The sequence below is a fragment of the Pseudosporangium ferrugineum genome (assembly GCF_003002065.1).
In the GTDB taxonomy this organism is placed as follows: domain Bacteria; phylum Actinomycetota; class Actinomycetes; order Mycobacteriales; family Micromonosporaceae; genus Actinoplanes; species Actinoplanes ferrugineus_A.
In genome coordinates this window covers 55418-168233 of sequence record NZ_PVZG01000002.1, presented here as the reverse complement: position 1 = coordinate 168233, position 112816 = coordinate 55418, and the positions used below count along the sequence as shown (strand labels likewise).

Below are 112816 nucleotides of genomic sequence, written 5' to 3'. Positions count from 1 at the left end.
TGGGCACCCGGGCCACCGGCGGGGAACTCGCCCGGCCGCCGTCGGGCACCGCGACGACGCCGGCCTTCACCCTCGGTTCCGGGGCACTCGCCACCGCGGCCGGCGCCGTCAGCGCGGCGTCGGCGTTCCGCGTCGCCTGGAGGCTGAGCAGGAACAGCACCGCCGCTACACCGATGCCGGCCAGCAGGGTCAGCATGGGGCCGTTGCGTTTCATGGGAACTCCCTCGTGGCCGGTCCGTCGAGTGCCGTACGGAGGTACTTCGCGCCCGGGGTGCGGTTCGGTTCGCGGCTGCCGGATATTTCTCCGGCGAGAACCGATCGCCGGGTCCGGACCGGAATACCGGCCAGGGGCCGCCGCGGGGAGCCGGCGGCCGGGCGGGGAGGCGGTCCGATGTCGACGATGGAGTACGCCGGTCCGGGAACGGGCCCGAGATGGGCGGCCGGGTCGGCCGCCGCGCTGATCCTGCTGCTGACGGCGGCGAGGGCGAACGGGTGGGCCGCCGTGCTGGTGGCCGCGGGCGTCGCCGTGGGAACGGGCGCGGTGCTCGCCCGGGTCCGGTCGGCTGCCTACCGGGCGGGCCGGGCCGCCGAGCGCGCGCGTCTGCTGCGGTCCCTGCACGACACCGCCCTGCAGTCGCTGGAGACGATGGCGCTCGCCGACGCCGCCGACCGCCTCTCCCCCGCCGAGTCGCTGGCCCGGCTGCGCGGCACGGCGCACCGCCAGGCCGCGATGTTGCGGCGCAGCCTCGGGGAACTGGGCGGTGCGGCACCGGCCGGGCCGCGGCTGTCCCTGGCGCAGACGCTGGCCGGGCTCGTCGAGGAGATGCCGGTCGACGGGCCACGGGTGGAGCTCGTGGCGGCCGCGGACCTGCCCGAGCCGGTGCCGTGGCGGCAGGAGTGCCTGCGCGACGCCACCCGCGAGGCCCTGGGCAACGTGATCAAGCACGCCGCCGCGCGCCGGGTGGTCGTCCGGATCGCCGCCGCGCGCCACGGCGTCGAGATCGTGGTACGCGACGACGGCCGCGGCTTCGACCCCGGGCGGACCGCGCCGGGCTTCGGCACCCGGCAGTCGATCACCGCCCGGGTCCGGGAGGCCGGCGGGGACGCCGAGATCGGTTCCTCGCCGGGGCGCGGCACCCGGGTGCGGCTGTGGATGCCGGCCCGGGTCACCACCACGTGCCCGCCGCGCCCTCGTCGCCGATGACCGAGGAGGTCACCACGGCCGGTTCGCCCCAGACGTCCTCGGTCTCGACGAGCCACTGCGGGATCCGCCGGCCGCCGCCGCCCTCGGCGCCGCCCATGCCCATCGGCATCATGGGGATCATCGGCATCCCCCGCATGCCACCCGCGCCGGTTCCGGCACCGCCGCCGGAGGCGGCCGCGATGCCGCCGGGCGGCGCCTGACCCGCCGGAGCGCCGCCGCCGGCCGCCGTTGCGCCCGGGTCGGGCAGCGACGGCAACGCCGCGCCGCCCCCACCCAGGGCGGACCCACCGCCGCCCGGACCCGGGCCGGCCATCGGAGCCGGCCCGCCGCCCAGGCCCGGACCGGCGCTGGCCGCGGTGGGCAGCGTGGCTTCCGGGAGGGCCGGCCCGCCGCCACCCGGGCCGGCCCCGCCCGCCACCGGGGAAGCCGGCGGAACCGGGGGAACCGCGGCGGCGGGCGGAGGTCCCCCGCGCCGCGGAGTCAGCAGGCTGGGCAGGAACGGCCGGCCGAGCACCAGGCCCGCCGCCGCCAGCCCGGCCGGCAGCATCCCGCCGAACAGCGGTGGCCGGCCGCCCGCGACCGGCCCCGACGGGTTGCCGAAGACGAGTTGCCCGGGCGGCAGCGAGCCGGACGGCGCCCCGCCCGCGCCGGCGAGCGCCGGATCGGTTCCCGCCGGCAGCAGCTGCGACATCGTCTCGTTGAGCTCGGCCGTCACGGCGAGATACCGCTCGGCGAGCCGGGCCATGATCAGCACCGCCTGCCTGCGGGCCTCCTCGCCGGAGACCGCGGGCATGGCCGTCCACGCGGCGTGCAGGGCCTCACCGGCGGCGTACATGAGGTCGCGGGCCTCCTGCGCGGTCGCGGCGATCCGGCGTACGCCGGTCAGAAGTTCGGTTGTCATGGTGCGGTAGCGGTCGGCGGCGGCGCCGGTCCAGCTCGACGAGAGCGCCCCGGAGCGATCGGCGATGTCCTGCGCCCGCTCGAACAGGGCCGCCGCCACCGCGGCCCAGGCGTCACCGGCGGCCACGATCTCGTGGGGGTTGCTGATCGACAGCGCCCGGATCAGCTCCTCGTGCGGGTAGCGCGAGAAGTCGGTCCAGACGTCCGGCGGATCCACGGCTCGCATCGCGTCATCCCTCCCGCGCCGGTGCGGCGTAGAGGGCCCGGTACGAGTCGGCGATCGACTCGTCGGCGGCGCGGTAGCCCGCGGCCATCGCCCGGGTCACCTCCTCGGCGAAGTCCACCGCCATGGCGACGGCGTACGCGAGCTGGTGCATCCGCAGCGCCGCCGCCGCGTGCGCCTCGCGCAGGGCGTACGCCTCCGCGAACCCGCCCGGCTCCAGCGGATCGGCGCCCAGCGCGGCGAGCCGGTCGGCCGGATGGCGTACGGCGTCCCGCTGGGCGGCAAGTTCATCGGCGAGCCGCTCGAGCTCCCCGGGGCGTACCTGGAACGAGCCGGCACCGGAGTTCTCGGGCACAGCCGCCTCCTCGGTTCGGTGCGGCAGTGCCACCCGGTAGGCGTGGCACTGCCGTGGGCGTACGGGAAAGGTCAGCCGAAGAAGCTGGTGTTCTTGTTCTCCAGCGCCACCTGCATGTCGTGCGCCTCGGTCGTCTTCGCGGAGAACTGGGCGATGACCGCGGTGATGTCCGCGACGGCGGTACGCAGCCGGGTCTCGCTCTGCTCGGCGGCCTGGCCGGCGGAGCTGCCGGACGCGTACCAGGTCTCCTTGATCGGCGCGAGCGACTGCTGGAGGGTGTTCATGATGGCCTCGAGGCGCTTGGCCTTGACGGAGAGCGATTCGGCGGCGGCGCGCAGCGCCGCGAAGTCGACGTTGATGACCTCGGCGGATGGCATGTCGGCAAACCCTTCTGATCGGTGGGCGGGCGCGGTCAGGCGCCGGCGAGACGGTTCAGGACCGTGCTGTTGCCGGTCTGGCCGGACAGCGTGTTGAGCGTCGACGCGACATCGGTGTCGCCGGTGTCGTAGTTGGCGGCGCTGTCGCCGACCAGCTGCGACATCAGGTCGAGTTCCTGGCCGGCGCTGCGCATGTCCTCCTGCAGCCGCCGGTGCAGCTGCCAGAAGGCCTGCGCCTGCGCGCCCCGGTACTGGTTGAGCATGCTCGTCAGGTCGCCCTCGAGCGCGCTCATGGTCGAGCGTGCGTCGGCGGCGGACTCGTGGAATCCGGTGACCGCCCGCGCCATCGCGGCGGCGTCGCTCTGGAATCCGGTTCCGGCCATGACGTTCCTCCCTCACTCCGTGGTGGATGGTGTGCTTCCGAGGCTATGAGCGGCCGGGGGCCGCGGGTACGGCACTTCTACCCACCCCACGCGACCTGCAGGACGGACGCGTCGCCGCGCCGGCCGACGTACTGGCCCTGGCCGGGCGGGCGGGGGCTGGGCTTGAGCCCGCCCAGCAGCGCGCCCTCGTCCTTGGCGCCGGAGAGCAGGATTCCCGGGGTGCCGAGCTCCCGCAGGCGTTGCAGGACCGGCTCGTAGAGGGCCCGCCCGGCACCGCCGCTGCGCCGGGCCACGAGCAGGTGCAGGCCGATGTCGCGCGAGTGCGGCAGCAGGTCGGCCAGCGCGAGCAGCGGGTTGCCGCCCGGCCCGGCGACCAGGTCGTAGTCGTCGACCAGGATGAAGAGCTCCGGGCCGGTCCACCAGGAGCGGCGGCGCAGCTCCTCCGAGGTGACGCCGGGCCCGGGCAACCGGTCCCGCATCCCCTTCGCCACGTCGCCGATCGTCGCGGTCAGGGTCGGTTCGGAGCCCGCGTACGCCAGCAGATGCTCGCCGGTCACCACGTCGAGCAGGCTGCGGCGGTAGTCCACGACCAGGATCGCGGCCTCGGCCGGCGCGTACCGGTCCGTCAGGCCACTGGCGAGCAGGCGCAGCAGGCCGGACTTGCCGGACTCGTTGTCGCCGAACACGATGAGGTGCGGGTCGGCGTCGAAGTCGAGGGCGATGGGGCGCAGATCCGCCTCGGCGATGCCGATCGGCACCGGGCGGCTCCCGTCCGCCGCCGGTAGTTGCGCGGCGGGCAGCAGGCGGGGCAGCAGGCGTACCTGCGGGGCCCTCCCGCCGGGCCAGGCCCGCGCGACGCGGCGTGCCAGGTCCGCGATCCCGGCCGCCACGTCGTCCCCGGACCGGCTGTGGTCGAGGCGGGGCAGGGCGGCGAGGAAGTGGAGCTTGTCGCGGGTCACCCCGCGCCCGGCGGCGGTGGGCACCGCGGCCGCGGCGCGGCGGTCGACGGCGGAGTCGGACGGGTCGCCGAGCCGCAGCTCGAACTGGGTGCCGATCATGTCCCGCAGGGCCGGCCGCAGCTCCATCCAGCGGCTGACCGACAGCACGACGTGGATGCCGTAGCCGAGGCCGCGGGCCGCCAGCGAGGAGATCGTCTCGGAGAGCGCCTCGTACTCCTGGCGCAGGGTCATCCAGCCGTCGATGACCAGGAACACGTCGCCGAAGACCCGGCCGTCCGCACCGGCCGGCGGATCGCGCCGGAACGCCGCCATCGAGTCGATGCCGTGCTCCTGGAACAGCGCCTCCCGCTCGGTGAGCAGGCAGTCGAGTTCGGCCACGATGCGCCGGCAGCGTTCCGCGTCGAGGCGGCCGGCCACCCCGCTCACGTGGGGCAGCCCGGACAGCGTGGACAGCGCCCCGCCGCCCATGTCCATCAGGAAGAACTGGACCTCGCGCGGGGTGTGGGTCAGGGACAGGGCGCAGACCAGGGTACGCAGCAGCGTGCTCTTCCCGCTCTGCGGTGCGCCCACCACCACGGCGTTGCCCGCGGCGCCGGACAGGTCCGCCCACAACACGTCCCGGCGCTGCTCGAACGGCTTGTCGACCACCGCGACGGGTACGGTCAGCCGCCCGTTGCCGTCCCAGCCCGCCGGGCACAGTCCCCGCCGCTCGTCCGCGCCGAGCGGGGGCAGAAGCTCGTCGATTGTGGGCGGCTCGGCGAGCGGCGGCAACCAGATCCGGTGCGCCGCCGGGCCCCTGCCCCCCAACCGGCCCAGCAGCACCTCCATCGTGGAGGGTCCGGTCGCGTCCAGTGCGGACGGCGCCACCGGCGGCGGCCCGGCGGCAGCGACGGCGCGCGCGGTGAACGGCACCGGCTCAGGCTCGCGCCGGCCGGGACCCTTCGGCCCGCGCCGCGGCGAACCCACCGGCCCGGAGACGTATGCCGCCCTGAACCGCCGCAGCGTCGTGGTGTCCATCTTCAGATAGCCGGCGCCCGGCTCGCCCGGCAGCTCGTACGCGTCGGGCACGCCCAGCACCGTGCGGCTCTCCGCGGCGGAGAAGGTGCGCAGCCCGATCCGGTAGCTCAGATGGCTGTCCAGCCCGCGCAGCCGCCCCTCCTCGAGCCGCTGGGAGGCCAGCAGCAGGTGGATCGCCAGGCTCCGGCCGAGCCGCCCGATCATCACGAACAGCTCGATGAACTCCGGCCGCGACGACAGCAGCTCGCTGAACTCGTCGATGATGACCAGCAGGGACGGCACCGGCGCCAGGTCGGCACCGGCCTGCCGGGCCTTCTCGTAGTCGCGGACGGACGCGTAGTTCCCGGCGGCGCGCAGCAGTTCCTGGCGCCGGACCATCTCGCCGCGCAGCGCGTCGCCCATCCGGTCGACGAGGGTGAGCTCGGCGGCGAGGTTGGTGATGACCGCGCAGGTGTGCGGCAGATCGGCCATGCCGGTGAACGTCGCGCCGCCCTTGAAGTCGACCAGGGCCAGGTTGAGCGTCTCGGACGAGTGCGTGGTGACCAGGCCGGTGACCAGCGTCCGCAGCAGCTCGCTCTTGCCGGATCCGGTGGCGCCGATGACCAGCCCGTGCGGGCCCATGCCGCCCTCGGCGGATTCCTTCAGGTCGAGCAGGACGGGCTCGCCGTGCAGGTCGGTGCCGAGCGGGACCCGCAGGCGGTCCCCGGCCGGTCGCGGACGCCACGTCTGCGCCACGTCGAGGTCACGCGGCTCGCCGATGCCCAGCAGGCCGGCCAGCTCCGCCGGTCCGGTCGCGCCGGCGCCGTTCCCGGCGGGCGCACGGCGGTGCCAGGGCGCGAACTGCCGCGCCACGGCCTCGGCCGTCACCGGATCGAGCCCGTCCGGTACGCCGGCCAGCACGGTCCCCTCCGGCCGGCGTACCCCCAGGCGCCCGTCCGCGACGACGAGGCCGAGCACCGTGGCGGACCGGTCCCCCGCGCCGCCGACGTCGACGACGGTGACACCGGCGAGCCCTTCTCCGGGAGCCGTGCCCGCGGCGGCACCGCCCGCCAGGTCCCGCACGACGACCAGATGCACCATGCCCGCGGGTGCGCCGGCGCCCGGCTGGAACCTGGGCCGCCCGGCGAGGTCCCCGGCGACGAGCCCGGCGAGGTCGCGGGTCCCCCCGGCGAAGAGCCGCAGCGGGCCGGTGGCGTCGGCGCGGACCGGGTGCGCCGCGTGCGGTAGCCACTTCACCCAGTCCCAGGCGGATGCCCCGGCATCGTCCACGCAGACCGCGATCCGCAGGTCGTCGGGGGCGTGCAGGGCAGCGAGGTGGGCGACGACGGCCCGGGCCAGGTCGCGGGCGCCGACCGGTTCGCCGCCGATGGCGATCCTGGTGAAGGCGCGCAGCGACACGGCCACGGGCAGGTCGTCGACCACGGCGTACGCCCGCAGGAACCGCTTGAGCGACGTGGACGAGACGGGGTCCAGCTCCTCCAGCGGCGCGGTCTGCGGCGGGCGCAGGGCGGTGGCGAGACGCTGCGGGCCGAGGCCGACGCGCACCCGGCCGAAGCCGGGATCGGTGACGCGCCGGCGCCACATGCGGGGCGTGCCGGCGAGGGTCCAGAGGTCGCCGGGAGCCGGCAGGGCCTCCAGCATCCCCTCGCGCTGGCGCGCCGCCGCCTGCCGTACGGCGTCCCGCAGCCCGGCCAGGTAGCGCAGGTAGTCCCGGCGCTCGTCGTTGATCTGGGCCTTCTTGGCCATCCGGCCGCCGGACAGGGTCATCACGAGCATGCCGCCCATCACGATCACGAACAGACCGCCGAAGACCACCGTGCCGATGCCGCTCGACCGGCCGATGTAGACGAACGACATCGCGCCCATCCCGATCATCATCGGCAGCATGAACATCAGCTGCTGCGCACCGCGGGTGCCGCCGGAGCGGGGAATCGCCGGCGGCGGTTGCAGCACGATCTCCGCCGGCGGCCTGGCCACCGCGGGGGTGCCGGGGCCGTGCGTGAACCGTTCTCCGGACATGGTCGTCTCCCGCTCTGGCGGCCGGCTGTCGTTCCGCTACGCCCCACGGTCGCCCCTCGCCCGGCCCGGCGACAGTCGGCATTTCTGCGGCGACAGCGTGGGTAATTCCGCCGTTACCGCGGCTCGGATGCCCTCCTAGCGTCGGTGCGGAGAGCGTCGGATCGGCCGAGGGAGGCGTGATGGGCACCGGATACGAGATCTCCGTCCCGGAGGTGCTGAAGGTCGTCGCGGGGCTGGACGGCCTGCTGTCGCAGTTCCGGGCGGGCACGCGGGATGCGGGCGGCGTGACCCTGCCGGCCGCCGCGTACGGGCACATCGGCGGCGCCGCCGCGACCTCCAGCGCCTCCGCCCAGCAGCAGCTGGTCGTCGCCCTCGAGGCGGTCGCCGTCGTCCTGCAGAAGCTCAACGAGCGGGTGGCCGCGAGCGCGGAGGGCTACGCGGGCCACGACGATCGGATCGCCGGGACGCTGCACCGGATGGCCGCCGGGGAACACCACCGCTGACCCACAGATCGGAGCCCGGCATGTACTTCCCCAACTCCTCGGCCATGGACGCCGCCGCGGGTGGCCGCGGACCCGGTGCCACGGTCCTGCCGTGGATCGCCGGCACGGAACCGGGCCAGGTCCTGCGGTACGTCACCGAGCTGGCCGGCCACATCGGCAGGCTCGCCGGCGTCGTGAACGGCGTCGGCGACTCCGGCGACGCCCTGCGCCGGGCCTGGCCCGGCGGCTCCGCCTCGGACGGAGCGCTCGGCAAGCTCGGCGAGACCATCGCCGTGTTCCAGCGCATCGTCAAGGCCGTCGAGACCTTCCAGGCCGAGCTGGCGGGTGTCGCCACGGCCCTGACGCTGATCCAGCAGGCCTACCGGTCGGTGGTCGGCTCGGTGAATCCCGTGGTGGCGTCCCTGCTGGCACACCCGCACACCCACGCCGCGGCGAGATCGCTGGCGGTCAGCGCCACGTCGGGGCTGGCGTCGTTCGCCGGCTCCACGAAGGCCACCCTGGACACCATCGCCACCGTACGCGTGGCAGCGATCGTCACCCTCCTCGCCACGATCGCGAAGGAACTGGGCTCCCTGCTTCCGGGCACCGCCCGCTGACCCGCCACGAGAAGAGAAGGTACGTCCGATGGAACTCAGTCAGCCCGGCACCGAGCAGCTCCGCGCCTCACTGGACGACCTGCTCGAGGAGGTACGCGCCGGCACCGAACGGATCGGCGAACTCCAGCACGAGCTGGAGACGCGCGAGATCACCGGCTACGCGGGCAGCGGCGAGGTGACCGTACGGCTCCTCGGCACCGGGCAGTTCGTCGACGTCAGCATCGACCCCGACACCTACCGCCGGTACGACGCCGACACCGTGGGAACGCTGGTGCTGGCGGCGGTCAACGACGGGCTCGCCCGGCTCCAGGAGGCCGGCCGGGAGATCTTCGCACCGGTGCTCGGCCCCGTGGAGGGGTGAACCCGATGTCGATCGCCGAGCTGCCGCCGCTGCCGATGCCGGGCCGCCCGGCGCCGCCACTCCCGAGGGCCACGCCGGCCCCGGACGCCACCGGCCCGCTCATCGCGCCGCAGCCCGCGCCGGCGGCACCGCGGCGCGTCACCGTCGTGGGCGACAACGGCCGCGCCGACGTCGCGCTGCCCGCCCTGAGTACCGTCGCCGAGCTGGTTCCCGTGCTGGCGCGGTCCCTCGCCGGGCCGGGCGGACCGGGTCTCCGGCTGGTCCGGGTGGGCGGCGACGTGCTGCCGGGCGATCGCACCGTCGCCGCCCTCGGCCTGCGGGACGGCGAGCTGCTGCATCTCGTGGCCGCGGACCGGCCGGCGGCGACCGCGATCTTCGACGACCTGGTCGACGCCGTCGCGAGCAACGTGAGCGAGGCTCCCGGCCGCTGGGGCCCGGCCCTGTCGCGCCGGCTCGCCGCCCTGGTCGCCGCCGTGGCATTCGGCGCGGCGGCGGTGGTCGCGGTCGCCGCCGCCGGGTGGCCGGCCGGGCCGGTCGCCGCGGGGCTGCTCGCGGCCGCGCTGCTGACGGCCGGAGTGGCGGTGACCCGGGTACGCGACGACGCCGCGGCCGGGGCGGCCCTCGCGGGTGCCGGCCTGCCCTGCCTCCTGGCCCTGGGGCCGGCACCGGCCGCCGCGAGCCCCGCGGTGACGGCGTTCGCGGCCTCCGCCGGGTATTCGCTGCTCTGTGCGGTTCTGCTGCCCGCGTACCGGGCGTGGTTCGCGGCCGCCGGGGGCACGGCCGTCGCGGGTGCCGTCGCCGCCGCCGTGGTGGCGGGCGGCCGGGCGACCCCCGCCGGCGCCGCCGCCGTGCTGATGGTCCTCGCCGTGGTGGCCGGCCCGGGGTTCCCCGTCCTGGCGCTGCGCCTCGGCCGGGTTCCGCTGCCCGTGGTGCCCACCGACATGGCGGCGTTCCGGGCCACGGAGCCCCCGACTCCGGCTCCGCTGGTGGCGGGCCGGGCCGCGGACGCCGAGTCCGCGCTCACCGCGCTGCTGACGGCCGAGGCGCTGATCGTCGTCGCGGGCGGCGCCGTGCTGCTCCGTACGCCGGCGGTCGCGGGGTGGATCCTCGCCGCGGTGGCGGGGCTGGCGCTGCTGATCCGCAGTCGTGCGTACCTCGGCGTGGCGCAGCGGGCCGCCCTGCTCGGCGCCGGCCTGACCGCCCTCGGTGCCACCGCCGTGGTGGTGGCGCGCCACGGCGGTCCCCCGGCCCCGCAGGCGGTCGGTGCCCTCGCGTTGCTCGCCGGCACGGCCTGCGCCGTGCACGCCGTCCGGGCGGGACGCCGGCCTCCGTCGCCGTACTGGGCCCGGTTCCTCGACGTCATGGACTTCGTGGCGGTCACCGCCCTGATTCCGGCCGCCGCTGCCGTCCTGGGCCTGTACGGCTCGGTCCGGTCGCTCGCCGGCTGACGACGTCCCGCGGAATTCCCCGGAGAATCCGCGAACCGTCCGGCCGCCGCCGACGGAGTACCTCGTGAAGACCGACCGCCACGGACGGAACCGCGAGGTGGACGATGTGGACCCAGCGTGATCAGCTCCAGGCCTTCCAGTTCCTGCGCCGCCGCATCGTCTCCGCGCTGCAGTTCGGCGATGCCAACCACCCGGTGGCACCGGGCCGGCGCGTCCTCGCGGCGACCGCCTCCGGCGCCGGCGCCGTCCTGCTGGTCTGCGGAGGTCTGCTGGTCCTCGCGGTGCTGCGGCCCGGCAGCACCGCCGACTGGCGTGAGCCGGGCCGGATCCTCATCGAGAAGGAGTCCGGCGCGAGCTTCGTGCTGGGCGCGGACGGCCTCGTGCATCCCGTCCTCAACCACGCCTCCGCCCGCCTGCTGATCGGCGGCGCCCGGACCACGACCATCGCCGCCGGATCGCTGGCCGGCGCCCCGCGCGGGCGTCCGCTGGGCATCCCGGACGCACCGGCCTCGCTGGCCGCGCCGAAGGCCCTCGTCCAGGGGCCCTGGGTGGTGTGCGACGGGCCCGGACGGGCCGGCTCGACGGTGACCACGCTGGTGATCGGCCGGCCCGCGCCGCAGCGGCTACCGCGCGGGCGGGGCGTCATCGTCGCCGCCGGCGGGTCCCGGCACCTGCTCGCCGACGGGCGGCGGATGCGCCTGCGTGGCAACGCGGTCGGCGCCCTGGGCTGGGACGCGGTGCGACCCCGGACCGTCTCCACCGCCTGGCTGGACACCGTCCCCCAGGGCCCGGAGCTGGCCCTGCTCACCGTGCCGGGCAGCGGCGGCGCCGGCCCGGAGCTCGCCGGGCGCGGCACCCGGGTGGGCCAGGTGCTGCTGGCGGAGGGCGTGGACGGCGAGAGCCGCTACTACCTCGCGACGCGTGCGGCCCTGCTGCCGATCGGGCAGACCGAGGCCGCGCTGATCGTCGGCAATCCCGCGAACCGGGCGGCGTACCCGGACGGGGTGGCCCGGCCGTCGACCGTCTCCGCCGCGGACATCACCGCCTCCGGACTGGTCGGGCGGCGCGCCGAGGAGCCACCGTACCCGGCCCGGCTGCCCGAGGTCGATGACGCCGGCGGTGCGGCCGCCGTGCTCTGCGCCGGGGGTGCGAGCGCCGGGCCCGTACCGCTGTGGACCGCCCGCGCGCTCCCCCTGCCGCCCGGCGGCCGGGCCCTGCCGGTCCCCGCCGCGGCACGCGAGGAGGGCGTCGCGGACCAGGTCTACGTTCCCCCGGGTACGGGCCTGCTCCTCATCGAGCGGCAGCGGCCCGGCGGCCCCGTCCAGCTCGTCACGGACCAGGGCCTGCGGTACCCGCTCAAGGACAGCAAGGACGCACGCGCCCTCGGCTACGGCGACATCCCTGCGGTCAGAGTGGATGCGGCGCTGCTGCGCCTGCTGCCGGCCGGGCCGGAGCTGTCCGCCGAGGCGGCCCGGCAGGAAGCGAAATGACGACCCGCACCGACGAAGGAAGAGGCCCCGCCATGCCCCTCACCCCGGACACGTCCATCCTGGTCTCCATCGTGGAGGATCACCCGCTCTACCGGATGGCACTGGCCCGCGTCGTCGACGGGCTGCCCGGCTGCACGCTCGGTGCGGTGGCCGGGTCGGTCGAGGAGTTCCTGGCGTACCGCACCCGGCCCGGCGGCGTCGTCCTGCTCGACCTGCACCTGCCGGGCCGGCAGGGACCCGCCGCGGCCCTGGCGGTCACCGAGGCGGGGCATCGCCCGCTGGTCGTCTCCGCCCAGGCGGGCCAGGCCGACGTGCTCGCCGTGCTGGCGGCGGGCGCCCGGGGCTACCTGACGAAGTCGGCCGAGGAGCGGGAGATCGCGGCCGCGGTCCGCCAGGTCGCCGACGGGGGCACGTACGTGTCCCCCACGCTGGCCGGCTTCCTGCTGGACAGCGCACGCCCGCGGCAGGCCGGGCCCCGGCTGGCCCTGACGCCGCGCGAGCGGGAGGTGCTGGGCCTGCTGGCCGAGGGCGAGCGGGACGTGGACATCGCCCGCGCGCTGGGCATCAGCGTCCGGACGGTCCGCTCGCACCTCGACCGGATCCGGGAGAAGACGGGTCAGCGGCGGCGCTCGGAGCTGACCCGGCTGGCCATCGGCGAGGGCATCTCGTCGCGGCTGCGGGTCACGGTCTGACGGGCGCGGCGGCCCGCACCGCCGCCAGCTCACTGACGAGCGGCGCGGTGGCGGTGCTGAATTCCGTCAGCGCCGCATCCAGCTCGCGCACCCCGGCCTCCGCGGCCCCGGCGAACATCCGGGAGTGCCGGTCCACCTGCTGCACCATCCCGTCCGGCAGGGCGGACGACCGGCTGACCGCGGCCCGGACCCCGCGGGCGTACGAATCGAAGAAGCGGCCGACGGCGTCGACGTGACCCCGCACCAGGCGCAGGGTCGCGGACAGATTCCGCAGGCCGGCGCCCAGCCCGGTGAAGAGCCGCTCGGCCGCGGCGATCCCACCCGGCAGGGGCTCGGTACGGGCCTGGAAGAGGGCACCGCTGGGCGCGGCCCAGGATTCCTCGAGCGCGGTCCGCGTCGCGGTCATCCGCTCCGCCGTCCCCCTGATGCGGGCGGCGCAACCGGCCGCGGTCCGGCCCGCCTCGTCGAGGGCGTACGGGTCGCCGGCCACCTGCTGCCGGGCGGCGCTGACCCTCGCCTCGGCCGCGGCCAGCACGCTCTCGATCTGACCGGCCGATGTCATCGCCATCTGCTTCCTCCTGATCTCGGTTCCCTCGCCGTCACGCTAGGCCCGGACCGGCGGGGCCCGGCACGGCGGAAGTGCCCCGCCCGGCACTCCCCCGGCGGGGTATTTCTGCCGTTGCCGCCGCCACCGCGGCGGCTGAGGCTGGGACGAGGGACCGGGCACGGCGACGGAGGCACCGATGGCGGGATTCGACCGGATCAACTTCTATGCCGAGCCGGCACGCATGCTCGACGTGGCGCGCCGGCTCGCCGGTGTGGCGGCCGAGCTCGGGCCCGCCGGCATCCGGTACGCGGGCGTGAACCTGGCGCCGGCGGCGTTCGGCGCGGCGCCGCACTCGGCGGCGGCACACGGGTCGTGGCGGGAGGCCGCGACGCTGCTGACGGCGTACCTGGCCGCCGCGACGTCGGAGGCCGAGGCGATGTCCGAGGGCGTGCACCGGTCGTCGGAGGCGTACCGGAGCGGGGACGCGCGGGTGTCGGAGATGTACCGGCAGCTGCTGCTGCGACTGGAGCCGGACGCGGCCGGCGCGCCCGCGGGTGACGCCGCGCTCGTCACGAGGGACGGGATCCCGGGCGCCGGTACGCATCCGGACGCGGTGCACGACTGGTGGCAGCAGCTCGCCGAGGGCCCGCGGGACTCGGTGCTGGCCGCTCATCCGGAGCTGGTCGGCGGCTTGGACGGCGTCCCGGCGGAGTCGCGCGACCAGGCGAACCGCCACAACCTCGACAACGCGATCTCCGGTCAGCGGGATCTCATCCAGCGGTACCAGCAGGAGATCGACAACGGCGCCGGCAACGAGGGCACCGTTCTCGAGCAGACGCATGCCCAGCGGCAGCTCCGGCAGATGGAGGAGCTGCGGACCCGCCTCCAGGGTGATCCGCGGGCACACCTGCTCTCGTTCTCGGCGGAGGGCGACGGGCGCGCCGTCGTAGCGCTGGGGAACCCCGACCGGGCGGGCGCCGTGCTCACCTACGTACCCGGGATGGGCAGCGACCTGGGCACCGTGCCGGGCGCGCTCGACCGGATGGAGGCCGTCCTCGCCCGCTCCCCGCAGCACACCGCGGCGATCGTGTGGCTGGGTTACGACGCTCCGGACCTGGGCCCGCAGGTGGGCTTCTCGAGCTATGCGCGGGACGCCGCGGAGCCGCTGCACCGGTTCCAGGAAGGGCTGCGCACCACGCACCTGGGCGACGTGCCCTCGAACAACGTGCTGCTGGCGCACAGCTACGGCAGCACCGCCTACGGCATCACCGCCGCCCAGTACGGCGTCTCGGCGGACCGGGTCTACCTGATCGGCTCGATCGGCACCGATCAGGAGTCGGCGAACGGCTTCCTCGGCACCCGCACCGAGAACGTGTACGCCACCACGCACGCGTGGGACGTCGCGCATCTGCCGCCCGCGGTCGACTACTACCGGTCGAGCCCCTCGGATCCGCTGTTCGGCGCCCAGCAGTTGCCGGGCGCCTACGACGGCGTGCTGGACAGCCACACCGCGTACCTGCACCGGCCGGAGATCCTCGACAACATCGCCCGCCTGCTGGCCCGGCCCGCGGTCACACCGTGACGATCACCTTGCCCGCGGGGTGGCCGCCGGCAAGATAGCGGACGGCCTCCGCCGCGTCGGCGAGCGGGTAGGTGCGGTCGATGACCGGGACGACGGCGCCCGACTCCAGGAGCGGAGCGAGCTCGTCGAGGTCCTCCCCGCGCTCCCGGGCGGCGACGCCGCGCAGGCGTCCCCGGCCGAGGGGTGACAGCAGCGGCGCGGCCATCTGGCGCTGGAAGCCGCCGAGCACGGCGCCCTTCGCGTGGCCGCCGCCGACCAGGGCGATCGTGCCGCCCGGGGCGAGGGCGCGGCGCAGCAGTGCGAGGGGCCGGTTGCCCGCGGTGTCGATGATGACGTCGTGGCGCGGCCCGTCCCGGTCGACCTCCTCGCGGGTGTAGTCGATGACGTCGCCGGCGCCGAGCGAACGGACCAGGTCCCCCTTCCCCGGGCCGCAGACGGCGGTCACCGTCGCGCCGCGCTCCCTGAGGAGCTGGACGGCGAAGGAGCCGACGCCGCCGGCGGCGCCGGTGAGCAGGACCCGCTGTCCGGGCCGTACCGCGGCGTCGCGGATGCTCTGCAGCGCCGTCACCGCGGAGATGGGCACCGCCGCCGCCTGGGTGAAGGTGAGGCAGGCGGGCGTGGCGGCCAGCCGGTCCTGCCGGGCGACCGCGTACTCGGCGAAGGCTCCGCTCTCGCAGGTGCCGTACACCGCGTCGCCGGGACGCCAGCGGGTGACGCCGGGGCCGGCCTCGGCCACCACCCCGGCGACGGCCCGGCCCAGGCCGCGCGTGCGGGGACGGCGCAGGCCGGTGGCGAGGCGTACGGCCACCGGCCGCCCGGTCATGAGGATCCAGACGCCCGGGTCCACGCCCGCGGCGCGCACCTCGACGAGCACCTCGCCGGCGCGGATCGGGGGCCGGGCGACCTCGCGGAGGGTGAGCCCGCCGGCCGGGCCGTACGTGTCGCGCACGATCGCTCTCACTGCTGCTCCCCGGGGGTGTCGGGATACTGGAAGACGTCGTCGAGGGGTACGCCGAGCGCCCGGGCGATCCGGAAGGCCACCTCCAGCGACGGCGAGTAGCGCCCCTGCTCGATGGCGATCAGCGTCTGCCGGGTCACGCCGATGGTCTCGGCGAGCTCGGCCTGGGTCATCTCGGCGCGGGCGAACCGCAGGGCCCGGATGCTGTTGGTGACACGGGTGGGCTTCACCACTGCGGGACGCTCCGGCGGTACACGACGACCTTGGTGATGCCGCCGAGGACGGCCGACAGGACGAAGCAGAGATAGATGACGTTGGCCGTCCAGAACGGGTCCCGTTCGGCCATCGCCAGGAGCATCGCGGCTATCGCGCCGATCACGACGAAAGACTGGCCGACGCTTTCGCCGAGCCGGCCGATCTCCCGGTCCCGCTCGTCGGTGACGCGGGAGGCGCCGGGGTTCGCCGCGGCCACCACCACCTCGGCCAGGATCGACGCGGCGATGGCGGCGCCGATCGTCCACAGCATGGCCGCCGCGTACGGCACCGAGGCGAGGGGGCGCCCGTCCCGCCCGGCGAGGACGGCGATCAGATAGGCGGCGTACCCGAGCACCGCCACCACGAGCCGGATCCAGGCTCTCTTCTCCTCGTGTGCCACGTCCACCCCACATGTAAGGAATTTTTGACATCCTCAAGGTAAGGCATGTTTGACTTCATGTCTAGAAAGTTTTACACGGCTTGAGGATGGCTTGAGGTCGGACCGTGCCTGTCTTAAGATCGGTCCCCCGGCGGCCGATCTCGGAGGACATGACGAGAATGCCGTTCGGGACGGGCCACAGCAGCCACGAGGACGCCACCGCCGCCGGATCCGAGGCCGCCCGCACCGCCCTGGCCGGCCTCGACGGCGCCGCCGCCGACCTGGTGATCGTGTACGCCTCCATCCGATACGACCTGGCCGCGCTGCTCGCCGGCGTCCGCGCCGTCACCGGGGAGACGCCGCTGGTCGGCGCCACGACCAGTGGGCAGTTCGCCGAGGGCGAGTTCACCCCGCCGGGCACCGCCGTCAGCGTGATGATCCTCGGCGGCGGCCGGTACCAGTACGGCACCGCCGTGGTCGGCGGCATCAGCGCCGACACCACCGCGGCCGGCCGGGACCTGGCCCGCCGGGCCGTCGACGCCGCCGGCCCGCAACCCGCACCGCACGGCGCCCTCCTGGTGCTCGCCGACGGCATGGCGGGCGACATGCAGGGCCTGCTCACCGGGCTGTACCGGGTCACCGGCGCGCGGATCCCGGTGGTGGGCGGGGCGGCCGGGGACGACCGTACGTTCGCCGGCTCGTCGGTGTTCCACGGCGGCGACGTCGTCGCCAACGGCGCGGTCGCGGTCTGGATCGGCGCGGAGCAGCCGCTGCGCGTGGTCTCCGGGCACGGCTGGCGGGCCCAGGGCCTGCCCATGCTCGTCACCCGCGTCGAGGGCCAGGTGGTGCACGAGATCGACGGGCGGCCGGCCGCCGAGGTCTACCGGGAGACGATCGTGGACGACGGCGCGGCGCCGGTACCCCTCGGCGCCCGCTCCGACTGGCGCACCGCGCACTCGTTCGGGCTGATCGAGCCGGACGGCACGCAGGTCGTCCGGGGCGCGTACATCGACGAGAACGGCGCCGTGAACACCTTCACGCCGCTCCCCGAGTACTGCGCCGTGCAGATCGTCTCCGCCGACCAGCAGGACCTGCTCGACGTCATCGAGAACGTGGTCGAGGACGCCCTCAGCGGCATCGAGGAGCCCGCCGTGATGCTGACGTTCAGCTGCATCGCGCGGCTGGACCTGCTGCGCGACCGCGAGGGCGAGGAGGCCGCCCGGCTGCACAAGGCCGCCGGCTCCGTCGCCACCTTCGGCTTCTACACGTACGGGGAGTTCGCCCGGTCCGTCGGCGTGTCCGGCTACCACAACGCCACCATCACCGCGCTGGCCCTCTGAGCAGGGAACCTCGATGGACAAGATCGCGCCCGACGAGGCCGGCGAGCGGCTCAGGGAGAAGCTTGCGGGTGCCACCGCGGCCGCCGCCGACGCGTACCGGCAGACCTCGCGGCTGATCCGGGTGCTCACCGTGCTCGGGCAGCCGTCGTCGCCGACGGAACTGGTGGAGCGGACGCTCGCCGTGCTGTCGCAGGTCTACGCCGCCGACGTCACCGTCTCGGCGCGGGTCGTGGCCGGCCGCCTCCAGCTCACCGGCACCTGCGGCATCCCGGAGGGCGACGCGGCGTACACCGACGGCTGGCCGCTCGCCGGCGCCGCGGCGGAGGCCATCGCGGCCGGGACGGCGATCGCGCGTACGGGCGCGGCCCTCGACCCGGACACCGACTTCCCGCCGTCGCTGGCCGGCCTCGCGCCCGCCTCGGCCGTCTGGGTGCCGGCCGGCGAGGACGGTACGGCCGACGAACTGCTGATCATGTTCCGCTCCCGCCCCGACGGTTTCCCCTCCGCGGACCTGCCCGTCCTGCGGTCGGTGGCCTCCCGGCTCCGGCTCGCGGTGCAGGCCCGCCGTCGCAGCGCGACCGTGGAGAACCTGGCCCGGCTCGGCCACCGCCTCACCAGCTGCCTCGACCTGCCGACGCTTTACGACGAGGCGGCCCGGCTCTTCCCGATCCTGGTCGGCGGCGCCGAGGGCGGGGTGGTGACGATCGAGGACGGCGTCGCGGCGCTGAGCGCGGCGACCCGCACCGACGTCCTGCCCGACGGCTACTCGCCGCAGGTCGCGAAGCTGTGGGGCTGGGAGGCGCTGAGCGCCGGCGAGACCTACTGCGGGGTGCACGACGGCTTCCCGATGGGCGGATCGGTGCTCGCCGTGCCGGTGATGCGCGACGACGCCCCGGCCGCCGTGCTGTACGCCTTCCGCTACGACGGCGTGCCGTTCCGCTCCGAGGCGGCCGAGGCCGGCACCCTCTTCGGCACGTACGTCGGCGTCGCGATGAACAACGCCGAGCTGTACCTGGCGCTGCAGGCCAGCGAGAACTCCCTGCGCCTGATCACCGAGTCGATCAGCGACCTGATCGCGGTGGTCGACGACGCCGGCCGGTTCGTCTACGCGTCCCCGTCGTACGAGCGCGAGCTCGCCCTGCCCCCGGGCCGCCTGCTCGGCACCCCGGTGGCCGCCCTCGCCCACCCCGGCGACCGGGCCGCGGTCGCCGCCGCCCTGACCGGCCCGGCGCACACCCCGACGATCGAGTACCGCCTGCTGACCGGCGAGGACCGGTGGGTGTGGGTGGAGAGCGCCCTGCGCCCGATGGCGGCCGACAACACCGTCGTGCTGTCGTCACGGGTCATCGACCGGCGCCGCCGGCTCGAGGACGAGCTGCGCCGGCGCGCCACCCACGATCCGCTGACCGGCCTGGCGAACCGCGCGCTCACCGCGGACCGGCTCAACGCGGCGCTCGCCCGGGTGGACGCTCCCGACCACGTGGGCCTGCTCTTCTGCGACCTCGACAAGTTCAAGGACGTCAACGACCGGCTCGGCCACGACGCCGGCGACCAGCTGCTGGTGCAGGCGGCCGACCGGCTGCGCGGCTGCATGCGCCAGGGCGACCTGCTCGCCCGGTTCGGCGGCGACGAGTTCGTCGTCCTGCTCGACGGCGTCACCGACCTGGACGACGTCCGCGCCGCCGGCGACCGGGTCGTGGAGGCGATGGAGGTCCCGTTCCCGCTCCTCGACGAGCGGGTCGAGATCTCCGCCAGCGTGGGCGGCGTGCTCGGCGTCCGCGGCCACGCCGACCCGGCCACCATGCTGCGCGACGCGGACGCCGCCATGTACGCCGCCAAGCACGCCGGCCGCGGCCGCGCCGAGGTGTTCGACGACGCCGCCTCCCGCCGCAGCCTGGACCGGCTCCAGCTCCGCTCGGACCTGGCCTTCGCGTCCGCCCGCGGCGAGCTCGCCGTGCACTACCAGCCGATCGTCGAGCTGAGCAGCAGCCGGATCATCGGCTTCGAGGCGCTCTGCCGCTGGCACCACCCGGTGCGCGGCCTCGTGCCGCCGGACGAGTTCATCCCGCTCGCCGAGGAGACCGGCGCCATCACCGCGATCGGCGAATGGGTGCTCGGCCAGGCCTGCCGCCAGCTCGCCGGGTGGCGGCGGCTGCTCTCCGGCGAGCGGCTGGGCATCAGCGTCAACCTGTCGCCCGTCCAGCTGCACCAGGCCGATGCCGCCGCCCGTACGCTGAAAGTGATCGAGGAGAGCGGCGCCGACCCGGCGGACGTGTGGCTGGAGACCACCGAGCACAGCGCCATCCGCATCGACGTCAACGAGTTCGCCACCACCCTGCGCGCCGCCGGCGTCCACTTCGCCCTGGACGACTTCGGCATCTCCTACTCGAGCCTGAGCCACCTCAAGCGGCTCCCGGTCGAGAGCGTCAAGATCGACCGCTCGTTCGTGGCCGGCCTGCCGGACACCGCCACCGACCGGGGCATCGTCCGCGCGGTGCTCGCCATCGCCGAGTCGCTGAGCCTGACCGTGGTCGCCGAGGGCATCGAGACGCCGGAGCAGCACGCCGACCTGGTCGCCCTGGGCTGCCAGCTCGGCCAGGGCTACCTGTTCTCCCGCCCGGTCCCCCCGGACGAGGCGACGGCCCTGCTCCTCGCCGGCGTGCCGCAGCCCTCCGCCGCCTGAGCCGGCTCAGTCCCGGTACCGCAACCCGTCCAGGACGACCTCGAGCAGATGCCGCCCCCGGGCGTCGAACTCGGCCGCGTCCAGCCGCGACAGGTAGCCGATCAGGATGATGACGTCCCGCGCGTCGACGTCCGGCCGGATCACGCCGGCCGCCTTCCCGGCGTCGAGCAGCAGGGTGACGGCATCGCCGATCGGGCCGAGGCTGTGCGCCGACAGGTCCTGCCACGTCGCCACCTCCAGCGCCGCGAAGACACCCCGCTTGACCTCGGCGTACGCGGCCACCCGGCCGAACCACGCCCGCAGCGCGGTGAGCGGGTCGTGCCGCGCGAGCAGCTGGGGCGCGGCGGCCACCAGTTCGTCGACATCGGCGCGGTAGACCTCGGCCAGCAGGTCCGCCCGGGTCGGGAAATGCCGGTAGAGCGTGCCCTGACCGACCCCCGCCCGCTGAGCGACCGCATTCAGCCGGATGTCGGCGTCGCGCGCGAGCTCGGCCCGGGCGGCCTCGATGATGCGGGCCCGGTTCTCGGTCGCGTCAGCCCGGCGGCGTACAGGTGTCACCGGTACGTCGTACCACACCCGCCAGCACCGGGAACGCCACCCTCAACCCGGCGAAGAACTCGCGGTACCCGTCCTCGCCGTGCGCGCCGGCCGCGGCCCGCAACGCGTTCGTCGCCGCCGTCAGCGGAGGCCGGTCCGCGAGGGCCAGGACCGCCGGCAGGGCCACGTACGCCTGGGCCATCTCGGTCGGCGGGCCGTCCGGCCCGGCCGCCGGGAGGACCACCGTCGTCAGGACCATGTCCGGGTCGTCGAGCAGCGCCATGAGCTCGGCCGGAGCCACCGGCTCCCCGCGCCGCACCGCGGCGAGCGCCTCGGCCATCCCGGGCCACCGCTCCAGCCCGGCGACGGCGACGGCACGCTCGGCGGCCCACCGCGCCACCGCGGTGCAGACCTCGTCGCCCGCCTCGGCCAGCGCGGACCCGAGATCGGCGTCGAGCCGGTCGAGCGGAGCCCTCCGCCGCGACCCGCCCCTGCGGCGTTCGCGGGTGGCGGGCTTCCGGTCCGCCCGCGCGCGCCGCGGGTGGGCGCGGTGCCAGTACGCGGCGGTCTCGCCGGTCTGCCGGACGATCCGGTCCGGTGCGGGCTCCCCCGGCCAGAACTGCAGCGCGTACGCGTCGACGACCTCGTCCTCGTCCGCGGTGTCGAGGCGCCGCCCCTCCTCCATCCCGCGCGCGCAGTAACGCACCCGGTAGTCACCGCGCGGCAGCGCCACCGGGTACGGCCGGCTCATCAGGCCGCCGACCCAGAGTTTCTTCGCCCGCTGCCGGAACGAGACCTCGACGGCCTCCTCCCAGTCGCCGGCGAGTGGGGGCTCCGCGTCGAACAGCTCGACGGTCAGGTGGACGTACCCGGTGTGCAGACCGGTCACGAGCGAGAGATGGCCGCGGAAGCCGGCGCCGCAGAGGCCGTTGACCTGGCCCCGCCAGAACGCCTCCGGCTCGCAACCCGGGTCGTCGCCCGGTCCCGCCACCGCGGTCGAGTACGACACGTCGATGGCGCGATCCAGCAGAACCTTCCCCCGCATCCGAACCCCCGAGCTTTCCGTTGTGGCTGCCGAGTATGCCGGGCGCTCAGACGGGCAGGAGTCCGGCGGTGGCCGCCCACAGGCGGCGTTCGCGGTCCGGGTCGTGGGCGACCGGGCGCACGCCGGCCACCCTGCCCTTCACAACGAACGCGCCGTCGCGCAGGCCAGCCCACCTGTCGTCGAGGGCCAGCGAGGCCAGCAGCGGCCCCGAGCGCTGCGGGGTGGACACGCCGGGCAGGCGTCCCAGGGCACGGCCGATCGCCTGGAAGACCTCGGGCGTTCCGCGGCTCAGGGCCGTGCCGGGCATCCAGCCCGGCTCGAACACCGTGACGTCGACGCCGGGGCCGGCGTGGCGCTGGAGTTCGTGGGCGTAGTAGAGGACGGCGAGCTTCGCATTGGCGTACGCGACGCCGGAAGCCCGGAGACCGGTGGCCGTGCCGGCGGCAGCGGGCCGGGCCAGCTCGGCCGGGTCGCGCCACTCCGCCGGCGGTACGCCCAGCAGCCGCCGCCAGAAGTTGGCGCTGTACACGTTCGAGCCGAGCAGCACGACGCGGGCCGGCGCGGTGAGGGAGCCGAGCAGGTCGCCGATCAGCTGGGCGTGCGCCAGGTAGTTCACGGCGAACGTCAGCTCGTACCCGTCGGCCGAGGCGGTGCGGGTGTCCGGCGACATGAGGCCCGCGTTGGCGATCAGGGCCCGCAGGGGACGCACCGCGCCGGACTCGACCAGGTGGCGCGCGGTGGCCGCGGCTGCCCGTACGTCGGCGAGGCGGGCCAGGTCGACGGGGATCTCGTGGACCCTCGCCCCGCGGGCACGCGCCTCCGCGGCGACCTCGATGAGCGCCTTCCCGCCCCGGCCGGCCAGCAGCAGGTCGGGACGCTCCCGCGCCGGGCGGCCGGCCATCGCGAGGGTGGCGGAGCGGCCCAGGCCGCGGGTGGGGCCGGTGATCAGGACGGTTCCTGTTTCGGTGGTGGTCATGCCCCGATCCTGGGAGCGGCGCGGGCGATCAGGCAGCCGTCCCGTTGTCGTAGGACCACCAGGGCCAGGACACGGGCCCGCCCGGCGCGCAGACTGACACCATGGAGTCCTGGGAATTCGGCCGGACGGTGCGCCGCTGGCGTGACCGCGTGGCGCCCGCGACGGTGGGCGTACCGGTGGGCACCCGCCGCCGCGCGAGCGGCCTGCGCCGCGAGGAACTGGCCGCCCTCGCCGGAATCTCGGCCGACTACCTGACCCGGCTCGAACAGGGCCGCGCGACCACGCCGTCGGCGCAGGTCGTGGAGGCCCTCGCCCGCTCCCTGCGCCTGTCCGCCACCGAACGCGGCCTCCTCTACCGGCTGGCCGGCCACGCCACGCCCGGCCCCGACGTGATCCCCTCCCGCGTCACGCCCAGCATCCAGCGCCTGCTCGACCGCCTCTCCCACACCCCGGTCATCGTGTACGACGCCGGCTGGACCCTCGTCCTCGCCAACGCCCCCTACAACGCGCTGATGGGCGACACGACCACCTGGCGCGGCCTGGCCCGCAACGCGATCTGGCGCAACCTCCTCGGCCACCACAACCGCACCGTGCACACCCCGGAGGAACAGGCCGACCACGAGGCCCGCCTGGTCGCCGACCTGCGCCTGACCGCCGCCCGCTACCCGGCGGACCACGCCCTGAAGCGCCTGATCGCGGACCTGACCCAGCAGAGCCCCCGCTTCGCCGAACTCTGGGAGACGGCCGACCCGCCACCCCTCCCCGACCCCTCGAAACGCAAACTGATCGACCACCCGGCAGCGGGCCGCCTGACCCTCGACTGCGACGCCCTCCTCGTCGCCCAGGACGACCTCCGCATCACGGTCTACACCGCCGAACCGGGCACCGAGGACGCGGAACGCCTCGCCCTGGCCATCGTCCTCGGCACCCAGACCCTCGTCGACTGAGAGCGACCGGAGGCGACCGCCCGGGTCATCCGGGATCGGCGTCGTCGCCGGGTGCTTGGTCGCGCTCGCTGGAGGGACCGCGCCGGATCGAGTGGACGAAGTCGGTCACCCGTTGCCGATAGGCCTGCCGCAACGCCCATTTCGCGATCTCGTCGCGGGAGACGCCACACATGCGCAGCACGCCGGCCATGATCAAGACGAAGGCCGGGTACGACAGAAGCAGGATGATGGCCGCCACCGGCGAGAGACCGTCCACCATGACGGCATCCCTAGTCCGCTCCGGCCGGGCAAGCGATGAGCACCATGCCGATATCCCCCATCCGACGTACGTCAGGAGGGTAGGGAGTCTGGTGGAAAAGCGAACGGCTCGCCCTCCCCGGCCTGCGGGGCAGCTACCTCACCCTTGTATATCCACGGTAAGCACCGCCCGCTCCGGGGCGGCCGGCCGTACGGAAGTAATCCGGCATCGGTCAGCAATAATGTGCGGCAGGCCGTCGTCGGGTTATCGTCGGGTTGTCGTTTTCCGTCGTCGCATGATCGGTCGGGGAGCTGATCACGGTGGTGAGCGTGAGTGGGAGCGGGCCCGGAACGACGCGAGATCAGCTCGAAGCCGCGCTGCGGCATCTGGGCCGGCGCAATCACGGTGAGCCGTCGGAACTGCTCCGGTACGCCTTCGAAGTGCCGGAGAGCCGGATCGGACGGGAACTCGCCGCGCTGACCCGGCCGGCGGTCGCGCTGACCGGCTGGACGGCCGGCGAACGCGCCGAGGCCGTCTGGGGGCTCGTCCGGGAGGGCGTCGTCGCTCCGGACGTCGGCCCGACGAGAGGGTCACGGCGGCGCCACGCCCTGTTCGCCGCGTTCCGGCTGCCGGTCCCGGGCATCGCCGAGCCGTGGCGAGGCTCGCTCCACGACCGGTTCAAGCAACTCGCCGCCCTGCCGGACGTGTTCGGCGATCCCACGACGACCCAGCCGATGGAGATGGCCTGGAAGCGCGGGGTACGGGCACTGGCCACCCATCTCGACGACCGCTTCCGGGCGTTGGCCGAGCCCGGCGCCTGGGCGCCGTACCGGCCGCGGGACAGCGGGCGGCGGGAACATCAGCCGGCCGCCGGCTGGCCGGTGTACTTCGGGGAACCGAGCGATTCCCCGACGGGCCTGCGGCAACCCTCGCCCGGCGCCCAGCCGGTCTTCGTCAACCTCTTCGTCACCACGGTCTTCATGCGACGCCGTGCGGTCTACCGCCGCATCACGGAACGTCTGGTCACCGCACGCCGGGACGACGTCGCCTACTACACCGCCCGCGGCTTCGCCGGTGCACCTCCCAGGATCACCTATGTGCCGGTCCAGGCGCTGTGGGGCTGCACGGCGGAGTTCGTCGAATCACCCCGTCCCGGCCGGCCGGCGGTGACCCGGCTCCGGTTCCCCGCCCCGCTGCGCGCCGGCGAACGGGCGCACTTCGCCTCCGAGGTGATCGACGAGAACATCGAGGAGGAACGGCTCTGGGTGGACGTCGACGTCGACCACTACGGCATCGCCCGAGGTCAGGTTGCCTACGGCGGCCTGGTCCCGGTCAGCGGCCTGACGATCCGGATACGGTTCGATCACGATCAATTGCCCGAATCGGTGTGGTGGTACGCGGAGGCCAACCAGAGCGAGCGGTACGACCCTCCGCCGAAAGGCGACCGGCGCCTGCTCCCCATCATCGGCCGCGACGTGCAGTTCACATTCACCGACCGGCCGTGCCAACCGCGAGAAAGCTACGGGCTCGCGTTCAGCTGGCCCACCGTCTGAGCGCCACTCACGACAGAGGCCGCACGCCGCGCGTGTGGCCTCTGTCGATCTCGGCGGGTGGAATCAGTTTCCCCCGCTGCCGCCTTCAAGCTTCGACACGACATCTCCCTCCAGGCTGGACCGGCCTCGCGGTCCCCGTCCGAGCAACTGTTGGATGCTAAAGCACCGCGACCGAGAATCGCACATTCCACTCGTCATCCCGCAGAGGGACACGCAATCTCCCATCGCGCCCACCCGGATGCCGACGAAGCGGACGCCGCGTCGTGCCGGTGCGACCCCCGTCGCCGCCGGACCGCGCACTCCACAGGGCCGCGGGGACACGCGAGCGATCAGGATCGCGGGGCCTGCGGCGGCTTCTCGATGAGGTCCCAGCGGTCGCCGTGGCCGGTGGCGATCGCGACCGCTTCGATGACGCGGCGGGCCGCCGGGGCGTCGGCGTAGAGGTTGACGGCTGCTTCCAGGGATACCGGGGGGCCGCCGGCGAGGCTCGCGGCCACGGCGATCAGCCGGCGGTCCCGGTCCGGGACGTCGGCGGTCGCGGCGAAGGCGACCACCGCGGCCCAGTCGGTGACCTGTCCCATCCGTACGGTGTCGCCCATGTCCCACACCAGGTCCAGGATCCGCACGAGGTCGCCGAAGCCCGGCTGGTCCGGGATCGCGGTGAAGCCGAGGAGGTGGACGGCGGCGTGCCGGCCGGACGAGGCGCCGGTGGCGAGGTCGGTGCGCAGGAGGCTCCGGATCTCGTCGCCGGTGAAGCCGGTGGCGAAGTCCGGCCGGCGCGGCCGCACGTGCAGCGGCGGCGGGTCGCCGGGGCCGGCCAGCAGCTCCGCCACCCGCAGGCACTCCTCGCACGGCGGCAGCGAGGCGATGTCGATGCACGTGTCGCTGAGATACATGTCGTACGCGACGTCGATCGCCCACTGGTCGGTGCCCCAGATGTGCCGTTCCGGCGAGGAGCACAGCGTGTAGCCCGTCATTCCGCCGTCCCCGCCGGGGGCGTCGTCGAGGTCCACGGACAGGTGCCGCAGGGTGCCGTCCGTACACGGTCGAGGGGTCATCGGGTCCTCCTCAGCACCGGACACTCTGCCGGCCACCCGGACTGACGATTCTATCGCCGCCCCGCATCGGCACGCCCCCTCCGAACCGGATCCCGCGTCTGTCTCATGGGGACGGCGGTCGCGCAGCGACCCTCACGCTCCGGCCACCGCCTGCGACATCCGGCGTGCCGTGGGCGATGGGGAGAAGCGGAGGCCGGGAAGGTTGCGGCGGCGGATCAGGAGTTCGGCCACGACGATGTTCGGGAGCCAGCAGAGAAACGGCACGGCCGCGTACGCGTTGCGCACGAGCTCGTCCGGGTCCGTCCCGGCGCCGCGGCCGGCCAGCAACTGGACGCCGATCAGGATGCCGAGCCAGAGCCGCAGGGTGGGCGCCGCGAAGGTGAGGGCGAAGCTGCGGATCATCCATGCCTGGTGGCCGGCGAGGTCACGGGCGCGGACGGCACGGTACCCGCGGTAGGACGTCCAGCCCCAGAGCACTGCGAGGGTGCCGAAGCCGAAGAAACCGACGAAGCCGGCGGAGTTGAAGAACGCCATCACGAAGCCGGACACGGCGGCGAGCGCGACGGCGATCAGGTAGCCGCGTCCGATCCAGCGGTGCAGGCCGAGGTAGCGGCGGCGGATCATCCTCGCGAACGAGAACGGGCCCACGGCGAGGGCGAGGCCGGCCGAGACTATGTGGACGTAGAACGCGACCTGGGCCACCACGGGCCGGTTCGCGTAGGTCGAGGCGAGGCCGACCTCCTCGGCGCCGAGGTCCCGGAGGCTGCCGGTCGCGTACTGACCGACGAAGTAGCCGGCGATCGCCAGCGAGATCAGCGTGATGACGGTCCAGCTCACCCGGGAACCGGACCGGGAGCTCGGCGGCCGGATCTTCGAGGACGTGACCATTCGGGGTACCCACTTTCGGCCGGGGAAACGGTCCGCGCCGGAGGCGCAGGACGACCGGTTCGGCAATCTGGACAGTGTGAGTATTGCGGCCGGGCGCTCCGGGCGTCAACCCGTGGCGACTCGCGTGCCCCACCGGCATGCCAGGATTCAACGATGGTCGAGAAACGCCCCCGCACCCGCGCCACCTATCACCACGGCGACCTGCGCGCCGCCCTGATCACGGCGGGCATCGGCGTGGCCCGCGAGGGCGGCCCGCAGGCGGTCGTCCTGCGGGAGGTCGCCAGGATCGTCGGCGTCGCGCCGAACTCCGCGTACGGGCACTTCGCGACCCTGACCGCACTCAAGAAAGCGGTCGCGGACCGGGCGCTGGGCGACATGGCCGCAGCCATGGACGCCTACCTGGAGGCCGCGGCGCCGGACGAACCGGCCGATCCCGCGGAGGCGGCGAAGACGTACCTGCGCGAGGTCGGCCGGGCCTACCTCCATTTCGCCCTGACCGAGCCGGGGTTGTTCCGCACCGCGATGGGCGGCGACCCGACCGGCATCGGCGTTCCCGGTGTGCCCGAGGAGGCGACCGGAACCGATCACGATGACGATCGGCCGAAGCCGGAGTTCCACCTGCTGCGCGCGCTCGACCGGCTCGTGGGGGCCGGCTGCCTGCATCCGGCGGACACGAACCGGGCGGTGATGGCGAGCTGGGCCGCCGTACACGGACTGGCGATCATGTTTCTCGATCTCCTGCCCTACCTGACCCCGGAGGAGAGGGACGCGGCCGTCAGCGAGACGCTGGACGTTCTCGTCGCGGGGCTGACCTGTCCACGACCGTGACCGCCGGGCCGCGGAATCATCGCAAGTTCATGTGGTGGTCAGCCCTCGTTGCTTCCGTACGGGGCAGCGCCTCGGGCATCGTGGGGCGGAACCGTCCTCTCCTGCGAAGCGGTGACCATGATCGCCATCGTGGTATTCGCCCTGTCCGCGTGTGTCGGGGTGGTCCTGGCAGCCCTGGAGGCTCCCGCCTCCGCCGACACCCGATTCGTGCGCGTCACCAGTACGACGATCATCGCCACCGGAGCGGTGACGGTGGTGGTCGCGCTCGCCCGGGAGGCGTTCGGCTGAGCAACGCGCGGCCCGGCACGACGCGGCGCGCGGCCCGGGACGGCGCGAGGCCACGGCAGGCGGAGGCCGGGGCGGCGCGTGAGACCTGAGCGGAGGCGGGCCGCATAGGGTCGGTGGTGTGGAGCATCCTGACATCGAGGCGTGGGACGCCTGGCATCCCCGTGAGCTCGCCGGGCGGCTCCGGGACGCGCGGCTCACCTGGTACGTCGCGGGCGGCTGGGCCGTCGACCTCCATCGCGGCGAGCGGACCCGGGCCCACGAGGACGTGGAGATCGGCGTGCCGGCCGGGCAGTTCGCGCTGCTGCCGCCGCTGTTTCCCGAGTTGGAGTTCTGGGTGCCGGCGGGCGACGGCGCCCTCGTGCCGATGACCGGCGCGGCGCCGGCCGGCGACTCGCATCAGACGTGGGCCTGGGACCCGGCCGCGCGGCGGTGGCGCTTCGACGTCTTCCGCGAGCCGCACGACGGGGACGTGTGGATCTGCCGGCGGGACGAGCAGCGGATCCGGCGGCCCTACCGGGAGGTCGTCCGGCGCGACGGCGACGGGATCCCGTACCTGGGCATCGAAGTGGTGTTGCTGTTCAAGGCGAAGCACGCCCGGGACAAGGACGAGGCCGACTTCACCGGGGTGCTGCCCCTGCTGTCCCGGGCCGAACGCGGCTGGCTCGACGCCACGCTCGGCCTGGTCGATCCCGGGCATCCGTGGCGGGCCCGGCTGCGGTCCGCGTGACGCCAGGGGGCGCGCACCGACGGGTGCGCGCCCCCTGACCGGTTACGCCGGCTCGATCCAGATGTTGCGATACCGTACGTTCGCTCCGGGGTCGCCGTGGTCCTGGAGCCGGATCGGCAGGAAGTTCGGTCCCTCGGCGGCTCCCGCGCCGGTGGGGCCGTCGATGGCCACGTTGTTGTGCACCGTCGTGCCGTTCCAGACCACGGTGACGCGGGCGTCCTCGGTCTTGGTGGTGCCGTCGTAGCGGGCCGCGCGGAAGGTGACGTCGTAGGTCTGCCAGGTCTCCGGTGCGGTGCCCGCGTTCGCCGAGGGTGCCCGCTTCTGGTAGATGGCCGCGCACTCGTTGTCGGCGAGGGTGGCCTTGCCGTACGTGTCGAGCACCTGCAGCTCGTAACGGTCCTGCAGGTAGATGCCGCTGTTCGCGCGGGCCTGACCGGTCACGTCGGCCGGCAGGTCGGGCAGCCAGAACTCGGCGTGCAGCTTGAAGTCGCCGAAGGTCTGCTTGGTGCGCAGGTCGCCGCCGAGCACCTCGGCCGAGCCGCCGGAGACCGGCCACGTCGGCGCGCTGCCGTCGGCGTTCTGGAAGCCCGCGAGGGTGCCGCCGTCGAAGAGGGTGACCCTGCTGGTGCCGTTGTGGGTCCACTTCTGCTGGGCGACGTCGGCCCAGCCCCAGATCTGCACCTGGGTGCCGTCGGCGGTGGCCCCGCCGGCGACGTCCAGGACCTTGCCCGACTGCGGGTTGAGCAGCGAGCCGTTGGCCTGCGGCTGCCACACCTGCGCGGCGCTGTTGTTGCAGGTGTAGAGCTGCACCTTGGTGCCGTCGGCGGTGCCGCCGTTGTCGATGTCCAGGCACTTGCCGAGGGCCCGCAGCGCGTCACCGTCGCGGGTCCAGCTCTGCGCCGAGCTGTTGTTGCAGGTGTGCAGCTGGATCTTCGTACGGTCGGCGGTGCCGGCGTTCGAGACGTCCAGGCACTTGCCGCCGATGCCGGTGATCGTGCCGGTACGCGGCGCCGCGGCGGTCCCCCCGGTGCCGATCGTCAGGCTGTCGAGGTTGACGTGCCCGATGTCGCCACTGTCCACCTTGTACGCGATCGTGTTGCCGCCGGCCCGCAGGGTCACGGAGTCGGTCCTCGTCGCCCAGGTGTCCCAGTTGCCGGTGTCGGCGAGGCTGATCTGCCGCAGCTTGGTGCCGTTGACGTACAGGCTCACGGTCTTGGCGCCCGCGGACGGGTTGGGACCGTTGCTGAACCGCAGGGTGGCCGGGTACGAGCCGGCCGACGGCACGTCGACGCTGAACGTGGTCGCCGCGCCCGCCGAACCGTAGCCGGCGACGAACCCGGTGCCGGTGTATCCACTGTGGTCGGTGGCCACGCCGGCGGTGCCGCTGAGGCCGGCGTTCTCCGCCTCGACCCGGTCGGTGCGCAGCGTCGTGCCGTCGGCGAGGCTGTTCAGCGTGTACCACGCCTCGGTGCTCCACAGCGACGAGCCGCTCGTCGAGGTGAAGGGCCGCGGCGAACGTACGTGCACGACCCGGCCCGGCTTGAGCCCGTTGAGCTTGAGGGTCACCTTGAGCCGGTCCGCGGACAGGGTCGCCGACGCCACCTGCAGCGTCTCCTCGTCGACCTTGGGGCCGCCGTACGCCGGGGTCGGCACGTAGCGCCACTGCTCGGCCCGGTAGCGGGCGGCCAGCTGGGCGGCGGTGGTGGCCGACACGGGCTGGGTGTACTCGAGTTCGAAGCCGCCCGCGATCGCCCGCATCGCCTTGATGTCGAAGACGCTGGTGCCGTTGGGCGTGAGCTTCTGCAGCCCGTACGTGAGCTTGCCCTCCTGGCCCCAGTTGCCGCCGGCGCCGAGGCCGCCGGCGTAGAGCGCGCCGTCCGGGCCCTGGCTGAGGCGCAGCACGCCCATCTCGAGTCCCTGGGTGAGGCGGAAGACCGCGCCCTGGTACTGGCCGTTGACCTTCTCCAGGTACGCCCGCTGCACGCCGCCGTACGTGACGTCGCCGAAGAGCATCTGGCCCGCGTACGGTCCGGTGTCGAGCATGAGCGGGGTGCTGGGCGAGTTGGCGATCTCGTTCTGCGGCAGCCACAGCACCGGCTGGGTGACCGGCTGGGCGTCGAACGGGCCGTCGGGGTTGGTGTAGTGGTGGAAGAAGCGGTTGGGCTTGATCTGCACCAGCTTCGAGGCCGGCAGCCAGCCGCCCTGGTTGTCGGTGACGAAGATGTCGCCCTCCGGCCCCCAGCCGATGCCGTCCGGCGTGCGCAGTCCGCCGGCGACGTACTCGACCGCTCCGGTCGTACGGTTGATCTTCAGGCTGGTGCCCCGGTTGGGCGACCCCTGCGGCTGGGTGGTGGCACCGCCGAGGTCGATGGAGACGGACAGGTTCAGGTAGAAGTAGCCGTCCTTGTAGAGCAGGCCGAAGGCGAACTCGTGGAAGTTGCCGTCGAAGGGCCACGTCGCGACCCGGCGGTACTGGTCGATGACCCCGTCGCCGGTGGTGTCGTTGAGCTCGGTCAGCTCGTGCTTCTGCGAGACGTAGATCCGGCCGTCGACGATCTTCAGGCCCATCGGCTCGCGCAGGCCGGTCGCGATCCGCTTGTACGTGACCTGGCTCGGCGACGTGGCGCCGGTGACGCCGCTGAGGACGTACACCTCACCGGCGACCGTGTCGCTGCCGCCCCAGGTGGCGATCGCCAGGCGCCCGTCCGGGAACCAGTCCATCGCGCTCACCTGTGGCTGGAAGCCGTTCGGCCGCAGGTTGGTGAGCGTGTAGCCGGGGTGCACCGAGGTGAGCGGCAGGCCGTCGCCGGGGCTGTCGCCCGAGGCCTCGCACTCCTTGCGCCCGGGCGCGGTCACCCGCACCACGCCGGAATCGGTGCTCAGCACGGAGGTGGGCACGACCACGAACGCGCTCGCGCCGGGCGGACGCCATTCGAGGGTGAGCTGCTGTCCGCCGTCGCGCTCGAAGTAGTCGATGCGCAGGCCGTGGTAGCCGGTGGTGAGGGAGACGCTGCCCTCCATGGAGGTGGCACCGTGCGCACCGTCGTGGTTGATCACGGTCGTGTCGTCGATCTGCAGCCGGGAACCGTCGTCGCTGGTGAGGCGGAAGGCGTACGTGCCGGCGGTGGGGATGGCGACGTTGCCGATCACCTCCGCCTGGAAGCGGTCCTCGAAGCCGAAGTCGGCCGCGGTGGTCCAGTTGATCGCCGGCATGAGCTTGTCGACGTTGGGGGTCTGGCCGGGCTTGAGGGTGCAGATCGTGTCGCGTGACACCTGCAGGTCGTAGGTCCGCAGGGTGACGCCGGGCTCCTGCGGCGGCACGGCGGCCTCCGCGGGCAGGGCGGGGAGGAGGACGGCGAGGAGGGTGGCGGCGCCCAGCAACAGGGCCGCCCGGGGACGGGGGTGCATCAGACTTTTCATCGTGCGCTCCGCAGGCACAGCACGGCCGGGACCGGAAGTCGACGACCATCGATGCCTGGGACGCTAGGCGCCTTGTGTCGGGAAGTCCACAACTTTCATGAAGAAGCTATGAACTTTTGTTGCACTCGACAAAAGGGCGTCGGACGACCAGCAGGGCGATGTCGTCGGTCGGCAGCTCGCTCGCCGTACGGCTCATGATCGTGCCGCACACCGCGTCGGCGCCGGCGTGGCGCACCGCGTCGGCGAGCCGCCCGATCCCCTCGTCGATGACCTCGCCCCGGTGCTCCACCAGCCCGTCGGTGTAGCAGACGAACAGGCCGCCCGCGGGGAACGCCACCGTCGCCGTCCGCCGGCCGATGGACGGGCGCCCGACGCCGAGCGGCGGCCCGACCGGAATGTCGAGCACCACGCCCGGGCCGTCCGGCGCGGCCAGGATCGGGGGCAGGTGACCGGCCGAGGACAGCCGGACCGTCTCCCGGTCCGGCGAGATCATCGCGTACAGGGCGGTGGTCAGCACGCCCGTCTCGAAGTGGTGCACCTTGCGGTCCAGCAGGGTCAGCACCTCGGCGGGATCGTCGCACACCAGCGCGTACGCCCGCAGCGCACTGCGGATGCGGCCCATCACCACGGCCGAGGGCAGCCCGTGCCCGGAGACGTCGCCGATCACCACGCCCAGCCAGCCCGAGGGCAGAGTGAAGACGTCGTACCAGTCGCCGCCGATGCCGTACGCGTGCCCCGGCACATAGCGCGCCGCCAGGTCCACCCCCTCGATCCGGGGCAGCGTGGCGGGCAGGAGGCTGCGTTGCAGGGCCAGGGCGGCGGACTGGTCGAGCTTGTGCGAGCGGATCTGTCCCGCGAGGCTGGCCCGGTCGGCGACCAGCTGCATCAGCTGCACGTCGTCGGCGGTGAACACCCGCGGCGACAGGCTGCCGATGTGCAGCACGCCGACGACCTCACCGTCGGCCATCATCGGCACGCCGAGCAGCGACCGGATGCCCTTGTCCAGCAGGATCGGGTTCACCACGTCGTCCGGGGTGACGTCGGCGATGACCACCGGTCGCCGGGTCGCGGCCACCCGGCCGGCGAAACCGCGGCCGACCGACACCCGGAACCCCGCGCGGACCTCCTCCTCCAGGCCCTTGGCCGCGGTCGCGACCAGCTGCCGGGAATGGGCGTCCATGAGCAGGATGGCCGCGGTGTCCGCGTCGAGCAGATCGGTGACCCGCTCCAGCAGCTCGTCGAGCAGGTCCGCCACGGCGAGCCGGGACAGCGCCGTGTCGGTGACGGCCTGGAGCCGCAGCAACCGCACGTCGTCCGCAATCCCCTCCGGCCCGCCCACGCATGCAGCTTAGAGCCTCGCGGGGCCCGTGCGAACGCCTCCACCGGCGGGCGGCGCGCCGGGCTGGAAAGGGCGTTTATGCAGCCTTTATGGCGCCTGTGCGATCCTGCGGCATGCGGTCTGGGGAGGATCACCTGTCATGCGGGTGCTGATGGCGGACGATCAGCGGGTCCTGGCGGACACCGTCGCCGAGGGGCTACGGGGGTTCGCCATGGCGGTCGACGTCGTGTACGACGGGGCCAGCGCCCTGGAACGGGTGCTCACGAACCAGTACGAGGTGGCCGTCCTGGACCGGGACATGCCGGGGCTGTCCGGCGACGCCGTGTGCCGCCGCCTCCTCGAATCCGACCGCGACACCCGGGTGCTGATGCTGACCGCCGCCGCCGGGATCCGGGACCGGGTCGAGGGGCTGGGCCTCGGCGCCGACGACTACCTCACCAAGCCGTTCGCCTTCGCCGAGCTGGTGGCGCGCGTGCAGGCCCTGGGCCGCCGGCCGGGCCGGGCGACGAGGCCGGTGCTGGAACACGACGGCGTCGTCCTGGACCCGGCCCAGCACCGGGCCTACCGCGACGGGCTGCCCCTGGCGCTGTCGCCCAAGGAGTTCGCGGTCCTGCACGTGCTGCTGCGCGCGGACGGGGCGGTGGTGAGCGCCGAGCAACTGCTGGAGCAAGCCTGGGACGAGAACGCCGACCCCTTCACCAATTCCGTACGGGTGACCGTGATGACCCTGCGCAAGAAGCTGGGCGACCCGCCGCTCATCCACACGGTGCCGCGCGTCGGATACCGGCTCGGAGCCTAGGTGCGCCTGAGCTCCCCGCGGTGGCGGGTCCTGCTCGTCTGCGCCGCGGCCGTCCTCCTCGGCCGCCTCGTGCCGGAGCTCGCCGGCCGGGTCCTGCTGCTGTGGCGCGCTCACCTCGGCGGCGGGTGCCCCGCGGCGGCGGTGTCCGCGGAACCGTCGCCGGGCTGGTGGTGCGCCCTGCCCGCCGGCCCGGTCACCCAGGCCCGGATCGTCGAGGCGGTGCTGGTCCTGCTGGGGGCGGGGCTGCTGCTCGTGGCCGTACGGTGGGCGCTCGGACCGCTGCGCGACGTCGCCGGGGTCATCCGCGTGGTCGGACCGCAGAACCTCGGTCAGCGCCTCACCGCCGGCCGGTTCGGCGGCGAGGCGCAGGTGCTGGCCCGCGCCGTCAACGAGATGCTCGAGCGGGTGGCCGTGGGCTACGAGTCCCAGCGCCGGTTCGCGGCCGCCGCCTCGCACGAATTGCGCACCCCGCTGGCCGTGCAGCGGGCGCTGGTCGAGGTGAGCCTGGCGAACAACCCCACGCCCCAGAAGGTGGAGGTGGTGGCGGAGCAGTTGCTGGCCGCGAACGAGCGCAACGTCAACCTGATCGAGGCGCTGCTGGTGCTCAGCGAGAGCGACCGCGGGCTGGCCGGGCGTACCGCGGTGCGGCTGGACCACGTCGTCGAGAAGGTGCTGGCCGACCACCGCGAGCAGGCGGCCGCGGCCGGCGTCACCATCACCAGCCGGCTGTCGCCGCGCCCGGTGGACGGCGAGGAACTGCTGCTCGAGCGGCTCGTCATCAACCTCGTGCAGAACGCGGTCAAGTACAACCGGCCGGGCGGCACCATCGACGTGGTGGTCGGCGACCGGCCCACGCTCACGGTCGCCAACACCGGGGACGACGTACCGGTCTCCGCGGTGGCCCGGCTGTTCGAACCGTTCCAGCGCCTCGGCGGCGACCGGATCAACCGGGCGGACGGGGTGGGGCTGGGCCTCACCATCGTCAGCTCCATCGTGCGCGCCCACGGCGGCACGGTGACCTGCCACTCCACCGGCCACGACGGCCTGCGCCTCGAGGTCGACCTGCCCGCCGGCCGAGGGCCCGCGGGCCGGGGATAAAGGCCGGATAAGCGCCGCCCTTACGCTCCGGTTAGGGCCTTTCGTCCATAGTTCCCGGCGTCAGATCCACTTCTCACCGGGAGCACGACATGCGACGCGTACTCATCGCCGCCGGCCTCGTACCGGCCGGCCTCCTCCTCGGCGCGTGCGGCACCACATCGGACGGTCCGGCGGCCACGGACGGCCCGCCGGCCGCGGTCCAGGACGACTTCGCGGCCCAGCAGCGCAAGGCGGAGAACATGATCGCCGACTGCATGAAACAGAAGGGCTTCCGGTACGTCCCCAGCACCACGTCGACGGTGTCGCGGGTGGACCAGTACATCGGTCCCCCGTCGCTGTTGCAGGCCGACGACGTGGTGCGGCCGCTGCGGCAGAAGTACGGCTTCGGCGTCGCGGCCAAGGAGGTCTACCCGAACGACCCGCTCGTGAACGAGCCGAACGCGAGCGCCCGGGAGAACCCCAACAACAAGATCCGCGAGGACCTCGACGAGGCTCAGCGCCAGGCCTACGACAAGGCCATGGGCACGGGCGGCAAGCCGGGCGTCGCGGGCACCCCCGGCTGCGTCGAGCAGGCGAGCAAGGCGGTCTTCGGCATCACGGACATCAACCGTGCGGAGGCCGACGCCGAGCGCGCCTGGGAGAAGTTCGGCAGCGACCCGGCCGTCGTGGCGGCGGCCCAGAAGTACGCGGACTGCCTGCGCAGCAAGGGCTACCGGATCAGCCGCGGCGAGCCGGGCGAGGTGGAGACGTTCGTGCTGGAACAGGTCCGGCCCGCGTCGGCCGTGGCCGTGGGCGAGGAGGACACCTCGACGGCCGGTGATCCGCGGACGGCGCTGAAGGCGGAGATCGGGAAGGCGCTCGACGACCTCGACTGCCGCGGGCCGTACGCGGACATCGTCCGTACGCGCTATCCGTCGATCGTGCACCTCAGCCGGGGCCAGGGTTGAGGGTCCGGCTGCTGCCCCGCCCGGGGCCGCCGCGCGTCGTCGCCGTGACGACCGCGGTGGCCCTGGCCGCCGGGGCCACGGGTTGGGCGATCGCCGCCGGGGTGAAGTCCCCCGCCGACGCCGCCGCCGGCCGGCAGCCGCCGCCGGCCTCGCTGATCACCGTGCCCGTCGAGCGCCGTCCGCTGGCCGCCGTGGTGGTGGTCCAGACGTCGGTCACCTACCGCAAGCCCACGCCGGTCGTGCTGACCGGAGCGGTGGCCCCGCTCGACGGCGACCTGTCGAGCGGTCCGGTGGTCACGAAGGCCGCCACGGCCGGCCGTACCGTACGGGAGGGCGACGTCCTGATGGAGATCAACGGACGGCCGGTGTTCGCGCTCGCCGGCCGGGTGCCGATGTACCGCACCCTGACCGAGGGCAGCACCGGCGACGACGTGCGCCAGCTGCGGGCCGCGCTGCGCCGGCTCCGGCCGGGCGCCGGCCTGGCCGCCTCCGGGCCGCTGACCGGGGAGGTGCTCGGCGCCGCCGCCGCGTGGTATCGCGACCGGGGGTACGAGCCCGTCCTGCCCACCGCCGCCCAGCTGGCCGAACGACGGCGGCTCGAGGCGCGCAAGGACGCGAGGGCCGAGCTCGCCGAGTGGCGCAGGACCCGGGGCGCCCGCATCTACAGCGGGGAGATCGTGTTCCTGCCCCGGCTGCCGGCCCGGGTGACGACCGTGACGGCGCGGGCCGGACGGGAGGCGGCCGGCGAGGTGGCCACGGTCGCCGATCCGGCGCCGGTCATCGACGGCACGGTCACCCCGGAGGACGCCGAGCTGCTCAGGAAGGGGCAGCCGGCGACCCTCACGTCGCCGTCCGGCAAGACGTACCGGGCGAAGGTGACCGCCGTCGGCGCCTCGGTCACCGACCGGGCCACGCCGCCGAAGAAGGAGACGGACGCCAAGGACGACGACGAGGCGCCGGTGGGCGTACCGATCCGGCTCGGCGCGGCGAAGGGCGTGAAGCTCGGCGAGCTGACCGGGCAGTCGGTGCGCACCGAGATCACGGTCGGCGACAGCGGCGGGGCGGTCCTGGCCGTCCCGGTCGCGGCGGTCTTCACCTCGGCGGGCGGGCAGGCGTACGTCACCGTGGACGCTGGCGCCGGGACGACCCGGGACGTGCCGGTGACCACCGGGCTCGCCGCCGAGGGGTACGTCGAGGTGACCCCCGGCGACGCCGGGCTGGCGGCGGGCGACCGGGTCGTGGTGGGCGGGTCATGACCGAGGTCATCCGGCTCACCGGCGTCGGCCGTTCGTTCCCGGGGGACCCGCCGGTGCACGTCCTGGCCGGCGTGGAGCTGACCGTGCGCCGCGGCGACTACGTGGGCATCGTCGGACCGTCCGGCTCCGGCAAGTCGACCCTGCTCAACGTGCTGGGCCTGCTCGACCGGCCGGACACCGGCTCGTACCTGCTCGAGGGCGCCGAGACGACGGCGCTCGGCGACCGGCAGCGCACCGCCCTGCGCGGCGCCCGGATCGGCTTCGTCTTCCAGTCCTTCCACCTGATGGACTACCGCACCGTCGAGGAGAACGTGATGCTCGGCGGCCTCTACACCGGACTGACCCGTACGCAGCGACGGGACCGGGCCGCCGAGGCGCTCGACCGGGTCGCGATGAGCCACCGCCGGACGTTCCTGCCGACCCGGCTGTCCGGGGGCGAGCGGCAGCGGGTCGCCATCGCCCGCGCGCTGATCGGGGCGCCGGCCCTGCTGTTGTGCGACGAGCCGACCGGCAATCTCGACAGCGTCACCACGGGCGCGGTGCTGGACCTGTTCGACGAGCTGCGGGCGAACGGGACCACGCTGCTCGTCATCACGCACGACGACACGGTCGCCGGGCGTGCGGACCGGCGGATCCGGCTGCGCGACGGCAGGCCGGTCCCGGTCGCGGCGGGGGCCCCGCGGTGAGCCGTACCGGGGTGCGGCTGCGGGACCTGCTCGGCGAGGCGCTCGGCGGCATCGGTTCGCGCCCGGCGCGGACGGCGCTCACGGTCCTCGGCACGGTGCTGGGCATCGGCACGCTCGTCACCACGCTGGGCGTCTCCGCCACCGCCGGCAACCAGATCGCGGGGCGGTTCGACGCCGCCACGGCCACCGAGGTCACGGTGACGGTGGCCGTGCCGGGGGCGGTCGGCCGGGCGGCGCTCGGCAACCTGCGGCGGCTCAACGGCGTGACCGCGGCGAGCGGCTACTCGCGCTCCCGCAAGGGCGACGAGCTGCCCGTACGCTCGACCCTGCTGCGCGATCCGTCCCGGGCCGCCCTGCGCAAGGTGCCGGTCATCGGCACCGACACCGCGTTCCCCGCCGCCGCGCGGGCGGCCGTGGCCACCGGCCGGTTCTTCGACCAGGGCCACCTCGACCGGCGGGACCGGGTGGCGGTCCTCGGCACCGAGGCGGCCCGGCAGCTCGGCGTCACCCGGGTGGGCAACCAGCCCGCGGTCTTCGTCGACGACCAGGCGTTCACGGTCATCGGCATCCTGGGCACCAGCGGCCGCACCGACCAGGCGCTGGTGAACAACGCGGTCGTCCTGCCGTGGACCACGGCCGAGCGGACCGTCCGCGCCGGCCCGGTCGACACGGTGCTGGTGACCACCGCGCTGGGCGCCGCACCGCTGATCGCCGCCCAGGCACCGGTGGCGCTGAGCCCGAACGATCCGCTCGCCCTCCAGGTCAGCGCCCCGCCCGACCCGGACAGCCTGCGGGCCGGCGTGGCCCAGGACGTCAGCGGCATGCTGCTGGTGCTGGGTCTGGTGTCCCTGGTGGTGGGCGCGCTCGGCATCGCCAACGTCACCCTGGTCACCGTGCTGGAGCGGACGGCGGAGATCGGGCTGCGCCGCGCCCTGGGCGCCCGCCGCCGGCACATCGCCGCCCAGTTCCTGGCCGAGTCGATGATCGTGGGGCTGCTCGGCGGGATCGTCGGGGCCAGCACGGGCATCCTGGCGGTCGTCGTGATCAGCGTGGTCCGCGACTGGACCCCGGTGATCGACGGCACCCTGGCCGCCGGGGCGCCGCTGACCGGCGCGCTGGTCGGCCTCGTCGCCGGGCTGTACCCGGCGTCCCGGGCGGCCGCCCTGCAACCGGCGGAGGCGCTGCGCGGCCCGGCCTGACCAACCGGGGCAGCGGCCCGGGGTGGCGGCCGGAGAGGGCTCAGGCCTCGCGGACGCGTTCCGCGATCGCGTGGCCGAGCTCCGCCGTCGTGCCGCTGCCGTGCAGGTCGGGCGTCAGCGGCGCGTCCCGCGGGCCCCGGGCCAGCACGTCCTCGACGGCGCCGAGCAGGTGCGCCGCCGCCTCGGGATGGCCCAGGTGGTCGAGCATCATCGAGCCGCACCAGATCTGGCCGATCGGGTTGGCGATGCCCTTGCCGGCGATGTCCGGCGCCGAGCCGTGCACCGGTTCGAAGAGGCTCGGGTGCTCGCGCTCCGGGTTGATGTTCGCGCTCGGGGCGATCCCGAGCGTGCCGGTGCAGGCCGGGCCCAGGTCGGAGAGGATGTCGCCGAAGAGGTTGCTCGCCACGACCACGTCGAACCATCCCGGGTGGAGCACGAAGTGGGCGGCGAGCGCGTCGATGTGGAACTTGTCGAGGCGTACGCCCGGGAATTCCTCCGCCATCGCCGCCACCCGCTCGTCCCAGTACGGCATCGAGATGGAGATGCCGTTGCTCTTGGTGGCCGAGGTCAGGTGCCGCTGCGGGCGGCGGCTCGCGAGCTCGAAGGCGAAGCGCAGCACCCGGTCGACGCCGACCCGGGTCATGACCGTCTCCTGCAGCACGGTCTCGCGGTCGGTGCCCTCGAAGATGCGCCCGCCCACGCTGGAGTACTCGCCCTCGGTGTTCTCGCGCACGACGACGAAGTCGATGTCGCCGGGGCCGCGGCCGGCCAGCGGGCTCTGGACGCCGGGCATCAGGCGGCAGGGGCGCAGGTTCACGTACTGGTCGAAGACACGGCGGAACTGCAGGAGGCTGCCCCAGAGCGACACGTGGTCGGGCACGACCTCGGGCCAGCCGACCGCGCCGAAGTAGATGGCGTCGTACCCGCGCAGCGTCTCCTCCCAGTCGTTCGGCAGCATCGTGCCGTGCCGCTGCCAGTAGTCGGCGCTGGCGAAGTCGAAGGTGTCGAAGGCGAGTCGCAGGTCGAACCGGCCGGCGGTGGCGTGCAGGGCCTCCAGCCCGGCGGGGACGACCTCCTTGCCGATCCCGTCGCCGGGGATGACGGCGATGCGGTGCGTCGTCACAGCGCCTCCCGCAGTGCCGCGAGGCCGCCCTGAGCGTCCTCCAGCGCGATCCGCTCCGCGGTGGCGGAATCGCCCGCGCGCAGCGCCCGCACCAGGGCACGATGGCTGGTGTAGCGCTCCATGCCGAAATTCTCGTCCGCCGCCACCCGTCGCAGCAGCAGCTCGCGGCGCCGCGGACGGCTGAACACGCGGCTCTGCTCCAGCATGCGGACCAGCACGGGGTTGTGGGCGCAGGCGCTGACCGTGTCGTTGAACTGCTGCATGGTGTCGAACAGCTCGGCGAGGTGCCGGTCCACCGGCCGCTCCTGCGCGTTCCGCTCCTTGAGCAGGATCAGCAGGTCGTCGGCGCGGTCGAGGATCGCGTCCAGCGCGTCGAGCTGGTCCGCCGTGGCGTGCCGGGCGGCGAACCGGGCGACCAGGCCGCGCAGGCCGACCTCCACCTCGGCGAGGTCGTCGATGGCGGCGTCGCGGATCGACGCGACCAGCACCGTCCGCGGTCCGATCCGCTCGATGAGGCCGTCGAGCTCCAGCCGTCGCAGAGCCTCGCGGACCGGGGTGGGGCTGATCGAGAGCCGCTCGGCCATGCCGCGCTCGGTCACCTTCTCCCCCGGTGCGAGCTCGCCGGTGGCGATGGCGGTGCGGACTTGGCGGTACGCCTGATCGGCGAGCGTCCCGGCTGTCATCATGCGACTCACCATAGCGCATGCCGTAGCAAGTTTGTTTGCAACTGTTGACGCGTTTGCTACAGCAAATTAACGTGGCGCAGGACACAAGGAGGTGGACGGGTGTCCAACCGGCGGATCACGTTCTTCATCGCCCTAGCGCTCTTCGCGCAGGAGTCGACCTGGAACTTCTACGACAATCAGGTGCCCGTCCTGCTGCGCGAGCACGTGGCGAGCGCGGCCCTCGTGGGCGCCCTCATGGGCATGGACAACCTGCTGGGCATCTTCGTCCAGCCCTGGATCGGCAACCGGTCGGACCACACCCGCACCCGGTGGGGACGGCGGATCCCGTACCTGGCGGTGGGCATGCCGCTCGCCGCGCTGATCTTCCTGCTGCTGCCCTGGACCACGTCGCTGATCACGCTGGCGGCGGTGATGTTCTGCTACGCGCTGCTCGTCAACACCACCCGGCCGCTGGCCGAGTCGTTGGTGCCGGACTTCCTGCCTCCGCAGCGGCGCAGCCGGGCGAACGCCGTCGTGAAGATCGCGACCGCGCTCACCATCATCGTCGCGTCGCTGATCAGCCTGCTCGTGGTGGACGAGCACCCGCACGCCGCGTTCGCGATCCCCTCGCTGATCATGCTGGCCGGCACGGCCGTCCTGCTGCTCAACGTCCGGGACAACACGTCGCCGGCGTACCGGGCGGCGGCGGCCGAGGACGGCGAGGGCGGCACCCGGCCGGTGCGCGAGCCGATGCGGCGGATCATCCGGAGGATCCTCACGGACACCGACCGGCGCCCGGTCCTGCTGCTGCTCGCCGTGCTGCTCTTCGGCGGGGCCTGGTTCGCCTCCCGGTCGCTGATCACCCCGTACGGCATGGAGGTCCTCGGGCTGAGCCGCGGCGACGCCGGCGGCCTGACCCTGCCCAGTGGGCTGGTGTACGTCGCCGCCGCCTACCCGGCCGCGCTGCTCGCCGAGCGCTTCGGCCGCCTGCGCACCATCGGCGCCGGCATGGTGCTCTTCGCCGTCGCGCTGGCCACCGGCACCCTCGTGCAGACGCCCACCGGCACGGTCGTCGCGTTCTGCGCCGGCTCGATCGGCGCCGCCGCCTTCACGATCAACGCGGCGGTCGCCCTGTGGAACCTGGCGCCGTCCAGCCGCTTCTACGGCGCCTACACCGGCCTGTACGCGGTCACCTGGTACCTCGGCGGCTTCGGCGGCCCCGCCCTGATCGGCGGCGTGGTCGACCTGTTCGGGTGGACCGGGATGCTCACCTACATCGGCGTGCTGGCCCTGCTCGCCGTCCTCGTCGTCGTTCGCCTCGGCCGCCTCCAGCAGGCGCACAGGGCCGAGCGGGCCGTATCCCTCACCGAAAGAGAATGATGCCCACCATCCTCATCACCACCGACTACCTCACCCCCGGCGACGAGGTGGACGCCTACCTCACCGGCCTCGGCTTCACCACCCGGCACGACCCGATGCGGGGGCCGCGCAGGCCGGACGACCTCGTCGCGGCGCTGGCCGGCGCCGAGGGTGCGCTGATCGCCAACGAGCCGATGACCGAGGACGTGCTCAGCCGGGCGAAGGAGCTGCGGGCGGTCGTACGGACCGGGGTCGGGTACGACTCCGTGGACGTGGCCGCCGCCGCCCGGCTCGGGATCACCGTGAGCAACCTGCCGGGCATCAACGCCAACGCGGTGGCCGAGTACACCATCGGGCTGCTGCTCGCCCAGGCCCGCGGCCTCGTGCCGATGGCCGCCGGGGTCGCCGCCGGGCGCTGGCCCCGCACCGACGGCCACGAGCTGCGGGGCAGCACGCTGGGGCTGATCGGCCGGGGCGCGGTCGCGGCGCGGGTCGCCCCGCTGGCCGCCGCCTTCGGCATGCGGGTGCTGTGCACCGGCGAGCTGCCCGCGCCCGTCACCCGGGTCACCCTCGACGAGCTGCTGCGCGACTCCGACTACGTGTCCGTCCACACGGCACTGACCCCGCGTACGCGGCACCTCATCGACGCCGCCGCCCTCGCCCGGATGAAGCCGGGAGCGCATCTGATCAACACCGCCCGCGGCCCGATCGTCGACGAGGCGGCCCTGGCCGAGGCGGTCCGCACGGGCCGGCTGGCCGGCGCGGCCCTGGACGTGGTGGACGTGGAACCGCTGCCCGAGCGGAGCGTCCTGCGCGGGGTCGAGGGCATCGTCGTCTATTCGCACATGGCCGGGCAGACTGCTGAGGCCCGGCAGGCCGCCGGCCTGGACGGCGCCCGGGAACTCGTCGCCGCGCTCGACGGCCGGCCCGCCCACCCGCTCACGAAGGAGATCGCATGACCACCCGGACCGCGTCCGCGGACGTACTGGTCGTCGGCGCCGGACTCGCCGGCCTCGTCGCCACCGCCGAACTCGTCGCCGCCGGCCGTTCGGTCCTGCTGCTCGACCAGGAACCCGAGCAGAGCCTCGGCGGCCAGGCGTTCTGGTCGTTCGGCGGGCTGTTCCTCGTCGACTCGCCCGAGCAGCGCCGGATGGGCATCCGCGACTCGCACGAGCTCGCCTGGCAGGACTGGCAGGGCACCGCCGGCTTCGACCGGGCCGAGGACGAGTGGCCGCGGCGCTGGGCCGAGGCGTACGTCGCCTTCGCCGCCGGCGAGAAGCGTGCGTGGCTGCGGCAGCTCGGCATCCCGGTGTTCCCGATCGTCGGCTGGGCCGAGCGCGGCGGCTACGACGCCCTCGGGCACGGCAACTCGGTGCCCCGGTTCCACATCACCTGGGGTACGGGCCCCGGCGTGCTGGCACCGTTCATCGCGACCGTACGGCAGGCCGCCGAGCGCGGGCTGGTCCGGTTCGCCTTCCGGCACCGGGTCGACACCCTGACCACCAGCGGCGGCGCCGTGGTGGGAGCCGCCGGGAAGATCCTGGAGCCCAGCGACGCGGCCCGCGGCACCGCCAGTTCGCGGGTGGAGACCGGCGACTTCGCGTACACCGCGGAGGCGGTCGTCGTCACGTCCGGCGGCATCGGCGGCAACCACGAGCTGGTCCGCCGCAACTGGCCGCAGCGGCTCGGCACCCCGCCCGAGCACATGATCAGCGGCGTTCCGGCGCATGTGGACGGACGGATGATCGCCATCACGCAGGACGCCGGCGGTGCGGTCATCAACCCCGACCGGATGTGGCACTACGTCGAGGGCATCCAGAACTGGGACCCGATCTGGGCCGCGCACGGCATCCGCATCCTGCCCGGCCCGTCCTCGCTCTGGCTGGACGCGCGCGGCAAGCGGCTGCCGGTGCCGCTCTACCCCGGCTTCGACACCCTCGGCACGCTCGCCCACCTGCGGACCACCGGCCACGACCACAGCTGGTTCGTGCTGACCCAGAAGATCATCGAGAAGGAGTTCGCGCTCTCCGGCTCGGAGCAGAACCCCGACCTGACCGGCCGCAGCGTCAAGCGGGTGCTGGGCCGGCTGCGCGGCGGCGCCCCGGGGCCGGTGGAGGCGTTCAAGCGCAAGGGTGCCGACTTCGTCGTCGCCGACCGGCTGGAGGAGCTGGTCAAGGGGATGAACGCGCTCACCCCCGAGGCGCCCCTGGACCCGGTCGACATCCGGCGCACGATCGAGGCCCGCGACCGGGAGCTGACCAACGGGTTCACGAAGGACATGCAGATCGCCGCGATCCGCAACTTCCGCAACTACCGCGGCGACCGGCTCATGCGGACCGCGCCGCCGCACCGGTTCCTGGACCCGAAGGCCGGCCCGCTGATCGCCGTACGCCTGCACGTGCTCACCCGCAAGACGCTCGGCGGCCTGCACACCGACCTCGACGCCCGGGTGCTGGACGCCGCCGGGCAGCCGGTGCCCGGGCTCTACGCCGCCGGCGAGGCCAGCGGATTCGGCGGTGGTGGCATGCACGGCTACCGCGCGCTGGAGGGCACCTTCCTCGGCGGCTGCCTGTTCTCCGGGCGCCAGGCCGGCCGCGCGATCGCCACCGCACTGAAATGAGGAAACCCATGACCACCGATTCCGTACGCGTCCTCGTGCCCTCCGGCATGCTCGGCTCGGGATTCCCGCCCGAGGTCGTCGAGCGGGGGCTGGAGCTGGGCGCCGACGTCATCGCCGTGGACGGGGGGTCGACCGACTCCGGCCCGTACTATCTGGGCACCGGGACGGCCAAGACCACCGCGGCGGCCGTCGCCCGCGACCTGCGGTTCCTGCTGCGCGCGGCGGCGAAGGCGCGGATCCCGCTGATCGTCGGCTCGTGCGGCACCAGCGGCACCGACTCCGGCGTCGACTGGGTCGCGGGGATCGCCCGCGACATCCTCGCCGAGGAGGGGCTGGGGCTGCGCATCGCCACGATCTACAGCGAGCAGCGGGCCACCGACCTCAAGGAGTACCTCGATCAGGGCCGGATCCATCCGCTCGCGCCGACCGGCGACCTGGACCCGGCGACGCTGGAGAGCTGCGAGCACATCGTCGCGATGATGGGCCACGAGCCGATCACCGAGGCGCTGACGGCCGGCGCCGACGTGGTGCTGGCCGGGCGCGCCACCGACACCGCCGTCGCCGCGGCCTTCCCGCTCATGGCGGGCATGCCGGCCGGCCCGGCCTGGCACGCGGCCAAGATCGTCGAGTGCGGGGCGCAGTGCACCACGAACCCGCGCTCCAGCGGGGTCTTCGCCACCATCGACGCCACCGGCTTCACCATCGAACCGCTGGACCCGGCCGTCGCGTGCACGCCCACCTCGGTCGCGGCGCACATGCTCTACGAGACCGCGGACCCGTTCTCGATGCGGGAGCCGGCCGGCACGCTGATGGTCGGCGACGCCACGTACCGGGCCCTCGACGAGCGGCGGGTCCGGGTGGAGGGCTCGCGGTTCGAGCCGGCCCCGTACACGAACAAGCTCGAGGGTGCCCGGATCACCGGCTACGAGACGATGTCGTTCACCGCCATCCGCGACCCGCACATCCTGGGCCAGATCGGCACGTGGGCGGCGCTGCTGCGGCGGATCACCGTCGAGCGGGTCACCCAGACGCTCGGGCTCGGCAGCGACGAGTACGCGTTCGACATCCGCCTGTACGGCCACGACGCCGTGCTCGAGGCGATCGACCCGGACACCCGGCCGCCCCGCGAGGTCGGCGTGATGCTCCTGGTCAGCGCCGCGGACCAGGCGACGGCCACGGCCGTGGCGAAGATCGCCAATCCGCTCATGCTGCACCTGCCCACGCCCGACATGGACTACCTGCCGAGCCTCGCGTTCCCGTACTCGCCCGCCGAGACGGAGCGCGGGGCGGCGTACGAGTTCGTCCTGCACCACGTCGTCGACGTGGACTCGCCCACCAGCCTGTTCCGCATCAACCTCCCGGAGCCCAGCGATGTCCGATAACGCCCGCCCGCGTACCGTCGCCGACCTCGCCGTCGAGGTCCGGTCCAAGAACGCCGGCCCGTTCTGGGTGACGATGGAGCTGTTCATGCGCGACGCCGACGGGTACGCGCTGGTCGCCGACCCCGCCTACCTGGACGCGCCGGTGATCGCCCGCCTGTACGGCGTACCCGCGGACACCATCCGGATCTTCCGCATCCCGGCGCTGAACGTCGTCAAGATCTCGTTCCCGCGTCCCGTGGCGCAGGGCAGCCTGCGCGACCGGGACATCCACGCCGGCCAGCATCACGTGCCGCTGGCGCTGCACCCGCTGCCCTGACGGGCACTGCCCGGCGCGGCGGTGAGCTGATACGTTCCCCACCGGGGTGACGTGGTGACGACGGACGTGGCGGTCTCGGGCCCGGCGGGGTGGCTGGTCGCGCGGGCCCTGTGGGTGGCCTGGCTCGCCGCGGCCGGCGGAGTCGTGGCCGCCGCCGCGCTGGCCGCCACGGGCCGCTGGTCGCCGGCGACGGCCGTGGCGGGCCTGGCCGCGGGCGTGGTGGTGGCCGCCGCGAGCACCCGCCACGTCCTGCGGATCCAGCGGGCGGAACTGGACAATCTGGCCGCGCAGGTCGACCGCCGGGCCGAGCAGGTCACCGCGCTGAGCCACGAGCTGCGCACCCCGCTGAGCATGATCAAGGGCGCCGCCGACCTGCTGCTGGAGCGCACGCCCGGACCGCTGACCGCGGCGCAGGAACGCTTCCTCTCGGTGATCGGTCACCAGTGCACCCACGTGGTGTCGCTGTGCGAAAGCCTGCTCACCCAGGCGAAGATCGAGGCGGGCCTGTTCACCCCGCGGCTGGAGGCGGCCGACGTGTCCGTGCTGGCCCGCGACGTGGTGACCGCGATGCGCCCGCTGTGCGCCCAGCGGCAGCAGCGCATCACCCTCGACACCCCGCAGGTGACGCCGCGCATCGCCGCCGACCCGCTGCTGATCTCGCAGGCCCTGACCAACCTGGTGTCCAACGCCAGCCGGTTCACCACGGTCGGCGGCAACGTCGACGTGCGGGTCATGGCGGTCGACACCGGGATCGCCGTCTACGTCACCGACGACGGTGCCGGGATGAGCCGGGAGCAGCGCCACCGGCTGTTCCGCCGCTTCGCCACCGGCCGGCCGCTCGAGGACGGCACCGGCCTGGGCCTGGTCATCACCAAGTCCATCGTGGAGCTGCACCACGGCGCGATCATGATCGACACGACGTCCGCGCGGGGCACGACGTTCCTGCTCACGCTGCCCGCGGGAGCGCCGGAATGACCACCGCGCTGGTCGTCGACGACGAGCCGCAGATGACGATGATCATCGGGTACGCGCTGGAGACGCAGGGCTTCTCGGTGCTGGTCGCCCACGACGGCGCCACCGCGCTGCACCTGCTGCGCTCGCGCGGCGTCGACCTCGTCGTGCTCGACGTGCTCATGCCGGCGATCGACGGGCTGACGCTGTGCGAGCGGATCCGGGCCCGCTCCGACGTCCCGATCATGCTGCTGACCGCGCTGGCGCACCACGACGACGTGATCGCCGGGCTCGAGCGGGGCGCGGACGACTACGTGACCAAGCCGTTCCATCCGCGCGAGGTGGCGCTGCGGGCCGCCGCCCTGGTGCGCCGCCGCGAGACCGGCACCGTCCTGCGCGTCGGCGACCTGGTCATCGACCCGGGCGCGCGGTCGGCGATGCTCGGCGGGCGGCGGCTGGAGCTGCCGTACACGGAGTTCAAACTGCTGCTCCACCTCGCCGCCCACCGCGGCACCCCGCAGTCGTGGCAGGACCTGCTGCGGGCGGTCTGGGGCACCACGGAGATCCTCGGCGGCCGGGACGTGGTCAAGTCGACCGTGTACCGGCTCCGCTCCCGGCTCGCGGCCGACGGCGACAGCACCGCCTACGTGCGCACGATCCGGGGCGCCGGCTACGTCATGCCCGACCTGCCGCCCGCCCCGGCGGGGTGACACCGGACCCACGCCGGTAACACGGCTGTCACCTTGGCCCACCGCGCTGTTACCGCGTGGCGGCATCCCACCTCATACGGTGACTTCAATCCCGGGCCAGCGGACGCCCGGCGTACCGAGGAGGTGGGGTCGATGACATCCCAGCAACGGTTCCGGGTCAGGGCCGGACTGGTTCTGCTGACCGTACCCGCGCTCGTGGCCGCCGGCTGCGCGCGCAACGACGCCGCCGGCGAGCCGGCCGAGGACAGCGGCAAGGTGGTCGTCGCCTGCGGCGCCACCGAGGAATGGTGCGCGGCGATGACCGCACAGTTCACGAAGGCGACCGGGGTCAAGGCCGAGTTCGTCAGGCTGTCCAGCGGCGAGACCGTCGCCCGGCTGAGGGCGGGCCAGGCCGACCCCGAGTTCGACGTCTGGCACGGCGGGCCCGCGGACGGTTTCGCCGCCGCCAGCGAGCAGGGGCTGCTCGAGCCGTACGTCTCACCGAACGCCGCCGTGATCCCGGACCGTTACAAGGACCCGGCCGGCATCTGGACCGGCGTGTACGTCGGCGTCCTCGGCTTCTGCGACAACACCAGGGTGCTCGCCGAGAAGAAGGTGCCGGCGCCGCGGTCATGGCAGGACCTGCTGAACCCGGGGCTCGGCAAGGACGTCGGCATCGCGCACCCGTCCACCTCCGGGACCGCGTACACGCTGCTGTGGACCCAGGTGGCGCTGCACCAGGGCAACGCCGATGCGGCGCTGGGCTACATGAAGCAGCTGCACCCGAACGTGCTGCAGTACAGCAAGTCGGGAATCGCGCCGGGCCAGCAGGCCGCGCGCGGGGAGGTCGGCGTCGGGGTCATCTTCTCCCACGACTGCGTGGCGACCCGGGAGCAGGGCTTCAAGGACCTCGAGGTCACGTTCCCGGCCGAGGGCACCGGCTACGAGGTCGGCGGCGTGGCGCTCATCAAGAACGCGCACAATCCGGACAGCGCCCGCAAGTACGTCGACTGGGCCCTGACGCCGGCCGCGCAGGAGATCGGGCCGTCGGTCAAGTCGTACCAGGTGCCGACGAACCCGGGCGCCACGGTGTCGGACAAGAGCGTCGACCTGTCGACGGTGAAGCTCGTCGACTACGACGTCACGGCCGCGGGGCGGGCGAAGAAGGACCTCACCAAGCGGTTCGACGACGAAGTCGCCCAGGCCCCGAAGTCATGACGACCCTCTCCCCTGCCGTGGAGGCCGCGCCGGCGCCTCCTCCGCCGAGACCACGCCGGCGTTCCCGCGACGTCGGGGTGACCGCGGCCGTCGCCGCGAGCATCCTGCTCGTCACCCTCGGCAGCCTCTTCCCGCTGACCGCCGTGCTCTCCACCGCGCTGTCCGGCGAGGCGCTGCCGCGCTACGCCGAGTTCCTCACCTCCCGCGTCGACCTCACGATCCTGCGCAACACGCTCGTCCTGGGGCTGCTCGTCGGCGCCTGCGGCACCGCCATCGGCTTCCTCTTCGCGTTCGTGCAGACCCGCCTCGCGGTGCCGGGCAAGCGGATCCTGCACGTCGTGGCCCTGATGCCGATCGTCAGCCCGCCCTTCGCGGTCGCCACGGCCGCGATCGTCCTGTACGGCCGCCAGGGCGCGATCACCCACGGCCTGTTCGGCGTCGAGTACGACATCTACGGGCTGGACGGCCTCGTGCTGGTCCTGTCGCTGTCGCTGTTCCCGGTGGCGTACCTGGGCATCCTCGGGATGATGCGGGGCCTGGACCCGGCCATGGAGGAGGCGGCCATGAACATGGGCGCCGGCCGGCGGCAGATCTTCCGTACGGTCCAGCTCCCCCTGCTCGCCCCCGGCCTGGCCGCACCGTTCCTGCTGCTGTTCGTGGAGGCGATAGCCGACCTGGCCAACCCGCTGGCGCTGGGCGGCGACTACACGGTGCTCGCCAGCCGCGCCTACCTCGCCGTCACCGGCGAGTACGACACGACCAGCGCCGCCGTGTACAGCCTGATCCTGCTCGTCCCGTCGATCGCGCTCTACCTGGCCCAGCGGTACTGGCTCGGCCGGAAGATCCGCACCACCATCACCGGCCGGCCCTCCGGCAGCGTGCACCTGATCAGCGGCTGGACCCGCTGGCCCATCTTCGGGCTGGCGGTGCTCGTCGCCCTGGTCGTGGTCAGCCTCTACGGCACCGTGATCGCGGGCTCGGTGACGCGGGTGTTCGGCGTGGACAACAGCTTCACCCTCGAGCACTTCCGGGAGGTTGTGCTCGGCGCCGGCCGGGCGGCGCTCGCGGACACCACGCTCCTGGCCGCCGTCGCCACCCCGGTCGCGGGGGTCTTCGGGCTGCTCATCGCCTGGCTCGCGACCCGGCACCTGCGGCGCTCGGCGGGCTGGCTGGACTTCGCCGGCACGCTGGGGGTGGCCGTACCCGGGACCGTGCTCGGCATCGGCTACCTGCTGGCGTACCGGCCCGACCGCTACGTCGGTGACCTGCTGGTCTTTCCCGGGCTGGTGGGCGGCACCGCGATCGCCGGCGGCTCGCTGGCCATCGTGCTCGCCTACATCACCCGCAGCGTGCCGGCCGGCCTGCGGACCGGCGGCGCCGCCCTGACCCAGCTCCATCCGAGCCTGGAGGAGGCGTCGATGAACCTCGGCGCCGGCTCGTTCCGGACGTTCCGCAGCGTCGTGCTGCCGCTGATCCGGCCGGCGCTGCTGACCGGGCTCAGCTACAGCTTCGCCCGGAGCATGACCTCGATCTCGACCGTGATCCTGCTGGTGACGCCGAACACCAAGATCATCACCTCGCAGATCCTCAGCGCCGCCAACACCGGCCGGTACGGCGTCGCCTTCGCGTACTGCACTGTGCTGACGGCGGTCGTGCTGGCGGGGTTCGGCCTGATCCGGCTCCTCGTCGGCGGCACCGTGTCGCTGTACCGCACCGCCGCGCCCACCGGAAGGAACGGACGATGACGATGACGCACGCGCCCGGCGAGCTGACGCCGCCGAAGGACCGCGCGGAGGCGGGAGCGCTGCGGCTCGACCGGCTCACGAAGACCTTCACCTCCCGGTCGGCGAGCGTGACCGCCGTCGACGACGTGTCGCTCGACGTGCGGCCGGGCGAGTTCATCACCCTGCTCGGGCCGTCCGGCTGCGGCAAGACCACGACGCTGCGGATCGTGGCCGGCTTCGAGACCGCCACCAGCGGCGGCATCCAGCTCGACGGCGCGCCCATCGACCGCACCCCGCCGCAGCGCCGGGCGATGGCGATGGTCTTCCAGAGCTACGCCCTCTTCCCGCACCTCACCGTCGGGGAGAACATCGCGTACGGGCTCAAGCTGCGCCGGCGCCCGCACGACGACGTCCGTACCGCCATGCAGATCGCGCTGACCAGCATGAACCTGGTAGGCCTGGAGAACCGCTCCCCGCACGAGCTCTCCGGCGGGCAGCAGCAGCGCGTCGCCCTGGCCCGCGCCCTCATCATGCAGCCCAAGGTGCTGCTCTTCGACGAGCCCCTGTCCAACCTGGACGCGAAGCTGCGCGGCGCCATGCGGGCCGAGATCCGCCGCATCCAGCGCCGCCTCGGCATCACCAGCCTCTACGTCACCCACGACCAGGACGAGGCGATGAGCATGTCCGACCGGATCGTGGTGATGAACAAGGGGCGCGTCGAGCAGGTCGCGGCGCCCGCCCGGATCTACTTCCGGCCGGCCACCATCTTCGTCGCCGACTTCATCGGCCGCGCCAACTTCATCGAGGTCGCGCCGGAGGACGTCGGGGACGGCTCGGCGGTCGTGCACGCGCTGGGCAACCGGCTGACCGTGCCGGCCCATCCGGCGGTCCGGGCGGGCGGCGCGGGCGCGTACCTTATGATCCGGCCGGAGACGATCTCGCTGGAGCCGGCCGCGGAGGGCGGCATCGGCACGGTCCTGCGCTCCACGTTCCACGGCCACAGCGTCGACTACGAGGTCGAGACGATCAGCGGCACGCTGCAGGTCACCGAGGCCGGGCCGGACCCGGCCCGGATGATCGAGGCGGGCACCAACGTGGCCGTCACCCTCAACCCGGACCGCTCGTACGTCCTGAACGGCGGGTGATCGCAGTGCGGAGGACACCATGCCGGATCCCGGCCACGACCGCCACCGCGCCTTCGACATGGCCGGGTACGCCGGGAACGACTTCGCGGCGTACGCCTCCCGCAGCCTCTCGAGCTGGGACGACCTCGGCTGGCGGGCGCTGCTGCTGCAACGCTTCGCGCACGCCCCGGCCGCCGGTCAGCTCGTCCTGCCGCCGTCCACCGATCACCACCTGTGGCTGGTCACGGCGGGCAGCGGGGACCTGCACGTGGACACCGGGGACGGCTGGCGGCGCCGGCCGATCGGGCCCGGGCTGGTGGGCCGCGCGGTGCCGGGGGCGCCGACCCGGATCCGCTACGAGACGGACGAGCCGATGGTCACCCTGCACCTGCACCTGGCCGCGGACCGGGTGGACCGGATGAGCGCCGACCTCGGCACCTCGCCGCCCGCCGCCGCCGTCGGGACGCCGGACCCCGCCTTCGTCCGTACGCTGCTGCCCGCCCTGGCCACCGCCGCCGGCAACGGCGCCGACGCCCTCTACGCCGAGACCGCCGCCGCGTTCCTGGCGGCCCACCTGACCGCCGCCGCGCCGGGCGCCCCGCGTCCCGTCGCCGACGCCCGGATCCGGGTCGCGCTGGCGTACCTCCGGGAGAACCTGGGCCGGCCGGTCACCCTCGCCGAGGTGGCGGCCACGGTCAGGCTGAGCCCTTTCCACTTCCTGCGCGTGTTCAAGCAGTCCACCGGCCGGACCCCGCACCGCTACCTCATCGAGCTGCGCATCGAGGAGGCCAAGCGGCTGCTGGGCCGGGGCCTCACCGTCACGGAGACCGCCGGCCGGTGCGGCTTCTCGAGCCCGGCCCACCTGTCCACGGCCTTCCTGCGGGAGACCGGCGTACGCCCGTCGCGCTTCCGCATCACCCGGCCGTGACCCGCTCCGCGTGGGCCGCGAGGCCCCGCGCCATGCGAGCCATGTACCACCGCAGATACCACCCCATGACGACGTTGCCCCGGAAGGTGCCCGACCACCGGATCGCGGTGCCGCCGCCGTCGAGCGGCGTCAGCTCGACCGCGGCCCGGTAGTCGCGCAGCGCGCCCGAGAGCATGTCGTACTCGATGCGCCGCCCCGGCACCAGCGCGGTGATCCGCTCCCGGCTCACGTTACGGCCGGTGCGGAACACCCGCACGCCGCCGACCCCCTGCGGCCGGGCGGCATCGCCTCCCTCCGCCCCGGCAGTGTCCACCGACGACCATCGCGGCCAGGTCCCCGGCGTGACCCACAGCTCGTAGATCGCCTCCGCCGGGGCACCCGACCGGGCCGTCACGTCGTAACCGGACATCGCCGCTCTCCCTCCCCAAGATCAACGCTTCGACGGTAGGCCGGGCGGAGCCGCCGCGACATGCCGGACGTTGCGGAGGATCGGCGATTTCCTGCGGTTCATCGGGGTGCCGCGTCCAGAAGCTCCTCGGTGCGCCGCCACACCTCGGCGGCCAGGGCGGCGTCACGGGCCTGCGGGTTGGTGCGCCTCGCCACCTTGCCCTTCTCGTAGTAGGCCCCGGACTCCCAGTCGCGGCCCGGCTCACCCTGGGCCAGCCGCACCAGCGGGGCGGCGCCCTTGTCCGGGGAGGCCAGCAGCGGCCGGCTCAGCCGGTAGAGGTGCCGGAGCCAGCTCTGCGACCCGAGGGCGAAGCTGGTGGCCACGACCCCCGGGTAGTACGCCGCCGCCGACAGGCCCCGGCCGTGGTAGCGGCGGTGCAGCTCGGTGGTCATCAGGATGTTGTAGAGCTTGGTCGTCCCGTAGGCCCGCTCCGGGGTGAAGTCGCGGTCGTGCTGCAGGTCGTCCGGGACGACCTTGCCGGCGATGCGGGCCGCGGCGCTGGAGGTCTGGATCACCGTGGCCCGGCTGGTCACCAGCTTGCCGGTGAGCAGCCGGGTGAGCAGGAACGGCGCCAGGTGGTTGATCTGGAAGGTCTTCTCGAAGCCGTCGGCGGTCCGGGCGCGGTCGCCGAAGACGCCGCCGGCGTTGTTGGCCAGGACGTCGATGCGCGGGTACGCCCCGTCCAGCGCGGCGGCGAGGGCGCGCACGTCGGCGAGACGCTCGTAGTCCGCGACGAAGTGGTCGGCCCCGAGCTCCCGGGCGACGGCCGCGGTCCTGGCCGGCGAGCGCCCGACGATGACGACGCGGTGCCCCTCGGCGTGCAGCAGGCGGGCGGCGGCGGCACCGATCCCGTCGGACGCGCCGGTAATGACGATGATCTTTGACATGGATGGCATCCTATGACTCTTCTGTCAGTCATTGTCAACTTTGGCGTCCGTTAGGCTCGGCGGCCATGAGCGCCAGGGAACCGACACTGCGCGAACGGACCCGCCGCGCCGTTCAGCGGGAGATCGCCGAGGCCGCCCTCGGGCTGTTCGTCGAGCGTGGCTAAGACGCCACGACCACCGAGGACATCGCCGCGGCGGCCGGCCTGTCGCAGCGCAGCGTCTTCCGCTACTTCGCGGCCAAGGACGAGATCCTGCTGGGCAAGGTGGACCTGATCGTCGGCGACCTGCTCGACCTGGTGCGCGCCCGCCCGGCCGGCGAGCCGGTCTGGACCTCGCTGCGCCGGGGGTTCGACGTGTTCGGCGTGCCGTACCACCCGGAGTACGCCGCGCCGATCCTGCGGCTGGTGTTCGGCACCCCCGTGCTGCTCGCCGGATACCTGCGCAAGCTGCAGGAGGCACAGGAGACCGTCATCGCCCTGCTCGTCCAGCGGGCGGAGGCGGCCGGCACGCCGTACGCTCCCGGCGACCCCGCGCCCCGGGCCCTCACCGCCGCGGCCTTCGGGTGCCTGGTGGCCGCGCACCACTCCTGGCTGGAGTCCGGTGCCGAGGGCCCGTTCGAGGCGGCCATCGACCGGGCCATGGATGCCGTCCGGCCGCCCGCCTGACGAATCACGCAGCGGACCGTCAGGAAACCGTCAAGGTTCGCAGGGTCGTTCCCTCAACTCCCGTCAGCAGGATCAGTCGCGTCCGCAGCTGTACGAGAGGAAACGACATGGCCGGATTCCTGTACCGCCTCGGCGCGCTCGGTGCGCGCGCCCGATACCGCATCCTGATCGGCTGGGCGGTGATCATCGGCGCGGTCGTGATGCTCGCGATCCTCTTCCCGGGCACCTTCGAGTCGAGCAGTTCCGTGCCCGGATCGCCGGCGCAGACCGCGTACACGAAGATGGAGCGACATTTCGCCGGGCCGGAGTCGCAGTCGGCCCGGGTGGTCCTCCGATCCCCCGACGGCGCCCGCCTGACCGATCCGGCGCTGGGCAGGACGCTGGAACGGGTCCTCGCCGACACCGGCAAGGTGCCCGGCGTCACCGCGGTGAGCGACCCGGCCGACGCCGGAATGATCTCCCCCGACGGGCGGACCGCGGTCGCCGACGTGACCTTCGGCGTCGCTGCCGGCACCGACGTCGCGCCGGCCACGCTGGCCGCGGTGAAGGCCGCCGGCGCGCCGCTGCGTGCGGCCGGGGCCCGCGTGGTCTACGCGGGCGACGCGTTCCAGGAGGGCGGCCCGCCGGTGCACCCGGGCGAGGTCATCGGCCTGCTCGTGGCGCTCGCGGTGCTGATCATCACCTTCGGTTCGCTGATGGCCGCCGGCCTGCCGCTGCTCACCGCGCTGATCGGGGTCGCCGGGACGACGGCCGCGATGATCGGGCTGTCCGCGGTGTTCGGCATCACCGACAACGCGCCGACCCTGGCGCTGATGCTCGGCCTGGCCGTCGGCATCGACTACGCCCTGTTCATCGTCTCCCGGCACCGCGGCAACCTCGCGGCGGGCATGCCGGTCGCCGAGTCCGTCGCCCGGGCCACCGCCACGGCGGGCAGCGCGGTGGTCTTCGCCGGTGCCACGGTCGTCATCGCCCTCGCCGGGCTGTCGGTCGCCGGGGTGCCGACGCTGAGCTCCATGGGCTTCGCCTCCGCCGCCGCGGTCGCCGCCGCGGTGCTGATGTCGCTGGGCCTGCTGCCCGCCCTGATGGCGATCGCCGGGCGGCGGCTGGCCCCGAAGCCCGGCTCCCGGGCCGCCCGGCGACTCACGGAGACCGCCCGGCCGTCGCTCGGCGTCCGGTGGATCGGCGGGGTGGCCCGCCGTCCCGTCCGCACCCTCGTCGCCGGGACGCTGCTCCTGCTCGCCATGGCGGCACCGGTCACCCAGCTGACGCTCGCACTGACCGACGAGGGTTCCGACCCGAAGACGGCCGCGAGCCGGCAGGCGTACGACATGGTGGCCGAAGCGTTCGGCCCCGGCGCGAACGGGCCGCTGGTCGTCCTCGTCGAGGGGTCCGGAAAGGCGCAGGTGGAGCGCACGGCCGCCACGGTGCGCGACCGGCTGCGGGACATGCCCGGCATCGCGAGCGTCACGCCGGTCGACGTGGCCGGCAGCGGCTCGGCCGCCCGGATCGGCATCGTCCCCGCGCACGGCCCGACCTCCGGCGAGACCCGGAAACTGGTCACCGACCTGCGGGCGGCCCTCGCCCCGGTGTCCTCCGCCACCGGCCAGTACGTCGCGGTGACCGGCCTGACCGCCGTCAGCATCGACGTGTCGGCCAAGCTCAGCGGCGCCATCGTGCCCTTCGCCGTCGTCGTGGTCGGCCTGTCGCTGCTGCTGCTCATGGTGGCGTTCCGCTCCATCGCGATCCCGGTCAAGGCCACGGCCGGCTTCCTGCTGTCCGTGGGCGCGTCCCTCGGCGCCACCGTCGCCGTCTTCCAGTGGGGCTGGCTGTCCGGGCTGCTGGGCGTGCCGGCCCTCGGCCCGGTCGGCAGCTTCATGCCGATCATCGTGATGGCCGTGCTGTTCGGCCTCGCCATGGACTACGAGGTGTTCCTCGTGTCGGCGGTGCAGGAGGACTACGGCCGCCACCGCGACGCGCACCGGGCGCTGATCACCGGCGCCCGGCACTCCGCCCGGGTGGTCACGGCGGCCGCGCTGATCATGATCGCCGTGTTCGTCGGCTTCGTGATGTCGCACGACCCGGACATCATGCCGATCGCGTTCGCCCTGGCCGTCGGCATCCTGGTCGACGCCTTCCTGGTCCGGATGACGCTGGTGCCGGCGGCCCTGGCGCTGCTGGGCGACCGGGCCTGGTGGCTGCCCCGGCGGCTGGCCCGGTTCCTGCCGAAGGTCGACCTCGAGGGCAGCGGCGCCATCGCGGCGGACGATCGGGCAGACGACCGGGCGGACGACCGGGAACGCTCGGCCGAGCCGGTGCCGGTGCACGGATAATGATCTCCATGCACACCGACCGGGTCCTGGTGATCGACGACGACCCCGGCATCCGCCGGCTGATGATCTCGGCGCTGGGCTTCGCCGGCTTCGACGTCGACGCCGCGGCCGACCTGCCGGAGGCGCTGGAGGCGCTGGCCCGTACGCCACCGGACGTGATCGTCCTCGACGTCATGCTGCCCGGCAGCGACGGCTTCGACATCATCCAGCTCCTCCGGGCCCGCTCGGTGACCGTCCCGGTCCTCTTCCTGACCGCCCGCGAGGCGGTGGAGGACCGGGTACGCGGGCTCCAGCTCGGCGGCGACGACTACGTCACCAAGCCGTTCAGCGTCATCGAGGTCGGCGCCCGGCTGCAGGCCCTCCTGCGCCGGGCGCGGGGCACCGGCGGCGCCGCCGACGACGGCAAGCTCACCTGCGACGACCTCGTGATGGACGTGCTCCGGCACGAGGTGCACCGCGGCGGCGACCTGATCGAGCTGTCCCCGACCGAGTACCGCCTGCTGCACTTCCTCTTCACCCACCAGGGTCAGGTGCTGTCCCGCTCGCAGATCCTCGAGGCGGTGTGGCAGTACGACTTCGGCGGCGAGTCGACGGTCGTCGAGCGGTTCGTGTCGAACCTGCGGCGCAAGGTCGACACCGGCCGGGAGCCGTTGCTGCAGACGGTGCGCGGCATCGGCTACAGCCTGCGGAAGACGTCCGGGCGGTGATCCGCCCCCGGTGGCCGTCCAGCATGCGTACGCGCATGCTGGCCGGCCTGGCCCTGCTCCTGACCACCGGCCTGGTCGCCGCGTCGGCCGCGAGCGGCGTGCTGCTCGACCGCTTCCTCGACGACCGCAACGAGAACGTGCTGAGGGTCAACGCCGCGCAGTACCGCGACGCGCTCGCCCGCGGCCCGCAGACCGTCTACGCCGATCAGATGCAGGCCCTGGTCGGCGCGCCGCTGGGCGTCGTCGGTGTCGGCGCCGACGACAGCATCCTGTTCAGCACGGACCGGCCGGAGGTGGACACCGGCCGGCTCCTCGCGGTGACCGGGACGCTGGCGGCGTACGAGGTGGGTGAGGAACCCGGGAACGCGCCGGAGTTCCTCTGCGTCCGCGTGCCCAGCCCCGGCCTGCGCATCGCCTGGCCGGACGGGCGCGAGGTCTCGCCGGCGGCCCTGATCCTCTACCTGAACACCTCCGACGACGAGGGCACCCTGAACACCCTGCTCGTGCGGCAGGCCGTCGTCGTGGTCTGCGTGCTGGTGCTGACCCTGGCGCTCGCGGTCACGGTGCTGCGGGTGGGCATGAGACCGCTCGTCCGGATGGCCCGTACGGCGAACGCCATCGCGGCCGGCTCGCTCGCGTCCCGGCTGCCGACCCGCGGCGACCGCAGCGAGACGGACCAGCTCGCGCACGCGGTCAACCGGGCGTTCGACACCCAGGCCCGGGCGGAGGAGACCGTACGCTCGTTCGCGGCCGACGCCTCGCACGAGCTGCGCACCCCGCTGGCCACCATCTCCGGCTGGCTGGACCTCTACCACCAGGGCGCCATCGAGGGCCCGGCGGTGGCCACCGCGTTCGCCCAGATCGACGCCGAGGCGGGCCGGATGCGCCTGCTGGTGGAGGACCTCGGCCTGCTCGTACGGCTCGACGCGGGCCGGCCGCTGGCGCAGGACGAGGTGGACCTGACCGCCCTGGCCGACGGCATCGTGGCCGACGCGCAGGTCATCTATCCGGACCGGGCCATCACCCTGTCCGCGCCCGGCCCGATCCCGCTGACCGGCGACGCGCCCCGGCTGGAACAGGTGCTGCGCAACCTGGTGGGCAACGCGGTCCAGCACACCCCGGACGACACGGCCGTACGCGTGGAGGTCGCGACCGACGGCGAGCAGGTCACCCTGAAGGTGATCGACGACGGCCCCGGCATCGCGGCGGCCGACCTGCCCCGCGTCTTCGAACGGTTCTGGCGCGCGGAGGGCAGCCGCAGTCGCGCGTACGGGGGTTCCGGCCTGGGGCTGGCGATCGTCGAGGCGATCACCCACGCGCATCACGGCACGATCGCGGTCGACTCCACCGTCGGCGCCGGCACCACCGTCACCCTCGTGCTGCCGGCCCGGCCCCCGGAACCGGTCAGTCCCCGATGAAGATCAGGCGCCGATGGTGCGGCCGTTGCGGCGCGGGTGCGAGCAGCTCCGCCAGGGAGATGATGTCGGCGGCGGCGGCGCGGACCTCCGGGTCCTGCGTCGCAGCGGCCAGCCGGTGCAGCTCGTCGATCAGCACGACGGACTGGCGCCAGTTGAAGATCGTGTCGTCGAGCTCGTCGACTCCGGCGAGCAGCGGGTAGGCGGCCGGGTCCTCCGAGGCGGCCCGGCTCACCCCCAGCGCGTTGCGGGACCCGCCGGCGACGATCTGACCGGTGTATTCGACGACGCGCACGCTGATGTCCACGTCCGGCATTATCGCGGCCGCGACACGGAACGGGCCCGGCCGTCGCGGCCGGGCCCGTCGGTGGGGCAGTGGTGAATCAGGCGAGGTCGAACCGGTCGAGCTCCATCACCTTGGTCCACGCGGCGACGAAGTCGGCCACGAACTTCTCCCGGGCGTCGTTGCTGGCGTAGACCTCGGCGAGGGCGCGCAGCTGCGAGTTGGAGCCGAAGATGAGGTCGACCGCGGTGGCGGTCCACTTCACCTCGTCGGTGGCCAGGTCGCGGATCTCGTACACGTGCTCCTCGGACTCCGACGCCTTCCACCGGGTGCCCGGCGAGAGCAGGTTGGCGAAGAAGTCGTTGGTCAGCACGCCCGGCCGGTCGGTGAGCACGCCGTGCCGGTTGGCGCCCACGGTGATGCCGAGCGCGCGCAGGCCGCCGATCAGGACGGTCATCTCGGGCGCGGTCAGGTCGAGCATGTACGCGCGGTCGACGAGCAGCACCTCCGGCTGGGTCTTCTCGCCGGCGCGCAGGTAGTTGCGGAAGCCGTCCGCGCGCGGCTCGAGCACCTTGAAGGACTCGGCGTCGGTCTGCTCCTGGGTGGCGTCCGTGCGGCCCGGGTGGAACGGCACGGTGACCTCGACGCCGGCGTCGCGGGCGGCCCGCTCCACGGCGGCCGACCCGGCCAGCACGATCAGGTCGGCGAGCGAGATCTTCGCGCCGCCGGCCTCGTTGAACTCGCGCTGGATGCCCTCGAGCGTGCCGAGGACCGACGCGAGCTGCTCCGGCTCGTTGACCTCCCAGCCGCGCTGCGGCTCGAGCCGGATGCGGGCACCGTTGGCGCCGCCGCGCTTGTCGGTGGAGCGGAAGCTGGCCGCGGACGCCCAGGCGGTGGAGACCAGCTGCGCGGTGGTCAGCCCGGAGTCGAGGATCTTCGCCTTGAGGGCGGCGACGTCGGCCTCGCCGACCAGCTCGTGGTCGACGGCCGGCACCGGGTCCTGCCACAGCTGGGCCTCGGGCACCCAGGGGCCGAGGAAGCGGCTGACCGGACCCATGTCGCGGTGCAGCAGCTTGTACCAGGCCTTGGCGAAGGCCAGCGCGAACTCGTCCGGGTGCTCCAGGAAACGACGGGAGACCTTCTCGTACGCCGGGTCGACACGCAGCGACAGGTCGGTGGTGAGCATCGTCGGCTTGTGCTTCTTCGCCGGGTCGTGGGCGTCCGGGATGAGGTCCGGCGCGTCCTTGGCGACCCACTGCTTGGCGCCGCCGGGGCTCGTGGTGAGCTCCCACTCGAAGCCGAAGAGGATCTCGAAGAACCGGTTGCTCCACTGGGTGGGCTTGTCGGTCCAGGTCACCTCGAGACCGCTGGTGATCGTGTCGCCGCCCTTGCCGCTGCCGTACGTGCTCAGCCAGCCCAGGCCCTGGTTCTCGATCGGGGCGCCCTCGGGCTCCGGGCCGACGTGGCCGTCGGAGGGGCCGGCGCCGTGGGTCTTGCCGAAGGTGTGGCCGCCGGCGATGAGGGCGACGGTCTCCTCGTCGTTCATGGCCATCCGGCGGAACGTCTCCCGGATGAAGTGCGCCGCCGCCTGCGGGTCCGCGTTGCCGTTGGGGCCCTCGGGGTTGACGTAGATGAGGCCCATCTCGGTCGCGCCGACGTCCGCGGCCATCTCCTTCTCGGAGACGTAGCGCTCGTCGCCCAGCCAGGTGTCCTCGGGGCCCCAGAAGATCTCCTCGGGCTCCCACACGTCCTCGCGGCCGAAGCCGAAGCCGAAGGTCTTGAAGCCCATCGACTCCAGGGCCACGTTGCCGGCCAGCACCAGCAGGTCGGCCCAGGAGATGCTCTGGCCGTACTTCTGCTTGACCGGCCAGAGCAGGCGGCGGGCCTTGTCCAGGTTGGCGTTGTCGGGCCAGCTGTTCAGCGGGGCGAACCGCTGACCGCCGTCGCCCGCGCCGCCGCGGCCGTCGTGGATGCGGTAGGTGCCCGCGGCGTGCCAGCTCATCCGGATCATCAGGCCGCCGTAGTGGCCGAAGTCGGCCGGCCACCAGTCCTGCGAGGTGGTGAGCACCTGCACGATGTCCCGCTTGAGGGCCTCGACGTCGAGCTCCGAGACCGCCTTGGCGTAGCTGAACTCCGGGCCCAGCGGGTTGCTCTTGGAGGAGTGCGCGTGCAGCACCGACAGGTCGAGCTGGTTGGGCCACCAGTCCCGGTTCGTCCGGGGGCGCCCGGCGGTCTTCGGGGTCGGCGAGTCGATCGCCGGGTTCTCGCTCTCGCTGCCCGTCGCGGTCACCGAGTCGTGCGCGACCGGGCAACCGGCCTCCGCCTTGCGGTCCACGCCCTGGGCGCTGGACGGCCCGGTGTTGGTGTCGCTCATCTGTTTCCTTCCGATCCGGCGAATGCTGGGGACGTACGTTCGGTCAGGCACCCGGGGCAGGTGCCCCAGTAGACGACCTCCGCCTCGTCGATCACGAACCCGTGGTCGTCGGAGGCGGTGAGACAGGGTGAGTGGCCGGCGGCGCAGTCGACGTCGGCGATGGCGCCGCAGGAGCGGCACACGATGTGGTGGTGGTTGTCCGCGACCCGGCGCTCGTAGCGGGCGGTGGCGCCGGCCGGCTGGATGCGCCGCACCAGGCCGGCGTCGGTGAGCGCCCGCAGCACGTCGTAGACCGCCTGGCGGGAGATCGCCGGGTGCTCCTCGCGCACCAGCGCGATCACCGCGTCGGTGTCGACGTGCGGGTGGTCACGCAGCGCCGCGAGCACGGCCAGCCGCGGCCGGGTCACGCGCAGCGAGGCGGCCCGCAGCTGCGCCTCGAGGTCGGACGACATGGGCACCAACATAGTCCGCTTTTCTGGAATGAATCAAGTTTATCGGCGGAAGACCTCCGCCACGGCGGCCATGTCCGCGTCGCCGTGGCCGGCCTCCGCCGTCCGCACGTACAGGTCCTGCGCGGCCCGCAGCAGCTCCGCCGGGAAGCCGGTGCGCCCGGCGGCCTCGATCATGAGCCCGAGGTCCTTGACGACCCCGTCCACGGCGAACGACGGGGTGTAGTCGCCGGCGACGATCGCCCCGCCCTTGACCTGGGCGTACGGCATCCCGGTCGCGGTGCCGTCGATGGCCTCCAGGAACAGGCCGGGCGGCACCCCGAGCGCGTCGGCGAACCGCACCGACTGCGCGATCCCGGCCATGGCGAGCGCCACCCACGAGTTGCAGACCAGCTTCAGCGCGCTGGCCGGGCCCACCGTGTCGCCGGCCACGACGGTCCGCGAGCCGATCGCCTCGAACACCGGCGCGCACCTGTCCCGCAGCGCCGGATCGCCGGAGACCAGCACGACCAGGGTGCCGTCCTCGGCGGGCTTCTTCGTGCCCAGCACCGGCGCGTCCAGGATCGCCGGCACCTCCGCCGCGATCTCGGCGATGCCGTCCGGACCGACGGTCGCGGTCTGGATCCAGACCGCCCCCGGCGCCAGCGCCGCGGTCAGCTCCGCCTTGACGGCCAGCGTCGCGGCGGTGTCGAAGAGCACGGTCAGCACCGCGTCCGCGCCGGTCACCGCCTCGGTCACCGTCGCCGCCGGCACCGCGCCCGTGGCGCTCAGCTCCCGCGCCCGCGAGGCCGTACGGTTCCACACCGCGACCTCGTGCCCGGCCCGCCGCAGCGCACCGACCATGCCCGCACCCATCACACCGGCACCCAGAACCGCAACGCGCATCCGCCCGCGTCCTCCCTCTCGACGACGATCCGCCGTCCAGTCAACTCCCCCCGCCGCCGGCCCCGCGCCGCGGGTGCGATCAAGGCCCCGGCGGGGTACACCGGAGACGTCCGAGCCCCGAGGAGGCCGCCGAGATGACGCCGATCCTGCCGGCCCTGCCGTTGCTGCTGGTGGCCACGCTCGCGGTCGCGCCCGCCGCGCCGGCGACCGGCGCCGCCCCGGGCGCACCCGGCGTCGATCAGCGCTACCTCCCGGCGGACAAGTCGGGACTGCTCACGTCGCGGACGCGGGCCAGCCGCGTCTGGGCCACCGTGCAGCGCGAGGGCGGGCTGGGCGAGATCTTCTACCCCACCGCCGGCGGCCCGAGCGCCCGGTCCCTCACCTTCGCGGTGACCTCCCGTGGCGGCCTCTCGAAGGCCACCGTACGCACCGAGCAGCGCGACGGCCTGCGTTTCCGGCAGACCTTCGCCGGCCCGGACTGGCGCCTCACCGCCGATTACGCCACCGACCCGGCCCGCTCGACGGTGCTGGCCGCCCTCTCCTTCGCCGCGCCGCCCGGCCACGACCTGTACGCGATCTACGACCCGGCGCTCGGCAACTCCCGCGGCGGCGACTCGGGGCGCACCGCGGGCGGGGCGCTGCTGGCCACGGACGGCGCGGTGTCCAGCGCGCTGACCGGCCCGTTCGCCGCCACCTCCAGCGGGTTCGCCGGGGTCAGCGACGGCCGCACCGACCTGCGCGACGGACGGATGGACTGGCACTGGTCCTCGGCCGCGGCCGGCAACCTCGTGCAGACGGCGAAGCTGCGCGGACACCACCCCACCCTGGCGCTCGGCTTCGCCGGGTCGGCCGCCGGCGCCCTCGCCACCGCCCGGCGGTCGCTCGCGGAGGGGTTCGGGAAGGTCGCGCGCTCGTACGCGTACGGATGGAACCGCTATCTCGCGGGCCTCGGCGCACCACCCGGGTCGCTGCACGGCACCGCGCAGCGGAAGCTCTTCCGCACCTCGGCGATGATCCTCGCGGCCTCCGAGGACAAGACCCACCCCGGCGCGTACGTCGCGGCGCCGGCCGCACCGTGGGCGTTCGGTACGGACGACCCGTCCGGCCCCTACCACCTGGTCTGGTCGCGCGACTTGTACCAGATCGCCACCGGCCTGATCGCCGCCGGCGACCGCGCGGGCGCGAACCGGGCCCTCGACTTCCTGTTCGGCGTGCAGCAGAAGGCGGACGGCTCGTTCCCGCAGAATTCGCAGGTCGACGGGACCCCGGTGTGGGGCGGCCTGCAACTCGACGAGGTGGCGTTGCCGATCGTGCTGGCGTACCAGCTGGGCCGCGGCGACGCGTGGCCCGGCATCAAGCGGGCGGCCGACTTCCTGGTCGCCTACCCGGGAGCGCCGTTCACGCCGCAGGAACGCTGGGAGAACCAGTCCGGCTACTCCCCCAACACCATCGCCACGGCGATCGCCGGGCTGGTCTGCGCGGCGTCGGTCGCCCGCTCCCACGGCGATCCGGCCGCGGCGCGGCGCTACCTCGCGACCGCCGACTCGTGGCGGGCCCGGGTCAGGTCCTGGACGGTGACGAGCACCGGACCGTACTCGCGGAAGCCGTACTTCCTGCGCCTGACCAAGGACGGCGACCCGGACGCCGGCACCACCTACGCCATCGGCGACGGCGGCCCGGCCGCCGTGGACCAGCGCCGCGTGGTCGACCCCGGCTTCCTCGACCTGGTGCGCCTCGGCGTCCTGCCCGCCGCCGACCCCGACGTGGTCAACAGCCTCGCCGTGGTCGACGCGCAGCTGGGCGTACGCACCCCGCGCGGCTTCTTCTGGCACCGGGCCTCGTTCGACGGCTTCGGCGAGCAACTCGACGGCAGCCCGTGGGAGTACGGCGAACCCGACGGCTCGCTCGTCTCCCGCGGCCGGGCCTGGCCCCTGCTCAGCGGCGAGCGCGGGGAGTACGAGATCGCCGCGGGCGACCCCCGCGCGGCCGCCGCCCGGCTGGCCGCGATGACCCGGGCCACCGGCCCCGGCGGCATGCTCCCCGAGCAGGTCTGGGACCGCACCGCCCCGGCGGGCGGTCCCGGCTTCGCGCCCGGTACGCCCACCTTCTCGGCGACTCCCCTGGCCTGGACGCACGCCCAGTTCCTGCGGCTGGCCCGGAATCTGGCGGAGCGCCGGATCACCGAGCAGCCCGCGGTCGTGGCGGACCGCTACCTCGGTCGCCGGTGAGCAGAAGATAGGCTCACGCGGCCACGAACAACAGTCGCCATAATCGCGCGGAAAGTGACGGCGACCACCTTTCCCGCAATGAACAGCGGGCCGCGGAATGCGTGCGGTCCCGCGGACGAAGGACGTATCGACAATGACGGACGTAAACGGCTCGCGTTTCCGCAAGGCGATCGACGGGTGGTGGCGGGACGAGGTCGTGCGCGAGCTGTCCGGACTCATCGCGATCCCGGCGGTGTCGCCCGCGTACGAGCCGGACTGGGCCGCGAAGGGCACCCTGCACCACGCCGTCCGGCACGTGCGGGAGTGGATCCTCGGCAGTGGACTGCTGCCCGGCGCGCACACCGAGGTGATCGAGTTCGAGGGCCGCACGCCGCTGCTTCTCGTCGACGTGCCGGCGACGAGCGCGGCGGCGGAGGGCGGGACGGTCGTCCTCTACGGACACCTCGACAAGCAGCCGCCGCTCGGCGACTGGTCCGAGGGGCTCGGCCCGTGGCAGCCGGTGCTGCGCGACGGCCGGCTCTACGGGCGCGGCGCGGTCGACGACGGTTACGCCGGGTACGCCGCGGTCACCGCGCTCGCCGCCGTCCGTGCCGCCGGGGGCGAGCACGGCCGCGCGGTCGTGCTGCTCGAGACGGGCGAGGAGTCGGGGAGCCCGGATCTGCCGGCGTACCTCGAGCACCTCGCCGGCCGCCTCGGCGACGTGGAGCTGGTGATCTGCCTCGACTCGGCGGGCCTGGACAACCGACGGCTCTGGCTGACCACCAGCCTGCGCGGCGCGGTGCAGGCCACGGTCACCGTCCGGGTCCTCGACCACCCGCAGCACTCCGGCATCGCGAGCGGCATCGTGCCGAGCTCCTTCCGCATCCTGCGGTCCCTGCTCGACCGGGTGGAGGACGCCGCCACCGGCCGGGTCACCGTCCCGGAGATGCACACGCCGATCCCGGACGCCCGGCGGGCCGAGACCGAGCTTCTCGCCGCGCTCCAGCCGGGCGTCGCCGGCCGGTTCCCGTTCGCCGGCGGCACCCGCCCGATGGACGGCGACGACACCGAGCTGCTCCTGAACAACACCTGGCGGCCGGCGCTGTCGGTGATCGGTGCCGCAGGCCTGCCCGACCCGGGGGTCGCCGGCGCGGTGCTGCGCGCCTCGACGTCGCTGCGGCTCAGCTTCCGCCTCCCGCCGACGGTCGATCCGGAGACCGCCCGGCAGGCCCTGGTGCGGACCCTGACCACCGGGGTTCCGTACGGCGCCGACGTCGAGGTGACCGACTTCATGCTGGTCGACGGCTGGAACGCCGCGCCCCGGGCACCGTGGCTGACGGCCGCCCTCGACGAGGTGAGCGAGCAGGTCTTCGGCGCACCGTGCGCCGCCCTCGGCGTCGGCGGCGGCATCCCCTTCATCGAGATGCTCGGCCGCCGCTACCCGTCGGCGCAGTTCGTGGTGACCGGCGCGATCGACCCCGACGGCAACATGCACGGCATCGACGAGTCCATCGACCTCGCCCACGCCCGCCGGGTCACCGAGGCGATCGCCTGCCTGATCGCCGCGCACGCGGAACGGGCCGGCGCGCCGGCCTGACGGCGGCCCGCTACGAAGCTGCTCCCGGCGGGCACCCGGGGCGATCCGGCGCGTCGGCGAGGCTGGGGTGCAGGCTTGCCGAGAGGACGTCGCCATGTTCCAGGAGTACGCATCCGCAGGCCCGGCCGGCCGGCCGGGACAGCAGGCCGGCTGTCCGCCGCTGCGCGCCGAGGCGACCAGCGACCCGATCTACCCGTACGCGGTGCGGGTCGGGTATCACGAGACGGTGCGCGTACCGATGACCGCCGCGGGCCTGCGATCGCTGCGGGACTCGCTGACGGCGCTGCTGGCCACCGGCACGCCCGAGGAGGCGGAGGACTTCGTCGCCGACTGGGCGCGGGCGCACCACGCGGTCGTCCGGACGAGTTCCTGGCCCCAGCGCCCGGCCGGGGACATCATGGGCGGATGACCTATCGCAGCGCGCCGGACGCGACCTCCGCCGGGCCGGTGCCGCACGACGCGGCGCTGCGGCTGCGCGGGACGCCGCTGCCGGTGGCCGGCACCGCGCGGGTCTACACCTGCGGGATCACGCCGTACGACGTGACGCACCTGGGGCACGCGGCGACGTTCGTCCGGTCGGATCTGCTCACGTCGGTCTGGCGGCTGCTCGGGGTGGAGACCGTCGGCTGCCGCAACGTCACCGACGTCGACGACGTGCTGACCCGGGCCGCCGGCGTGCGGGGCAGCGACTTCGCGCAGTTCGCGCTGCACCAGGAGTACGCCTTCGACAAGGACATGACGGCCCTGCGGGTACGCCGCCCGGCCCACGAACCCCACGCGCGGCACCACATCCGTACGGTGCAGCAGCTCGCCGTGGCGCTGCTGGCCGCGGACCGGGCGTACGTCCGCAACGGTGCGGTGTTCTTCCGCGGCGCGCCGGTCGCGGAAAGCTCCGGCCTGCCGCGCGAGGAGGCGCTGGCCCGCTCCGCCGAGTTCGGTGACGACCCGCACGACGCGGACCGCGACGACCCGTTCGACGTGGCGGTGTGGCGCCCGTCGGCGGACGGGGAGCCGGCCTGGCCCGGACCGTGGGGCCCGGGGCGGCCGGGATGGCACGCCGGCTGCGCGGCGATGGCTCTGTCGGCGCTCGGCGCGAGCGTCGACGTGCTCGCCGGCGGCGCGGACCTGGCCTTCCCGCACCACGCCTACCAGGCGGCGATGGTGGAGGCGGCGACGTCGGTGACGCCGTTCGCCCGGGCCCGCCTGCACGTCGGCGCGGTCCACCAGGACGGCGCCAAGATGGCCAAGAGCACCGGCAACCTCACCCTGGTCGCGGACCTGCTGCGCGACCACTCCGCGGCGACGGTGCGGCTGCTCGTGCTCGACCGGCCGTGGCACACCCCGTGGGAGTACAGCCGCGGCGAGCTCGACCGGGCCGCGTCCCGCCTCGAACTGCTCTACACCGCGGCGAGTCGTCCCGGCGGCGCGGCGCACGCCTCCGCCGGGGTCGTCACGGCGCTGCTCGACGACCTCGACGTCCCGCGCGCCGTCGACACGGCGGTGGAGGACGGCGGGGAGGCGGCCCGGCTGCTGCTGCGGGTGCTCGCGCTGGCCTGAAGGGCCTCGAGCTCGTCCGCGTCGAGCAGATACAGGTACGGGCATTCCCGCGGGTCCGGTGCGGCGCAGCCCCCGCAGGGACGCGACGGATCGATGACGCACATGCCGGCCTCCTCACCGTCGTTGCGCCCTCAGTCTGCCGCCGGCGCCCCTTCCGGGGACGGGGCCGAGGTCCCGCCCCTCCGGGCCCGTCGGCCCCCGCGGTGACCGCCTCGCCGCCGGGACCGCCTCGCCGCCGGGACCGCCTCGTGGCCGGTGCTGTCGCCCGGGCGGGCGGCGACTCGTCGTCAGTGGCCCGGCAGCGCCAGGATGCCGTAGCCGAAGCCGTCCACCCGGAAGCCGTCCGGGGTCGCCTTCACGCCGGAGGCCAGCAGCGGGGAGGCGCCGGCCGCCTCCGGGACGCTCACCTCCGCGGGCTCGCGGCGCGGGTTCACCACGACCAGGTGCGACCCGCCGCGGACGTACGTGAACGGGTAGCCCTCGTGGACGACCCGGATCGACGCCCGCGCGCCCAGCGCGGGGGTGGCCCGGCGCAGCGCGATGAGACGCCGGACGAAGGAGAGCGTCGACGCGGGATCGTCCTCCTGCGCGGCCACCGTCGGGCGCCGCGGGTCCGGGTCGATCGGCAGGTACAGGCGGGACGCGTCCGCGGTGGAGAACCCGGCGTTCGGGCCGTCGTCCCACTGCATCGGGGTGCGGCATCCGGCCCGGTTGTAGGACGGGTTGCAGATCGCGCCCTCGACGTCCGGCATGCCGGGCAGGTAGCGCATGCCGATCTCGTCGCCGTAGTAGAGGCACGGGACGCTGCCCCAGGTGAACAGGAACGTGAGGGCGGCGCCGAGCTGGTCGGGCGTCCGCGGGCCGCAGTGCAACCGGCTGAAGTCGTGGTCGGCCGTGGACATCAGGATCGGCCGCGCCGGGTCCGCCCGCCGTGCCGCGTTCCAGCCGTCCAGGAACAGCCGCGTGCTGCCCCGGCCCTCGGCGTCGAAGAACGGTTCGACGGGCGGCTGGAACGGCAGGATGCCGGCGGCGTGGTTGTCGAACAGGCTGGCGTGCTCGGCCTTGATGACCAGGAAGAAGTCGGCGTCGAAGGCGAGCGGCCCGCCGGTGCGCGGCTCGGTGCCCTCCGGGATCAGCACCGCGTCCGGGTACGCCTCGTCGAGCCACTCCCGCAGCTCGCGCCACAGGGCGGTCGTCTCGCGCAGGCCGTCGGCCCAGTCCTCGTCCTTGACCAGCGAGAACGCCATGTCGACCCGGAACCCGGCGACGCCCTTGTCCAGCCAGAAGGCGATGATGTCCCGCAGCGCCCGCCGGTTGCGCAGCGGGCCCGGCGCGTCGACCGCGTCCCGCCACGTCTCGCCGCCGGTCCGGGACGCCCACCCGAAGTTGAGGGCGGGCTGCTCGTCGTAGAAGTTCTTGAGGTAGTAGCCCTTGCGCGGGCCGGGCGACCGCACCCAGGCGGGTGTGCCGGGCATGTCCCGCGTCCAGGACCGCGCCGGCAGCTCCTCGCACCAGATGTAGCGGTCACCGTCCGGGGCGGGGCCGTCGGCGGCCAGCTCCCGGCGGAACCACGGGTGCTCGATCGACGTGTGCCCGGCGACCAGGTCGAGCACGACGCGGATGCCCCGCCGCCGGGCCTCGGCCACCACCTCGGCCACGTCGTCGTTGGTGCCGTACCGCGGGGCGACGGTGAGGTAGTCGGCCACGTCGTAGCCGGCGTCGACGAACGGCGAGGCGAAGCACGGGTTGAACCAGATGACGTCGACGCCCAGCGACGCGATGTGGTCGAGCCGCTCGATGACGCCCCGGAGATCGCCGACCCCGTCGCCGTCCGAGTCGGCGAACGACTGGGGGTAGATCTCGTACAGCACCGCGTCCGCCAGCCAGTCGCTCCCCATCCGGCCATGCTATCCGCGCTGCCCGGAGGCCGCCCGGCTTGACGTTTTCCGATAACGGAATATGATCACGGCCATGGCACGAGCAGCGACGACCTCCGACGCCTTCAACGCGATCGCCGAGCCGCAGCGCCGGGACATCCTGACGCTGCTGCGCTCCGGCGAGCGACCGGTGACCGACGTGGCCGAGGAACTGGGCATGAGCCCGTCGCGTGCCTCCAAGCACCTGCGGGTGCTCCGGGAGGTCGGGCTGGTGCGGCTGCGCGGCGCCGGCAAGCAGCACTTCTACGGCCTGGACGCCCGCGGGCTGCGGCCGGTCCACGAGTGGCTCGGCGGGTTCGAGGAGTTCTGGGCCGGGAGCTTCGACCGGCTGGACGCGTACGTGCAGGACCTCAAGCGGACACAGGAGGATTGAGATGGCGGATACGGAGCCGGCGGCCACCGACCGGGAGATCGTGATCTCCCGGCTCGTCGACGCGCCGCGGGAGCTGGTGTTCGAGGCGTTCACCGAGGTGCGGCACCTGTCGCGGTGGTGGGGCCCGGAGGGATTCAGCACCACCACCCGGTCCTTCGAGTTCCGCGTCGGCGGCGTCTGGGACTTCGTGATGCACGGGCCGGACGGCACCGACTATCCCGAGTGGATCACCTGGACCGAGCTGGTCCCGGCCGAACGGATCGCGATGCTGCACGGCGAGTCCCGCGACGACCCGGACTCCTTCACCTCGGTCCTGACCTTCACGCCGGACGGCGCGGCGACCCGCGTCGTGCTGCGCACGACCTTCCCCACCAGGGAACTCCGCGACCGGGCGGTGGAGAAGTACCACGCCGTCGAGGGCGGGCAGCAGACGCTGAGCAACCTGGCGGCCTACGTGACCGGGGAAGCCGGCTGATGGCCGGAAAGGTGTTGCTGCACCGTCCACCCCCTGCCGTCCTGACAGCGGCCCGCCTCCGGCCGGGCACCGCCGGCGGCCTCCGCTACCGCGCCGGCCGCAGGACGTGGGCGCCGCGCGCCGGCAGGGCGGCGGCCCCGAGGTGGATCACCGTCGCGACGACGGCGCCGGCGACCATGCCCGGGTTCGCCGAGGCGGAGGGGCTGCCGGTCAGCGAACGGTGACGCGCGGCAGCATGGTCAGCAGTCGCAGGGCCTCGGCGCTGCGGCTGCTCGGCTCGGCCTGGTAGACGATCAACTGCTGGTCGGCCGAGCCGCGGACGTCGAACGCGTGGTGCGACAGGGTCAGCTCCCCCACCGCGCTGTGCCGGAACGTCTTCGCCTCGTGGGTCTTGCCGCGGACGTCGTTGCGCTCCCACAGCTCCCGGAACTCCGGCGCCCGCTCGCTCAGCTCGGCCACCAGGTCCAGCGCCGACCGGTCGTGCGGGTCGTGGCCGAGCGCCAGCCGGAGGTTCGCCACGCAGGACTGGGCGGCCCGGGGCCAATCCGCGAAGAACGTTCTTCCGTACGGGTCCAGGAACGTCATCCGCGCGTAGTTGTCGGCCCTCGCGAAGTCCGCGTAGAAGGCTTCCGCGATCGCGTTGCGGGCCAGCACGTCCAGCCGCCGGTTGATGACCACGGCCGGGGTGTCCGGCCAGGCGTCGAGCAGCTCGCGCAGGCCGCGCGCCACCTGCGGGCGCTGCGGCGCGGGCACGTCCCCGATCGGCGCGTCGGCCAGCCGGAACAGGTGCTCCCGGGCGTCCGGCTCGAGCTGGAGGGCGCGGGCGATGGCGTCCAGCACGGACGGCGACGGATTGCGCTCACGCCCCTGCTCCAGCCGGGTGTAGTAGTCGGCGCTGACCCCGGCCAGCACCGCCACCTCCTCGCGGCGCAGGCCGGCGACCCGCCGTACGCCGGTCGTGGGCAGTCCGGCGTCGCCGGGGGTGAGCCGGGCGCGCCGGGCCGCGAGAAACGCTCCGAGCCGGGTTTCCACCATGCGACCAGCGTAGGGAGCCCTCCGCGGGGCTGCCAGGGTGTGCCGCACCCCGGGAGAGCGCGGCCTGGTTGCGGCCCGCCGGACGCCCGAGGGTGGTGACCAAGGAGGTACGCGATGAACACCAAGACACTCGACGAAGCGGTGCTGTCGGCGGAGAAGGGCCGGCCGCTGCTGTTCGTCAACGCCACCGTCCACACGCTGGACCCGGTGCTCGGCGACCTGACCGGCGCGGACCTGATGGTGGTCGGCGCCGAGATCGTGGGCGTCGGTCCGGGGCTGCACACCGCGGCCGAGGACGACAACGCCGTCGTGGTGGACTGCACCGGGCTGGCCCTCGTGCCGGTGTTCGGCGCCGCCCCGCGCTCGCTGACGCCGGGGAATCCGGCCACGTTCGCGGTCGTGCCGTCGGGGACCGCCGGCTCCGCCCGTACGTTCGAAATGCTGATCTGGTGGCCCTCGCAGGCCCCGGCGGTCGTCGCGGACGGCGAGTTCGTGATCTTCAACGGCGCGACCCTGACGTCGTTCGTGCCGCCGGCGCCCACGTCGGCCTCCCCCCATCTCGGCGTGTGGGTCGACTCGACCGGCTTCCTGGAGCAGGAGCTGACCGCCGACGGCCGCTACGACGAGACGCGCGACGGCCGCCCGCACGCCTACCAGGGGTCGTTCCAGATCGAGGGCGACCGCATCGTCTACCACGACGACCTGGGCTTCTGGGCCTACGGCCGGTTCACCGACGGCGTGCTGCACCACGCCGGATACGTCCTCACCCGCCGATCCTGAACGGAGACCCGTCATGGCAACCCTCTTCACCGGTGGCGCCGTCGTCACCATGGACCCCCGGCTCGGCGACCTCGCCCGCGGCGACGTGCTGGTCACCGGCGAGACGATCGCCGCGGTCGGCCCCGACCTGCGCGAGCATCCCGCGGCCGCCGGCGCGACCGTCGTCGACACGACCGGCCGGATCGTCGCCCCCGGCTTCGTCGACACGCACCGGCACGCGTGGCAGGCCCAGATGCGCCGCACCATCCCGGACGTGCTCGACCTGGGCGCGTACGTGACGTCCACGCTCGCCGAGGTGGCGCCGGCCTACACCCCGCACGACATGTACGTGGGCACCCGCCTCGCCGCCCTCACCGCGCTGGACGCCGGCATCACCACGATGCTCGACTTCTCGCACAACTCGCGGAGCGCGGCGCACTCGGACGCGGCCGTCCGGGCCCTCGCCGGCACCGGCATCCGCGGCGTCCACGCCTCGATGGGCCCGCACTTCGGCACCTGGGACCGGCAGTGGCCGGCCGACCTGACGCGCCTGCGCGCCGAGCTGCCGGACCGCGTCTCGCTGCGGCTGGCCGCCCTGGCCACGGCCGAGATCGCCGGCCCGGAACTGGCGTACGGCCCGGAGCTCGCCGCGGTGGCCCGGGACCTGGACGTCGAGGTCAGCGTCGACGCGGTGTTCGGCGTGCCGTCGTCGGAGGCGGTCCTCGCCTGGGAGAGGCAGGGCCTCCTCGGCCCGCGCCTGACGCTGATCCACGCCACCGGCCTGACCCCCGACGCGTGGCGCGCGATCGGCGAATCCGGCACCAGAATCTCCCTCGCCCCCACCTCGGACACCCAGCTCGGCCTGGAGACCGGCATCCCGGCGATCGACGAGGCGCTGGCGGTGGGCGTACGGCCGGGGCTCAGCATCGACGTCGAGGTGGCGCTGGCCAGCGACATGTTCACGCAGATGCGGGTGCTGCTGGCGGTGCAGCGCATGCGGGCGGTGGGCGGCTCCGCGCCCCGGATCACCACCCGGGACGTGCTCGGCTTCGCCACCCTGTACGGCGCCGAGACGGCCGGGCTGGGGGCGGTGACCGGCTCGCTCACCCCGGGCAAGCAGGCCGACCTGCTGGTGGTCGAGGCCGAGGCGGTCAACACGATGCCGCTCAACGACGCGGTCGGCACGCTGGTGCTGGGCGCCGACCCGCGCAACGTCAGCACGGTGCTGGTCGGCGGCCGTACCGTGAAGTCCGAGGGCCGGCTGGTCGGCGTCGACCTCGGCGAGCTGCGCCGGGAGGTGACCGCCTCCCGCGACGCCATCGTGAGCGCCGTGGCCTCGTGACGCCCCTTCCGCGGCCGCCTTTGCGCGCCGGCCCTGTCGCGGCGGCCCTGTCGCGGCGAGCCGGCGTCGTTCGGCCCAGGATTCCTCGCGCACGTGAGTGCTGGACCCGGCTTCCTAAAGGGTTTAGGCTGTTGCCGTAGACCTTAAGGAGATCGGCGATGGTGCGGGCAGGGGTGACACCGGAGCGGCTCGTGCTGGCCGGGGCCGAGCTGGCCGACGAGATCGGCTTCGACGCCGTCACTGTCTCCGCGCTCGCCCGGCAGTTCGGCGTCAAGGTTCCCAGCCTGTACTCGCACGTACGGAATTCGCAGGATCTCAAGACCCGGATCACGCTGCTCGCCCTGGCCGAGCTCGCCGACCGGGCCGCCGAGGCGCTGGCCGGCCGGGCCGGCAAGGACGCGCTGACGGCGTTGGGTGACACCTACCGCGACTACGCGCGGGAGCACCCCGGGCGGTATGCGGCCGCTCGCCGGCGGCTCGACCCGCAGACCGCCGCCGCCGGCGCCGGCCCCCGGCATTCGCGGATGACCCGCGCGATCCTGCGCGGCTACGACCTCGGCGAGACCGACCAGACCCACGCCGTCCGCCTGATCGGCAGCACCTTCCACGGCTACATCAGCCTGGAGCTGGCCGGCGCCTTCGACCACAGCAGCCCCGACGCACAGCGGTCCTGGACCCGCATCATGGACGGCCTCGACGCCCTGCTGCGCAACTGGCCCGCGGAGGAAACCGCATGAATCCCTGGATCACCACCCCGATCACCGCCGGCCTGGTGCGCGGCGCGGCCGAGCTGGAGCGTACGGAGCACGGCCTGCGGCCGCACCGGCTGCCGGCCCGGGCGCGGGCGCAGACCCCGGATCCGCAGCTGGCGATGGTCGAGGCGCAGCCCTCCGGCGTACGGGTCAGCTTCCGCACCAGCGCCACGGCCGTCGAGCTGGACGCCGTGGCCACCCGCCGGGTCTACGCCGGCATCCCGGCCCGCCCGCCGGGCGTGTACGACCTGCTCGTCGACGGCCGCCTGGCCGGGCAGGCCACGGTGCCCGGCGGCAACACGCTGACGATCGACCTGGCCGCCGGCAGCACCAGCCTCGACGCCGGCCCCGCGGGCACCGTGTCGTTCACCGGCCTCCCGGGCACGCCCAAGGACGTCGAGATCTGGCTGCCGCACAACGAGGGGGTGGAGCTCGTCGCGCTGCGTACGGATGCCCCGGTCTCGCCCGTCACCGGCGGCGACCGGCCGGTGTGGCTGCACCACGGCAGCTCGATCAGCCACGGCTCCGACGCGGCGAGCCCGTCCACCACCTGGCCGGCCCTCGCGGCCGCGCGCGGCGGCGTCGAACTGATCAACCTGGGGCTGGGCGGCAGCGCGCTGCTCGACCCGTTCACCGCGCGCGTCCTGCGGGAGACCCCGGCCGACCTGATCAGTGTCAAGCTCGGCATCAACCTGGTGAACGCCGACGTCATGCGCCTGCGGGCGTTCGTCCCGGCCGTGCACGGCTTCCTCGACACCGTCCGCGAGGGGCATCCCACCACTCCCCTGCTGGTCGTCTCGGCCATCCACTGCCCGATCCACGAGGACACCCCGGGCCCGCTCACGTTCGACCTGGCGGCCCTCCGCGACGGCGGCCAGGTCAAGTTCGTCACCACCGGCGACCCCGCCGAACGCGCCGCCGGCAAGCTCACACTGCGGGTCATCCGTGAGGAGCTGGCCGGCATCGTGACGCAACGCGCCGCGAGCGACCCCCACCTCCACTACCTGAACGGCCTCGACCTGTACGGCGAGCAGGACTCCACCGACCTGCCCCTCCCGGACCGGCTGCACCCGGACGCGGCGACCCACCGGCTGATCGCCGACCGCTTCGCCAAGCTGGTCTTCACCGGCGACGGCCCGTTCGCGCGCGGCGGCGCACGCCGCTGAGCTATCGCACCGACCAGCGCTGGGCTCCGGTGTTGTTGCACTCGTACAGCTGCACCAGCGTGCCGTTGGTCGTGCCGCCGGCGCTCACGTCGACGCATTTGCCGGAGTTCGCGCCGACGATCGTGCCGTCGGGGCGGAAGGTGAACCGCTGGGCCGTCGTACCGTTGCAGGTCCAGATCTGGATCTTCGTGCCGTTCGCGGTGGCGTTGGCGTTCACGTCCAGGCAGCGGTTGCCGTAGACGCGCAACTCGCCCGCGGCGGTGCGGTTCCATTTCTGGATGGTGCTGCCCAGGCAGTCGTAGATGTGCAGCTGGGTGCCGTCCGCCGTGGCGGTGCCGGGCACGTCGAGGCACTTGCCCGACTGCGGGTTGGCGATCATCACGTCGGCGCCGACCGGGGGCTGCACCTGGGCGTCCAGGCTGGACGGCACCGATTGCAGGGCGCTGAACCACCTGGCGCCCATCCGGTCGTAGCCGGCCGCGGTGGGATGGGTGCCGTCGGCGAGTTCCGTCACCGGCACGACGGGGTGCATGTCGACGAGGTGGGTCAGCGGGCCCTTCCCCGCCACGATCCCGGGAAGGGCCGCGTTGAAGTCCCGGATCCTGGCCTCCGCCACCGGGTCGGACTCCGGGATCAGCGTGGAGATGAACAGCTCGACCGTCGGGGCGTTGGCCCGGATCTTGTCGATCAGCGCCGACATGCGGGCGGGGGCGTTGGCGAGGTCGTGGTTCTGGTTGATGTCGTTGGTGCCGAGGTGCACCAGGATCGTGCGCGGCGCGTACGTGCGCAGCCAGCCCGCGATGGAGGCGTCGATCTGGTCGATGCGCCAGCCGCTGTGGCCTTCGTGGTCGTGGTCGCCGAGGGACGCCGGGCCGTTGGCGCCGGAGCCGACGAAGTCCACCCGGTAGCCGGCGCCGGTGAACAGCTCCCACATCTTGATGCGGTAACCGCCGGGCACGTTGAACCCGTCGGTGATGGACGCGCCGAGCGGCATGATCCGCACGCCGCCGTTCGACTCCGCAGCGGCGGCCGGCGCCGCGGCGGCGGCGGGCATCGCGGCGGCGGCGGGCATCGCGGCGGCGGCGGGAGCGGAGCCGATGGCCAGCAGGACCCCCAGCAGGGCGGCCGTTCCTCTGCGCATGGGAATCCCTCCGACGGTGGTGACAACGTTGTCGTCCCGCCGAGTCAATACTGACCTTCGTCAATGTGTCAACCCGTGGTGCCCGCCGGGACCACCGTCCCGGCGGGCACCACGGGGTCAGCGGAGATGGCGCTCGAAGAACCGGAGGTTGCCGTCCAGCTCGAAGGCGGGCAGTTCGCCGTGCTTGCCGGGGTTGGCGTGCAAGGTCTTCTCCGCCGATGCGAAGGCGTCGAAGAGGGCCAGCCCCTGCGCCCGCGGCACCCGCTCGTCGTCCCATTGCAGCAGGAACTGGACCGGAGCCGTGATCCGCGCGGCGACGTCCGCCGAGGCCGGCGCGCCGCCCAGCCCGAGCACCGCCGCGCGGACCCGGGGCTCCGCCGCGACGAAGGGCACGCCCAGGCCGCAGCCCAGCGACACGCCCCAGTAGCCGACCGGTCCGGCGCCGACGTGGTCGAGGGCGTGGAGGGCGTCCAGGGCCGCCCGCCACTCCGGCACGGTGCGGCGCGACACGAGCGCCTGGAACCCGGCGATCAGCGGGGCCAGTTCCTCCCCGGCGTCCGCCCGCGCCTGGTTCGCGGTCGCGAGCCGGTTCAGTTCCTCGTCCGTGGGCCGGTCGCCGTGGCCGGGAACGTCGACCGCCGCCACCGCGAACCCGCCCCCGGTGACGAACCGGTGCGCCCGGACCGCGACGCCGGGTGCCTTCTTGTGCTGGCCGCCGCCGTGGCCCATGAGGATCAGGGGACGCGGACCGGCGGCGTCGCCGGGCGTCCACAGCACGCCGGGAACCTCGCCGGAGGCCCCGTCCAGGACGAAGAGTTGTTCACGAACGCCGTTCGACGACGTGTCGGAGGTGAAACGCATAGCGCATCAGGCCTTTCGAGTGCCTTCCGCGGGCGCTCCCTAGGCCATGCGCGGGAGGGAGGCCCGACCTGTCACAGCGTTGATGGGACTCACCTCCTCGGTTCGCAGTGGTGCACGGCGGCGGTCAACCTATCACTTCAGTCCGCGTGGGAGTCGCCGGCCCGCGTGACCGTGACCGCGGTGCCGAGCTCGACCGTCCGCGAGACGGTGCACAGCCGGTCGTGGGACTGCGCCATGATCCGGGGCAGGATCTCCCGCGCCCGGTCACCGCCCTCGTCCGCGGGGAACGCCACGTCGAACTCCACCCGCAGGTTCCGCATCCGGTTGCCGCCCGCCTCGTCGCGGACCTTGTCACCGCTGACCCGGACCACGAACCGGCTCGGCTCGGCGCGCCGGCCGGTGACCAGGTCGACGTCGATCCCGGTGCACCCGCCGATCGCCGCGAGCAGCAGCTCCACCGGCGTGAAGGTGGCGTCGTCGCCGGCTCCCAGCGCGATCTCCCCGCCCCGGACGTTGCGGACGACGTACTCCCCGGCCCCGGTGCGCTCGATCTCCACGGACCGCACGTTGTTCTCATCCATGACCAGAGAAGCTACCGGCGGTCGCGGGCGATCCGGTCGACCGCCTCCTTCGCCTGGACCAGCCCGGCGCCGGTGTGCTCCCGGTAGCGCTTGACGGCCCCGACCAGGTCGTCGCGGTCCAGGGCCGCCTCGACGTCCGCCTGCAACGCCTGCGGATTGATCGGGCGCCTCGCCGCAGCCGCCCGGCCCCGGCGGACCAGAACCGTGGAGAGGATCAGCATGAGGACGCCGATCAGGCCGATGAACAGTGCGATCTTCCATGTCATGCGGAGAATTCTGCCGCCGCCCGCCCCCGGCGCGCGTCCGGGAAACGACGGAGCTTCGCCGGGAGCGGGTCAGACTTTCGGCATACCGGCCGACGGCCGGTCACTGCACCAGGTTGTACGGGGTCAGGCGAGGAAGGCCAGGAACGCGGCCGTGTCGGCGTAGTACTCGGTCAGCCGCGCGATCTTCCCGTCGGCGAAGTCGTAGCGCTCGACGAGCGACGTGCGCCAGCCGTCCGGATAGTTCTCGCGGGCGGAGAACTCGACATCGTACGTGTGCAGCACCGTGTCGCCGTTCTCGAAGAACTCGGACCCGCTCGACGTGAACGAGACCCCGGTGCGCACCGCCATGTCCGCCGCCGCCTGCCGCCACTGCTTCCACCCCTGGAAGCCGACGAGCCGGCCGAAGAGGCTCTCCGGTTCGACGAGGACCGACTCGTCGGTGATGTAGTCGGGCAGCCCCGCGACGAACGCCTCCTCGTCGAGCATTGTGGACTCGATGAAGCGGCTGTACCGGGTGATGAACTCGGTGTGATTGCTCATCCCCCGACGCTATCGCGAAACTCAGGCGGCGGAACGGGCGGCGAACGGGCGGCGGCGCAGGCCCGTGGACCGCAGCGCCGGGGGCACGTACGCCTGGTCGAGCGCCCCGACCTCGGTGCCGGGCGGGACGATCCGGTCGATGGCGTCCAGGATCTCGTCGTCGAGGGCGACGTCGAGCCCGGCGAGCAGGTCGTCGAGCTGCGCCATGGTGCGGACCCCGAGCAGGGCGCTGGTCACGCCGGGGTGGGCGATCACGAAGGCCATCGCGAGGTGGGTCAGCGGCAGGCCGGCCTTGTCGGCGAGCGGCACGAGCTGCTCCACGGCGTCGAGGCGGCGTTCGTCGCTGATGTGGCTGAACAGGCCCACGCGGCGCAGGTCGGTCTCGCGGCCCCTGCGGATGCGCCCGGTCAGCGTGCCCTGCGCCAGCGGGCCCCAGACGAGGGTGCCCATCCCGTAGCGCTGCGCGACCGGGAGCACCTCACGCTCGATCGTGCGGTTGAGGATCGAGTACGGCGGCTGCTCGGTGCGGAACCGCTCGAGCCCGCGCCGCTCGGCGACCCACTGCGCCTCGACCAGGTCCGAGGCCGGCATGGTGGACGAGCCGATCGCGCGGACCTTGCCGCTGCGGACCAGGCCGGTGAGCGCGGAGAGCGTCTCCTCGATGTCGGTCTCGGGGTCGGGGCGGTGGATCTGGTAGACGTCGATGTAGTCGGTGCGGAGGCGGCGCAGGGAGTCCTCGACCGCGGCCCGGATCCAGCGCCCGGAGGCGCCCTGGCGGTTGGGATCCTCGCCCATCGGCCGGCCGCACTTGGTGGCGAGCACGACGCTGTCCCGGCGCCCCCGGAGCGCCTCCCCGACGATCTCCTCGGATTCGCCGTACGAGTACACGTCGGCGGTGTCGATGACGTTGATGCCGGCGTCGAGTGCCTTGTGGATGATGCGGACCGACTCGCCGTGGTCGGGGTTTCCCACCCCGGCGGCCTTGCCGAACATCATGGCGCCGAGGGCGTACGGGCTGACCTTGATGCCGGTGCGCCCCAGTGTGCGGTACTGCATGACGTGCCTCCCGGGCAACTGATGAACGTGTTCGGGTCCCAGGATGCGCGTGCATCGTGGGACCCGGGAGCGGAGCGTTCATCGTGGGAGGGGCGGTCCTACCCGATGGAGAGCTTGACGTCGAAGGTCTTGTCGGCGGCGAGGGTGCGGAACGCGGCGAGGTTGGCCTTCGTGCTGTCGATGCTGATGTCGCGGTCACCCTCATCGTCGGACTTCGTGTCGAAATACACGATCGCCTTGATGTTCGGACGCTTACGCAGCTCCGGCAACACACTGTTGAACCCGGCCGTCTTGTCCGTCGCCCTACCGACCCGGTGGTACACACCCCACTCAGCGATCATCAACGGCTTACCCGCGTGCTTGCTGGTCGCCCAGTCGTAGAACGTCGGACCGTTCGGGGCCTTACGATCCAGCAGATCCGCGAACGTGCCGTAGTGGTAGTAACCCTTCTCCGCACTCACGTACGAGTCCAGACCCATCCAGTCGACGACGTCGTCACCCGGGTACAGGTCCTTCCACCACGACTGGGCCATCCACTTCTCGTTACCCATGTACGCCATCACATTGATCGCGTTGGTGACGCCCTTGGCCCGCAGCCGCAGGATGGTGTGGCGGTACATCGCGGCGAAGTCCTTCGCCTCCCAGCCCGAACCCGGCTTGGCGATCACGTCGTTCTCCGGCTCGTGGTTCAACACCAGGAAGAACTTCTCCGGGAACGTCGACTGGATCCGCGCGGCGAACCTGTCGATCCGGGCGTCCTGCTCACCCTTGGCCACCTTCGCCCACGTCGACCCGTACGCGATCTTCCAGTTCAACAGCAACACCCGCGGCTTCGCCGCGTCCCGCGCCATCGCCATCTCCGACTTCGTCGGGAACGGCTCATCACCCTTGTGATACGCGTGGAAAATACTCGCGGTACGACCACTGAGCTTCTCCCAATCCTTCAACGCCCCGTCGCGCGGAGCCGACGTGAAGCCACCCGCCGCGGCACCCCACAGCACGCCGCACGACGGCACCAGCAGCTTGCCGGTGACACACCCGGACGGGGCCGGCGCGCCGGAAGGGGCGGCCTGGGCTCCGGCGGTCCCGGTCACCGCACCGAGGGCGGCGGCCAGGACGGTGGTCAGCGAAAGCACGGTCCGGCGAATCGTCGAGCTGCGCAAGATCTGATCTCCCCCGTTTCGTCCGGCCGCGTCGTCGGCCGGGCATACGAAAGAGATTCCGGGGCGTACGGAGCGCCGCCGGTGCCCGATCGGGTGCGGCCCGGTTGCGCCGGGGCCGGCCCCTCGGTGTGCCCTTGAATCGGCCGCAGGAGGGCGGGGTTGAGGATTGCCGGGGCACAGCGAAAGAACTGAACTATATTCAGTAACGGTCTCACTACAGAGAGTGAGCAGTCGCGGTCGGATCAACGGGGGAAACAGTGCTAGGTGTGACAGCCCTACGGAGAAGCGCAATAAGGCGGGACACGGGCGAGCCCGCTCCGGCGATCGTTCTCGGCGCGCTCCTGGCGCTGCTGTGCAGCGCCGCCGTCTTCGCCACCGGAACGCCGGCGTACGCGGCCACCACGACCGTCCAGGTCACCGCAACGCCCCAGACCTCGGTGACCGGGCAGTCGGTCACGGTGTGCGCCCAGATCATCCTGTCCCAGCCGAGCAACGTCACCGCGAGCGACCTCGTCACGCCCACCGGGTCCGTCAACTTCGGCGGCGCCGGGCTGCTCGCCAACGTCGTGCTCGACCAGACGGGCACGGCCTGCACCACGTCGTCCACGCTGACGAGCGGCACCATCACCGCTCTCTACTCCGGGGACGCCAACCAGGACATCGATCCCGGCAGCGGATCCACGCCGGTGACGGTCCTGCCGGCCTTGACGACGACCGTGGTCTCGGCGACGCCGAACCCGTCGGTGACCGGCGACGAGGTGACGGTGTGCGCCACGGTGACCGCGCTGGCGCCGGCGACCGGGACACCCACGGGCGCGGTCACGTTCCTCACCCCGGAGGGGCTGCGGATGGCCAGCCTCACCGGGGGCCAGGCGTGCTACAACTCGAGCACGCTGATGACCGGGGTCATCAGCGCCTTCTACGACGGTGGCATCGGCTACCTCAGCTCGTCGGGCACGACCACGGCCACGGTCAACCCGGCCGACACGACGACCGAGGTCTCCGCGACCCCCGACCCCTCCGTGCGGAACCACCTGGTGCAGCTGTGCGCCACGGTCACCGCCGCCGCGCCCGTGGTCACCGACATCCTGACGCCGGCACCCACGGGCACGGTCACCTTCACCGGGCCCGGCGGGCTGAACGACATCGCCGTCCTCGTCGGGGGCCAGGCGTGCACCTCGTCGACCTCCCTGACGACCGGCACCGTCACCGCCACCTACGGCGGTGACACCAAGTACAACACCTCGACGGACACCACGCCGGTCACCGTCGACAAGGCGGAGACGGTCACGTCGGCGTCCGCGTCGCCGGCCACGACGGTGACCGGCCAGGGGGTGGACGTCTGCGCCTCGGTGTCCGAGTCGTTCTCCTCGGCGGGCAGCACGACGGGCCTCGTCACCTTCTCCCGCGCGGGCGGCACCGGCACCGCCAACGGCAACGGCCCGTCGCCCACCGGCACGGTCACCTTCACCGGCCCCGGTGACCTCAATCGGACGGTCGCCCTCAGCAACGGCCAGGCGTGCTTCATCTCCACCACGCTGGAGACCGGCACCATCACCGCCACCTACAGCGGCGACGACGACTTCAAGACCTCCACCGACACGGCCGAGGTCACCGTCAACCCCGCCGAGACGGAGACCTCGGTGTCGGCGACGCCGAGCGTGTCCGTACGCGGCCAGGCCGTCGAGGTCTGCGCCGTCGTGACGGGCGGCCCCGCGCTGGACACCCTGCCGAGCTCCGGAACTCCCACGGGCACCGTCACGTTCACCGGCCCGGGGAGCCTGAACCGCACCGAGACCCTCATGGGCGGCGAGGCGTGCTTCTACTCCACGACGCTGGAGACCGGGACGATCACCGCCACGTACGACGGCACCACCGGCTACCTCACCTCGACGGACACGACCCCGGTCACGGTCAACCCGCTGGGCAGCACGACGGCGGTGACGGCCACGCCGGCCACCTCCGTACGGGGCACGGCCGTCGCGGTCTGCGCCACGGTGACCGGTTCGCTGCCGCAGCTCACCCAGCAGAACATCCCGACCCCGACGGGCACCGTCGTCTTCACCGGGCCGGGCAACCTGAACCGGACGGTGACCCTGAGCGGCGGCCAGGCGTGCTTCACCTCGACGACCCTGTCGACCGGCACCATCACCGCCACCTACCAGGGCAGCACGACCTACGAGACCTCCACGAACACGGCCTCGGTAACGGTCAGCCCGCCGCCGGTCGTGCCGACGCCCGAACCGACGCCCGAGCCGACTCCCACTCCCACGCCGACACCGGAGCCGGAACCGACGACTCCCCCGCCGCCGACCAAGCCCGTACAGATCAATCTGAATCTGACCCTGCCGCCCAACCAGAGCCTGGTCGGCGCGAACGCCACGATGACCGGCGGCGGGCTGGCGCCCTCGTCCCGCTACATCCTGCGGATGTTCTCGGAGCCGGTGGTCATCGCGTCGGGCGTGACGAATTCGCTGGGCGGCTTCCGCGCCGCGGTGAAGATCCCCAAGAAGGCGTGCGTGCTGGGCGGCCTGCACCAGCTGGTGCTGACCGGTACCGCGCCGGACGGCTCCACGGTGCGCGACTCGAACTGGGTCGTGCTGAACGACTCGTGCTCCGCGAAGACCGGCTCGGGTGCCAAACCGAAGGTCAACACCGTGCAGCTGCGGTCGTTCATCTTCCCGTACCAGTCGGCCCGGCTCACGGTGACCGCGAAGCGGGCCATCCGCACCCAGGTCAGCGCGATGCGGGGCGCCAAGGCCGTCACGATCACCGGCTACACGCAGACCGGCCGGCAGTCGAAGGCGGCCCGCAAGGCGAACAAGCTCCTCGCCGCGCGCCGGGCCGTCGCCGTCCGCAAATACCTGCGGGCCCTCGGCGTACGGGTGGCGATCCGGACCGTCGGCGCGGGCGGGGTGAAGCCCATCAGCACCGCCAACCAGCGCCTGAACCGCCGCGTGGTGATCACCGTGCGGTACTGACCCACTGACCGGCCGGCACGGGCCGGGCCCCGATCCTCATCCGGATCGGCGCCCGGCCTGTTCCCTTGCGCGGGCGGCTCAGGGCACGAAGACGACGCGGTCACCGGACCCGGCGGTCCACGCCCGCGAGACCTCTGCGAGCGGCACCGGGCGGGCCTGCACGTCGATGGTGCCGTCGTTGACGGCGGCGGCCAGCGCGGGCAGCTCGGCCAGGATGTCCCGCGCGGAGACCGACCCGATGCCGCTGCCGACGATCCGCAGCTGGGCGGAGCGCAGGGCCACCGACGGCACGGGCGCGGCCGGCCCGGCGACGGAGCCGATCGAGACCCAGGTCAGCGGCCGGCCACGGTCGGCGCGGTGGGTGAGCATGGCCATCATCGCCTCGGCGGCCGGCTCTCCCCACACGTAGTCGAGGACGACGTCGACGTCGGCGGCGAGGCCGGCCTTGTCGAAGGTGATGGTCTCGCCGGCGCCCACGGCGGTCAGCGCGGCCAGCCGGCCGGCGTCGCGGCCGCACGCGATCACCTGGCCGGCCCCGAAGTGGTGGGCGATCTGGACGGCCATCCGCCCGGCGTTGCCGGTCGCGCCGAGCACGAGGACGCGCCGGCCGGTGGCGAAGTCGATCCGGCGGCGCAGCGCGACCCAGGAGCTCATCGCCGGATTCATCGCGGCGGCGATCCGCACCGGGTCGGAGTCGCGGGGCAGGACGACGCTGCGGCGCACGTCGATGACGGTCCGCTCGGCGAAGGTGCCGTACGCGGTGTCGTCGAGCACCGCGTAGCGCAGCTCCCCGTCGGGGCCGCGCACGACCGCGTCGACCCCGGGGATCAGCGGCAGGGCGGCGGTGCTGCTGTAGTGCGCCCCGGCCGCCTTCGCCCGGGTGAGATGGTGCAGGGCCGCCGCGAGCACCTCCACCACCATCTCGTCCCTCGTGCCCGCGACGGGCTCGGCGTGCTCGGCGTACACGGGCGGGCGGTCGGCGGTGCTGAGGACGGCGGCGTGCATGATGACCTCCGGAAGACATAGTTTGTGTTCCCAACCACCTCCATGATGGTTGGGAACACAAACAATGTCAACGGGTCACGACGGGGTGGTGCGGCCCCGTGCCATGCCGAACCAGCCGCGGCGGAGCAACCAGCTGACCTCGCGGGCGAACCAATTGCGGGCGCGGAGCACCAGCAGGATGAAGGGCAGCGACGTCGCCGGCATCGCGAACACCTTGATGCCCGCCTTGCCGGCCGGGTCGGGGTCGAGGGCGAACAGCAGGGCGGCCACCGCCGTCACGAGCAGCCGCAGCACGGCCAGGGCGAAGGTCGGGCGGCGCAGGTTCTGCCGGATCAGCGCGCGGGTCGGCCCGGACAGCGCCCGCAGCCGCCACCGCAGGAAGGCCGCCGCGCCCGCGATGCCGGCCACGGCCGCGAGCAGGCCCACCGCCAGGCCGGCCGGCCCGTCGATCCGGGCCCGCAGCAGGCCCGCGGCCACCGAGGCGACCACCAGGAGCAGGCTGGCGACGTCCGTGACCAGCCACAACGCGCCGCGGGCGCTGCGGGTCGCGACGCGGACCACGGTCTCGTCGGCCGGGGCGGCGCCGAGGACCGCGGCCAGGCCCGGCGACGCGCTCAGGGCCCGCCCGCGCCCGGCGTCCATCTCCGCCAGCGAGTAGAGCGCCATGGGGTCGTCCGGGGCCAGGGCGAGGGCCTGCTCGTACGAGGTCCGGGCCGCCTCGAACCGGGCCGTCCGGCGCTGGGCGTCGCCGAGCGCGACGTGGACCAGGGGGTCCTCGGGGGCGAGCTCCCGGGCCCGCCCGGCGGCCTCGAGGGCGGCCACGATGTTCGCCGTGCCGCCGGCCTGCAACAGGGCGTAGACCAGCGCCACCTCCCCGTGCGCATCCTGCGGGGCCAGGTCGCGGGCGAGCCGGGCGGCCCGGACGGCCTCGCCCGTGCGGCCGAGCATCAGCAGCGCCGCGGCGGCCTGCCGGTGGGCGACCGGCTGCTCCGGCGCCACGGTCGCGGCCCGGCCGGCCGCGTCGAGCGCCTCGCCGTACCGGCCCGCCGCCTGCCGGCAGGCGGCGAGGACCACGAGCGCCGTCAGGTTGTCGGGATCCTCGGCCAGCTGCCGCTCGACCAGGCGGGCGCCCTCGTCCGGGCGCCCGGCCTGCAGCAGGTGGTTCGCCCGGACGCTCAGCTCGCCGGGCGGGGTGGTCGCGGTCATCGGAGCAGCTTCCGCTTCTTCAGGTACGCCGTGAGATCGTCGTAGGCGCCACCCTCGTTGGCGAACATGGCCACGTTGCGGGCGGTGGCGAACCACGGGCCGGTGGAGGGCCGCAGCTCGTTCAGCGCCCGGACGAAGTCCCGCTGCTCGATCATCCGGATCGTGCCGGTGCGCATCGAGTCGGCCATCGCGTACTCGGCCGCGGACTCGCACAGGTGGGTCAGGTCGGCGCCGGAGAAATCCTCGGTCGCGGCGACGAGTTTCGGCAGGTCGATGCCGGCGATCGGGCGGTCGCGCAGGTTGAGCTCGAGGATCGCCTGTCGCGCCTCGGCGTCGGGCGGCAGCACCAGCACCATCCGGTCGAGGCGCCCGGGGCGGCGCAGGGCCGGGTCCACCTGCCAGGGCGTGTTCGTCGCGGCGAGCACGAACACCCCCTCGTTGTCCGTGTCGACCCCGTCGAGCTCCGCGAGCAGCTGATTCGCGACCGTACGCATCGAGCTGGAGGACATCTGCGACCGCTTCTGGCCGAGCGCGTCGATCTCGTCGAGGAACAGCACGCAGGGCGCGTTGCGGCGGGCGGTCTGGAACAGCTCGTGCAGGTTGCGCTCGGAGTTGCCCATCCACATGTCGAGCACGTCGACGATCGACAGCGACATGAACCGGGCACCCATCTCGCCCGCCACCGCCCGGGCGATGAACGTCTTGCCGCAGCCCGGGGGTCCGTAGAGCATGAGGCCGCCGCGGAGGCTCTTGCCGTACAGTTTCCGCAGCTCGGGGTTGCGCATGGGGCCCAGGAAGGCGAGCTCGAGGCGCTCCTTGACGGCCTTCATGCCGCCGACGTCGGCGAGCCGCACGGTCGAGCGCTCGACATCGAACTTGCGGTCGCCGCCGCCGCGCGCGGGCTCGGGCGGGCCGTCCGCCGGCAGCGGGCCGCCGCCCTCCTCGGACGGCGCGAAGCGTGGCGGCAGGACGGGCGACAGCTCCTCCTCGTACGCGGCGAGCACGTCTTCCGGCCCTTCGACCGGTTTGTCCTTTTGTGGGGCGGGCGCGGTGGCGGCGAGGGCGCGCTGCATCAGGGTCTGCGCGCCGGCGTTGCCGGGGTCTCTGGCCAGGACCAGGCCCGCCTGGGCGACCGCCTCGACGGCGCGGCCGGCCTCCACGAGCAGGCCACCGAGGTGCAGGCGCAGGGTCAGGTCGTCGGGCCGGGCCTCGACGGCTTCGGTCAGGCTGGTGATCAGGATGTCGTCGCTCATATCAAGGGCAGGATAGGCGGCGGCACCCGGAATAGCGTAGATCCGAAATACTTCCCGTTCGAGAATCGACAGAGTCCGATACCCGACCGGTCCGCCGGTTCATCCACGACCATCCGGACGCTATCGGTCCATCTGGGATCATCACGCTGCAATGGCATTACCGTCCGCATCCGGCACGATTGCGCCTTCCGGGCGGACGGCGGCACGGAACGGCACCGCTCCCGCGAGCATGGCACCTGAACTGGGTCGATGATGATCCGCTCCGGGCCCGGGCGGCGGCCGGGAGCACCGCCGCCACGCCGCGCGCGCCCACATTCCGGGAGGCCGGCCCGGCCGGAGCGGGACGCCATTCGCCATCGGCGGGCGGAACCATTGCGGCATACTTCGAAACGCCGGTCGCGGGGACGGATGACGGCCGGAGCACATGCCGATCGTCTCGAGCCCGCGCACCGCCACGCGGTCTCGATCCAATGTGGAGGGAGCGGGCCGTGACAGTCGAGTTCCGGGTGCTCGGCGACATCGAGGTGCGCATCGACCACCGCGTCGTGGAGGTCGGTCACGTACGGCAGCGGTGCGTGCTGGCCGCGCTGCTGGTGGACGCCAACCAGACGGTGCCCGTGGACCAGGTCGTGGACCGGGTGTGGGGCAACCGGGTGCCGCAGCGCGCCCGCAACGCGGTCGCGGGCTACCTGTCCCGGTTGCGGCGGGTGCTGGCCGGCACCGACGACGCCCGGATCGTCCGGCAGCCCGGCGGCTACCAGCTGGCCGTCGACCCCCGGGCGGTCGACCTGCACCGCTTCCAGGAGCTGGCGCGCGGGGCGCGTACCGCCGGGGACACGGCCACCGCGGCCACGCTGATGGACGAGGCGCTCTCGCTGTGGCGGGGAGAGGCGTTCGCCACGCTGGACGTGCCGTGGATCAACGCGGTGCGGGAGGCTCTCGGCGTACAGAAGCTGGCTGTTCTGCTCGATCGCAACGACCTCGCGCTCGACCGGGGGCAGCACGCCGCGCTGGTGGCCGACCTGTCCGCGGCCGTCGCGGCGCATCCCCTGGACGAGCGGCTGACCGGGCAGCTCATGCGCGCGCTCTACGGGTGCGGGCGGCAGGCCGAGGCGCTTCAGCACTACGACGCGATCCGCCTGCACCTGGCCGAGGAGGTGGGCGTCGACCCCGGACCGGCCCTGCGGACCCTGCACCTGCGGATCCTCATGGCGGATCCGGCGCTCACCGTCGGCGCGGCCGCACCCGCGCCGCAACCGGCTCCCCGGCAGGTAAAGGGCCCGGTCCCGCGCCAGCTCCCCGCGTCGCTGCGCTGGTTCGCCGGCCGCGACCGCGAACTGACCGCGCTCGACACCGTCCTCGCCGAGTCCCGGGAGCACCCGGCGACGGCGGTCATCTCCGCCGTGTCGGGCACCGCCGGGGTGGGCAAGACGGCGCTCGCGGTCCGCTGGGCCCACCGGGTGGCGGACCGGTTCCCCGACGGCCAGCTCCACGTCAACCTGCGCGGCTGCGACCCGGGCGGAGCGGCGATGGATCCGGCGGAGGCCGTCCGCGGGTTCCTCGACGCGTTCGGCGTGAGCCCGCAGCGCATCCCGGCCGGCCTGGCGGCGAAGACCGGGCTCTACCGCAGCCTGCTGGCCGGCCGGCGGATCCTGGTGCTGCTGGACGACGCCCGCGACGCGGCCCAGGTGCGGCCGCTGCTGCCGGGCTCACCGGGCTGCCTGGCGATCGTGACGAGCCGGGTCCGGCTCACCGACCTCGTGGCCGCCGACGGGGCCCACCCGCTCATGCTGGGGCTGCTGTCGTCCGCCGAGTCCCGCGACCTGCTGCGGTGGCGCCTCGGCGCGGAGCGGCTGGCGGCCGAGCCGGACGCCGTCGAGGAGATCATCGCGCGCTGCGAGCGCCTCCCCCAGGCGCTGGCCCTCGCCGCCGCCCAGGCCGCGACCGACCCGTGCGCCAGCCTCGCCACCATCGCGGCCTCGCTGCGCGACGGACGGCCCGGCCCGGACGGGTACGACCTTCACCATCCGGCCGCCGACGTGCGTACGGTCCTGTCCTGGCCGCGCCACGCGCCACGGCGGCCGCACGCCGCTCCCCTGCTCGGGCTGCCGCCGGGCCCGGACATCTGCGACGTCGCGCGGCCGGGCTGACCGGTCACCGCCGGGTGCGGCGGCGCGGCGGCGGCTCCGGCAGCGCCGCGCGGTCGACCTTGCCGTTGGCGGTGGTGGGCAGCTGCCCCAGCGACACGTACCGCGCCGGCACCATGTGCTCGGGGAGGTGTTCGCGCAGGTAGGAGCGCAACTCGCGCTCGTCGATCGGCTCGCCTGCCGCCGGCACGACGTACCCGACGAGGGCCGCCGGGTCGCCGCGGAGGACGACGACGGCGTGGCGCACCAGGGGGTGGTCCCCGAGCACCGCCCCGATCTCGCCGAGCTCCACCCGCTGGCCGCGGATCTTGACCTGGTCGTCGGCACGCCCGAGGTAGTGCAGGCAGCCGTCCTCGTCCCAGCGCGCCAGATCCCCGGTCCGGTACGCGCGGACACGCCGGCCGCCCACCTCGATCCCGACGAACCGTTCCGCGGTCAGCCCGGGCGCGCCGCTGTACCCCCGGGCCAGGCAGTTCCCGCTCAGGTACAGCTCACCCACCGCGCCGACCGGCACGAGCCGGCGCTCGTCGTCCAGCAGGTGGACCGCCACGTTGCTGATCGGCCGCCCGATCGGCACGCCGGTGCCGGGCTCCGGCCGCCGGCAGCGCCACGCGGTGACGTCGATCGCGGCCTCCGTGGGGCCGTAGAGGTTGTGCACCTCGGCGGGCAGGGCCGCGGTGAGCGCGTTGACGGTCTTCGGCGGCAGGGCCTCGCCGCTGCAGATGACGAGCCGCAGGCCGGTGCACTCCTCGAACCCCGGTTCGCCGACGAACAGTGCGAGCATCGACGGTACGAAGTGGATCACCGTCACCCGTTCCCGCCGGACGACCTCGATCAGGGCCAGCGGGTCGCGGTGCGCCTCCGGGGCGGCCACGGCCAGGCGCGCGCCGTACATCAGGGGCCAGAGCAGTTCCCAGACCGACACGTCGAAGGTGTACGGCGTCTTCTGCAGCACCACGTCAGCGGCGGTCAGCGCGTACTCCGCCTGCATCCACGCGAGCCGGTTGGTGAGGCTGCGGTGGGTCATCTCGACACCCTTGGGGCGGCCGGTCGACCCCGAGGTGAAGATGACGTACGCGAGCCCGTCGGCGAGGTCCTCCGCGAAACGGTGCCCGCGCCAGTCCAGCGCCGCTCCCACCGGCGGCCCGCCCACGGGGGCGCCCGTGAGGTCGAACAGCGCCGGCTCGCCGTCGAAGGCCGGGCGGCACGCGTCGCTCACCAGGACGGCGCGGGCTCCGGCCGTACGCAGCATCAGCTCCCGCCGCGACCGCGGGTGCGACGGGTCCAGCGGCAGGTAGGCGCCGCCGGCGAGCAGGATGCCGACCACCGCGACGACCATGTCGGCGCTCCGCTCGGCGCACAGCCCGACGACCGAGCCGGCCCCGATCCCGGCGGCCTGCAACCGGCCGGCCAGCAGCGCGGCCTCGTCCATCACCTCGCGATAGGTGAGCTGCCGGGTGCCGTCGCTCAGCGCGACGCGGTCCGGCGTACGCCCCGCCTGCGCGCGGATGATCTCGGGCACCGGCGTGTCCGGGAACGCGACGGGTGCGGGATTGAAGCCGAGAACCCGGGCCGTCATGGCCGGTCCCCCTTCCGATCGGAGACGAGGTCGTAAATGGCGGCGACGGCCTGCCGCACCGTGGTGTCGTCCAGCGGCACGGTCCCGGCGCCGCCGCCCGGCGTGGCCGCCGCCGGGTCGCCCGGCAGCGGCATGGCGGCGTCCCCGGGCAGGGCGGGCCGTTCCGGGCACGCGGTGACCACCGTGCGGTCGGCCCCGGGCACCCCTCTGCCGTTCAGGCCCGGCGCGTCGGCCGCGGCGAGCAGGAAGCCGAGCCAGCCGCCGAAGCGGGCGAGCAGGGCCACCGCCTCCTCGGCCTCCGGACCGTCCGCGGCCGGGCCGGCGATCGCCGCCCGCAGCGCCGAGGTCATCAGCAGGTGGGCGGGCTGGCCGCCGCAGCCCCACGCCGAGCCGGGCGGGGGCGGCGGCGCACCGAACCGGGCCAGGAACGCGCCGCAGTCGTCGACGGCCTGGCGCACCGTCGGCCGGGCGGGATCGACGAAGAGCACCGGCGGGCGGACGCCGTCCGGCTCGGCGAAGGCGGTGGCCATCGCGCCGGCGAGCACGCTGGCGCCGAGGTGGCCGACGATGCCGTCGACGTGGCCGAGCATGGGCGCGTACGAGTAGGCCAGGTCCGGCAGGCTCAGGTAGGTGCCGGCGGCGGCGAGGTCGCGCACGACGTCGATCCGCCGCAGGTCGAGCCGGTCGTCGCCGGCCGCCAGCGCCGCGGCGAGGCTCCGCGAGCCCGCCAGCGGCCGGAGGTCCACCACGACGACCCGGACCCCGCCGGGGCGGGCCCGGACCCGCTCGACGGACAGCAGGGGAACGGCCACGTCAGCCCCGTCCCGCGGCGTCGACCAGGGCCGCCAGCGTGTCCGGCGTGGGCCGGCGGGACACCTCCTCGACGTCGATCGGCACGCCGAAGGCCCGGCGGGTGCGGGCGATCATCCGCAGGAACAGCAGCGACTCCCCGCCCAGGTCGAAGAAGTTCGACTCGCTGGTCACGCCCGCAATCCCGAGCACGTCGCGCCAGATCCCCATCACCCGCTCGACGGTGGTGCCCGCGCTCGGCGGCGGGGCCTCCTCCACCGGTGCGGAGGGGACCGGGCGGCCCGGCCCGGAGGTCAGCCAGTGCCGCGTACGGGCGAACGGGTACGTCGGCAGCACCGCCCGCCGCGCCCCGTCCGAGCCGCGGAACGCCGCCCAGTCGACGCCGGCGCCGGCGGCCCACAGCTCACCGACCGCCGCCACCAGCGCGTCGCCGCCGTCCGCGCGGCGGTCGGGCTGGACGGCCACGGTCGCCGCCGGGGTGCCGCCGGCCTGGCGTACCGCCCCGGTCAGCGCCCGGCCCGGTCCGACCTCCAGGAACACCGGGCGCGGCAGGGCGAGCGCGGTGCGGGCGGCCCGGTCGAAGCGCACCGGCGAGCGGAGCTGCCGGGCCCAGGCGGCGGCGTCGCGGTGACCGCCGCGCTCCAGCAGGTCGCCACTGCTCGCGTCGATGACGTCGAGGCGCCGGTCGTGCGCCGCCACGGTGGCCGCGTACCGGCCGAACTCCTCGGCGGCCGAGGTCATCATCCGCGAGTGGAACGCCCGCCGCGCCGGCAACGCGCGGTGCGTGAGGCCCGCCGCGTCGAGCCGCCCGCGCAGCCCGTCGAGCGCGCCGGCCGGGCCCGCCACGACCACCGCCCGCGGTCCGTTGACGGCGGCGAGGTCCAGATCGCCGAGGTGCGGCCGGACCTCGTCCTCGCCCGCGAAGACGATGAGCATGCCGCCGGGGGGCGCGTCCCGCATGAGGGCTCCCCGCTTCGCCACGAGCCGCAGCGCCGCCCCGAAGCCGAGCTCGCCGGCCAGGCAGGCGGCGGTGAACTCGCCGACCGAGTGGCCCAGCAGCGCGCCCGGGCGCAGGCCCCAGGTGGTCAGGAGGCGGCCGAGGGCGTACCCGTGGACGAGCAGCGCCGGCTGGGCCACGTCGGTGCGGTGGATCAGCTCCTCGGACGCGTCCCGGTCCAGCAGGACGTCGCGCAGGTCGAGGCCGAGGAGCGGCGCGAGGATGCGGGCCGCCCGGTCCACGTCGGCACGCACCGACGGGTGGGCGGCGTAGACGTCGGCGGCCATGCCGGGGAATTCCGCTCCCTGACCGGGGAGGAGGAAGACCAGGCTGGGCCGCCGCGCGGCGGCGCGACCGCCGTCGCGGGACAGGTCGCGGACGGCCTGCGCCACGTCCCGCGCGACGATCGCCTGCCGGTGCCGGAAGGGCCGCCGGTGCGACTGGAGGGTCAGGGCCGCGTCCCGCAGGCTCACGGACCCGGTCAGGCTCGCGGCCAGCCGGCGGCGGGCGGCGGCCAGGTCGTCCGGCGTACGCGCGGAGACCGTCAGCAGCGCGGGCCGCGAGGCCGGGCCGCCGTCCGGGCCGGCACCGGGCCGCGGCGCCTCCTCGAGGACGACGTGCACGTTGGTGCCGCCGAGGCCGAACGAGCTCACCGACCCGCGCCGGACGCCGCCGGGTTCCACGGTCCAGGGCCGCGCCGCCGGGTCGAGGGTGAAGGGGAACGAGTCCGAGGCGAACTCGTCGCGGGGCACGCCGAGCCCGGCCAGCGGCGGGATCCGGCGGGCCCGCAGCGCGAGGGCCACCTTGATCAGCCCGGCCACGCCCGCGGCGGCGTCGAGGTGCCCCACGTTGGCCTTGACCGACCCGAGCGAGCACGGCGGGGCGTCCGCGGCACGCTTGCCGAAGACCTCGGTGAGCGCCGCGAGCTCGATCTCGTCGCCGACCTCCGTGGCCGTGCCGTGCGCCTCCAGGTAGCCGACCGTGGCGGGGTCGACGCCGGCGTTCGCGTACGCCCGCCGCAGCACGTCGGCCTGGCCGGCCACGCCGGGAGCGGTGTAGCCGACCTTGGCGCCGCCGTCGTTGTTGATGGCCGAGCCCTTGATGACGGCGTGGACGAGGTCGCCGTCGCGCGCCGCGTCGGACGCGCGTTTCAGGGCGACGACCGCCACCGCGTTGCCCGGCACCGTGCCGGCGGCAGCGGCGTCGAAGGGGCGGCACGTGCCGTCCGGGGACAGGATGCCCTTGGGCTCGTACAGGTAGCCGGAATGCTGGGGCACCGCCACGCAGACGCCGCCGGCGAGCGCGACGTCGCAGTCGCCGGCGCGCAGGCTCTGGCACGCGAGGTGCACCGCCGTGAGCGAGGTCGAGCAGGCCGTCTGCACGGTCACCGCCGGGCCGGCGAGGTTCAGCCGGTACGCCAGCTTCGCCGCGAGGTGGTCCTTCTCGTTGCCCAGCACGACCGCGAGCAGGCCGTGGTCGCGGACGGTCGCAGGGTCCGCCAGGACGGTGTGGTGCAGGTAGTAGTTGAAGCCCGCGCCGGCGAAGGTGCCGACCCACCCGGGCGGCGCGGCGGTGATCAGCCCGCCCGACTCCAGCGCCTCCCACGCGGTCTGCAGCAGCAGCCGGTGCTGCGGGTCCATGAGCGCGGCCTCGCCCGGGACGACGCCGAAGAAGTCCGCGTCGAACAGGTCGGCGTCCGCGAGCACCCCGCGCGCCGGCACGTAGGCCGGGTCGTCCGCCTCGGCCGCGGGCACGCCCGAGGCGAGCAGGTCGGCGCGGTCGAGCGTACGGATGGAGATCCGCCCGGACGCCACGTTGGACCAGAACTCCTCCACATCGGCCGCGCCGGGGAAGCGACCGGCCATCCCGACGATCGCGATGTCCTCGTCACCGGTCATGACAGTCCTCCGGAGGTCAGCGCGTGCAGGTGGCCCGCGAGGGTCTGCACGGTCGGATAGCGGTACAGGTCGGTCAGCGGCAGCGGGTGGCCGCCCAGCTCGGCACGCAGGTGGGTGCGGACCACCGCCAGCCGCAGCGAGTCGCCGCCCACGTCGAAGAAGGCCTCGTCGACGTCGAAGTCGTCGGTGCCCAGCACGGCGGTCCACGCGTCGGCGACCAGCTTCTCCAGCCGGGCGATCGACAGCGTCCGGGTGCGGACCGGCGGCTCGGCGGCCGGGCGGGGCGCCGCGGCCAGTGCGTCGAGGTCCACCTTGCCGTTGCGGTTGAGCGGGAATTCCGCCACGACCGTCCAGCGCTGGGGGCGGGCGTGCGGCGCCAGCCCGGCCTCGACGGCGGTCCGTACGGGCGCGATGCCGTCCTGTCCCGGGTGGAGCTTGACCGCCGCGCACAGCCTCGCGGACCGCCCGTCGGTCGCGGGCGCGGCGAAGACCACGGCGTCGACGACGGCCGGGTGGCCCTTGATCCGGCGCTCCACGTCGGCGAGCTCGACCCGGTGCCCGGAGATCTTCACCTGCCGGTCGGTGCGCCCGAGGAACCGCAACTGCCCGTCCGAGCCCCACCGCACCAGGTCCCCGGTGTGGTACGCGCGCCCCTGCCCGTCACCGGTGAAGGCCGCCGCGGTGCGCCGGTCGTCGTGCAGGTAGCCGTCGGCCAGGCCCAGCCCGAGGGCGTACAGCTCGCCGACGCCGCCCGGCGGGACGGGACGGCCGTGGCGGTCGGCGACGACGACGTCCGTGCCGGCCACCGGGCGTCCGATCGGCATCGCCGGGCCCACCTCGTGCGCGGCGTCCACATGGAACGTGGTGGTGAACGTGGTGTTCTCGGTGGGGCCGTACCCGTTGGTGACGCGCAGGTCCGGGCAGCGCTCGAGCACCCGCCGCACGTGCTCGGGCGAGACGGCTCCGCCGCCGGTGAACAGCTGCCGCAGCCGGCCGAACGCGTCCGGCCGGTGGTCGGCCACGAGGTGGAACAGCCCGGAGGTCAGCCAGGCGTGGGTCACCGGCCGGGTGAGCAGGAATTCCGTCAGGCCCGCCGGCGTCGGCTCGGCCGGCGGGTAGACGTCGACCGTGTCGCCCCGGACGAGCGGCACCAGCAGTTCGAGGGTCGAGGCGTCGAAGGCCAGCGGGGCCAGGCGCAGCATGCGCAGCGGTGCCGTAGGGGCGAACATCGCACGGTCGGCGGCCAGCCGCAGCACGGCCCGGTGCGGCACCACGACGCCCTTGGGCACGCCCGTCGAGCCCGAGGTGAAGGACACGTACGCGGCGCGGCTGCCGTCCGGCGGTGCGGCCGGGGGCGGTTCCGCGTCCCCCGCCGGAGCGCCGGCCAGGGGGCAGTCCGTCACGGCGAGACCCCGCGGGCCGTCGGAGCGGTCGCTGACGCAGGCCCGGGGCGCGGCGATCGCCGTCACGTGGGCGTGCCACTCCGCCGTGGCGGTGCGGTCCACCGCCACGTAGCAGGCGCCGAGCCGCAGCACCCCCAGCACGGCGACCGCCTCGTCCACCGAGCGGCGCAGGTCGAGGGCGACCCGGTCGCCCGCGCCGACCCCGGCGCCCGCCAGCAGCCGCGACTGCTCGACCGCCGCAGCGTGCAACTGCCGGTACGTCAGCTCGCCGCCGTCGTCGCGGACGGCCACCGTGTCCGGCAGGTCCCGGGCGACCCGCGCGAAGCTGCTCCAAATGTCGCCGGGGGCGTCGGCGGCCGGGCCGGTGCCCCACTCGGCGAGCAGCCGGCGCTGCTCCGGCGCGATGGTCCGGGCCTCGGACAGGGGCGCGTCCGGCGCCTCGGTGAGCTCGCTCAGCGCCGCCTCCAGCGACCGGGCCAGCTCGCCGGCCTCGGCCGCGGTGAGGGCGCCGTGGGCGTACTCCAGCGCGAGGCGGGGCCGGTCCGACCACGTCTGTAGGTACAGCATCGCGTCGAAGACGGCGCCCCGGCAGTGTCCCTCGTGGACCGACCAGTCGCCGATCGTCTCGGGGACGAGTTCGTGGTGGGCGGCGAAACCGAGCTGCGCCACCGGGTTGCGGGCGGGGTCGGGCTCCTCGCCGACGGCGGCGACGAGCCGCTCGAACGGGACGTCCGCGTCGGCGACGGCCTGCGAGACCGCCTCGCCGATCCCGCGCACGAACGCGGCGCGGCCGAGGTCGTCGCCGGCCCGGCACCGGACGGGCACGACGCGCGTGTACAGCCCGACGCCGCCGAGCGTGGCGGCGTCGAAGCGCCCGGCCGCGGGGATCCCGAGCAGGAAATCGCCGAGACCGGTGCGGCGGGCCACCACCAGCGCCCACGCCGACATCAGCACGGTGGTCACGGTCACCGCGCAGCGGCGCGCGAGCCCGTCCACGGCCGTACGCAGGCCGGGCGGCAGGGTGAAGGCGAGCCGGGTGCCGGCTCCGCCGAGCTCGGCCGGGCGGGGCAGGTCGGTCGGCAGGCTCACCGACGTCGGCACCCCCGCGAGGCGGGCGCCGGCGCGCTCCAGGGCGGCCGGCAGCGCCCCGGAGGCCTCCACCGCGGCCAGCCGGTCGCCGGTCTGCTCCGGCGACGGGCCGCGGACGGCGTCGTCCCGGTCGGCGGCGTACAGCTCGGTGAACTCGCGGCAGAGCACGCCGATGCTCCACCCGTCCACGACGACGTGGTGGGCCAGGAGGGTGAGCAGGTGGCGGTCGCCCGTACGGGTCAGCACGAACGCCACCGGGGGGCGCTCGAACGGGCGCAGCAGCTCGGCGGCGGCCGGCCCGTACAGCTCGTGCACGGCGTCGACCGCCGGGCCGGGGAGCCCGGGCAGCGCCTGGTGCAGCAGCCTCGGGCGTTCGGCGGGGCCGAGCACGACCCGGCCGTACGACCCGGCGGACGCGACGAACATCGTGCGCAGCGACTCGTGCCGGGCGACGAGCCGGCCCAGGGCCCGGGCGACGCGGGACGGCTCCAGCGGCCCGGCGGCCTCGAGGGTGAACATGAGGTGGTACGGCCGGTCCCGCTCGAGCAGGTGCGCGGCCAGCATCGGGCGCTGGCCGGGCAGCAGCTCCCGGGTGGCCCGGCCCTGCTGCGCCGGGGGCGGCACCGGGTCGGCGTACGGCGACGCCGCGGCGAGCACCGTGCCCAGCGGCTCAGGGCCGAGGAGCCGGGCGAGGTCGACGGTCAGTGCCAGGTGCCGCTGGCCCAGGGAGAGCAGCTCGATGGCCTGGAGCGAGGTGCCGCCCCGCGCCACGAACGAGCTGCCGTCCTCCCCCGGGTCGAGAACCCGGGCGATCAGCGGCTCCCAGTCCGGGGTGGCCATCTCAGAACGGCCCGGTGGCGGGGGCCGCCGTCCGGACGATCTCCGTCATGGCGCCGAACGTGGTGTTGTCGAAGACGTGCGCCAGCCGTACATCCAGCTCCAGCTCCTCCCGGATGCGGGTGGTCAGGTCCAGCGCGGTCAGCGAGTGGCCGCCGAGCGCGAAGAAGTCGTCGTGCTCGTCGACCTGCTCGACACCGAGCACGTCCTTCCACAGCTGGGCGAGGGCCAGCACCCGAGTCTCGTCCGTGACGTCCTGCATCTCTACTGCTCCTTGATGACGTGTCGGTGGGTCGCGAAGGGGTAGGTGGGCAGCGGGATCCGCCGCCGTCCCCGGTCGTGGATCGGTTCCCAGGGGCCGCCGAACCCGAGCTGCCACAGGCCGGCGACGGCCTCGAGCAGTCCGAGGTGGTCGGCGGCGGCCAGCAGCACCGGGGAGACGCCGTCCGCCGGCGCCGGCAGGGCGGGCCCGACGGCGAGGCAGGCGGCCGGGTCGAGGCCGGTCAGCGCTTCGGCGACCGGGCCGGGGTGCACCGGGACGGCGGGGGCCGCGACCGGGGCCGGGATTCCGCCCCGGGCGAGCGCCTCCGCGGCGTCGCCCACCGTGAACACCCCGGCGACGCAGGCCGCGGCGATTTCCCCGGCGCCCGGGCCCAGCACCGCACGGGGCTGGATGCCGCGGCTGAGCACGCCGCGGGCGAGGGCCACCGCCGCGGCGAACGTGGCCAGGCGGTCCAGGTCGCTGCCGGGCGCCGCGTCCCGGAGCGCGGCGTGCGGGTCCGCGCCGAGCAGCCCGCCGACCCGGCCGGCGACCTCGTCGAGGACCGCCCGGTACACCGGGTCGGCGGTGTCCACCGGCCGCAGCCGGCCGGTGAACGCCAGGACCACTCCCCGGCTGCGCCGCCGCTCGTCGAGCTGGCGCCGGGTGTCCGCGGCCCGCAGCGCCCGCCCGGCGCCGGCCGCGTCCGCGACCACCGCGGCGCGCCAGGGCATCGGGGTACGGCCGGCCCGCAGCGTGAACGCCGCGTCGGCGAACCGGTCGCCGGGCCGGCGCTCGGCGTGTTCCGCCAGCTCGTGCAGGCGCCGGTCGAGCGCGTCCGACGATCTGGCCGAGACCAGGAGCACCTGCGGTGCCGCGGGCCCGGCCGGCTCCGGCTGCGGCAGCGCCTCCTCCAGCACGACGTGGGCGTTGGTGCCGCCGATGCCGAAGGCGCTCACGCCCGCACGCCGGACGCCGCCGACGGGTTCCCACGGCTCGGCCTTGGCGGGCACGCGGAACGGCGTACGGTCCAGGGCGAGGTGCGGGTTGGGGGTCTCGAAGTGCGCCACCGGCGGGACGGTGCGGTGCCGCAGGGCCAGGACCATCTTGATGAGGCCCACGACGCCCGCGGCGGTGTCGAGGTGCCCGATGTTGGACTTGACCGCCGTCAGTGCGCACTGCCGGGTGCGGGTGCCGGTGTCGAACACCTCCCGCAGGCCGGCGACCTCCACCGGGTCGCCCAGCGCGGTGCCCGTGCCGTGCGTCTCGACGACGCCGATGCTGTCCGGCTCGACGCCGGCGACCGCCAGCGCGGCCCTGATCACCGCGGCCTGGCCGGCGGGCCCGGGGGCGGTGAAGCCGGTCTTGCGCGAGCCGTCGTTGTTGATCGCCGTCCCGGCGATGACGGCGTGGATCGTGTCGCCGTCGCGCCGCGCGTCCTCGAGCCGCTTGAGCACCACGACGCCGACGCCGTCGCCGGGCACGGTGCCGCTCGCCGCGGCGTCGAACGTCCGGCAGCGCCCGTCCGGCGAGAAGATGCCGCCCTGCTGGTAGAGGTGGGCACGGCGGGACGGCGGCGCCACCGTGGCGGCGCCGGCCAGGGCCATGTCCGTCTCGTACGTGAGCAGGCTCTGCACCGCCGTGTGCACCGCCACCAGCGACGTCGAGCAGGCGGTCTGCAGGGTCAGCGCCGGCCCTTGCAGGTTGAGCTTGTAGGCGATCCGGGTGCCGGCGAAGTCCTTGTCGTTGCCGATCACCAGCATCAGGCCGGCCGCGTCGGCGATCGCCGCCCGGTGCTTGAGGACCTTGTCGATCAGGTAGACGTTCATGCCGGTGCCGACGTACACGCCGGTCCGGTTGCCGTTCGCGGCGACGGGCGGCTGCCCGGCGTGTTCCAGCGCGGCCCACGCGCACATCAGCAGGAGCCGCTGCTGCGGGTCGATGAGCGCGCTCTCGTCGGGCGAGTAGCCGAAGAGCTCCGCGTCGAACCGGAACGGGTCGGGCAGCACGCCGTGCGCCGGCACCAGGTTGGCGCGGGCCAGCAGCTCCGGGGCGACGCCCCAGGCGGCGAGCTCCTCGCGGTCGAAGTGGCCGACCGAGTCGACGCCGTGCTCGATGTTGTCCCAGAACAGGTCGAGGTCGTCGTCCGCGCCCGGCACCCGGGCCGCCATCCCGACGACGGCCACGCGTCCCGCGTCGTCGTCAGCCACGGCCGCCTCCCGCGAGGGCGCGCCGGCGCTCGGCCAGTCCGCGGACGGCGGCGTCGCGCCGGGCCGTGCGGTCGCCGTCTAGCGCGGCGGGGGCGGGTGCCGCGGTCAGGTGCCGCGCGCAGGCCTCGACGCTGCCGCACCGGAACAGGTCCACCATGGCCATGTCGAACCCGGCCCGGCTCATCGCCTGCTGGAGCGCGATCATGCCGAGGCTGGTGCCGCCGAGGTCGAAGAAGTTGTCGCCCGCCGCGACGTCGGGCCGGCGGAGGACCTCGGCCCAGATCAGCCGGATCCGTTCCCGCACCTCGCGGTCCGCGTCCGGGACCGTGGCGCCCGGCGTGACGGCGGCCGGCCCGGCCGGGGCCGGGGCCGGGGCCCAGCGGATCCGGTGGAGGTCGGGCTCCGCGCCGGGCGGCGCCTGGGCCACCGCGCTCAGGGTGGCGACGTACGCGTCCAGCAGGGCGGTCACGGTGCCGACACCGAAGAGGTCGGTGCTGTATTCGGCGCGGACGAACGGCCGGTCCGCGTTGAGGTCGACGGACACCCCGAGGTCGAACTTGGCGGCGTCGATCTCGGCCTCGACCTCGGTGACCGCCAGGCCGGCGAACTCCGGCAGGCGGAACGGGAAGTTCTGCACGCCGAACGACGTCTGGACCAGCGGGGCGCGGCTGTCGCCACGGACGGCCGCGACGATCCGCTCGAAGGGCACGTGCTGGTGGGCGAGCGCGGACAGGGTGGCCTCGCGGACCCGCTGGACGAGCCCGGTGAACGGCAGGCCGCCCGACGCGTCGAGGCGCACGGGCAGGATGTTCACCAGGCACCCGACCAGCGCCTCCTGCTCCTCCTCCAGGCGGTTCGCCACCGGCACCCCGATGACGAGGTCCCGGGCGAGCAGGCCGGCGTACGCGGCCAGCGCGGTGACGAACAGCGTGACGTGCCGGGCGCGCGACCATTCGGTCAGCCCCGCGAGCAGTTCGGCGGGCAGCGGCCGGGTGAGCACCGCGCCGCGGTCGCCGAGCACCTCCGGGCGCGGCCGGTCGGTGGGCAGGGCGAGGGCCGGTGCCCCGGCGAGCCTCCCGCGCCAGAAGGCCAGGCTGTCGTCGCCGGTCTCCCACTCCTCGCGTTGGGCGACGGAGTAGTCCAGATAGGACGGCGCGGCGGCGACGGGCACGCCGTTGTACAACGCGGCCAGGTCGGCCAGCAGGAGGCCCACCGACCAGCCGTCGCAGGCGATGTGATGCACCAGCACCACCAGCGCGTGCTCCGCCGGCGACCACGACACGATCGTGGCCCGCAGCAGCGGCCCGGCGTCGAGCGGGAACGCTTCCCGGGCGCCCCGGGTGACGAGGCCACGCAGGTAGGCGTCCCCCGCCTCCTCGTCCTCCGCCGGGCGGGACACGACCTCGATCGCGGGTTCCGCCGCGGGGTCGATCCGCTGGAACAGGCGGCCGTCACGCACCTCGAAGGTGGTGCGCAGGGCGTCGTGCCGGCTGACCAGGTCCCGCAGGGCCCGGCGCAGCCGGCCGGCGTCGAGGTCGCCACGCAGCCGCAGCGCGAACGCCACCACGTAGCCGGCGTGACCGGGTTGCAGCTTGTCGACGAAGAACAGGCGCTCGTGCGCGAAGGACGCGGGGCCGGTGCGCGACATACGAAATCTCCTCTGTCAGCCGCGCAGCGGCGGGGTGTCCAGGTACGCCCGGATGGCGGCGGCGTGGGCCGGCTTCACGTGCGAGGCGTCGGCGAAGGCGATCGGCGCGGTGACCCGGCACCAGGTGTCGTACCGCTCGAGGTCGAGGTCGTATGCCTTGGCCAGCTCGTCGCGGCGGCGCAGGATCTCCTCGCGGGTGGTGCCCTCCAGCGCGAAGTCGATGGCGTCGAAGCACGGGTCGCCGACGCAGCAGATGGGGTCGACGGCGACCAGTCCGCGCTCCTCGCCGTCGATCACGTTGCCGAGATGCAGGTCGCCGTGGAGCAGCACCTCGCGGGGCTGCGTGGCGATCAGCTCGTCGCGCAGCTGCGGACTGGTGCCCAGGTCGGCGCCGCGACGCTTGGCCGACTCGAACAGCACCTCGGTCCAGCCGTGCAGCCGGCGGGGCGCCCGCCCGGGCAGCGGCACGGAGTGCAGGTCGCGCAGGAAGGCCGCGTACTCCTCCCCGGTGGGCGGGGTGGGCAGGTCCTCCGCCAGCACCCCGGAGCCGATCAGCTCGATGAGCGCCGCCTCGCCCTCGTGCTCGAACACGATCGGCACCCGCCCGCTGGGCAGTTGCAGGCGCAGCATCTTCACCTCCTCGGCGAGGATCGACGGGTCCGGGCAGATCTTCAGGACGGTGGGGCCCTGCGGGCCGGCGCACCGGAACGTGACCGAGGATCTGCCACGGCCGATCCGCGCCTCGATGGTCAGGTCCCACCGGGCGGCGATGTCCGTGACCCGGGCGGGCAGTCCTTCGCACCACGGGTCGACCCGGGAACCGAACCGCCGCTGCAGCCGGTTGGCGAGCCATGCAAGGTCGAGTGTGCTGAGGTCCAACATGACGTCCACCCTGGCCGCCCGGCGTCCCGGCGGGCAGGGCGCGGGTTCCCGGCCGTACCGGGAAACGTTCCCGGGTCCGCCCTGGCCGGCGACCCTGCCGGCCGGGCGCCCGGCCGCCGCACGATGTGCCGGTGCGATTCATTCCGTCCGAACCGGACCTTCGAAAGCTGATGGGCATACGGCTGGCCGAATCGGTCGGCAAGGGCGTGTTCATGAGCGGCAACGTCATCTACTTCACGCTGGCCGTGGGGCTGAGTCCCGCCCAGGTCGGCCTCGGCATCTCCGCCGCCAGCCTGGCCGGCTTCACCGCCTCGCTGCTGCTCGGCATGGTGTCCGACCGGATCGGCGCCCGGCGCCTGCTGACCATCCTGTTCGTCGCCGAGGCGGTGGGCTTCACGCTCTACCCGCTGGTGCACTCGCTCCCGGTCTTCTTCGCCCTCATCGTGGTGATGGGCTTCCTGGAGTTCGGCACCGGCCCGTCGATGGCGGCGCTGATCGGGACGCTCGTCCCGCCGGAGAACCGGGTGCGGATGCGGGCCGTCATGCGCACCGTGTTCAACATCGGGTTCAGCATCGGCAGCGGCATCGCCGCCGTCGCCGTGCTCGGACGCGACGTGCTCGACGCCATCCCCCTGTCCACGGCGGTGCTCATCGCCGTCGCGGCGCTGCTGGTGCGCTTCCTGCCCGCGGACCGGGCCCGGCCCACCGCCGTACGCGCCAAGAAGTTCTCGGCGGTGCGCGACCTGCGCTTCGTCTCCGTCGTCGGGCTGTCCTCCGTGCTGGCCACGCACGTCAACATCGTGCTGGTGGCGCTGCCGCTGTGGGTGCTGACCCGCACGTCGGCGCCGCACTGGACGGTCCCGCTGATGCTGGTCCTCAACACGGCGTTCGTCATCACTTTCCAGGTGCGGGCGAGCCGCGGCGCGGACACCCTCAGCGGCGCCTCGCGGATGGCGCGCCGCTCCGGGGTCTGGCTGGCCGCCGCCTGCGGGATCGCGGCCGTCACCACCTGGACCTCGAACACCGTCGTCACCATGGCCGTGCTGATCACCGCGCTGCTGGTCTTCTCCGTCACCGAGGTGATGCAGTCCGCGTCGGCCTGGGGGATGGCGTACGGGCTGGCCCCAGAGCGCGCGCCGGCCGAGTACCTGGGCACGTTCGACCTGCACGTCATCAGCCAGAACGTGGTCGGGCCGGCGCTGCTCTCCGGCATCGTCATCGCGTTCGGGGCGTGGGGCTGGGGGCTCATCGCCGCGGTGGTGCTGGTCGCCGCCGCGCTCATCGTGCCCGCCGCCCAGCGGGCCCGCCGGCCGGACTCCCCGGTCGAGGACGCGGCGCCGGCCGTACCGGTGGCCGGCTCATGAACCTGTCACGCGAGGAGACGACCATGCCCGTCCAGCTGCTGTGCGTGCCGTTCGCGGGTGCCGGCGCCAGCTTCTTCCACCCCTGGCGCGACGCGGAGGTCGCCGGTGTCACGGTGCACCCGGTGCAGCTGCCGGGCCGCGAGCGGCGCATCGCGGAGGCGCCGTGCACCGACGTGCACCGGGCCGCCGACGGCCTGCTGGAGGAGGTCGCCCGGCTGCCGCTGGGGCCGGGACCGCTGGCGCTGTTCGGGCACAGCCTCGGGGCGGTGCTCGCGTACGAGCTGGCCCGGCGGCTCGAGGCGAACGGCATTCCGGTGGCGCGCCTGTTCGTCAGCGGCTCCCCGGACCCGTGGACGGTCCGCGAGCGGCGGGCGAGCGGCCTCGACGACGACCGGTTCCTGGCCCGCGTCGAGGAGCTCGCCGGCTACCGGCACCCGGTCTTCGACCACCCCGAGATGCGCGAGATCCTGCTGCCGGCGCTGCGCGCGGACGTGGAGATGCACGAGGCGTACCGGCCGCTCTCGGCCGAGCCCCTCGCGGCGCCGATCACCGTGCTGCACGCCGTCTCCGACGAGCTGGTCAGCCTCGGGCAGGCGGCGGGCTGGAAGGCGGCCACCGCCGCCGCCTTCGAGCTGGTCGAGCTGCCGGGCGGCCACATGTACCTGACCGGGTCACCGGCGGTGGTCCTGTCCGTCGTGGCCCGCTCGACCGCCGAGCCGGCGGTCCGGGGTCCACGATGAGGCTGACCGGCAGAACAGCCATCATCACCGGGGCCGCGCGCGGCCTGGGGCGGGCCTGCGCCGTACGGTTCGCCGCCGAGGGGGCCGACCTGGTCCTCGTCGACGTGGCGGCCGACCTCGACGAGGTCCCCTACCCGCTGGGGACGGCCGAGCAGCTGGCCGGGACGGCGGCGCGGTGCCGGGAGCACGGCGCCACGGTCCTGACCGTCGAGGGCGACGTCCGAGACGAGGCCGCCGCGACGGCCGTCGCCCGCGCGGCGCTGGACCGGTTCGGCCGCATCGACGTGCTGGTGAACAACGCCGGCATCGCGGCGCCCGCCGGCAAGGCGATCCACGAGATCACCGAGCGGGAGTGGGCGGTCATGATCGACGTCGACCTCTCCGGCGCCTGGCGGATGATCAAGGCGGTCGTCCCGGCCATGCTGGACCGCCGGGACGGGAGCATCGTCAACATCGCCTCCACGGCGGGGCTCGTCGGCTACCGGAACTTCGCCGGCTACGTCGCCGCCAAGCACGGGATCATCGGGCTGACCCGGGCCGCCGCGCTGGACTACGCCCCGCTCAAGGTGCGGATCAACGCGCTGTGCCCCGGCTCGGTGCGCGACGATCCCGCCGTCGAGGGCCGGATGCTCTCCGAGATCGCCCGCTGCCTCGACGTGCCGGTCGCCCAGCACGAGGCGACCTTCGTCCAGGCCCAGCCCATGAACGCGCTCGTCGAGCCCGCCGACGTCGCGGCCGCCGCCCTGTGGCTGGCCGGCGACGACGCCCGCCAGGTCACCGGGACCGTCCAGGTGGTCGACGGCGGATTCACCGCACGCTAGGAGTCCGCATGGATGCCCGTCATTTCTTCACCCATCCCGAGTACGGCACCCGGCCCGAACGCGCCACGCACGGACTGGTGGTGCCGCTGCCCGCCGGTGGGCTCGCCGGCGGTTCGCCCGTACAAGTCTGGTCGCAGACCCTGCCGGTCCCGCGCCGCCACCACGAGGCCGCGCGGCAGCGGCGGCGCGAGCTGCGCCGGCCGGTCCCGGCTCCGGGCGTGCGGGCGGTGCTGCTCCGGTACGCCGACGGCCGCGCCGACCTCGTGCTGAGCGCGCACCGTGCCGCGCTGGGCCCGGCGGACCTGGACCGGCTCGCCCGCGAGCTGACCGGCGCCGCCACCCCCGGCACGCCGCCGGCACCGGGTGCACCACCCGGACCGTGGACCGCCCCGGTGGCCCCGGCACCCGCCTTCGGCCTCGGCGACGGCACCCGCGCGGGCCGGTACGCCCGTGCCGAGCTGGGTTCGGTGCCGTGCCCCCGCCCGGAGCCGGCGCAGCTCGTCGCCGCGACGGCGCTGGTGCTGGCACGCTACGGCGAACCGGCGGCGTTCGCGGTGGTCGGCCCGGACGCGGTCACGGTCGCGGTGCCGGAGGTCGCCGACGACGACACGCTCGACGCCCTGACCCGGCGGGCCGAGGCGGGTCTGCACGCCGGCCCGGACGCCGACCGGCTGCCCGCACTAGGCATCCTGCTGCCCGCGACCGACCCGGCGGTCCGGTGCGAGCCGGCCGCCCCGCCGTTCCCGGTGACGGTCGCCTGGCGGTGGCAGCCGGACGGGCGGCTCACCGGTCACTGCCTCTTCGACGAGGCGTACCTGGCACCGGCGGTGGCGGCGGCGTTCGCCCCGCAGCTGCTCCGGGCCGCCGCCGCCCTGGCCGGTCGGCCACTGTCCACCTTGGTCTCCGACGTGGAGCTGATGACCCCCGAGGAGACCGCCCGGGTCCTCGGCGCCGGCCGGACCCCGGCGGGAACCGGCCGGCGCCGGGGCACCGTCCACGCCGCCTTCGCCGCCCTCGCCCGGGAGCGGCCGGACGCTCCCGCCTTCACCGACGGGGCGACGACGCTGACGTACGGCGAGCTGTCCGGCCGCGCGGAGCTGCTCGCCGCGGCCATGCGTGATCGCGGCGCGGGCCCCGGCACCCGGGTGGGCGTCTGCCTGGATCGCGGCGCCGAACTCATGACCGTACTGCTCGGCGTGCTGATGACCGGCGCCGCGTACGTGCCGATGGACGTCCGCGCGCCCGCCGACCGGCTCGCCTTCACCGTCCGGGACGCGCGGCCGGCCCTGGTCGTCACCGACGTCGACGGCTTCCCCGAGGTCGACGGCGTGCCGCTGACCTCGCCGGACAAGTTGCGCGCGGACGGCCCGGCCGCGCGCCCCGTCGCGTCCGCGGGCGGACCGGACGACCCCGCGTACATCATCTACACCTCCGGGTCGACCGGCCGCCCGAAGGGGGTTCTCGTGCCGCACCGCAACGTCATGGCGCTGCTCGACGCGACGGCCGGCGACCTGGGGCTCGGCCCCGGCGACGTGTGGACGCTGTTCCACTCCGCCGCGTTCGACTTCTCGGTGTGGGAGATGTGGGGCTGCCTGCTCACCGGCGGGCGCCTGGTCGGCGTGCCGTACTGGGTGTCCCGCTCGCCGGAGGAGTTCCACGAGCTGGTCAGCCGGGAGCGGGTCACCGTGCTCAGCCAGACGCCGTCGGCCTTCGCCCAGCTGCGCGACGCGGACGCCGAGGCGCCGCGCGGGCTGTCCGTACGCCTGGTCGTCTTCGGCGGCGAACCGCTGGACGCCTCGGCGCTGCGGGCGTTCCACGACCGGCATCCGCGTACGCGCCTGGTGAACATGTTCGGGATCACCGAGACGACGGTCCACGTCACCACCCGTACGGTGACGCCCGCCGACATGGCGTCACGGTCGCGCTCGGTCGGCACCGCCCTGCCGGGATGGTCCGTCTCGGTCCGCGACGGCCGGGGCCGCCCGTTGCCGTTCGGCGCCGAGGGCGAGATCTGGGTCGGCGGCGCGGGCGTGGCCGCCGGCTACCTCAACCGCGACGAGCTGACCTCGGCACGGTTCCGGCCGGACGGGCACGCCGGCGGCACGATCTACCGCAGCGGCGACCGGGGCCGGTTGCGTCCCGACGGGCAGCTGGAACACCTCGGGCGGCTGGACAACCAGGTGCAGCTGCGCGGGCACCGGGTCGAGCCGGACGAGGTGCGCGCCGTCCTGCGGGAGCAGCCGGGCGTGACCGAGGCCGCCGTGGTGGTCACCGGCGCGGCGGAGGAGGCGCGGCTCGACGCGTACGTGGTGCTCGACGGCGGCTCGGCGACCGCCGTACGCCGCGCGGCGGCCCGCATGCTGCCGGAGTACATGCTGCCCAGCACCGTGACCGCGGTGCCCGCCCTGCCGCTGACCATCAACGGCAAGCTCGACGTCGCCGCGCTTCCCGCCCCCACCGGCGGCGAGCCTCCGGCGCCGGCGGCGGACCCGCCGCCGGCGGACGGGATCACCGGCGCCCTGCTCGACATCTGGGGCAGCGTCTTCGGCCGCGCGGTCACCGTCGACGACGACTTCTTCGAGCTGGGCGGCAACTCGCTGCTGGCGGTCCGGCTCTTCGCCGCCCAGAGCCGGGCGGGCCTGCCCCGGGTGTCGCTGCGCGAGCTGTACCTGCGGCCGACCATCACCCGGCTCGCCGACGCGATGGCGAACGCACCGGCCGGGACCGGGGCGTGAACGGGCCGGCCGCGGCTACCGGCGGCCCAGCCCGGCCTCGCGGGCCAGGACGATCGCGCCCGGGCGCCCGTCCACCCGCAGCTTGCCGAAGATCACCGAGAGGTGGTTGCTGACGGTCTTGGGCGACAGCTGGAGCCGGGTGGCGATCGCCGCGTTGCGCAGGCCGGTCGCCACCAGGTCGAGCACCTGCCGCTCCCGCGCGGTCAGCCCGGGGAAGGCCTCCTCCGGCGCGGGCGGCACGGCGAGCAGGCCGGTCAGCCGGCGAGCGATCACGGACCCGAAGACCGCCTCGCCCGCGGCGAGGCCCCGGACCGCCCGGAGGATCCCCTCGTCGCCCGTGCTCTTGAGCAGATAGCCGCTGGCGCCGGCCCGCATGGCCGCGAGCACGGACGCGTCGTCGTCGCGGGTCGTGAAGATCAGGACGGCCACGCCGGGCGCCCGTTGCAGAACCTCCGCGATGGCCTCGGTCCCGCCGCACAGGTCCAGGTCCAGGATCAGCACGTCGGGCCGGTGCGCCGACGCCAGCCGGACCGCGTCGCGCCGGGTGTCCGCCTCGGCGGCGATCCGCACGCCGGTGCCGGAGCCCAGCAGCGCCCGCAGCCCGTTGCGCACGACGGGCTGCGGGTCGGCCACCACCACCGTCACCTCGCTGATCGACGACACACCACGACCTCCATCCGTACGGGGAGTGAACACTCCCCGACAGACTGTGGACGCCTGGTGTTCAGCAAGACTTCGGCAATCGTTAAATCGCCAGGTCAGGCGTCCCGGGCGTCGTACGTCTCGCGGTGGGCGAGCACCTCGTCCATGTGCTCCTGGGCCCACGCCTTGAGGCCCCGCATCAGCAGGTGCAGCGAGGAGCCGAGCGCGGTCAGCTCGTACGTGACGGTGACCGGCACCGTCGGGGTCACGGCGCGGGTGACCAGGCCGTCGCGTTCCAGCGAGCGGAGCGTCTGAGTGAGCATCTTCTGGCTGATCCCGGCGAGCAGGCGGCCCAGCTCCGAGTAGCGCATCGGCCCGCCGGCGCCGCCCAGGGCCGCCAGGATCAGGGTGACCCACTTGTCGGAGATCCGGTCGAGCAGCTTGCGGCTGGGGCAGCCGGCCAGGAACGCGTCGTACTCCGCCTTGGCCCGCGCCCGCCGCTGGGCCGCCGTGGTCGTCGCCATCCCCGTTCCTTCCTCGGGCTCACTTACGCACCTTCGGGTACGTACTTCCCATCGGGAAGTTGCCTAACCATAGTGGTGCAGCAAGCCCAGCAGTTACCAGAACGGAGGCTCACCATGTGGACGGCCGGATTCCGTACGGCGATGATCAGCCCGTACGAGCCCATCAGGTTCAGCGAGCCGCGCGGCTTCGCCGACCAGACCCTGCGTCAGCGCATCCACCTGGCCGGCGGCGGGGAGAGCATCCGCGTACGCCTCTCGAACCGCTACGGCCGCACCCCGCTCACGATCGGCGCCGCCACCGCGGGGACCGGGCACCGCCTGGCGGCCCTCACGTTC

Annotated in this window: 102 protein-coding genes and 1 pseudogene (2 of these 103 cut by a window edge); 55 read left to right on the top strand and 48 right to left on the bottom strand. The window is 74.0% G+C overall.

Annotated features, from left to right (window positions below; translation table 11 throughout):
• Window positions 1–214: the 5' end (the start) of a hypothetical protein gene (locus CLV70_RS04995; RefSeq protein ID WP_106125177.1), read on the bottom strand. The gene continues 512 nt to the left of window position 1, outside the view; the window shows 214 of its 726 coding nt (coding positions 1–214); the start codon lies at window positions 212–214; its stop codon lies beyond the left edge, outside the window.
• A 177-nt stretch (window positions 215–391) separates the two neighbouring features.
• On the opposite strand from CLV70_RS04995, the gene CLV70_RS04990 reads away from it, so the two are divergent.
• On the top strand, window positions 392–1204 hold the full coding sequence (locus CLV70_RS04990) for a sensor histidine kinase (protein ID WP_106125176.1): 813 nt from the start codon (window positions 392–394) through the stop codon (window positions 1202–1204).
• Here CLV70_RS04990 and CLV70_RS04985 read toward each other — a convergent pair.
• From CLV70_RS04985 to eccCa, 5 genes are all read right to left on the bottom strand, one after another.
• On the bottom strand, window positions 1167–2330 hold the full coding sequence (locus tag CLV70_RS04985) for a WXG100 family type VII secretion target (RefSeq protein ID WP_146163962.1): 1164 nt from the start codon (window positions 2328–2330) through the stop codon (window positions 1167–1169). The two genes, CLV70_RS04990 and CLV70_RS04985, sit on opposite strands and share 38 nt — an antisense overlap.
• Window positions 2331–2334: 4 nt before the next feature.
• Window positions 2335–2682: a hypothetical protein gene (locus tag CLV70_RS04980; RefSeq protein ID WP_106125174.1), complete on the bottom strand. Its 348-nt coding sequence runs from the start codon at window positions 2680–2682 to the stop codon at window positions 2335–2337.
• A gap of 71 nt (window positions 2683–2753) precedes the next feature.
• Window positions 2754–3059: a WXG100 family type VII secretion target gene (locus CLV70_RS04975; protein ID WP_106125173.1), complete on the bottom strand. Its 306-nt coding sequence runs from the start codon at window positions 3057–3059 to the stop codon at window positions 2754–2756.
• Window positions 3060–3094: 35 nt separating this feature from the next.
• Window positions 3095–3442 carry a WXG100 family type VII secretion target gene (locus tag CLV70_RS04970; RefSeq protein ID WP_106125172.1) on the bottom strand — a complete coding sequence of 116 codons (348 nt, stop codon included), beginning with the start codon at window positions 3440–3442 and terminating at the stop codon, window positions 3095–3097.
• Window positions 3443–3519: 77 nt separating this feature from the next.
• On the bottom strand, window positions 3520–7437 hold the full coding sequence (eccCa, locus tag CLV70_RS04965) for a type VII secretion protein EccCa (protein ID WP_106125171.1): 3918 nt from the start codon (window positions 7435–7437) through the stop codon (window positions 3520–3522).
• Window positions 7438–7616: 179 nt separating this feature from the next.
• Between eccCa and CLV70_RS04960 the strand changes: the two genes are divergently transcribed.
• From CLV70_RS04960 to CLV70_RS04935, 6 genes are all read left to right on the top strand, one after another.
• Window positions 7617–7940 carry a type VII secretion target gene (locus tag CLV70_RS04960; protein ID WP_106125170.1) on the top strand — a complete coding sequence of 108 codons (324 nt, stop codon included), beginning with the start codon at window positions 7617–7619 and terminating at the stop codon, window positions 7938–7940.
• A gap of 20 nt (window positions 7941–7960) precedes the next feature.
• The gene (locus CLV70_RS04955) at window positions 7961–8536 is read left to right on the top strand and encodes a hypothetical protein (RefSeq protein WP_106125169.1); all 576 of its coding nucleotides are present in this window, start codon (window positions 7961–7963) and stop codon (window positions 8534–8536) included.
• A 28-nt stretch (window positions 8537–8564) separates the two neighbouring features.
• Window positions 8565–8897, top strand: coding sequence for a YbaB/EbfC family nucleoid-associated protein (locus tag CLV70_RS04950; RefSeq protein ID WP_106125168.1), 333 nt, complete (start codon window positions 8565–8567; stop codon window positions 8895–8897).
• A 5-nt stretch (window positions 8898–8902) separates the two neighbouring features.
• Entirely contained in the window at window positions 8903–10345 is a 1443-nt protein-coding gene (gene eccD, locus CLV70_RS04945) for a type VII secretion integral membrane protein EccD (RefSeq protein ID WP_146163961.1), read from the top strand.
• Window positions 10346–10449: 104 nt separating this feature from the next.
• A complete protein-coding gene (gene eccB, locus CLV70_RS04940; RefSeq protein ID WP_106125166.1) occupies window positions 10450–11835 on the top strand; it encodes a type VII secretion protein EccB in 1386 nt (461 codons plus the stop codon).
• Complete coding sequence (locus CLV70_RS04935) at window positions 11832–12527, top strand: LuxR C-terminal-related transcriptional regulator (protein WP_245908031.1); 696 nt, start codon at window positions 11832–11834, stop codon at window positions 12525–12527. Before eccB ends, CLV70_RS04935 begins: the two co-directional genes overlap by 4 nt.
• Here CLV70_RS04935 and CLV70_RS04930 read toward each other — a convergent pair.
• A complete protein-coding gene (locus CLV70_RS04930) occupies window positions 12517–13095 on the bottom strand; it encodes a hypothetical protein (protein ID WP_106125164.1) in 579 nt (192 codons plus the stop codon). The genes CLV70_RS04935 and CLV70_RS04930 overlap by 11 nt on opposite strands.
• Window positions 13096–13270: 175 nt before the next feature.
• On the opposite strand from CLV70_RS04930, the gene CLV70_RS04925 reads away from it, so the two are divergent.
• Entirely contained in the window at window positions 13271–14656 is a 1386-nt protein-coding gene (locus CLV70_RS04925; protein ID WP_106125163.1) for an alpha/beta hydrolase, read from the top strand.
• Here the strand turns inward: CLV70_RS04925 and CLV70_RS04920 are convergent.
• Genes CLV70_RS04920 through CLV70_RS04910 form a run of 3 tightly spaced genes read right to left on the bottom strand, consistent with a single transcriptional unit; the run spans window position 14646 to window position 16269 of the window.
• Window positions 14646–15617: an NAD(P)-dependent alcohol dehydrogenase gene (locus CLV70_RS04920; RefSeq protein ID WP_106125162.1), complete on the bottom strand. Its 972-nt coding sequence runs from the start codon at window positions 15615–15617 to the stop codon at window positions 14646–14648. The two genes, CLV70_RS04925 and CLV70_RS04920, sit on opposite strands and share 11 nt — an antisense overlap.
• The gene (locus CLV70_RS04915) at window positions 15614–15847 is read right to left on the bottom strand and encodes a helix-turn-helix transcriptional regulator (RefSeq protein WP_106125161.1); all 234 of its coding nucleotides are present in this window, start codon (window positions 15845–15847) and stop codon (window positions 15614–15616) included. The genes CLV70_RS04920 and CLV70_RS04915 overlap by 4 nt, the downstream gene beginning before the upstream one ends.
• Complete coding sequence (locus CLV70_RS04910; RefSeq protein WP_106125588.1) at window positions 15841–16269, bottom strand: hypothetical protein; 429 nt, start codon at window positions 16267–16269, stop codon at window positions 15841–15843. Before CLV70_RS04910 ends, CLV70_RS04915 begins: the two co-directional genes overlap by 7 nt.
• Window positions 16270–16427: 158 nt before the next feature.
• Here CLV70_RS04910 and CLV70_RS04905 point away from each other — a divergent pair, with 158 nt between their 5' ends.
• On the top strand, window positions 16428–17588 hold the full coding sequence (locus tag CLV70_RS04905; RefSeq protein WP_158277708.1) for an FIST signal transduction protein: 1161 nt from the start codon (window positions 16428–16430) through the stop codon (window positions 17586–17588).
• A gap of 13 nt (window positions 17589–17601) precedes the next feature.
• Window positions 17602–20271, top strand: coding sequence for a putative bifunctional diguanylate cyclase/phosphodiesterase (locus tag CLV70_RS04900; RefSeq protein ID WP_106125159.1), 2670 nt, complete (start codon window positions 17602–17604; stop codon window positions 20269–20271).
• 6 nt (window positions 20272–20277) lie between these two features.
• On the opposite strand, the gene CLV70_RS04895 is transcribed toward CLV70_RS04900, so the two are convergent.
• Genes CLV70_RS04895 through CLV70_RS04885 form a run of 3 tightly spaced genes read right to left on the bottom strand, consistent with a single transcriptional unit; the run spans window position 20278 to window position 22829 of the window.
• Window positions 20278–20829 (bottom strand): TetR/AcrR family transcriptional regulator, encoded by a 552-nt coding sequence (locus CLV70_RS04895; protein WP_106125158.1) that lies wholly within the window; start codon window positions 20827–20829, stop codon window positions 20278–20280.
• The gene (locus CLV70_RS04890; protein ID WP_106125157.1) at window positions 20804–21853 is read right to left on the bottom strand and encodes a hypothetical protein; all 1050 of its coding nucleotides are present in this window, start codon (window positions 21851–21853) and stop codon (window positions 20804–20806) included. The genes CLV70_RS04895 and CLV70_RS04890 overlap by 26 nt, the downstream gene beginning before the upstream one ends.
• Window positions 21854–21899: 46 nt before the next feature.
• Window positions 21900–22829, bottom strand: coding sequence for an SDR family NAD(P)-dependent oxidoreductase (locus CLV70_RS04885; RefSeq protein WP_106125156.1), 930 nt, complete (start codon window positions 22827–22829; stop codon window positions 21900–21902).
• 101 nt (window positions 22830–22930) lie between these two features.
• On the opposite strand from CLV70_RS04885, the gene CLV70_RS04880 reads away from it, so the two are divergent.
• Window positions 22931–23776, top strand: a complete 846-nt coding sequence (locus CLV70_RS04880) for a helix-turn-helix transcriptional regulator (RefSeq protein WP_106125155.1) — start codon at window positions 22931–22933, stop codon at window positions 23774–23776.
• A gap of 25 nt (window positions 23777–23801) precedes the next feature.
• Here the strand turns inward: CLV70_RS04880 and CLV70_RS04875 are convergent, their stop codons facing one another.
• Window positions 23802–24035 carry a hypothetical protein gene (locus CLV70_RS04875; RefSeq protein WP_106125154.1) on the bottom strand — a complete coding sequence of 78 codons (234 nt, stop codon included), beginning with the start codon at window positions 24033–24035 and terminating at the stop codon, window positions 23802–23804.
• Window positions 24036–24343: 308 nt separating this feature from the next.
• Here CLV70_RS04875 and CLV70_RS04865 point away from each other — a divergent pair, with 308 nt between their 5' ends.
• On the top strand, window positions 24344–25567 hold the full coding sequence (locus CLV70_RS04865; RefSeq protein ID WP_158277707.1) for a hypothetical protein: 1224 nt from the start codon (window positions 24344–24346) through the stop codon (window positions 25565–25567).
• 329 nt (window positions 25568–25896) lie between these two features.
• Here the strand turns inward: CLV70_RS04865 and CLV70_RS04860 are convergent, their stop codons facing one another.
• A complete protein-coding gene (locus CLV70_RS04860) occupies window positions 25897–26625 on the bottom strand; it encodes a hypothetical protein (protein WP_106125151.1) in 729 nt (242 codons plus the stop codon).
• A 132-nt stretch (window positions 26626–26757) separates the two neighbouring features.
• Window positions 26758–27513: a DUF2306 domain-containing protein gene (locus CLV70_RS04855; protein WP_106125150.1), complete on the bottom strand. Its 756-nt coding sequence runs from the start codon at window positions 27511–27513 to the stop codon at window positions 26758–26760.
• A 153-nt stretch (window positions 27514–27666) separates the two neighbouring features.
• On the opposite strand from CLV70_RS04855, the gene CLV70_RS04850 reads away from it, so the two are divergent.
• The 3 genes from CLV70_RS04850 to CLV70_RS04845 all read left to right on the top strand — a co-directional run bounded on the left by CLV70_RS04850 (window position 27667) and on the right by CLV70_RS04845 (window position 29356).
• Window positions 27667–28341, top strand: a complete 675-nt coding sequence (locus CLV70_RS04850; RefSeq protein ID WP_106125149.1) for a TetR/AcrR family transcriptional regulator — start codon at window positions 27667–27669, stop codon at window positions 28339–28341.
• 117 nt (window positions 28342–28458) lie between these two features.
• Window positions 28459–28629: a hypothetical protein gene (locus CLV70_RS39590; RefSeq protein WP_158277706.1), complete on the top strand. Its 171-nt coding sequence runs from the start codon at window positions 28459–28461 to the stop codon at window positions 28627–28629.
• Window positions 28630–28747: 118 nt separating this feature from the next.
• The gene (locus tag CLV70_RS04845) at window positions 28748–29356 is read left to right on the top strand and encodes a nucleotidyltransferase domain-containing protein (protein ID WP_106125148.1); all 609 of its coding nucleotides are present in this window, start codon (window positions 28748–28750) and stop codon (window positions 29354–29356) included.
• Between the two features lie 42 nt (window positions 29357–29398).
• Here CLV70_RS04845 and CLV70_RS04840 read toward each other — a convergent pair whose 3' ends face one another.
• Both CLV70_RS04840 and CLV70_RS04835 read right to left on the bottom strand, forming a co-directional pair.
• The gene (locus CLV70_RS04840) at window positions 29399–32776 is read right to left on the bottom strand and encodes a 3-keto-alpha-glucoside-1,2-lyase-like domain-containing protein (protein WP_106125147.1); all 3378 of its coding nucleotides are present in this window, start codon (window positions 32774–32776) and stop codon (window positions 29399–29401) included.
• Between the two features lie 106 nt (window positions 32777–32882).
• Window positions 32883–34115 carry a PP2C family protein-serine/threonine phosphatase gene (locus CLV70_RS04835; RefSeq protein ID WP_106125146.1) on the bottom strand — a complete coding sequence of 411 codons (1233 nt, stop codon included), beginning with the start codon at window positions 34113–34115 and terminating at the stop codon, window positions 32883–32885.
• Window positions 34116–34254: 139 nt separating this feature from the next.
• On the opposite strand from CLV70_RS04835, the gene CLV70_RS04830 reads away from it, so the two are divergent.
• From CLV70_RS04830 to CLV70_RS04805, 6 genes are all read left to right on the top strand, one after another.
• Window positions 34255–34914 (top strand): response regulator transcription factor, encoded by a 660-nt coding sequence (locus CLV70_RS04830; RefSeq protein WP_106125145.1) that lies wholly within the window; start codon window positions 34255–34257, stop codon window positions 34912–34914.
• Window positions 34915–36012 carry a sensor histidine kinase gene (locus tag CLV70_RS04825; protein WP_106125144.1) on the top strand — a complete coding sequence of 366 codons (1098 nt, stop codon included), beginning with the start codon at window positions 34915–34917 and terminating at the stop codon, window positions 36010–36012. It abuts the gene before it with no gap.
• Between the two features lie 89 nt (window positions 36013–36101).
• A complete protein-coding gene (locus CLV70_RS04820; RefSeq protein ID WP_106125143.1) occupies window positions 36102–36959 on the top strand; it encodes a hypothetical protein in 858 nt (285 codons plus the stop codon).
• 44 nt (window positions 36960–37003) lie between these two features.
• The gene (locus CLV70_RS04815) at window positions 37004–38215 is read left to right on the top strand and encodes a permuted SH3 domain-containing protein (RefSeq protein WP_146163960.1); all 1212 of its coding nucleotides are present in this window, start codon (window positions 37004–37006) and stop codon (window positions 38213–38215) included.
• Window positions 38212–38901: an ABC transporter ATP-binding protein gene (locus tag CLV70_RS04810; RefSeq protein WP_106125141.1), complete on the top strand. Its 690-nt coding sequence runs from the start codon at window positions 38212–38214 to the stop codon at window positions 38899–38901. The genes CLV70_RS04815 and CLV70_RS04810 overlap by 4 nt, the downstream gene beginning before the upstream one ends.
• A complete protein-coding gene (locus tag CLV70_RS04805) occupies window positions 38898–40100 on the top strand; it encodes an ABC transporter permease (protein ID WP_245908030.1) in 1203 nt (400 codons plus the stop codon). Before CLV70_RS04810 ends, CLV70_RS04805 begins: the two co-directional genes overlap by 4 nt.
• A 40-nt stretch (window positions 40101–40140) precedes the next feature.
• Here CLV70_RS04805 and CLV70_RS04800 read toward each other — a convergent pair whose 3' ends face one another.
• Together CLV70_RS04800 and CLV70_RS04795 are read right to left on the bottom strand one after the other, a co-directional pair.
• On the bottom strand, window positions 40141–41223 hold the full coding sequence (locus CLV70_RS04800; RefSeq protein ID WP_106125140.1) for a tartrate dehydrogenase: 1083 nt from the start codon (window positions 41221–41223) through the stop codon (window positions 40141–40143).
• On the bottom strand, window positions 41220–41909 hold the full coding sequence (locus CLV70_RS04795) for a GntR family transcriptional regulator (protein ID WP_211303632.1): 690 nt from the start codon (window positions 41907–41909) through the stop codon (window positions 41220–41222). The genes CLV70_RS04800 and CLV70_RS04795 overlap by 4 nt, the downstream gene beginning before the upstream one ends.
• 99 nt (window positions 41910–42008) lie before the next feature.
• Between CLV70_RS04795 and CLV70_RS04790 the strand changes: the two genes are divergently transcribed.
• From CLV70_RS04790 to CLV70_RS04740, 11 genes are all read left to right on the top strand, one after another.
• Window positions 42009–43268 (top strand): MFS transporter, encoded by a 1260-nt coding sequence (locus CLV70_RS04790; RefSeq protein WP_106125138.1) that lies wholly within the window; start codon window positions 42009–42011, stop codon window positions 43266–43268.
• Window positions 43268–44206 carry an NAD(P)-dependent oxidoreductase gene (locus CLV70_RS04785; RefSeq protein WP_106125586.1) on the top strand — a complete coding sequence of 313 codons (939 nt, stop codon included), beginning with the start codon at window positions 43268–43270 and terminating at the stop codon, window positions 44204–44206. Before CLV70_RS04790 ends, CLV70_RS04785 begins: the two co-directional genes overlap by 1 nt.
• A complete protein-coding gene (locus CLV70_RS04780; RefSeq protein WP_106125137.1) occupies window positions 44203–45867 on the top strand; it encodes an FAD-binding dehydrogenase in 1665 nt (554 codons plus the stop codon). The genes CLV70_RS04785 and CLV70_RS04780 overlap by 4 nt, the downstream gene beginning before the upstream one ends.
• Window positions 45868–45875: 8 nt before the next feature.
• Window positions 45876–47249 carry an acyclic terpene utilization AtuA family protein gene (locus tag CLV70_RS04775; protein ID WP_106125136.1) on the top strand — a complete coding sequence of 458 codons (1374 nt, stop codon included), beginning with the start codon at window positions 45876–45878 and terminating at the stop codon, window positions 47247–47249.
• Window positions 47239–47565, top strand: a complete 327-nt coding sequence (locus CLV70_RS04770; RefSeq protein ID WP_106125135.1) for a DUF4387 domain-containing protein — start codon at window positions 47239–47241, stop codon at window positions 47563–47565. Before CLV70_RS04775 ends, CLV70_RS04770 begins: the two co-directional genes overlap by 11 nt.
• A gap of 54 nt (window positions 47566–47619) precedes the next feature.
• Complete coding sequence (locus tag CLV70_RS04765; RefSeq protein WP_158277705.1) at window positions 47620–48540, top strand: sensor histidine kinase; 921 nt, start codon at window positions 47620–47622, stop codon at window positions 48538–48540.
• Complete coding sequence (locus CLV70_RS04760; protein WP_106125133.1) at window positions 48537–49226, top strand: response regulator transcription factor; 690 nt, start codon at window positions 48537–48539, stop codon at window positions 49224–49226. The genes CLV70_RS04765 and CLV70_RS04760 overlap by 4 nt, the downstream gene beginning before the upstream one ends.
• 132 nt (window positions 49227–49358) lie before the next feature.
• The gene (locus tag CLV70_RS04755) at window positions 49359–50423 is read left to right on the top strand and encodes an ABC transporter substrate-binding protein (RefSeq protein WP_106125132.1); all 1065 of its coding nucleotides are present in this window, start codon (window positions 49359–49361) and stop codon (window positions 50421–50423) included.
• Window positions 50420–52168, top strand: coding sequence for an ABC transporter permease (locus CLV70_RS04750; protein ID WP_106125131.1), 1749 nt, complete (start codon window positions 50420–50422; stop codon window positions 52166–52168). The genes CLV70_RS04755 and CLV70_RS04750 overlap by 4 nt, the downstream gene beginning before the upstream one ends.
• Window positions 52165–53292 (top strand): ABC transporter ATP-binding protein, encoded by a 1128-nt coding sequence (locus tag CLV70_RS04745; protein ID WP_106125130.1) that lies wholly within the window; start codon window positions 52165–52167, stop codon window positions 53290–53292. Before CLV70_RS04750 ends, CLV70_RS04745 begins: the two co-directional genes overlap by 4 nt.
• A gap of 19 nt (window positions 53293–53311) precedes the next feature.
• A complete protein-coding gene (locus CLV70_RS04740; RefSeq protein ID WP_106125129.1) occupies window positions 53312–54199 on the top strand; it encodes an AraC family transcriptional regulator in 888 nt (295 codons plus the stop codon).
• On the opposite strand, the gene CLV70_RS04735 is transcribed toward CLV70_RS04740, so the two are convergent.
• Window positions 54186–54608, bottom strand: coding sequence for an SRPBCC family protein (locus CLV70_RS04735; protein WP_106125128.1), 423 nt, complete (start codon window positions 54606–54608; stop codon window positions 54186–54188). The two genes, CLV70_RS04740 and CLV70_RS04735, sit on opposite strands and share 14 nt — an antisense overlap.
• Window positions 54609–54706: 98 nt before the next feature.
• Window positions 54707–55534, bottom strand: a complete 828-nt coding sequence (locus CLV70_RS04730) for an SDR family NAD(P)-dependent oxidoreductase (RefSeq protein ID WP_106125127.1) — start codon at window positions 55532–55534, stop codon at window positions 54707–54709.
• 176 nt (window positions 55535–55710) lie between these two features.
• Here CLV70_RS04730 and CLV70_RS42065 point away from each other — a divergent pair.
• From CLV70_RS42065 to CLV70_RS04710, 5 genes and pseudogenes are all read left to right on the top strand, one after another.
• Window positions 55711–55779: pseudogene (locus CLV70_RS42065) on the top strand (TetR family transcriptional regulator); the annotation flags it as partial.
• Window positions 55780–55797: 18 nt separating this feature from the next.
• On the top strand, window positions 55798–56199 hold the full coding sequence (locus CLV70_RS04725) for an acyl-CoA-like ligand-binding transcription factor (protein ID WP_158277704.1): 402 nt from the start codon (window positions 55798–55800) through the stop codon (window positions 56197–56199).
• A gap of 107 nt (window positions 56200–56306) precedes the next feature.
• Window positions 56307–58529, top strand: a complete 2223-nt coding sequence (locus CLV70_RS04720) for an MMPL family transporter (protein WP_211303631.1) — start codon at window positions 56307–56309, stop codon at window positions 58527–58529.
• Window positions 58529–59236 carry a response regulator transcription factor gene (locus tag CLV70_RS04715; protein WP_106125126.1) on the top strand — a complete coding sequence of 236 codons (708 nt, stop codon included), beginning with the start codon at window positions 58529–58531 and terminating at the stop codon, window positions 59234–59236. The genes CLV70_RS04720 and CLV70_RS04715 overlap by 1 nt, the downstream gene beginning before the upstream one ends.
• Window positions 59237–59259: 23 nt before the next feature.
• Window positions 59260–60654: a sensor histidine kinase gene (locus CLV70_RS04710; RefSeq protein ID WP_146163959.1), complete on the top strand. Its 1395-nt coding sequence runs from the start codon at window positions 59260–59262 to the stop codon at window positions 60652–60654.
• On the opposite strand, the gene CLV70_RS04705 is transcribed toward CLV70_RS04710, so the two are convergent.
• The 4 genes from CLV70_RS04705 to CLV70_RS04690 all read right to left on the bottom strand — a co-directional run bounded on the left by CLV70_RS04705 (window position 60641) and on the right by CLV70_RS04690 (window position 64642).
• A complete protein-coding gene (locus tag CLV70_RS04705; protein WP_146163958.1) occupies window positions 60641–60958 on the bottom strand; it encodes a hypothetical protein in 318 nt (105 codons plus the stop codon). The two genes, CLV70_RS04710 and CLV70_RS04705, sit on opposite strands and share 14 nt — an antisense overlap.
• Before the next feature lie 76 nt (window positions 60959–61034).
• Entirely contained in the window at window positions 61035–63308 is a 2274-nt protein-coding gene (gene katG / locus CLV70_RS04700) for a catalase/peroxidase HPI (RefSeq protein WP_106125123.1), read from the bottom strand.
• On the bottom strand, window positions 63305–63760 hold the full coding sequence (locus CLV70_RS04695) for a Fur family transcriptional regulator (protein ID WP_106125122.1): 456 nt from the start codon (window positions 63758–63760) through the stop codon (window positions 63305–63307). The genes katG and CLV70_RS04695 overlap by 4 nt, the downstream gene beginning before the upstream one ends.
• 39 nt (window positions 63761–63799) lie before the next feature.
• Entirely contained in the window at window positions 63800–64642 is an 843-nt protein-coding gene (locus CLV70_RS04690; RefSeq protein WP_106125121.1) for an NAD(P)-dependent oxidoreductase, read from the bottom strand.
• Window positions 64643–64776: 134 nt separating this feature from the next.
• Here CLV70_RS04690 and CLV70_RS04685 point away from each other — a divergent pair, with 134 nt between their 5' ends.
• The 4 genes from CLV70_RS04685 to CLV70_RS04670 all read left to right on the top strand — a co-directional run bounded on the left by CLV70_RS04685 (window position 64777) and on the right by CLV70_RS04670 (window position 70003).
• A complete protein-coding gene (locus CLV70_RS04685; protein WP_106125120.1) occupies window positions 64777–66870 on the top strand; it encodes a glycoside hydrolase family 15 protein in 2094 nt (697 codons plus the stop codon).
• A 133-nt stretch (window positions 66871–67003) separates the two neighbouring features.
• The gene (locus tag CLV70_RS04680) at window positions 67004–68446 is read left to right on the top strand and encodes a M20/M25/M40 family metallo-hydrolase (protein ID WP_106125119.1); all 1443 of its coding nucleotides are present in this window, start codon (window positions 67004–67006) and stop codon (window positions 68444–68446) included.
• A gap of 94 nt (window positions 68447–68540) precedes the next feature.
• Complete coding sequence (locus tag CLV70_RS04675) at window positions 68541–68855, top strand: hypothetical protein (protein ID WP_106125118.1); 315 nt, start codon at window positions 68541–68543, stop codon at window positions 68853–68855.
• Entirely contained in the window at window positions 68852–70003 is a 1152-nt protein-coding gene (locus CLV70_RS04670) for a cysteine--tRNA ligase (protein WP_106125117.1), read from the top strand. Before CLV70_RS04675 ends, CLV70_RS04670 begins: the two co-directional genes overlap by 4 nt.
• Before the next feature lie 287 nt (window positions 70004–70290).
• On the opposite strand, the gene CLV70_RS04665 is transcribed toward CLV70_RS04670, so the two are convergent.
• On the bottom strand, window positions 70291–71901 hold the full coding sequence (locus CLV70_RS04665; protein WP_106125116.1) for an alpha-amylase family glycosyl hydrolase: 1611 nt from the start codon (window positions 71899–71901) through the stop codon (window positions 70291–70293).
• A gap of 73 nt (window positions 71902–71974) precedes the next feature.
• Here CLV70_RS04665 and CLV70_RS04660 point away from each other — a divergent pair, with 73 nt between their 5' ends.
• From CLV70_RS04660 to CLV70_RS38955, 3 genes are read left to right on the top strand one after another with little or no spacing between them, the layout of a single operon-like run.
• A complete protein-coding gene (locus CLV70_RS04660; RefSeq protein ID WP_106125583.1) occupies window positions 71975–72313 on the top strand; it encodes an ArsR/SmtB family transcription factor in 339 nt (112 codons plus the stop codon).
• Window position 72314: 1 nt separating this feature from the next.
• Window positions 72315–72788: an SRPBCC family protein gene (locus CLV70_RS04655; protein WP_106125115.1), complete on the top strand. Its 474-nt coding sequence runs from the start codon at window positions 72315–72317 to the stop codon at window positions 72786–72788.
• Window positions 72788–73012 carry a hypothetical protein gene (locus tag CLV70_RS38955; RefSeq protein WP_146163957.1) on the top strand — a complete coding sequence of 75 codons (225 nt, stop codon included), beginning with the start codon at window positions 72788–72790 and terminating at the stop codon, window positions 73010–73012. The genes CLV70_RS04655 and CLV70_RS38955 overlap by 1 nt, the downstream gene beginning before the upstream one ends.
• Here the strand turns inward: CLV70_RS38955 and CLV70_RS04650 are convergent.
• Entirely contained in the window at window positions 72999–73823 is an 825-nt protein-coding gene (locus CLV70_RS04650; protein WP_106125114.1) for a helix-turn-helix transcriptional regulator, read from the bottom strand. The two genes, CLV70_RS38955 and CLV70_RS04650, sit on opposite strands and share 14 nt — an antisense overlap.
• 114 nt (window positions 73824–73937) lie before the next feature.
• On the opposite strand from CLV70_RS04650, the gene CLV70_RS04645 reads away from it, so the two are divergent.
• The 4 genes from CLV70_RS04645 (at window position 73938) to CLV70_RS04630 (ending at window position 77842) form a co-directional block, all read left to right on the top strand.
• Window positions 73938–74603 carry an Atu4866 domain-containing protein gene (locus CLV70_RS04645; RefSeq protein WP_106125113.1) on the top strand — a complete coding sequence of 222 codons (666 nt, stop codon included), beginning with the start codon at window positions 73938–73940 and terminating at the stop codon, window positions 74601–74603.
• Window positions 74604–74616: 13 nt separating this feature from the next.
• A complete protein-coding gene (locus tag CLV70_RS04640) occupies window positions 74617–75924 on the top strand; it encodes an amidohydrolase family protein (RefSeq protein WP_106125112.1) in 1308 nt (435 codons plus the stop codon).
• Between the two features lie 158 nt (window positions 75925–76082).
• Window positions 76083–76661, top strand: a complete 579-nt coding sequence (locus CLV70_RS04635; protein ID WP_106125111.1) for a TetR/AcrR family transcriptional regulator — start codon at window positions 76083–76085, stop codon at window positions 76659–76661.
• Window positions 76658–77842: a GDSL-type esterase/lipase family protein gene (locus tag CLV70_RS04630; RefSeq protein ID WP_106125110.1), complete on the top strand. Its 1185-nt coding sequence runs from the start codon at window positions 76658–76660 to the stop codon at window positions 77840–77842. The genes CLV70_RS04635 and CLV70_RS04630 overlap by 4 nt, the downstream gene beginning before the upstream one ends.
• Before the next feature lies 1 nt (window position 77843).
• Here the strand turns inward: CLV70_RS04630 and CLV70_RS04625 are convergent, their stop codons facing one another.
• The 7 genes from CLV70_RS04625 to CLV70_RS04595 all read right to left on the bottom strand — a co-directional run bounded on the left by CLV70_RS04625 (window position 77844) and on the right by CLV70_RS04595 (window position 83423).
• On the bottom strand, window positions 77844–78983 hold the full coding sequence (locus CLV70_RS04625) for an RICIN domain-containing protein (RefSeq protein ID WP_245908029.1): 1140 nt from the start codon (window positions 78981–78983) through the stop codon (window positions 77844–77846).
• Between the two features lie 117 nt (window positions 78984–79100).
• Window positions 79101–79844 carry a dienelactone hydrolase family protein gene (locus tag CLV70_RS04620; protein WP_106125109.1) on the bottom strand — a complete coding sequence of 248 codons (744 nt, stop codon included), beginning with the start codon at window positions 79842–79844 and terminating at the stop codon, window positions 79101–79103.
• Window positions 79845–79981: 137 nt separating this feature from the next.
• Window positions 79982–80425, bottom strand: a complete 444-nt coding sequence (locus CLV70_RS04615) for an OsmC family protein (RefSeq protein WP_106125108.1) — start codon at window positions 80423–80425, stop codon at window positions 79982–79984.
• A gap of 11 nt (window positions 80426–80436) precedes the next feature.
• Complete coding sequence (locus CLV70_RS04610) at window positions 80437–80691, bottom strand: hypothetical protein (RefSeq protein ID WP_106125107.1); 255 nt, start codon at window positions 80689–80691, stop codon at window positions 80437–80439.
• A gap of 123 nt (window positions 80692–80814) precedes the next feature.
• Window positions 80815–81231, bottom strand: coding sequence for a nuclear transport factor 2-like protein (locus tag CLV70_RS04605; protein WP_106125106.1), 417 nt, complete (start codon window positions 81229–81231; stop codon window positions 80815–80817).
• A gap of 21 nt (window positions 81232–81252) precedes the next feature.
• The gene (locus CLV70_RS04600) at window positions 81253–82287 is read right to left on the bottom strand and encodes an aldo/keto reductase (protein WP_106125105.1); all 1035 of its coding nucleotides are present in this window, start codon (window positions 82285–82287) and stop codon (window positions 81253–81255) included.
• Between the two features lie 98 nt (window positions 82288–82385).
• Window positions 82386–83423: a glycoside hydrolase family 26 protein gene (locus CLV70_RS04595; RefSeq protein WP_245908028.1), complete on the bottom strand. Its 1038-nt coding sequence runs from the start codon at window positions 83421–83423 to the stop codon at window positions 82386–82388.
• Window positions 83424–83716: 293 nt separating this feature from the next.
• Here CLV70_RS04595 and CLV70_RS04590 point away from each other — a divergent pair, with 293 nt between their 5' ends.
• Window positions 83717–86431, top strand: a complete 2715-nt coding sequence (locus tag CLV70_RS04590) for an OmpA family protein (protein WP_146163956.1) — start codon at window positions 83717–83719, stop codon at window positions 86429–86431.
• 78 nt (window positions 86432–86509) lie between these two features.
• Here the strand turns inward: CLV70_RS04590 and CLV70_RS04585 are convergent, their stop codons facing one another.
• The 3 genes from CLV70_RS04585 to CLV70_RS04575 all read right to left on the bottom strand — a co-directional run bounded on the left by CLV70_RS04585 (window position 86510) and on the right by CLV70_RS04575 (window position 89895).
• The gene (locus CLV70_RS04585) at window positions 86510–87436 is read right to left on the bottom strand and encodes a quinone oxidoreductase family protein (RefSeq protein ID WP_106125102.1); all 927 of its coding nucleotides are present in this window, start codon (window positions 87434–87436) and stop codon (window positions 86510–86512) included.
• Between the two features lie 75 nt (window positions 87437–87511).
• Window positions 87512–88642 (bottom strand): tetratricopeptide repeat protein, encoded by a 1131-nt coding sequence (locus CLV70_RS04580; protein ID WP_106125101.1) that lies wholly within the window; start codon window positions 88640–88642, stop codon window positions 87512–87514.
• Entirely contained in the window at window positions 88639–89895 is a 1257-nt protein-coding gene (locus tag CLV70_RS04575) for an ATP-binding protein (RefSeq protein WP_106125100.1), read from the bottom strand. Before CLV70_RS04575 ends, CLV70_RS04580 begins: the two co-directional genes overlap by 4 nt.
• A 488-nt stretch (window positions 89896–90383) precedes the next feature.
• Between CLV70_RS04575 and CLV70_RS04570 the strand changes: the two genes are divergently transcribed.
• Window positions 90384–92045, top strand: a complete 1662-nt coding sequence (locus tag CLV70_RS04570; RefSeq protein WP_158277703.1) for an AfsR/SARP family transcriptional regulator — start codon at window positions 90384–90386, stop codon at window positions 92043–92045.
• Between the two features lie 4 nt (window positions 92046–92049).
• Here CLV70_RS04570 and CLV70_RS04565 read toward each other — a convergent pair whose 3' ends face one another.
• The 8 genes from CLV70_RS04565 to CLV70_RS04530 are packed head-to-tail and all read right to left on the bottom strand — an operon-like array spanning window position 92050 to window position 105654.
• A complete protein-coding gene (locus tag CLV70_RS04565) occupies window positions 92050–93621 on the bottom strand; it encodes an amino acid adenylation domain-containing protein (RefSeq protein WP_106125098.1) in 1572 nt (523 codons plus the stop codon).
• Complete coding sequence (locus CLV70_RS04560) at window positions 93618–94433, bottom strand: hypothetical protein (protein ID WP_106125097.1); 816 nt, start codon at window positions 94431–94433, stop codon at window positions 93618–93620. Before CLV70_RS04560 ends, CLV70_RS04565 begins: the two co-directional genes overlap by 4 nt.
• A gap of 1 nt (window position 94434) precedes the next feature.
• The gene (locus CLV70_RS04555) at window positions 94435–97326 is read right to left on the bottom strand and encodes a type I polyketide synthase (RefSeq protein ID WP_106125096.1); all 2892 of its coding nucleotides are present in this window, start codon (window positions 97324–97326) and stop codon (window positions 94435–94437) included.
• Window positions 97323–100658, bottom strand: a complete 3336-nt coding sequence (locus tag CLV70_RS04550) for a non-ribosomal peptide synthetase (protein ID WP_106125095.1) — start codon at window positions 100656–100658, stop codon at window positions 97323–97325. The genes CLV70_RS04555 and CLV70_RS04550 overlap by 4 nt, the downstream gene beginning before the upstream one ends.
• A 1-nt stretch (window position 100659) precedes the next feature.
• Window positions 100660–100917, bottom strand: a complete 258-nt coding sequence (locus CLV70_RS04545; RefSeq protein ID WP_106125094.1) for a phosphopantetheine-binding protein — start codon at window positions 100915–100917, stop codon at window positions 100660–100662.
• A gap of 2 nt (window positions 100918–100919) precedes the next feature.
• Window positions 100920–103124 (bottom strand): beta-ketoacyl synthase N-terminal-like domain-containing protein, encoded by a 2205-nt coding sequence (locus tag CLV70_RS04540; RefSeq protein ID WP_106125093.1) that lies wholly within the window; start codon window positions 103122–103124, stop codon window positions 100920–100922.
• Entirely contained in the window at window positions 103117–104772 is a 1656-nt protein-coding gene (locus tag CLV70_RS04535; RefSeq protein ID WP_106125092.1) for a condensation domain-containing protein, read from the bottom strand. The genes CLV70_RS04540 and CLV70_RS04535 overlap by 8 nt, the downstream gene beginning before the upstream one ends.
• A gap of 15 nt (window positions 104773–104787) precedes the next feature.
• Window positions 104788–105654 carry an aminoglycoside phosphotransferase family protein gene (locus CLV70_RS04530; RefSeq protein WP_106125091.1) on the bottom strand — a complete coding sequence of 289 codons (867 nt, stop codon included), beginning with the start codon at window positions 105652–105654 and terminating at the stop codon, window positions 104788–104790.
• A gap of 131 nt (window positions 105655–105785) precedes the next feature.
• Between CLV70_RS04530 and CLV70_RS04525 the strand changes: the two genes are divergently transcribed.
• From CLV70_RS04525 to CLV70_RS04510, 4 genes are read left to right on the top strand one after another with little or no spacing between them, the layout of a single operon-like run.
• Window positions 105786–107018, top strand: a complete 1233-nt coding sequence (locus CLV70_RS04525; protein WP_146163955.1) for an MFS transporter — start codon at window positions 105786–105788, stop codon at window positions 107016–107018.
• 23 nt (window positions 107019–107041) lie between these two features.
• Window positions 107042–107758 carry a thioesterase II family protein gene (locus tag CLV70_RS04520; protein WP_106125581.1) on the top strand — a complete coding sequence of 239 codons (717 nt, stop codon included), beginning with the start codon at window positions 107042–107044 and terminating at the stop codon, window positions 107756–107758.
• A complete protein-coding gene (locus tag CLV70_RS04515) occupies window positions 107755–108579 on the top strand; it encodes an SDR family oxidoreductase (protein ID WP_106125089.1) in 825 nt (274 codons plus the stop codon). Before CLV70_RS04520 ends, CLV70_RS04515 begins: the two co-directional genes overlap by 4 nt.
• Before the next feature lie 8 nt (window positions 108580–108587).
• Window positions 108588–111314 carry an amino acid adenylation domain-containing protein gene (locus CLV70_RS04510; RefSeq protein ID WP_106125088.1) on the top strand — a complete coding sequence of 909 codons (2727 nt, stop codon included), beginning with the start codon at window positions 108588–108590 and terminating at the stop codon, window positions 111312–111314.
• A 15-nt stretch (window positions 111315–111329) separates the two neighbouring features.
• On the opposite strand, the gene CLV70_RS04505 is transcribed toward CLV70_RS04510, so the two are convergent.
• Window positions 111330–111977, bottom strand: a complete 648-nt coding sequence (locus CLV70_RS04505) for a LuxR C-terminal-related transcriptional regulator (RefSeq protein WP_211303630.1) — start codon at window positions 111975–111977, stop codon at window positions 111330–111332.
• A gap of 95 nt (window positions 111978–112072) precedes the next feature.
• Window positions 112073–112480 (bottom strand): winged helix-turn-helix transcriptional regulator, encoded by a 408-nt coding sequence (locus CLV70_RS04500; RefSeq protein WP_106125087.1) that lies wholly within the window; start codon window positions 112478–112480, stop codon window positions 112073–112075.
• A gap of 114 nt (window positions 112481–112594) precedes the next feature.
• On the opposite strand from CLV70_RS04500, the gene CLV70_RS04495 reads away from it, so the two are divergent.
• Window positions 112595–112816, top strand: partial view of a GDSL-type esterase/lipase family protein gene (locus CLV70_RS04495; RefSeq protein ID WP_106125086.1) — the 5' end (the start) only. 876 nt of this gene lie beyond the right edge of the window; 222 of the gene's 1098 nt are visible here — the first part of the coding sequence; its start codon is at window positions 112595–112597; its stop codon lies beyond the right edge, outside the window.

What these genes read in the sequence shown, in the direction of transcription:
- CLV70_RS04745 (WP_106125130.1), top strand. Translation starts at nt 52,165, where the DNA reads ATGACGATGACGCACGCGCCCGGCGAGCTGACGCCGCCGAAGGACCGC.
- CLV70_RS04890 (WP_106125157.1), bottom strand. Translation starts at nt 21,853, where the DNA reads ATGCGGGGGAAGGTTCTGCTGGATCGCGCCATCGACGTGTCGTACTCG.
- CLV70_RS04735 (WP_106125128.1), bottom strand. Translation starts at nt 54,608, where the DNA reads ATGTCCGGTTACGACGTGACGGCCCGGTCGGGTGCCCCGGCGGAGGCG.
- CLV70_RS04630 (WP_106125110.1), top strand. Translation starts at nt 76,658, where the DNA reads ATGAATCCCTGGATCACCACCCCGATCACCGCCGGCCTGGTGCGCGGC.
- CLV70_RS04770 (WP_106125135.1), top strand. Translation starts at nt 47,239, where the DNA reads ATGTCCGATAACGCCCGCCCGCGTACCGTCGCCGACCTCGCCGTCGAG.
- CLV70_RS04720 (WP_211303631.1), top strand. Translation starts at nt 56,307, where the DNA reads ATGGCCGGATTCCTGTACCGCCTCGGCGCGCTCGGTGCGCGCGCCCGA.
- CLV70_RS04670 (WP_106125117.1), top strand. Translation starts at nt 68,852, where the DNA reads ATGACCTATCGCAGCGCGCCGGACGCGACCTCCGCCGGGCCGGTGCCG.
- CLV70_RS38955 (WP_146163957.1), top strand. Translation starts at nt 72,788, where the DNA reads ATGGCCGGAAAGGTGTTGCTGCACCGTCCACCCCCTGCCGTCCTGACA.
- CLV70_RS04600 (WP_106125105.1), bottom strand. Translation starts at nt 82,287, where the DNA reads ATGCAGTACCGCACACTGGGGCGCACCGGCATCAAGGTCAGCCCGTAC.
- CLV70_RS04905 (WP_158277708.1), top strand. Translation starts at nt 16,428, where the DNA reads ATGCCGTTCGGGACGGGCCACAGCAGCCACGAGGACGCCACCGCCGCC.
- CLV70_RS04855 (WP_106125150.1), bottom strand. Translation starts at nt 27,513, where the DNA reads ATGGTCACGTCCTCGAAGATCCGGCCGCCGAGCTCCCGGTCCGGTTCC.
- CLV70_RS04730 (WP_106125127.1), bottom strand. Translation starts at nt 55,534, where the DNA reads ATGTCAAAGATCATCGTCATTACCGGCGCGTCCGACGGGATCGGTGCC.
- CLV70_RS04690 (WP_106125121.1), bottom strand. Translation starts at nt 64,642, where the DNA reads ATGCGCGTTGCGGTTCTGGGTGCCGGTGTGATGGGTGCGGGCATGGTC.
- CLV70_RS04620 (WP_106125109.1), bottom strand. Translation starts at nt 79,844, where the DNA reads ATGCGTTTCACCTCCGACACGTCGTCGAACGGCGTTCGTGAACAACTC.
- CLV70_RS04975 (WP_106125173.1), bottom strand. Translation starts at nt 3,059, where the DNA reads ATGCCATCCGCCGAGGTCATCAACGTCGACTTCGCGGCGCTGCGCGCC.
- CLV70_RS04850 (WP_106125149.1), top strand. Translation starts at nt 27,667, where the DNA reads ATGGTCGAGAAACGCCCCCGCACCCGCGCCACCTATCACCACGGCGAC.
- CLV70_RS04555 (WP_106125096.1), bottom strand. Translation starts at nt 97,326, where the DNA reads ATGACCGGTGACGAGGACATCGCGATCGTCGGGATGGCCGGTCGCTTC.
- CLV70_RS04755 (WP_106125132.1), top strand. Translation starts at nt 49,359, where the DNA reads ATGACATCCCAGCAACGGTTCCGGGTCAGGGCCGGACTGGTTCTGCTG.
- eccB (WP_106125166.1), top strand. Translation starts at nt 10,450, where the DNA reads ATGTGGACCCAGCGTGATCAGCTCCAGGCCTTCCAGTTCCTGCGCCGC.
- CLV70_RS04750 (WP_106125131.1), top strand. Translation starts at nt 50,420, where the DNA reads ATGACGACCCTCTCCCCTGCCGTGGAGGCCGCGCCGGCGCCTCCTCCG.
- CLV70_RS04520 (WP_106125581.1), top strand. Translation starts at nt 107,042, where the DNA reads ATGCCCGTCCAGCTGCTGTGCGTGCCGTTCGCGGGTGCCGGCGCCAGC.
- CLV70_RS04685 (WP_106125120.1), top strand. Translation starts at nt 64,777, where the DNA reads ATGACGCCGATCCTGCCGGCCCTGCCGTTGCTGCTGGTGGCCACGCTC.
- CLV70_RS04655 (WP_106125115.1), top strand. Translation starts at nt 72,315, where the DNA reads ATGGCGGATACGGAGCCGGCGGCCACCGACCGGGAGATCGTGATCTCC.
- CLV70_RS04810 (WP_106125141.1), top strand. Translation starts at nt 38,212, where the DNA reads ATGACCGAGGTCATCCGGCTCACCGGCGTCGGCCGTTCGTTCCCGGGG.
- CLV70_RS04780 (WP_106125137.1), top strand. Translation starts at nt 44,203, where the DNA reads ATGACCACCCGGACCGCGTCCGCGGACGTACTGGTCGTCGGCGCCGGA.
- CLV70_RS04510 (WP_106125088.1), top strand. Translation starts at nt 108,588, where the DNA reads ATGGATGCCCGTCATTTCTTCACCCATCCCGAGTACGGCACCCGGCCC.
- CLV70_RS04875 (WP_106125154.1), bottom strand. Translation starts at nt 24,035, where the DNA reads ATGGTGGACGGTCTCTCGCCGGTGGCGGCCATCATCCTGCTTCTGTCG.
- CLV70_RS04990 (WP_106125176.1), top strand. Translation starts at nt 392, where the DNA reads ATGTCGACGATGGAGTACGCCGGTCCGGGAACGGGCCCGAGATGGGCG.
- CLV70_RS04830 (WP_106125145.1), top strand. Translation starts at nt 34,255, where the DNA reads ATGCGGGTGCTGATGGCGGACGATCAGCGGGTCCTGGCGGACACCGTC.
- CLV70_RS04585 (WP_106125102.1), bottom strand. Translation starts at nt 87,436, where the DNA reads ATGCACGCCGCCGTCCTCAGCACCGCCGACCGCCCGCCCGTGTACGCC.
- CLV70_RS04605 (WP_106125106.1), bottom strand. Translation starts at nt 81,231, where the DNA reads ATGAGCAATCACACCGAGTTCATCACCCGGTACAGCCGCTTCATCGAG.
- CLV70_RS04660 (WP_106125583.1), top strand. Translation starts at nt 71,975, where the DNA reads ATGGCACGAGCAGCGACGACCTCCGACGCCTTCAACGCGATCGCCGAG.
- CLV70_RS04645 (WP_106125113.1), top strand. Translation starts at nt 73,938, where the DNA reads ATGAACACCAAGACACTCGACGAAGCGGTGCTGTCGGCGGAGAAGGGC.
- CLV70_RS04610 (WP_106125107.1), bottom strand. Translation starts at nt 80,691, where the DNA reads ATGACATGGAAGATCGCACTGTTCATCGGCCTGATCGGCGTCCTCATG.
- CLV70_RS04950 (WP_106125168.1), top strand. Translation starts at nt 8,565, where the DNA reads ATGGAACTCAGTCAGCCCGGCACCGAGCAGCTCCGCGCCTCACTGGAC.
- CLV70_RS04695 (WP_106125122.1), bottom strand. Translation starts at nt 63,760, where the DNA reads ATGTCGTCCGACCTCGAGGCGCAGCTGCGGGCCGCCTCGCTGCGCGTG.
- CLV70_RS04860 (WP_106125151.1), bottom strand. Translation starts at nt 26,625, where the DNA reads ATGACCCCTCGACCGTGTACGGACGGCACCCTGCGGCACCTGTCCGTG.
- CLV70_RS04625 (WP_245908029.1), bottom strand. Translation starts at nt 78,983, where the DNA reads ATGCGCAGAGGAACGGCCGCCCTGCTGGGGGTCCTGCTGGCCATCGGC.
- CLV70_RS04500 (WP_106125087.1), bottom strand. Translation starts at nt 112,480, where the DNA reads ATGGCGACGACCACGGCGGCCCAGCGGCGGGCGCGGGCCAAGGCGGAG.
- CLV70_RS04575 (WP_106125100.1), bottom strand. Translation starts at nt 89,895, where the DNA reads ATGAGCGACGACATCCTGATCACCAGCCTGACCGAAGCCGTCGAGGCC.
- CLV70_RS04740 (WP_106125129.1), top strand. Translation starts at nt 53,312, where the DNA reads ATGCCGGATCCCGGCCACGACCGCCACCGCGCCTTCGACATGGCCGGG.
- CLV70_RS04640 (WP_106125112.1), top strand. Translation starts at nt 74,617, where the DNA reads ATGGCAACCCTCTTCACCGGTGGCGCCGTCGTCACCATGGACCCCCGG.
- CLV70_RS04900 (WP_106125159.1), top strand. Translation starts at nt 17,602, where the DNA reads ATGGACAAGATCGCGCCCGACGAGGCCGGCGAGCGGCTCAGGGAGAAG.
- CLV70_RS04650 (WP_106125114.1), bottom strand. Translation starts at nt 73,823, where the DNA reads ATGGTGGAAACCCGGCTCGGAGCGTTTCTCGCGGCCCGGCGCGCCCGG.
- CLV70_RS04935 (WP_245908031.1), top strand. Translation starts at nt 11,832, where the DNA reads ATGACGACCCGCACCGACGAAGGAAGAGGCCCCGCCATGCCCCTCACC.
- CLV70_RS04635 (WP_106125111.1), top strand. Translation starts at nt 76,083, where the DNA reads ATGGTGCGGGCAGGGGTGACACCGGAGCGGCTCGTGCTGGCCGGGGCC.
- CLV70_RS04970 (WP_106125172.1), bottom strand. Translation starts at nt 3,442, where the DNA reads ATGGCCGGAACCGGATTCCAGAGCGACGCCGCCGCGATGGCGCGGGCG.
- CLV70_RS04925 (WP_106125163.1), top strand. Translation starts at nt 13,271, where the DNA reads ATGGCGGGATTCGACCGGATCAACTTCTATGCCGAGCCGGCACGCATG.
- CLV70_RS04680 (WP_106125119.1), top strand. Translation starts at nt 67,004, where the DNA reads ATGACGGACGTAAACGGCTCGCGTTTCCGCAAGGCGATCGACGGGTGG.
- CLV70_RS04955 (WP_106125169.1), top strand. Translation starts at nt 7,961, where the DNA reads ATGTACTTCCCCAACTCCTCGGCCATGGACGCCGCCGCGGGTGGCCGC.
- katG (WP_106125123.1), bottom strand. Translation starts at nt 63,308, where the DNA reads ATGAGCGACACCAACACCGGGCCGTCCAGCGCCCAGGGCGTGGACCGC.
- CLV70_RS04515 (WP_106125089.1), top strand. Translation starts at nt 107,755, where the DNA reads ATGAGGCTGACCGGCAGAACAGCCATCATCACCGGGGCCGCGCGCGGC.
- CLV70_RS04545 (WP_106125094.1), bottom strand. Translation starts at nt 100,917, where the DNA reads ATGCAGGACGTCACGGACGAGACTCGGGTGCTGGCCCTCGCCCAGCTG.
- CLV70_RS04565 (WP_106125098.1), bottom strand. Translation starts at nt 93,621, where the DNA reads ATGACGGCCCGGGTTCTCGGCTTCAATCCCGCACCCGTCGCGTTCCCG.
- CLV70_RS04530 (WP_106125091.1), bottom strand. Translation starts at nt 105,654, where the DNA reads ATGTTGGACCTCAGCACACTCGACCTTGCATGGCTCGCCAACCGGCTG.
- CLV70_RS04985 (WP_146163962.1), bottom strand. Translation starts at nt 2,330, where the DNA reads ATGCGAGCCGTGGATCCGCCGGACGTCTGGACCGACTTCTCGCGCTAC.
- CLV70_RS39590 (WP_158277706.1), top strand. Translation starts at nt 28,459, where the DNA reads ATGATCGCCATCGTGGTATTCGCCCTGTCCGCGTGTGTCGGGGTGGTC.
- CLV70_RS04795 (WP_211303632.1), bottom strand. Translation starts at nt 41,909, where the DNA reads ATGATGACAGCCGGGACGCTCGCCGATCAGGCGTACCGCCAAGTCCGC.
- CLV70_RS04535 (WP_106125092.1), bottom strand. Translation starts at nt 104,772, where the DNA reads ATGTCGCGCACCGGCCCCGCGTCCTTCGCGCACGAGCGCCTGTTCTTC.
- CLV70_RS04665 (WP_106125116.1), bottom strand. Translation starts at nt 71,901, where the DNA reads ATGGGGAGCGACTGGCTGGCGGACGCGGTGCTGTACGAGATCTACCCC.
- eccCa (WP_106125171.1), bottom strand. Translation starts at nt 7,437, where the DNA reads ATGTCCGGAGAACGGTTCACGCACGGCCCCGGCACCCCCGCGGTGGCC.
- CLV70_RS04840 (WP_106125147.1), bottom strand. Translation starts at nt 32,776, where the DNA reads ATGAAAAGTCTGATGCACCCCCGTCCCCGGGCGGCCCTGTTGCTGGGC.
- CLV70_RS04550 (WP_106125095.1), bottom strand. Translation starts at nt 100,658, where the DNA reads ATGGCCACCCCGGACTGGGAGCCGCTGATCGCCCGGGTTCTCGACCCG.
- CLV70_RS04880 (WP_106125155.1), top strand. Translation starts at nt 22,931, where the DNA reads ATGGAGTCCTGGGAATTCGGCCGGACGGTGCGCCGCTGGCGTGACCGC.
- CLV70_RS04760 (WP_106125133.1), top strand. Translation starts at nt 48,537, where the DNA reads ATGACCACCGCGCTGGTCGTCGACGACGAGCCGCAGATGACGATGATC.
- CLV70_RS04930 (WP_106125164.1), bottom strand. Translation starts at nt 13,095, where the DNA reads ATGGCGATGACATCGGCCGGTCAGATCGAGAGCGTGCTGGCCGCGGCC.
- CLV70_RS04775 (WP_106125136.1), top strand. Translation starts at nt 45,876, where the DNA reads ATGACCACCGATTCCGTACGCGTCCTCGTGCCCTCCGGCATGCTCGGC.
- eccD (WP_146163961.1), top strand. Translation starts at nt 8,903, where the DNA reads ATGTCGATCGCCGAGCTGCCGCCGCTGCCGATGCCGGGCCGCCCGGCG.
- CLV70_RS04615 (WP_106125108.1), bottom strand. Translation starts at nt 80,425, where the DNA reads ATGGATGAGAACAACGTGCGGTCCGTGGAGATCGAGCGCACCGGGGCC.
- CLV70_RS04580 (WP_106125101.1), bottom strand. Translation starts at nt 88,642, where the DNA reads ATGACCGCGACCACCCCGCCCGGCGAGCTGAGCGTCCGGGCGAACCAC.
- CLV70_RS04715 (WP_106125126.1), top strand. Translation starts at nt 58,529, where the DNA reads ATGATCTCCATGCACACCGACCGGGTCCTGGTGATCGACGACGACCCC.
- CLV70_RS04820 (WP_106125143.1), top strand. Translation starts at nt 36,102, where the DNA reads ATGCGACGCGTACTCATCGCCGCCGGCCTCGTACCGGCCGGCCTCCTC.
- CLV70_RS04960 (WP_106125170.1), top strand. Translation starts at nt 7,617, where the DNA reads ATGGGCACCGGATACGAGATCTCCGTCCCGGAGGTGCTGAAGGTCGTC.
- CLV70_RS04675 (WP_106125118.1), top strand. Translation starts at nt 68,541, where the DNA reads ATGTTCCAGGAGTACGCATCCGCAGGCCCGGCCGGCCGGCCGGGACAG.
- CLV70_RS04710 (WP_146163959.1), top strand. Translation starts at nt 59,260, where the DNA reads ATGCGTACGCGCATGCTGGCCGGCCTGGCCCTGCTCCTGACCACCGGC.
- CLV70_RS04785 (WP_106125586.1), top strand. Translation starts at nt 43,268, where the DNA reads ATGCCCACCATCCTCATCACCACCGACTACCTCACCCCCGGCGACGAG.
- CLV70_RS04885 (WP_106125156.1), bottom strand. Translation starts at nt 22,829, where the DNA reads ATGACCACCACCGAAACAGGAACCGTCCTGATCACCGGCCCCACCCGC.